The organism is Klebsiella oxytoca NBRC 105695 (genome assembly GCF_001598695.1).
In the GTDB taxonomy this organism is placed as follows: Bacteria; Pseudomonadota; Gammaproteobacteria; order Enterobacterales; family Enterobacteriaceae; genus Klebsiella; species Klebsiella oxytoca.
This window is the reverse complement of record NZ_BCZK01000011.1, coordinates 115,344-230,686: the sequence shown is the minus strand read 5'-3', so window position 1 is coordinate 230,686 and position 115,343 is coordinate 115,344. Positions and strand designations below refer to the sequence as shown.

The window sequence follows — 115,343 nt, the reverse complement described above, 5'->3', positions numbered from 1 at the left end:
ACATTACTCACCCGTCCGCCACTCGTCACCCGAGAGCAAGCTCTCTGTGCTACCGTTCGACTTGCATGTGTTAGGCCTGCCGCCAGCGTTCAATCTGAGCCATGATCAAACTCTTCAATTTAAGTTTGATGCTCGTAGAATTAAACTTCGTAATGAATTACGTGTTCACTCTTTGAGACTTGGTATTCATTTTTCGTCCGAGGACGTTAAGAATCCATGTCACTTTGAGTGCCCACACAGATTGTCTGATAAATTGTTAAAGAGCAGTGCAACGCGGCTTTCGCTCACCGTTGCGAGGTGGCGTATATTACGCTTTCCTCTTTCAGAGTCAACCCCGTTTTTCAGGATTTTTTCTCTTCAACCAACCGGCTGTTTGTGTGAAGTGATTCACATCTGCCGTGTCAGTGGGAGCGCATTATAGGGAGTTATTTGGCGGTGACAAGCGGTAAAATGCATTTTTATTTCAACCGCTCATCTTTTATACACAACGCCTATTTCTGCCGCTTTTTAATCGCATCCGGCAGGTCTGCCAGGCTGTTTAGCACCCAATCGGCAGCACTTTCCGCTTCTGGAGTGACGGGTTTACCGGTGCGTACCAATACTTTCGTGCCAACTTCCGCCGCTAAGGCCGCCTGCATATCTTCAATTTTATCGCCCACCATATATGACGCCGCCATATCAATGTGCAGGTAGTCGCGCGCCGAGATGAGCATTCCCGGATGCGGTTTACGGCAGTCGCAGGTCTGGCGAAACTCTTCAACGGTTCCCTGCGGATGGTGAGGACAATAATAGATGCCATCCAGGTCAACGCCGCGATCGGCCAGCGACCAGTCCATCCACTCCGTCAGCGTTTCAAACTGCTCTTCAGTAAACTTGCCGCGGGCGATACCGGACTGGTTGGTCACCAGCACCAGCGCATAGCCCATCTCCTTTAATTGACGCATCGCGTCAATGACGCCATCGATAAATTCAAAATTGTCGATTTCATGGACGTATCCGTGATCGACATTAATCGTGCCATCACGGTCAAGAAAAATTGCGGGTACTGACATTGCCACCGGTTTGCTCCTGATAAAGGCTAATTCGCCTAGTATCGCATGTTTCCGGACGCAAGAAAGTGCTCATTATACAGAGTCAGATTGATTTAGACGTCTGGATGCCTTAACATCCATTTCATTGACAGGCATCGCCTGGACACGGCAGAAGAAAATGCCACGGCAAACGGCTAAATGATAATAAATAACTGATGATTAAACTTTCGAATATCACCAAAGTGTTCCAGCAGGGGAACCGCAGCATACAGGCGCTGAACGATGTCAGCCTGCATGTTCCTGCCGGACAAATTTATGGCGTCATCGGCGCTTCCGGCGCGGGTAAAAGTACGTTAATCCGCTGCGTAAACCTGCTTGAACGTCCAACGCAGGGCAGCGTCCAGGTCGACGGCCAGGAGCTGACGGCGCTTTCAGAAAAAGAGCTGACTCGCGCTCGCCGCCAGATTGGTATGATTTTCCAGCACTTTAACCTGCTTGCCTCACGTACCGTGTTCGGTAACGTGGCGTTGCCTCTGGAGCTCGACAATACCTCTAAAGATGAAATCAAGCGTCGGGTGACCGAGCTGCTGGATCTCGTCGGTCTGGGAGATAAACACGATAGCTATCCGGCGAATCTCTCCGGCGGGCAAAAGCAGCGCGTGGCCATCGCCCGTGCGCTGGCGAGCAATCCAAAAGTCCTGCTCTGCGACGAAGCCACCAGCGCGCTGGACCCGGCCACTACGCGTTCGATTCTGGAACTGCTGAAGGATATCAACCGTCGCCTGGGCCTGACGATTTTGCTGATTACCCACGAAATGGATGTCGTTAAACGCATCTGTGATTGCGTTGCCGTTATCAGCAACGGCCAGCTTATTGAGCAGGATACGGTGAGCGAGGTGTTCTCTCATCCCAAAACGCCTCTGGCGCAGCAGTTTATCCAGTCAACGCTGCACCTTGATATCCCGGATGATTATCAGGCCCGCCTTAAACCTGAGGCTCTTGCCGATAGCGTGCCTATGCTGCGCATGGAGTTTACCGGTCATTCCGTAGATGCCCCGCTGCTTTCGGAGACTGCCCGTCGTTTTAATGTGAATAACAACATTATTAGCGCGCAGATGGATTACGCGGGCGGCGTCAAGTTCGGCATCATGCTGACCGAGATGCACGGCTCGCAGGAAGATACCCAGGCCGCGATCGCCTGGTTGCAGGAACATCATGTAAAAGTAGAGGTACTGGGATATGTCTGAACCAATGATCTGGCTGCTGGTTCGCGGCGTATGGGAAACGCTGGCCATGACGTTTGTCTCCGGCTTCTTCGGTTTTGTTCTTGGCCTGCCGGTCGGCGTGCTGCTGTACGTCACCCGTCCCGGGCAAATTGTCGCTAATGCGAAGCTCTACCGCACGCTTTCGGCGGTGGTGAACATTTTCCGTTCGATTCCTTTTATTATCCTGCTGGTGTGGATGATCCCATTCACTCGCGTGATTGTTGGCACGTCGATTGGCCTGCAGGCTGCCATTGTCCCGCTGACGGTTGGCGCCGCGCCGTTTATCGCCCGCATGGTGGAAAACGCCCTGCTGGAGATCCCAACCGGCCTTATCGAAGCATCCCGCGCGATGGGCGCAACGCCGATGCAGATCGTGCGTAAGGTTCTTCTGCCGGAAGCGCTTCCGGGTCTGGTGAATGCGGCAACGATTACCCTTATCACGCTGGTTGGCTATTCCGCCATGGGCGGTGCCGTCGGTGCCGGCGGCCTGGGACAGATTGGCTATCAGTACGGTTATATCGGCTACAATGCAACGGTAATGAATACCGTGCTGGTGTTGCTGGTTATTCTGGTTTATTTAATTCAATTCTCTGGCGATCGTATCGTCCGGGCTGTGACTCACAAATAACATCACACACAATACAGAATCTTACAGGAAGGAAATAACATGGCCTTTAATTTCAAAACCTTTGCGGCAGTCGGCGCGTTAATCGGTTCTTTGGCGCTGGTGGGTTGCGGTCAGGACGAAAAGGATCCAAACCACATCAAAGTCGGCGTGATCGTCGGCGCGGAACAGCAGGTTGCTGAGGTTGCGCAGAAAGTAGCAAAAGATAAATACGGCCTCGATGTTGAACTGGTTACCTTCAACGATTACGTGCTGCCTAACGAAGCGCTGAGCAAAGGCGATATTGACGTTAATGCCTTCCAGCATAAACCGTATCTGGACCAGCAGATTAAAGACCGCGGCTACAAGCTGGTTTCCGTCGGCAACTCGTTTGTCTATCCCATTGCCGGTTACTCGAAAAAAATCAAATCGCTGGATGAGCTGCAGCCGGGCTCGCAGGTCGCCATTCCTAACGATCCAACCAACCTTGGCCGATCTCTGCTGCTGCTGCAGCAGGTTGGTCTGATCAAACTGAAAGAAGGCGTTGGTCTGCTGCCAACCTCACTGGATATTATTGAAAACCCGAAAAACCTGAAAATTGTTGAGCTGGAAGCCCCGCAGCTGCCGCGCTCTCTGGATGATGCGCAGATCGCACTGGCGGTTATTAATACCACCTACGCCAGCCAGATTGGCCTGACCCCGGCAAAAGACGGTATTTTTGTCGAAGGTAAAGAGTCTCCGTACGTGAACCTGATTGTCGCTCGCGAAGACAACAAAGATGCGGAAAATGTTAAGAAATTTGTTCAGGCTTACCAGAGTGACGAAGTTTACGAAGCAGCCAACAAAATCTTTAACGGCGGCGCGGTGAAAGGCTGGTAATCTATTCTCAGCGTAATATCATTCAGGACGGGCTTATGCCCGTCTTGTCATTTATGCAAGCACCTGATTCAATAGCGCCCTGTTTTATTATTTATTGAGGAAATACTATGCGTGCTTTACCGGTCTGTTTGTTAGCACTCATGTTAAGCGGTTGTTCCATGCTAAGCAGATCGCCAGTCGAACCTGTGCAAAGTACGGTCACTCAGCCAGCCAAATCGGAACCGGCCAAACCGAAAGCGACGCGCCCGGCCCCGGTAAGAATCTATACCGATGCAACAGAGTTGGTGGGTAAACCTTTCCGCGAACTGGGTGAAGTCACCGGTGAATCATGTCAGGCCTCTAATCAAGACTCTCCGCCCAATATCCCGACGGCTCGCAAGCGTATGCAGATTAATGCGGCAAGAATGAAAGCCAACGCTGTGCTGCTGCACCGCTGCGAAGTGACCAGCGGAACCCCGGGCTGCTACCGCCAGGCCGTTTGCCTGGGATCAGCGCTTAACGTTACGGCGCAATGAGTGCTTTTCAGTTTGCGCAGATAGGCGTTATTCGCTCGCCCTATAAAGAAAAATTTGCCGTTCCCCGCCAGCCCGGGCTGGTTAAAAACGGCGGCGGCGAATTACACCTCTTGCCTCCCTATAACCAGGCCGATGCCGTACGCGGCCTGGAAAATTTCAGCCATCTGTGGGTCCTGTTTGTGTTTCATCAGACCATGGAAGGCGGCTGGCGTCCTACCGTCCGCCCTCCCCGCCTCGGCGGTAACGCGCGAATGGGCGTATTCGCTACCCGTTCGACCTTTCGTCCTAATCCAATCGGTATGTCTCTGGTCGAGCTAAAAGGTATTCGCTGCCAGAAAGAACACGTCGTGCTTGAGTTAGGCAGCCTGGACCTGGTAGATGGAACGCCGGTCGTGGATATCAAACCTTACCTGCCCTTTGCCGAAGCACTGCCGGATGCCAGCGCAAGCTATGCTCAGGAGGCTCCAGGGGCGGAAGTAGCGGTGAGTTTCACGCCGGATACAGAAGCGCAAATTTTAACGCTGGAGCGACGCTATCCTCGTCTTAAGTCGTTTATTAGCGAAGTTCTGGCGCAGGATCCGCGACCGGCATACCGCAAAGAAGAGGAGCCGGGAAAAACCTACGCCGTCTGGCTGCTGGATTTTAACGTGCGCTGGCGGGTGATTTCGTCCGGTTTTGAAGTCTTTTCTCTCGAAGCACGCTAATTTTATTCTCCTCTCTTTTGGCATCTTTGCCACACTGGTAAACTAAACCACTTTTTTGTGTCAGGCTGGCTTCCAGCCTGTATCGATCGTCCAAATGGAACCGTAACAACATGCGTACTAGCCAATACCTGCTCTCCACTCTGAAGGAGACACCTGCCGACGCCGAGGTTATCAGCCATCAGCTGATGCTGCGCGCCGGGATGATCCGCAAGCTGGCCTCTGGGTTATATACCTGGCTGCCGACCGGCGTGCGCGTCCTGAAAAAAGTCGAAAACATCGTGCGTGAAGAGATGAACAACGCTGGTGCAATCGAGGTGTTAATGCCGGTAGTTCAGCCCTCTGAGCTGTGGCAAGAGAGTGGTCGTTGGGAACAGTACGGCCCGGAACTGCTGCGTATTGCTGACCGTGGCGAACGTCCGTTCGTACTCGGCCCGACTCATGAAGAAGTCATCACCGACCTGATTCGTAATGAGCTGAGCTCTTACAAACAGCTGCCGCTGAACTTCTATCAGATCCAGACCAAATTCCGTGACGAAGTTCGCCCGCGTTTCGGCGTAATGCGTTCCCGTGAATTCCTGATGAAAGATGCTTACTCTTTCCATACCTCTCAGGAATCGCTGCAGGAGACCTACGACGCGATGTACGCCGCGTACAGCAAAATCTTCAGCCGTATGGGGCTGGATTTCCGCGCGGTACAGGCTGACACCGGTTCTATCGGCGGCAGCGCATCTCACGAATTCCAGGTACTGGCGCAGAGCGGTGAAGATGACGTCATTTTCTCTGACTCTTCTGACTACGCGGCCAATATTGAGTTCGCCGAAGCCGTTGCGCCGAAAGAGCCGCGCGCGGCCGCCACGCAGGAAATGACCCTGGTCGATACGCCTGACGCTAAAACCATCGCCGAGCTGGTCGAGCAGTTCAATTTGCCGATTGAAAAAACCGTGAAAACCCTGCTTGTAAAAGCAGTAGAAGACAGTGAGTATTCGCTGATAGCCCTGCTGGTTCGCGGCGATCATGAACTGAACGAAGTCAAAGCGGAAAAACTGCCGCAGGTCGCCAGCCCGCTGACCTTCGCAACCGAAGAAGAGATTCGCGCGCTGGTGAAAGCGGGTCCCGGTTCTCTTGGCCCGGTTAATATGCCTGTTCCGGTGATTATTGACCGTACCGTTGCCGCCATGAGCGATTTCGCCGCGGGCGCGAACATTGACGGTAAACACTACTTCGGCATCAACTGGGATCGCGACGTCGCCACTCCTGAAGTGGCAGATATCCGTAACGTAGTGGCCGGTGACCCGAGCCCGGACGGTAAAGGCACGCTGTTGATTAAACGCGGTATCGAAGTGGGCCACATCTTCCAGCTGGGTACCAAGTACTCTGAAGCGATGAAAGCCTCCGTACAGGGCGAAGATGGCCGTAATCAGATCCTGACTATGGGCTGCTACGGTATCGGGGTGACTCGCGTGGTGGCGGCAGCCATTGAGCAGAACTTTGACGAGCGCGGGATCTTGTGGCCGGAAGCTATCGCCCCGTTCCAGGTTGCGATTCTGCCGATGAACATGCACAAATCCTATCGCGTGCAGGAGCTGGCTGAGAAGCTGTATGCTGAGCTAACCGCGCTGGGCATCGAAGTGCTGATGGATGACCGTAAAGAGCGTCCGGGCGTGATGTTCGCCGATATGGAGCTTATCGGAATTCCGCATACTATCGTGCTGGGCGACCGTAACCTCGACAACGACGATATTGAATATAAATATCGCCGCAGCGGCGAGAAACAGCTGATTAAAACCGGCGATATCGTGAATTACCTGGTACAACAAATTAAAGGTTAACGCCAAAAGAGGCTCTGGTTTCAGAGCCTCTTTTTTACAAGGATTGTAATCATGGCTAAACGACGGGCTAATCATGTCCTGCTTTTTCCCGTATCGTTCTTACTTTCTGCCTGCACGGTAGACGTCAGCCGGTCCGTGCCTTCCGCTTCCACTATTAAGCAACCATCGCAGCAATGGGCGATTAAGCTTCAGCGCCAGAGCTCGGTGGCTAATAACACGCTGACTGAAATTAACGCACAAGATCTGCTCCCCGGCGATCTCCTTTTCTCTTCCAGCTTTGGCGTGACGTCCCTGGGGATTCGTGCTCTTAGCACATCCTCCGTTAGCCATGTCGCTATCTATATCGGTGATAACCAGGTTGCAGAGGCAACCGGTGCTGGGGTGCAGGTTGTGCCTCTCCGGCAAGCGATGCAGCACAGCGATAAGCTGTTTGCCCTAAGAGCGCCTGACCTCACGCCGCAACAGGCCGCTGGCATTAAAAATTTCGCCTATAAAAACAGAAACAGCGCCTATAACTATCGCGGCATTATTGAATTTGTGCCCTTTATGGTCACCAAACAGCTATGCACCCTGAATCCCTTCTCAAAAGATTTCCGCCAGCAGTGCGTGAACGGTCTGGCCAAGGCCCAGCTGAGCGATGCAGCATCCGGGGACAAAAAAATGTGGTTTTGTTCGGAGTTTGTCAGCGATGCCTTCGCGAAGGCCGGACACCCGCTGACCCTGGCTCAACCGGGCTGGATTAGCCCATCAGACTTGCTTCATATGCGTGAGGGGGATGTGGCAAACTTTAAGCCCGAAACACAATTGCAGTATATCGGGCATCTTAAATTGGGAATTTATATCAAGACAAGCCGCCTCGTAGGACTCAATTAATTAACGAGAATTGCAGTCTTCTTTTTGATAAAACTTGCCGGGTGAATCCACCGCCAGAACTTTAACCGGCGCTCCCGAATCCGGATTCGCTTCCAGCGTAAAGTGCCCCTCAACCACCAGCAGCACCGGTCGAGTATCCGTACCGCGCGCAGCGGCATAATCACGCTCGAGCTGAGCATTATTGGCGACAGCCACTCGCTTGCCGGTCGCGCAATCGGTAAAGGTCGCCGCATCCGCCATATAGAAGTACATTCCGCGCATCGCCATTGGCGTGATGGGCAGACTGGCTTTGACTGATTCAAGCGTATAGTTCAGCGTCGACTCGATGGGGTTACCGTCGCGATCGAGCATTTCCAGCTTATCGCCCTTCGCCCGATAATAAGACTTCTCGCCTTTGCTGTCGGTCAGCACCAGCTTATCAGCCGTGCGCGCCCAGGTACCATATGAAGCAAAAGAGGAAGGTTCGCGGCTAACGCCCTGATATCGTTCATTCATCACCCAGGTGCCGTCTTTCTCAAGAAAGAGCGAGGTTTCAATCCCTTCGCAGTCGGCGCACGGCAGCACGCCGCGCCAGCTCTGCTGCATCGGTTTTAGCTCTTCCATCGGCGCCGGCTGTAACGTTTCCATTTCCGTACGATGGTTACAGCCGAACAGGGCAAAGAGCGAACAGGCCGCCACGACTGAAAATACGATTTTCTTCACTGTAAATTCCTTATCATCCATTCCACCGGTTCGCCATATTCTTACTGGCGAACCTTTCCACGCAGCGCTTTAACTGAGGATTTTTGCGCCTTTGAAGCCAGTCGGCGCTCTTTCGAGGCCCTGGTTGGTCGCGTCTCCCGGCGGCTCTTCTGCACGGCGGTTAATTCTTGTATTAGGGCAACCAGACGCGCAATTGCCGCTTCACGATTCATTTCCTGGCTGCGATATTCCTGAGCCTTAATGATAACCACACCCTCGGCAGAAATTAAGTGGTGGCTGGCGGTAAGCAGACGTTCCTTATAATAGTCAGGCAGGCTCGAGGCTTTAATATCAAAGCGCAAATGAATAGCCGTTGAGGACTTATTCACGTGCTGACCGCCCGCGCCCTGCGCGCGTATGCCGGAAAGTGAAATCTCGTCCTCCGCAATCGCGACGCTGCGGCTAATCGTAATCATGCGGGTGTTTGCCAGGCCGTTAAATGAATTTCCAGATTATTCTTAGCGTCAGATAACCAGATAGCGCCGTCCTGGATGGTCGCCTGCAGCGACATGGTCCGATCGGCAAAAGCGCTGAGCTGCGCCAGCTGAGTATCATCCAAATACCACACCGACAGCTTCGAAAACTGAGCCATTTTGTTCTGGTTTTGCTGCCACCAGATTTCTGCCGCCCGACTATTATAGGCGAACAGCGCCACCTGCTGGGCCCGCGAGCAGGCTTTTTTAATTCGCCGCTCGTCCGGTAGCCCTAGTTCAATCCACAGATCCACGCCCAGATGATCGTTAAGCAGCCAGAGTTCCGCTTCATCGTCGGAAGATAAACCGCGGGTAAACTGCAGACGCTCGTCGGCGTATTTAATCCACGCCAGCAGGCGCAGCATCATGCGCTCCTGGGTTTCTGACGGATGCTGGGCAAGCGTCAAACTGGCATCCAGAAACTGGTTACGGTCCAGGTCGGCTACGTTCACCGTCGCTTTATAAATCGTCGCTTTCAGCGCCATGACTCTACTCCTGATAAAAATGGCGTACATTGTAGCGAAACTGACGGCAAAAGGCTGTCAGCAATCGACGGATCGCGTCTCATCCTGCTGATATTGCTTAAATGACTATGGTATAGTCACCTTGCTAAACAGAGTTTATCTTCGTAGGCTTAAACTTACATCCCACGGTTAAGTCAGAACGCTGACAGGAGGGCATGTGGAAAAATATTGTGAGTTAATACGCAAGCGGTATGCGGAAATAGCCAGCGGGGACCTTGGGTATATCCCGGATGCGCTAGGTTGCGTGTTGAAAGTATTGAATGAGGTTGCGGCGGATCAGGCCCTTGCTGAGTCAGTCAGGGAAAAGGCCGCATATGCGGCGGCAAACTTACTGGTGAGCGATTATGTCAATGAATGATACTTATCAACCCATCAATTGCGATGATTATGACAACCTCGAACTTGCCTGTCAGCACCATCTGGTCCTGGCGCTGGAGCTCAAAGATGGCGAACAGCTGCAAGCGAAGGCCAACGATCTTATCTCGCGCAAAAATATCGAGTATCTGGTCGTAGAGCTCGCCGGGAACGTCCGCGAACTGCGCCTGGATAAAATCGCCAGCTTCAGCCATCCGCAAATCGGTACGGTAGTCGTTAGCGAGTCCTGAATCAAAACGGGTGGCCTAGCCGCCCGTTTTCCTCCATCTCATCTGTAAGCCTTCACTTTCCTGAACTTTCCCATCGACGGTAATAAACAGACCATCGGCGGCGGCAATAAGCGTTTCGCCATAGAACAGTAGCGGAGTCGTATCGCGCCGCCAGGGCGCAACGCCCAGCTCCTGCCAGATTTTTTTCAGCTTGCGACCACCGTTGCGACCCACGATATGCAGATTACCGCTGGCACGAAAGCGAACAGTAACGGCTTCTCCCTCGCGCGGCCCGCGTAACGGCCCGCCGGACAGTAAACTCAGCTCGCCGAGACCGTCAGGCAACGGCAGCGGGCTGGCAGTATCGCGCCACTCCAGCATTGTCTCACTCTGGCCTGGAATATATCTCACCCAGTACAGACGCTGCTGGTAGCGGCGAACGGTAAACGGACCAAGGCGCAAACAGGGAAACGCATCCTCGCGCGCCATCGCCACTTCACGCCAGATACGCTCCGGCACCTCGCGCGAAGGCATTGGTGCATTGAGCCCAGCCAGCCAGCGGCGCAGCAGCGCGGCCCGCCGAGGTGCGCTCATAGTCGTCAACGGAGCGATAGTTAACGAACTGTCCTCAGCAACCAGCGTTGCCAGCTCGGCGGCCAGCATTTCATCCAGCAGCTGTTCCTGTTCGCCGCACAGGCTGGCGCTGCGCGCCACGGCCTCGGCAAAGTGCGGCCAGCGTGCATGAAGCAGCGGGAGAATCCGCAGGCGGAGAAAGTTGCGATCGTAAGCGTCATCCTGGTTGCTTTCGTCTTCAATCCAGCTGAGCTGACGGGCCATCGCCCACTGATGGAGGGAGTCACGGCTTTCGTGAAGCAGCGGGCGCAGCAGTTTCGTCCCGGCAAAATCGGACTCGCCGGCCATCGCCGAGAGCCCGGTAGGGCCGCTTCCCCGCTTAAGGGCTAACAGGAAGGTTTCGCACTGGTCGTCAAGATGCTGCGCGGTCACCAGCGCTTCGCCGGGCGCCAGCGCCGAACGAAATGCCTGGTAGCGCGCCTGCCGCGCATGAGCCTCAATTCCCAACCCCTCATCGGCGAGCGCGACCCGCTCTACCAGAATCGGCACCTGCCACTGCTGGCACATTTGCTGGCAGTGCGCCACCCAGTCGTCGGCGTTGGCGCTGAGCCCGTGGTGAATATGTATCGCCCTCAGGCGAACGGTGGGATCCTGCTCGCGCCAGAGCACCAGGCGATACAAAAGCACGCTCGAATCCAGCCCGCCGCTAAAGGCCACTAAAAAATGGCGGTGCGGCTGAAGCGTGTGCGCAATGTCCGGGATCATCATCATGAGAGTACTAACTGAGGTAAGCGTGTTCGGCACGTTACCCGCCAGAACACGCGCTGACAAGAATTACTGCTGATAAATCTCCAGCGGCAGCCCGTCCGGATCGTTAAAAAAGGTGAAACGCTTACCGGTAAAAGGGTCGATACGAACCCCTTCACAAGGCACACCGTGCGCCTCAAGATGAGCCACAGCGGCATCGACATCATCGACGCTAAACGCCAGATGGCGTAACCCGCAGGCTTCGGGGCGACTCGGACGCGAGGGAGGAAACGGGAATGAAAACAGTTCAATGACATATTCACCATTCAGCGCCAGATCGCCTTTCCAGGAATCACGCTCTGCGCGATAAAACTCCCCCTGCAGGGTGAACCCCAGGATGTCGCAGTAAAACGCTTTACTCTTCGCATAATCCGTCGCAATGATAGCGATATGGTGAACCCGTTTTAAACCCAGCATGGTACCACTCCTCCTGTTGAAGCCAACAACGTTACTCGCTCAGTTCATTATTGCGCAAGCGCTTAGTCATTTTTTAAGACTCGAACCCAGTACACCCCATCTTCATCGCGTTTCGCGCCGTGGATATCGGTTTCGAAGCCCGGATAGTGGCGACCAATAGAGCACAGCATGAGCAGGAAATTGAGCACCGCGCGGCTCTCTTCGGCGATCATCTCACCGGGCATCAGCAGCGGCACGCCGGGCGGGTACGGTAGGATCATATTCGCTGAAATACGCCCGACCAGATTTTCCAGTTCGATAGTTTCCACTTCACCTTTGATCTGCCGCTGCCAGGCCTGATGCGGCGTCATTTTCATCTCCGGCAGGACGTCAAAGGCGCTAAGCATCAGCTGCGAGAGCTGGTGCTGGCGAATCAGACGATGAATACCCTGCGCCAGATCCTGAATGCGCATATTGCGGTAAAAATCCGGATCTTCAGCGTACAGATCCGGCAGCATATTTTTCACTCGCAAATTGAGATCGTAAGAGCGTTTGAACTCAGTCAATCCGCGCAACAGTCCCATCGCTCGGGTTTTATCTATACCAATACTAAAAAGGAACAGCAGGTTGTACGGGCCCGTTTTCTCGACGACCACGCCGCGCTCATCAAGGAATTTCGCCACCAGCGCCGCCGGTATACCTTCATTATCCATATTACCCTGCTCATCCATGCCGGGCGTCAGAATCGTCACTTTCACCGGATCGAGGTACATATGGTCGCTATCGGCATCCTGAAAACCGTGCCACTGTTCACCGGGCGAAACCGGCCAGCACTGCGCTTCACCAATCTCTTCCGGCTGCCAGATATCAAAGAACCAACCGTCAGACTCCTCGCGTAATCGCTGCACCTCTTTACGAAAATCCAGCGCCCGCTCAATCGAACGCTGGATCAGTCGCCTGCCGGAATTACCCCGCAGCATGGCTGCCGCCGTTTCAATAGAGGCAACGATCGGGTAGCTCGGTGAGGTCGAGGTATGCATCATGAAGGCTTCATTGAAGGTATCTTCATCGTAGCTGCCTTTAATATGAATCAGCGAAGCCTGCGATAGCGCCGCCAGCATTTTGTGCGTCGACTGCGTTTCAAAGATCACTTTGCCCGGGATGCGATCGCCGCTCATCCCGCTTTTCCCCTGATAGATCGGATGGAAATGAGTGTAGGGTACCCAGGCGGAGTCAAAGTGGATTGACGACACGTCGAGGGTCTCTTTGATCCAGGTCGTGTTATACAGCAGCCCGTCATAGGTGGAGTTAGTGATCACCGCATGAACCGGCCACCCGGCGCCGCCGGTGGCGTTGACTTTTTGTTGAATACTATCGCGGGTAAATTCACGCTTGGGTATGCCGCCGAGGATCCCTAGCGCGTTGCGCGTCGGTTTCAGCCATAGCGGCACCACATCGCTCATCATCAGTAAATGGGCCAACGATTTATGGCAGTTGCGATCGATAAGCAGGGTACTGCCCGCCGGGGCAGAATACATACCAACAATTTTATTCGACGTCGAGGTTCCGTTGGTGACCATATAGCTCTGCTCGGCGCCGAAGGCGCGGGCAATATACTCCTCGGCCTCCAGATGCGGGCCGCTATGATCGAGCAGCGACCCCAGCTCCGTCACGGAAATAGAGACGTCGGCCTTTAAGGTATTACCGCCAAAGAAATCATAAAACAGACAACCCACCGGGCTTTTTTGATAGGCCGATCCGCCCATATGTCCAGGCGTACAGAAGGTATATTTTCCCTCCTGTACGTAGTTAAACAGCGCCCGGGTAAACGGCGGGGTGATGTTGTCGAGGTATTCGCGGGTGTATTGACCGATGCGGGTAGCGATCTCTTCCGAAAGCCCCAGCGCATATTCAAAGAACCATAGCGTCATACGCAGGTCCTGACTGCTGACGTCCATCGTCGAATGGGCGTTGATAAAGGCGTACAGCGGCAGATACTCATTTAAACGATTGATATCGCTGCACAGATCCACGCTGTACTCATCCCAATCGAAAATGACTCCGCAGATCCGCGGATTATGCTCAATAAACTGCAAAAGGTCGGCGCTATTTTGCGGCCAGATGGTCTGGAAACCTTGCCGTTGCAGGGCAGCTTCCAGTTCTTTCATCGGTTCGTCTTTATAATAGACGCCGTGGGGACCCATGATCGCAATAATATTCACGCTTTCCTCCAGGAATTGACCTAAGGAAAGCATAATAGCACCCCGCCAGCGCTTAGCGCTGGCGGATTTATCTCTATTACAACGCCTTCCACGCATCGCCCCAGGCAATGCCGGCGCCAGGCTCATAGTAAGTCGGCGCCACGTTGCACCATGCTCCTTCCGGAAGCGGTTTACACTGATACAGCGCGCCGTGGTTATTGACGATATCGCCCTCTTTCCATGTCTGGGTACTGCTCCAGGAAGGATAGCTAATGGTATCGCTATCTTTGCCATCCGTCGTTTCGTCCGCAGCAGCGGCTTTGGCCTTGACGTTCAGAGTGTAAGTTGCCGTGCTGGACAACGAACCGTCGCTTACCGTCAGGCTAACCACATACTGGGCATCGCGATCTTTTTCCGGTGCGGTGAAGGTAATTACGGCTTTATCCTGTCCGCTAAGGGTCTGGCCGTCCTGAGACATCCAGGTGTAGCTTAGCTTGTCGCCGTTCGCATCGGTAGAACCTTCCGCGCTCAGAGAAACCCTGGCACCAGCTTCAATTGCGCCAATCGGACCGGCGATGCGAGCCACCGGCGCCACGTTCGTCTCCTGCGCAGGTGTGGTATCGTCAGGCTTGACCGGCGTAATATCCTCGGACTGGCCGCTGTCATCAACGATATTAACGTTGAAGTGGCTCTGCACACACTTCGCATAGTCGCCCTCTTTAAAAGCGGTATACGGCGTCTGATAGCCCACCAACTGGCAGGCGTTAGTCTTGCCGTCAGCGGTGTCCGGACTCCATCCCCAATCCTCTTCCCAGTAAATCGGCAATGCGCCCGCACCGCCTTCATCGAACTGCTTCATATTCTTACAACCGAGAACTTCGTCGTCGGCAATCGGCACTTTGAGGTAGTTTGCGAACTCTTTGTAGTAAGCAATACGGTTAAGAGACTGCGCGTTCTCTTCCGCTCCGCCGCACTCAACGCCGCCGTTGATAATCTGAATGGTTACCCCAAAGCCTTCGACCAGGCCATTTGCTTTATCATGATCGTTTGGAACCCAGGTTCCGTCGATGACGTGCAGCATAGAGGGCTTCGGCGGCTGCGGATAAACGAAGAAGAAGACGGCGCTCGCCAGGTTCATCCAGGTATCCGCCACCAGCTCCGGTTTATCCAGCAGCGGACGAACGTCGCCATCGTACATTGCATCGGAGAACGGACCATAGTTGTAGTTATAGGACAGCTGTTTCGCTCCGCGGCCGAAGTAGCTCAGGTAGTCGCCGTCTTTATCTTTACCGCATGGCCAGGTCTGCCCCTGCCAGATAGAGGGATCGCATTCGCCGTTATAGCCGCCCTTCTGACCTTCAACCCAGCCAACCTCACGCAGATAAACCAGCGCCTGACGCCATTCGGGAATATCACGCCAGCTTTCATGGCCGCCGGTCTCCTGAGCAAAGTGGGCAAACATGGTTGCCAGCGATTTACGGCAGATGGCATCGCTGTCGCGTCCGTCGGTATAGGTTCCGCACACGGCAGGGAATTTACCAATAGCTTTCAGAAAATTAGAGTAGGTATATTCTGCGGCGCGCATCGGGAACAGATATTCCCAATCCTGTTCTGAAAGGATGCTTTCCACACGCTTAACGTTCGCCGGGTTGCTCGCCAGGCCCGGTGCGATTTTCTCCACTTCGCTGTTAGGCAGGGTTTGAATTGATGATTTAACCGACTCCATCAGCGGAAAGTCGGTTAAGGCTTTTTCTTTAGCGGCCAGGTCGCTCGCTTTCATGGTTGTCGCTTCCGTTGCGCCCAGCAGCGGTGCAGCCTGTGCGGCCCCCAGGCTTAACATGATCCCTGCGGCCACGGCGCTTATCGCGACGGTTTTGTGCAATGCCATAGAACTTCTCCTTTATCCTTGTTAACGGCCTGCCGGGTTGCAGTACCAGGCAGTCGCTACTGTTTTAAGGGAGTGCGGCATCATCGGCTAATCACATTAGCTCTTGTTCTTCTCACGTCATCTCAATAAACAACACATAAAAAAAGGGCCGGAAAATCCGACCCTTAGCGTTGAAAAATGAGATCAATAATCAGGCGTAGCCGTAGCTCATCAGGCGTTGGTAGCGGCGGTTCAGCAGTTCTTCCTCGCCAAGCACGTCGAGGTCAGCCAGATCGGCCAACAGCTGTTCTTTCAGTGAGGCTGCCATCGCTTCCGGATTACGATGCGCGCCGCCCAGCGGTTCAGGAATGATGGAGTCAATGAGCTTCAGCTCTTTCAGACGCGGAGCAACAATTCCCATCGCTTCAGCGGCCAACGGCGCTTTGTCAGCGCTTTTCCATAGAATGGACGCACAGCCTTCCGGGGAGATAACGGAATAGGTGCTGTACTGCAGCATATTCACTTTATCACCGACGCCAATCGCCAGCGCGCCGCCGGAGCCGCCTTCACCGATAACGGTGCAGATAACCGGCACGCTCAGACGGGACATTTCACGCAGGTTGCGAGCAATCGCTTCAGACTGGCCGCGTTCTTCCGCCCCGACGCCTGGATAAGCACCAGGGGTGTCGATGAAGGTAATGATCGGCATTTTAAAGCGCTCGGCCATTTCCATCAGACGCAGCGCTTTACGATAGCCTTCCGGCGCCGGCATACCGAAGTTGCGGCGAATTTTCTCTTTGGTTTCACGCCCTTTCTGGTGGCCGATAATCATCACCGGACGCCCGTCCAGACGCGCAATCCCGCCAACGATAGCTTTATCATCGGCGTAGGCGCGATCGCCGGCCAGTTCGTCGAATTCGTCGAAAGCCAGGCGGACATAATCCAGGGTGTATGGGCGACGTGGATGGCGGGCCAGCTGGGCAACCTGCCATGCACCAAGATCGGCGAAGATCTTGCGCGTCAGCTCTACGCTCTTTTCACGCAGGCGATGCACTTCTTCATCGATATTAATATCCAGTTTCTCATCCTGACGGCTAACCGCAGTCAGAGAATCGATTTTCGCTTCCAGCTCTGCAATCGGCTGTTCAAAATCAAGGAAATTCAGACTCATAGTATTCCTGTATTAGTCAAACTCCAGTTCCACCTGCTCCGAGCCGATAAGGCCACGCAGATCGTTAAGTAAACGATCGCTCGGAGAGACGCGCCATGTTGCGCCAAAACGCAACCGCGCGCGTGCATCCGCCCTCTGATAATAGAGGTGTACTGGAATAGTTCCCGAACGGTGGGGTTCCAGAGACTGACGGAGTCGGTTTAAAAGCTGGTCATCAATTTGCCTGTCCGTCAGCGAGATAGCAAGCCCGCGAGCATATTTTTCCCGGGCTTCGTCAATGTCCATGACTTCACGAGCGGTCATTTTAAGCCCCCCGCTGAAGTCATCAAAGCTGACCTGTCCGCTGACGATAAGTATGCGGTCTTTTTCCAGCAGCTGCTGGTATTTATCCAGAGCGTCGGTGAATAGCATCACCTCCAGACGCCCGGAACGGTCATCCAGCGTACAGATGCCGATACGATTGCCGCGCTTGGTGACCATGACCCGCGCGGCAATAACGAGCCCCGCCGCCGTGGTCACTTTACCACGATCGGTCGGATGCATGTCTTTGAGTCGTACGCCGCCAACGTAGCGTTCGATCTCTTTCAAATACTGGTTAATCGGGTGCCCGGTCAGGTACAGCCCCAGGGTCTCCCTTTCGCCATCCAGCACCACCTGTTCCGGCCACGGCTGGCAGCTGGCGTAGGACTGCTCGATTTGCTCCGGCTCTTCCGCCAGCACGCCGAACATGTCCGCCTGACCGATAGCTTCGGCTTTCGCGTGCTGATCGGCAGCCTTCAGCGCGTCGCCCAGCGAATTCATTAACGCCGCGCGATGCGGCCCGAGGCGGTCAAAGGCCCCGGACATGATCAGTTTTTCCAGCACCCGACGGTTGAGTTTTTTAATATCTGTACGCGCGCAGAGATCGAACAGTTCGCGGAAATAGCCGCCCTGATTACGGGCTTCAATGATCGCTTCAATCGGACCTTCGCCGACGCCTTTAATCGCGCCGATACCATAAACGATTTCGCCATCGTCGTTAACGTGGAAATGGTACAGGCCGGAGTTAATATCCGGCGGCAGAATCTTCAGCCCCATCCGCCAGCACTCATCCACGAGGCCGACGACTTTTTCGGTGTTATCCATATCCGCGGTCATCACCGCCGCCATAAATTCAGCCGGATAGTGCGCCTTCAGCCACAGCGTCTGATAGGACACTAAAGCATAAGCGGCAGAGTGCGATTTGTTAAAGCCATAACCGGCGAATTTCTCCACCAGGTCAAAGATCTTCATCGCCAGCTCGCCGTCAACGCCATTTTTCTTCGCGCCTTCTTCGAAGACAGAACGCTGCTTGGCCATCTCTTCCGGTTTTTTCTTACCCATCGCACGACGCAGCATATCCGCGCCGCCGAGGGTATAGCCGGAAAGCTCCTGGGCGATCTGCATGACCTGTTCCTGGTACAGGATAATGCCATAGGTTGGCTCCAGTACCGGTTTCAGACATTCATGCTGCCACTGTACGTCCGGATACGATATCTCTTCACGGCCGTGTTTACGGTCGATAAAGTTATCCACCATCCCCGACTGCAGCGGCCCCGGACGGAACAGGGCCACCAGGGCGATCATATCTTCGAAGCAGTCGGGCTGCAGACGCTTAATCAGATCCTTCATGCCGCGCGATTCAAGCTGGAAGACGGCGGTGGTTTCCGAGCGCTGCAGCATATCGAAGCTTTTTTTATCGTCGAGCGGAATAGCGGCGATATCCAGTGGCCCCTCGCCGTTCTTCTCGCGGCGGGCGTTGATCATCTCCAGCGCCCAGTTAATGATGGTGAGCGTACGCAAACCGAGGAAGTCGAACTTTACCAGCCCGGCATATTCGACATCGTTTTTATCAAACTGGGTAACCGGATGCTGGCCCGCTTCATCGCAGTATAGCGGGGCAAAATCGGTAATTTTCGTCGGCGCGATCACCACCCCGCCTGCGTGTTTACCGGCGTTACGGGTGACCCCTTCGAGCTTACGCGCCATGTCGATCAGCGCTTTAACCTCTTCATCCGCCTCGTAAATTTCCGGCAGTTGCGGTTCGGCTTCAAACGCTTTCGCCAGCGTCATCCCCGGGTCTGGCGGCACCAGCTTGGAAATACGATCCACAAAACCGTACGGGTGACCAAGCACGCGGCCAACGTCGCGGATTACCGCCTTCGCCGCCATGGTACCAAAGGTAATAATCTGCGAAACCGCATCGCGACCGTACATGTCCGCAACGTGCTCAATCACCTGGTCGCGTTTCTCCATGCAGAAGTCAACGTCGAAGTCGGGCATGGAGACACGTTCCGGATTAAGGAAACGTTCGAACAGCAGGTCAAATTCCAGCGGGTCGAGGTCAGTAATTTTCAGCGCGTAAGCCACCAGCGACCCGGCACCGGAACCACGTCCTGGCCCCACCGGCACGCCGTTATCCTTCGACCACTGGATAAACTCCATCACGATCAGGAAGTAACCAGGGAACCCCATCTGGTTAATCACCTGCAGCTCAACATCCAGACGCTCATCATATTCAGGACGGCGTTTAATCCGCTCTTCCGGATCGGGGAACAGGAATTCCAGGCGCTCTTCCAGACCCTCTTTGGATTTCTTAACCAGATAATCTTCGGTGGTCATATCCCCGGTCGGGAACTGCGGCAGGAAGTATTCACCAAGGCGCACGGTCACGTTACAGCGTTTGGCGATCTCAACGCTGTTTTCCAGCGCTTCGGGTATATCGGAAAAGAGCTCGCACATCTCTTCTTCGCTGCGCATATACTGCTGCGGCGAGTAGTTGCGCGGACGCTTTGGATCGTCGAGGGTAAAGCCGTCGTGGATGGCCACGCGGATTTCATGAGCATCGAAGTCGCCCGGTTCAAGGAAGCGAACGTCGTTGGTTGCCACCACCGGTAAGCCGCGAGTTTCCGCCAGCTTCACCGCCGCATGCAGATAAGACTCTTCATCCTGGCGGCCGGTGCGAATGAGCTCAAGGAAATAGCAATCAGGGAAATGCTGCGCATAAAAATCAACGCACTGATCCACCAGTGCCATATTGCCGCGCAGCAGACTACGGCCCACGTCGCCCATACGCCCGCCGGAGAGCAGAATTAAGCCTTCTTTTAATTCGATCAACCAGTCGCGATCGATAATCGGGCCCGCTGCGCCGTAGCCGCGCTGATAGGCTTTGGAGATCAGCAGCGTCAGGTTTTGATAGCCAGTATTATTCGCAGCCAATACCGTAAGCTGGCTCAGTTCATCGCCGAGCAGATCGCTCTGGACGTGGAAATCGGCCCCGACTATGGGTTTAATTCCGGCGCCGTGTCCCGTTCCGTAGAACTTCACCAGCCCGCAGAGGTTGGTAAAATCAGTGATCGCCAGCGCAGGCATGCCGAGCGCGGCCGCCTTTTTTACTAACGGTCCGGTTTTCGCCAGACCATCGATCATGGAATAGTCGCTGTGCACCCGCAGGTGTACGAAACGTGGTTCAGCCATCTTCAGATTCCGCGTTACTTTAGTGCTTGCGTGTCAGTTCAGGACGCCAGGCCCAGCGCGCGTTTCACCGGGCCAAAACTGCGCCGGTATTGCTCGATAACGCCATGTTCCAGCAGCTTTTGCAGATGAAAAGCGGTGGGATAACCTTTATGTTGTGCAAAGCCGTACTGTGGAAATTGCCGATCCAGCGCGGCCATTTCCGCATCGCGCGTGACTTTCGCCAGAATCGACGCGGCGCTGATTTCCGCCACCCGGCTATCGCCTTTGACAACCGCCAGCGAAGGTACGGGCAGCGGCGGACAGCGGTTACCATCAATAAGAACAAATTCCGGGGAGACGCGCAAACCCGCGACGGCGCGCTGCATGGCCAGCATGGTCGCGTGTAAAATATTCAGTTCATCGATTTCATGCGGCTCCGCCCGACCCAGGCTCCAGCACAGCGCTTTTTCTTTGATCTCATCAAATAGCGCCAGGCGCCGTTTTTCGCTGAGCTTTTTCGAGTCATTAAGACCCACAATCGGTCTGGCCGGATCGAGTATCACCGCAGCCGTCACCACCGCGCCAACCAGCGGACCGCGTCCGACTTCATCGACTCCCGCAACCAGATGGGTATGCGGATACACGAATTCCATCATTTTGCTAACTCCAGAACTGCATCCGCCGCCTGCTCATCAGCGTTGCAGCGGATCTGCTGATGCAGCGCGCGGAAGGTTTCATGCATATCGTGGCTGGTTTTACCGTCGGCCAGCAGCGGCTTCAGCGCCTCCGCCAGCGCCTGCGGTCGGCATTCATCCTGCAGCAGCTCTTTAACCAGTTCACGCCCGGCCAGTAAGTTCGGTAACGACACGTAGTCGGTCTTCACCAGCCGTTTCGCCAGCCAGAAGGTAAAGGGCTTCATCCGATAACCAACTACCATCGGGCACTTAGCCAGCATACACTCCAGTGCAGCCGTGCCGGAGGCCAGCAGCGCAGCATCGCTGGCGATCATTGCATCGCGAGCCCGCCCATCCAGTAGATGAACGGCCAGCTCCGGCGCCGTTTCCGCCTTGATACGCTCAAACTGTTCCCGCCGCTTCGCGTTGACCAGCGGAACGACCACTTCCAGATCGGGATAATATTCTCGCAGGATTTGCGCCGTTTTCAGGAAGTCGGCGCTGAGCATCTCGACTTCTGCCCCACGGCTACCCGGCAGCAGCGCCAGGCAGTGTACGTCACGCGCGATCCCCAGACGGTCGCGCGCCGCGTCTTTGTCCGGGTCCAGCGGCATCGCATCCGCCATCGTGTGGCCGATAAACCGGCAGGGAACGTTAAATTTGTCATAAAACGCTTTTTCGAAAGGCAGGAATGCCAGAACCAGATCGGTGGATCTGCCAATTTTGAAAACGCGTTTTTGCCGCCATGCCCAAACCGATGGGCTGACGTAATGGATCGTTTTGATACCCTGCTTCTTCAGATTACCTTCGAGGGTGATATTGAAGTCAGGCGCATCAATACCGACGAACACGTCTGGTTTAAGCTCGGTAAAACGTCGGGTGAGATCGGCGCGAATGTGCAGCAGTCGACGCAGGCGTCCCAGCACTTCAACAATGCCCATCACCGCCAGCTCTTCCATCTCGTACCAGGCCTCGCAGCCTTCCGCCTGCATTAACGGCCCGGCAACGCCTACAAAACGAGCATCAGGCATACGGGCTTTGAGCGCGCGAATAAGACCGGCACCAAGAATATCGCCGGAGGTTTCTCCGGCGACCAGGGCAATCGTCAGGGGACGTGATTCAGCCATTAACGAATCAGGCCGCGCGTGGAGCGAGCAAAGAAGTCGGTAAATGTCTGCACTTCAGGATACTGTGTCGCCAGTTCGGCGATCTCGGCTTTCGCTTCATCCAGCGTTTTACCGCTGCGGTACAGTAGCTTATAGGCGTTACGAATCGCAGTGATCGCCTCACGGCTGAAGCCGCGACGCTTCAACCCTTCGATGTTAACGCCAAACGGCGTTGCGTGGTTGCCCTGAGCAATAACGAACGGCGGAACGTCTTGCGCTACGCCGGAGCAGCCGCCCACCATCACGTGCGCGCCAATAATGCAGAACTGATGCACGGCAGTCATGCCGCCGATGATAACAAAATCATCCAGCGAAACATGACCTGCGAGGGTGGCGTTATTAGCCAGAATACAGCGGTCGCCAAGCGTACAATCATGCGCCACGTGGGCGTTGATCATCAGCAGGTTATCGCTGCCCACCTTCGTTAATCCACCGCCCTGTACTGTGCCACGATGAATGGTGACGCTTTCGCGGATGCGGTTGCGATCGCCAATTTCCACGCGGGTCGGTTCGCCAGCATATTTCAGATCCTGGTTAACTTCACCGATGGAAGCGAACTGATAGATCTCGTTGTCGCGGCCAATTTTGGTATGACCGTTGATGACAACGTGAGATTTCAGTACGGTGCCTTCGCCGATTTCGACGTTAGCGCCAACAATACAAAACGGGCCAATGTGGACGTTAGCGCCAATAACGGCGCCTTCTTCTACAATGGCGGTAGGATGAATAAAGGCGGTTTTATCAATCACGTATCAGGCCTCCCGGCTACGGGCACACATCATCGTTGCTTCGCAAACCACTTTCCCGTCCACCGTCGCAACGCCTTTGAAACGAGTCAGGCCGCGACGGGTTTTCTCAAAAGTGACTTCCATAATCATCTGATCGCCAGGCACGACCGGACGTTTGAAACGCGCTTCGTCAATCCCGGCAAAATAATACAGCTCGCCCGGTTCCAGTTTTCCAACGCTTTTGAATGCCAGAATGCCGGTAGCCTGGGCCATCGCTTCCAGAATCAGTACGCCCGGTAAAATCGGCTTACCAGGGAAGTGCCCCTGGAAAAACGGCTCATTTACAGAAACATTTTTTACTGCGCGTAGAAAACGACCTTCTTCAAAATCCAGCACGCGATCGACCAGCAGGAACGGGTAACGGTGAGGCAGCAGTTCCAGAATCTCTTCAATGTGCAGAGTATGAGTGTCAGTAGTCAAAATACTCTTCCTGTCTAAATATACTAAAAGGCAATAATAACACGGCCTGCGGCAATCTCATGAATGCAACAGGCCGAAAATTTAAATGTGGCTGGAGAAGCACTAATCTTGTTGATTAACCTTGCGCTCAATGGCTTTGAGACGCTTGCTCATATCATCAATATTCAGTACCAGCGCAGCGGTCTTGCGCCAGACCTTATTCGGCTGCAGCGGGATACCTGAAGAGTAAACGCCTGGCTCGGTGATCGGTCGCATAACCATCCCCATACCCGTGACGGTGACTTTATCGCAGATTTCCATGTGGCCGTTGATCACGCTGGCTCCGCCGATCATGCAGTAGCGGCCAATCTTGAGGCTGCCCGCCATAATCACGCCACCAGCAACTGCGGTGTTGTCGCCAATTACCACGTTGTGCGCAATCTGACACTGGTTATCAATAATCACGCCGTTACCAATGACGGTGTCGTCCAGCGCACCGCGATCGATGGTCGTACAAGCGCCTATCTCCACGCGATCGCCGATAATGACGCGACCCAGCTGCGGGATCTTAACCCAGTTGCCGCGATCGTTCGCGTAGCCGAAGCCATCTGCGCCAATCACCGTGCTGGACTGAATCAGGCAATTCTCGCCGATCTCAATGTCGTGGTAAACGGTGACGTTGGCCCATAAACGCGAGCCGGCACCTATTTTCGTATTTTTCCCAACGAAGCAACCGGCGCCGATAACCACGTTATCACCGAGGATAACACCCGACTCGATAACGGCATTCGGGCCAATCGCTACGTGAGTACCCAGCTTCGCCGTGGCATCGATGACCGCGCTCGGCGCGATATCCTGCGCCGGCTGCGGCGTGGTATCAAGAATTTGAGCCATGCGCGCGTAGGTCAGGTAGGGATTACGCACTACCAGCGCGGCGCTGTGGGCAAAAGGCAAATCATCCTGCGTCATCACGACGGCAGATGCCTGGCAAGCGGCCAGGTGTTCACGGTACTTAGGATTTACCATGAAAGTAATATGGCCCGCTTTCGCGGACTGCATGGACGCAACGCCGGTGATGACGATATCGCCATCACCGTGTAATTCTGCATCCAACTGCTGGGCTAAATCAGCCAGTCGAATTGAAGGCATTACTTATTTAACCTGTTTCAGCACATCAGCGGTGATGTCTTTTACATCGCTGCTGTTGTATGCAACGGCATTAGAGTCAACAACCAGATCGATGCTCTGATCTTTAGCGACGCTCTGCACAGCGCTCTGGATACGAGTCACCAGCTTGCCGCGCTCTTCGTTAGAACGACGTGCACGATCCTGTTCAAAAGACTGCGCTTTCTGGGAGAAAGTCTGGCGCTGAGCCATCACGTCTTTTTCCAGTTTGGTACGGTCAGAGCCCGCTTTCATGGACTGCAGACGCTGCATTTTAGACTGCAGGTCGCCTTCCATACGCTGCAGCTCGCTCGCGCGGCCTTTAAACTCGTTTTCCAGCGTGTTAGAAACGCCTGTTTTCTGGGCAACCTGCTGGAACAGGCTGTTCATGTTAACCATTGCAATCTTATCTGCCGCCTGAGCGGAAGTTACCATTGCTAAACCCAGACCTGCAGCTAATAACCACTTTTTCACAATTAACTCCTTACCATCCCATGAGTACCCAGGGGTACCGTTATTTGCGTGGCCAGGCGATAACCTCAGTTATCGCCAATAGTCAGCGCTATACTGCAACTGCACTTACATTCCATTGTAGCCAACACAATTACCATGTTTTACCGATGTTAAACTGGAACTGTTCAGCTTTGTCTCCATCGTACTTTTTAAACGGCTGAGCGTAGGAGAATACCAACGGTCCTAACGGCGACATCCACTGCACTGCGATACCCGCAGACATACGAATGTTGTTCGGATCGCTATAGTCAGGAACACCAGCGGCTCTCGTATCCGCCGTATTCTGCCAGTTTGTATCCCACACGGTGCCCATATCCCAGAAGAAGGAAGTACGGACCGAATTCGCATATTTATCGCTGATAAACGGCGTTGGAGTAATCAGCTCAAGGCTGGCCACCGCCATGGCGTTACCGCCCACCGCATCATCAGACTTACATAGACCTGCGGAGTTAGAATCGCATTCGTTATCGTATCCATCATCACCATCATGGCGGCTGCTGGCTGGTTTATAAACAGCCTTCGGACCGATAGTGTTGGACTGGAAGCCACGCACGGTACTTGAACCACCGGCATAGAAGTTCTCATAGAACGGCATTTCTTTACTACCAATACCGTCACCATAACCCCATCTGGTTCGACCTAATACCACCCACTTATGATCGTCGTCGATCGGTACATAGGTCGCGGTATCCAGCGTCGCTTTGTAGTATTCGTTATCCGAACCCGGAATCGTCACTTTACCGTTCAGGTTGACGCGTGAACCTTCGGTCGGGAAGAAGCCCCGGTCGAGCTTGTTATACGTCCAGCCGTAGTTGAAGGTGAAGTCGTCAGCGCTGAACGAGTTTCGGTCGTTCGTATCATTCGGCGTTTGGCCCATTGAGTTCAGATAACGCCACATAGCAACCTGAGGCTGCATATTGGACAGCTTGTTATGCACATAGCCGAGACCCGCGCGCAGCGAATTGTACTCGTTGACCGGGAAGCCCAGCGTAATATCTGTACCATAGCTCTTGTTGGTATAGTCAGACAGATCCGCATCGTTAGCATCGAAGTCGTTATAGAAAACACGACCGCCGAGGCTGACGCCATCCACGGTAAAGTACGGGTTCGTCACCGACAGTTCAGTATAGGTCTGGTAATCGTTTTTGGTGCCGTTAATTCCCACAGAATAGCCGGTACCGAGCCAGTTATCCTGCTGAACGCCGGCCTGGAAGCTTACGCCGCTTTCCGTACCGTAACCCACGCCAAAGTTAAAGCTACCGGTATTGCGTTCTTTAACTTTATAGACCACGTCAACCTGATCCGGGCTGCCCGGCACGCGCTGCGTATCGGTATCAACCGTTTCAAAGTAGCCCAGACGATTCAGACGATCTTTCCCCTGGTCGACCAGGTCGCTGCCCAGCCAGGCACCTTCCATCTGACGCATTTCGCGACGCAGAACGGCATCTTTCGAGGTATCGTTGCCTTCGAAGCGAATTTTACGCACGTAGTAGCGGTTACCCGCATCGACGTTTACGTGCAGCTTCACGGTCTTATCACTATCGTTGATTTCCGGCTGGGACTGAACGCGCGGATAGGCGTAACCGTAGCGACCGAGGAGTTTCTTAATGTCATTCTCCATTTTGGTCACTTTGGTGCCGTTATACAGCTCACCCGGTTCAACTTTAGTCAGCGCTTCGATTTCTGCCGAATGCCCTGCCAGGTCTCCCGTCACCTGCACGCCAGAAAGCTTGTACTGATCGCCTTCGGTAATGTTGATGGTGATGTAGATCCCTTTTTTATCCGGCGTCAGGCTAACCTGCGTGGAGTCAATGTTGAAACGAGCATAGCCGCGATCCAGATAGTAGCTGCGCAGCGTTTCGAGATCTCCCGCCAGCTTCTGTTTCTGATATTTGCGATCGCCGACCACGTTCCACCACGGCACTTCATCGCGCAGCTGGAAGGTAGAAATCAGTTCATCGGTGCTGAATGCATGATTGCCGACGATATTGATCTGCTGGATTTTCGCTGAGACGCCTTCCTGGAATACCAGTTTCAGGTCGACACGGTTACGCGGCAGCGGCGTCACGACAGCTTTAACGCTGGCGCTATACTTACCGACGCTATAGTAGAAATCCTCCAGCCCCTTTTCGATATCAGCAAGCGTGGTGCGATCGAGAGATTCCCCTACGCGTACGCCGGATGCCTCAAGGTTTTGCTTGAGCATGTCATCTTTAACCGACTTGTTGCCGGAGAAAGTGATGCTGGCAATCGTTGGACGCTCTTTCACCTGCACCAGCAGGGTATCACCATCGCGCAGAACGCGAACGTCCTCAAAGTTGCCGGTGGCAAACAGGGCACGGATGGTATTACTGATATCATCATCGGTTACGGTATCGCCAGGACGCACTGGCATACTGAGGAGGGCCGCACCAACAGCGACACGCTGAAGGCCTTCGAAATGAATGTCCTTCACCACGAACCCGTCAGCACCGTATACGGTTGCGCTGCTAAACAGCAGCGACGCTATGAGCAACTTTTTCATCGCCATCGTTATTATGCGTTCTTCCTAACAAACTCTCTTACAACCGAGAGAAATCATTGAAAAGTGCAAGCCCCATTAACAGCACCAGCAATATTGAGCCAATGCGATAACTAAAGTCTTGAACTCGCTCGGATACCGGTCCGCCTTTCAGCTTTTCAATCGCCAAAAACAGCAGATGTCCCCCGTCAAGAACGGGAAGCGGGAACAGGTTGATTATTCCGAGGTTCACGCTGATGAGCGCAAGAAACATCAGATAATAAATCAGCCCAAACTCCGCTGACATCCCAGCCCCCTGGGCGATAGAAATCGGCCCGCTGAGGTTGTTCAGTTTGACATCACCGGTTATCAATTTGCCCAGCATCTTGACCGTTAACGACATCAGCTGCCAGGTTTTATCCGTGGCTTCAGCGATGGCGGCAAACGGCCCGTACTGACGCACTGTCTTATATTCATCAGGCAGCGGGATGACCTTAGGTACGACCCCTGCAAACCCCTCAGCTTTACCTTTGGTAGACTTCGTATCCGGCGTCAAGGTTACCGACAGGGGGCTACCCTGCCGCTCGATGTCCAGAACTAACGCCTTACCCGGATTATCACGCACCAGATTAACAAACGTCATCCACTGCGTTAACGGTTGACCATCGACTTTAACGATCCTGTCGCCCGCTTGCAAACCCGCCTTCTGCGCCGCCGAGTTAGATTGTACTTCAGCCAGAACGGTATCAATCTGCGCGCTGCGGGGCTGAATGCCTAACGAAGCAACCGGATCTTGTTTATCCGGCTCAAACGCCCAACGCTGCAGATCGAGGATTTTATCCTGGCGTTGATTGGTCCCGAAAGGGGCGACGGTAACTATTGTTTGCCGATCGCCAATCTTTGCCACCAGCGCCATACGTACTGCATCCCAATCAGGCGTTTCGATGCCATCTATCGCTTTAAGTTCCATTCCTTTTGCAATTTGTGCTTGCGCGGCAATAGAGTCAGGAGCGATATCGGCAACGACTGGTCGCACGCCGGGAACACCGATGATAAAGACCAGCCACCAGGCAAAAATGGCAAAAAGGAAGTTGGCAATCGGCCCTGCGGCAATTACCGCGGCACGCTGACCCACGGTTTTGTTGTTGAACGCGCAGTGGCGCATCTCGGGCGCCACCGGCTCAACGCGCTCATCGAGCATTTTGACATAACCGCCCAATGGGATAAGGGCGATAATAAATTCCGTTCCCTGCTTATCAAAACGGCGCCACAGCGCTTTGCCAAAGCCAATAGAAAAACGCTCAACGCGGATACCGCAGCGGCGAGCTACCCAGAAATGGCCAAATTCATGGACGGTGATCAGCACGCCCAACGCAATAATAAAAGCAGCCAAATTCCAGAGAACGCTCAGCATAAAACCTTCCGTCAAATCGTCCTGAAAACCAACAAGAGTAGACAAGCAAACACAGGTACCGCAGCCGTCAGGCTATCGATACGATCGAGGATACCGCCGTGTCCGGGAATCAGATTTCCGCTATCTTTGATGCCAGCTTCGCGTTTAAACATGCTTTCGGTCAGATCGCCCAGTACCGAGGCCAGGGCCGCCACAACCGAACACACCAGCAGGACCGTCGGCGTCACGTCCAGATGGGCCCACCAGCCGTAAGCCCAGGAGATAACCGCAGCCGTTAACAGCCCGCCGAAAAAACCCTGCCAGGTTTTACCCGGAGAAACCTTCGGCGCCAGCTTATGCTTACCGAACATTTTCCCGAACATATAGGCGCCGGAATCAGCGCCCCAGACCAGAATCATCACGTAAAGTAACCACAGCGCACCGCTGTAATGATCGTCGGCGTAATGCCACGCTCGCAGCGCCAGCATGCCCCAAAAAAACGGGACAATGGTCAGGATGCCGAATATCAGACGGAGCGTTTTTGAATTGCGCCAGAAGGCCGCAGAAGCGGGGTAAGTCAGAACCAGAAGCAGCGCGACTATCCACCAGCCGAATGATGCCCACAGCGCTCCCTCAACCAGCGGTTGATGAACGTCATAATGGTATTCCGGCATCAGGAATAGCATCAGCGCCAGCAGCAGACCGCAAAGCACCGACAGCCAGACTCGCTGCGTCGTTGAAGTGAAACCGCTAAATTGCCCCCACTCCCACGCGGCGAGCATACAGACTACCAGCGTGACGATGGCAAAGCCCGCAGGCGGCAATAGAAAAAGCGCCGCAATAACGACGGGGATTAAGACGAAAGCAGAAATCAGGCGATACTTCAGCAAAAGTGACCCCCATCAGGCATTGCTGCCACCCGGCTCAGTGCCGCCGAAACGACGCTCTCGATTAACAAAGGCATGGAGTGCACCTTCAAAGTCCTGTTCAGCGAAATCGGGCCAAAGAACATCCGTAAAGTAAAGTTCGGCATAGGCAATTTGCCAAATCAAAAAGTTACTAATGCGGTGCTCTCCCCCGGTCCTAATAACTAAATCTACGGGAGCCAGTTCATGCATGCACACCTGCTGGCTCAGCATCTCTTCCGTGATTTGTTCGGGCTGGAGTAACCCGTCTTGTACCTGTTTGGCCAGATGACGAACGCCCTGAACGATATCCCAGCGGCCGCCGTAATTGGCGGCAATGTTCAGAGTCAAACCGGTGTTGTTCTCAGTAAGCGCTTCCGCTTTGCGAATACGTTCCTGTAAACGCGCATTGAATCGCGTGGTCTCGCCGATGATACGCAGGCGCACATTGTGCCTGTGCAGACTTTTTACTTCGCTATCCAGTGCCCAGACAAACAGCTCCATCAGCGCGCTGACTTCCTGCGCCGGGCGATTCCAGTTTTCACTGCTGAACGCGTATAACGTCAACGCTTCAATACCATTATTAGCCGCGAATGAGACGGCGCGACGAACAGACTTCGCGCCGGCTTTATGGCCAAAGGCGCGGATTTTTCCTTGCCGTTTAGCCCAGCGACCGTTGCCGTCCATAATAATGGCGACATGACGACAGCCATGCGCAGGCAACATTTCGCTGACAGTTTGATTAGCAGACAACATAACGCGTTTTAAGTCCATAATAAGGATTAGCTAAGCTACTAAACACGGGCCACCGGTCAGCGCTGGATACGCATTTTTATCCGGTGCCGGAGCTACGGCCAATCGCAGAGAACAACCAAAAGCTTTACGCAAAAAAGCCGTGTCTTGCCACGGCCACCGTAATCTTTCACACCAAAATGCAACGATCGGATGGCGCAGACTATATCACCGAAGCCATGCGCCCACAAATATCACAACGAGTATCAGAATTTGCGCTGCGCCGCTAGCAGCCGACCTGCGCTTGCCCGGGCCATAGCGTCAATAGCCAGTACTTCATCAATACTTTGCGGTTCATTTAGCGTCTGTTGATCCAAGACCGACTGATTGATTGCCGCAATATCGGTAAAGCGAATATCACCGTTGAGGAATGCCGCGACCGAGACTTCGTTTGCCGCATTCAGCGCGGTTGTCGCCGCCTGCCCCACATCAAACGCGTCCATTGCCAGCTTCAGGCAGGGATAACGCGCATAGTCCGGCGCGGAGAAGCTCAGGTTGCTCAGTTGACAAAAATCCAACGGTTTTGCTCCTGAGTTGAGACGCTTTGGCCAGCCCATCGTATGGGCGATCGGCGTCCGCATATCCGGCTCGCCGAGCTGCGCCAGCACGCTGCCATCCTGATAGCGCACCATCGAATGAATCACCGATTGCGGATGAATCAGAACTTCCATCTGCTGCGCAGATGCATTAAACAACCAGCGGGCTTCGATATACTCCAGCCCCTTGTTCATCATGGTGGCGGAGTCGACAGAAATCTTGCGCCCCATGGACCAGTTTGGATGCTTACATGCCCGATCGGGGGTCATCGCCGCCAGTTCCGAAATCGCCGTTTCGCGGAAAGGACCACCGGAGCCCGTTAGCAGAATCGACGACACGCCGTTTTGGGTTAAATCAGCGTACCCCAGATCCTGTTGAACTGTTTCCGGCATACTCTGAAAAATCGCATTGTGCTCGCTATCTACCGGTAACAAACGCGCTCCGTATCTCTGCACGGCCTCCATAAACAGACGGCCGCAGGTCACCAGCGACTCTTTGTTCGCCAGCAGCACCGTTTTACTCGCGCGAATAGCTGAAAGCGTCGGTACCAGGCCCGCTGCGCCGACAATCGCCGCCATGACCTGGTCAACGTCGTCGAGCGCTGCCACTTCCGCGGCAGCCTGCTGGCCGCTCATGACCTCAGTCCGGCTACCCTGCTCGCGCAGTTTTGACCGCAGCAGTTCAGCGCTGCGCGCATCATCCATTACCGCGTAACGAGGGGTGAATTCCAGACATTGTTCAACCATACGGTCGACATTTTTCCCGGCGACCAGCGCAGTGACAGAAAAACTATCTGGATTATGGCGCACCACGTCCAGCGTGCTGCAGCCGATAGAACCGGTCGAACCGAGAACGGTTAATTGCTTCATGAGGCGTCCAGAAAAGGTAGACAGGATTAAAAGCAAAACGCCGCCAGCAAACCCTTGTGCATCAATGATCGGATGGCAGAGCGGAGGCGCAGCGCCTTTGACATGGTGCCAAAGGCTACAAGGCCAGCCGTCTGAACGCAATCCCGAAAATTGAGCGTACGGTCTCCTGTACGGCGTTTCAGATTTTACGCAGGTCGATAGTCAGACCCGCGTGTCGGCAGAGAATCAGAACTGCATCAGTTCCGCTTCTTTATCCGCCAGCGCCGCATCAACTTTTTTGATAGCAGCATCAGTCATTTTCTGCACATCTTCCTGAGAACGGCGATCGTCATCTTCGCTGATCTCTTTCTCTTTCAGCAGTGCTTTTACTTTGTCGTTGGCATCGCGACGAACGTTACGTACGGCAACGCGCGCCTGTTCAGCTTCACCACGCACGATTTTGGTCAGATCTTTACGACGTTCTTCGGTCAGCGGCGGCAGCGGAACGCGGATATCGCTTCCCGCGGAGCTTGGGTTCAGACCGAGGTCGGAAGCCATAATCGCTTTTTCAACGGCCGGGCTCATAGAGCGATCGAAAACGTTGATCTTCAGCGTGCGGGAGTCTTCTACCGTTACGCTAGCCAGCTGGCGCAGCGGGGTCGGCGTGCCGTAGTATTCCACGATAATGCCATCCAGCAGGCTGGGAGAAGCACGACCCGTGCGTATTTTGCTGATTTGGGTTTTGAACGCTTCGACGCATTTCTCCATGCGTACTTCAGCATCTTTTCTGATATCGCTAATCACGTTACGAATCCTTGAAAACTTGTCTCAGACAGACCAGACGGTCGCCCACTGCAAAAGTGAGCTAAGTATAGTCATGTTTATGCTCAGCGTCCTTCAGGCTGAGGAATCAGCCGCAGCATTCCGTCCACCGAGCATGTTGAAAACCATCGGGTCAAAAACCCGAAAAAGTAAGGCCGAATATTACCCGTATTTGGCGCCGACGGGAATTACTCCGTAATTAATGTGCCTTCTTTTTCGCCCATCACCACGCGACGCAGCGCGCCAGGCTTATTCATATTGAATACGCGAATCGGCAATTTGTGGTCGCGGGCCAGGGTAAAGGCAGCAAGATCCATCACTTTCAGCTCTTTATCCAGCACTTCGCTGTAGGTCAGCTGATCGTACATGGTTGCAGAAGGATCCTTGGCCGGATCGGCGGTAAAGACCCCGTCGACTTTGGTCGCTTTCAGCACCACATCGGCTTCAATTTCAATACCGCGCAGGCAGGCAGCGGAATCGGTAGTAAAGAATGGGTTACCGGTACCCGCGGAAAGAATCACTACGCGGTTGTTACGCAGCAGGCTAATTGCTTCTGCCCAGCTGTAGTTATCACACACGCCATTCAGCGGAATCGCTGACATCAGGCGGGCGTTCACATAGGCGCGATGAAGTGCATCACGCATTGCAAGGCCGTTCATGACCGTTGCCAGCATGCCCATGTGGTCGCCCACAACGCGGTTCATACCTGCTTTCGCCAGACCAGCACCACGGAAAAGGTTACCGCCACCAATCACTACGCCAACCTGAATACCCAGCTCAACCAGTTCTTTAATTTCCTGAGCCATGCGGTCAAGTATGCTCGCATCAATACCGAAGCCTTCTGAGCCTTGCAGAGCTTCGCCACTTAACTTAAGCAGAATACGTTTGTAGACGGGTTTTGCATTGGTAGCCATGTTTCTTTCCTGAGACTGTCAACGAATGAGATGAGTTAATTCCGGCGACATTGTACGTCGCTTTTCAGCGTGCCCACTATAGCGGTTGGCTGAATTTACACATTAGGCGCAAAAAGAAGCCGCCCTCAGGCGGCTCCTTTTGAAAATTAAGACTGCTTGGACATCGCAGCAACTTCTGCTGCAAAGTCAGTCTCAACTTTCTCAATGCCTTCGCCCACTTCAAAGCGGATGAAGCCAGTCACGTCAGCGTTATGCTCTTTCAGCAGCTGAGCAACAGATTTGCTCGGATCCATAACGAACGGCTGACCGGTCAGAGAAACTTCGCCGGTGAATTTCTTCATGCGGCCTTCAACCATTTTCTCTGCGATTTCTTTCGGCTTGCCAGACTGCATGGCGATATCCAGCTGAACCTGGTACTCTTTTTCTACCACTTCAGCGGAAACGTCTTCCGGCTTAACGAATTCAGGCTTGCTTGCAGCGATGTGCATAGCCAGCTGTTTAACCAGCTCTTCGCTCGCGCCTTTAGCAGCAACCAGAACACCGATACGCGCGCCGTGCTGGTAAGAACCCAGTACTTCGCCTTCCAGGGAAGACACGCGACGGATGTTGATGTTCTCACCGATTTTAGCAACCAGCGCAACGCGTTCTTCTTCGAACTGTGCTTTCAGAACTTCAACGTCGGTGATTTTGCCAGCAACTGCAGCATCCAGAACTTTGTTAGCAAATGCCTGGAAGCCACCATCTTTAGCAACGAAGTCAGTCTGGCAGTTAACTTCCAGAATGATGCCGTAGGTGCCATCGATTTTGGTAATGATGACGCCGTCAGCTGCAACGTTGCCTGCTTTTTTCGCTGCTTTAATAGCACCGGATTTACGCATGTTTTCGATTGCCAGCTCGATGTCGCCGTTCGCTTCAGTCAGCGCTTTTTTGCAATCCATCATGCCTGCGCCAGTACGCTCGCGCAGCTCTTTTACCAGGGATGCGGTAATTTCAGCCATTCTTTAATCCTCGGGAGATGTGATCTGCCCGGTTCCAGGAACCAGACAGATTTGAAAGTGAAAAAGGGGCCGCTAAGAGGCCCCTATTTATACACGGTACTAAATAAGGGTATGCCTTATTATTCAGCTTCTACGAAGCTTTCTTCCGCCTGAGAAGCCAGATCCTGAGAACGGCCTTCACGAACGGTAGCAGCAACAGCGCTCAGGTACAGGCTAACTGCACGGATTGCGTCGTCGTTACCCGGGATAACGAAGTCAACGCCGTCCGGATCGGAGTTAGTATCAACGATAGCAAATACCGGAATACCCAGGTTGTTTGCTTCTTTGATTGCGATGTGCTCGTGGTCAGCGTCGATAACGAACAGCGCGTCCGGCAGGCCGCCCATGTCTTTGATACCGCCCAGGCTGTTTTCCAGCTTGTCCAGCTCACGAGTGCGCATCAGCGCTTCTTTCTTGGTCAGCTTGTCGAAAGTACCGTCCTGGGACTGAGTTTCCAGGTCTTTCAGACGTTTGATAGACTGACGAACGGTTTTCCAGTTAGTCAGCATACCGCCCAGCCAGCGATGGTTCACGAAGAACTGGTCGCAGCTGTTAGCAGCGTCTTTTACCGCTTCGCTTGCAGCGCGCTTAGTACCAACGAAAAGGATTTTACCTTTACGAGAAGAGATCTTGTTCAGTTCAGCCAGCGCTTCGTTGAACATCGGTACAGTTTTCTCAAGGTTGATGATGTGAACTTTGTTACGCGCGCCGAAGATGAAAGGCTTCATTTTCGGGTTCCAGTAACGGGTCTGGTGACCAAAGTGAACACCAGCCTTGAGCATGTCGCGCATGGAAACAGTTGCCATGTTTAAAACCTCTATAGATAAAAGTTGGGGTTATGCCTCCACGTATCCCATATTACCGACCCCAAAGGGCACCCCGGAATATGTGCCGATACGTGTGTGTTGTTACACAAAGTGAGATTTGTCGCTTCAGTCCATCTTGTGTATCTGAGAATGGAACAGAAGTCCGGCGCGCTTTATATCACAAAACAGGACCGGACACCAACTGTTGTTGACGTCGCGTGCTGTTAATGATTCTCAATTTGGCAGCAGGACGCCCGGACTGTTAACATTGTTCAGACATAATCTATTATTGTCGAAAAAATCGACACTGCTGGACACAATCCATGGCTATTTCTATCAAGACATCTGAAGACATCGAAAAAATGCGCGTTGCCGGCCGCCTGGCCGCTGAAGTGCTGGAAATGATCGAGCCCTACGTGAAACCGGGCGTCAGCACCGGCGAACTGGACCGCATCTGCAACGATTACATCGTTAACGAGCAAAAAGCCGTTTCTGCCTGCCTGGGCTACCACGGTTTTCCCAAATCCGTCTGCATCTCTATTAATGAAGTGGTGTGCCACGGGATCCCGGACGACGGCAAGCTGCTGAAAGATGGCGATATCGTCAACATTGACGTCACCGTCATTAAAGATGATTTCCACGGCGATACGTCAAAGATGTTTATCGTCGGCAAGCCGACTATTCTTGGCGAGCGCCTGTGCCGCATTACCCAGGAAAGCCTCTATCTGGCCCTCAAAATGGTCAAACCGGGAATCAATCTGCGCACCATCGGCGCAGCTATTCAGAAATACGTTGAAGCCGAAGGTTTCTCCGTGGTGCGCGAGTATTGCGGACACGGTATCGGCCGCGGTTTTCATGAAGAGCCGCAGGTGTTGCACTACGATTCTCCGGAAACCAACGTGGTGCTCAAGCCAGGCATGACCTTTACCATTGAGCCGATGGTCAACGCCGGCAAAAAAGAGATCCGCAGCATGAAAGACGGCTGGACGGTAAAAACCAAAGACCGGAGCTTGTCTGCGCAGTATGAGCATACTATTGTGGTGACAGACAACGGCTGTGAAATACTGACGTTACGCAAGGATGACACCATCCCGGCGATAATCTCGCACAACGATTGATGAAAAGCCGGCGCCAGCCGGCTTTTTTATGACGAGCACCCTAAGGGCCGCCGCAAGCGACGTTAAAAATCGCTCCCGGCGATTTTTTATGGGCGATAGTTTTTTCTTATGGTGGCGCGATGAGCAACTCTTTATCTGATACTGTCTCCCCTTCCCTGGCCGGACAGCCCGCTAATCCGGGCCGCTGGCCGCAGAGTGATTTCAACTGCGCGGCTATCAAGGCGCATATCGACGCTTTCCAGCGCTGGCTGGGCGAGGCTTTTGACCAGGGCATCGTCGCAGAGAAGTTGATTGAGGCGCGGACCGAATTTATCGATCAGCTGCTCCAGCGGCTGTGGATTGAGTACGGTTTCGGGTCAATTAACGACATCGCGCTGGTCGCCGTCGGCGGTTACGGTCGCGGCGAACTCCACCCGCTGTCAGATATCGATCTGCTTATCCTGAGTCGTAAAAAGCTGCCCGATGAGCAGGCCCAGAAGGTCGGCGAGCTGCTGACGCTGCTGTGGGATATTAAACTGGAAGTTGGCCACAGCGTGCGCACCCTCGAAGAGTGCCTGCTTGAGGGGCTATCAGACCTCAGCGTCGCCACCAACTTGATCGAATCGCGTCTGCTTATAGGCGACGTCGCGCTGTTCCTTGAACTGCAAAAACACATCTTCAGCGACGGCTTCTGGCCATCGGAAAAATTCTTTGCGGCAAAAGTTGAAGAACAGAATGTCCGCCATCAGCGCTATCACGGAACCAGCTATAACCTGGAGCCGGATGTGAAAAGCAGCCCCGGCGGCCTGCGCGATATTCATACTCTGCAGTGGATCGCGCGCCGCCATTTCGGCGCCACCTCGCTTGATGAAATGGTCGGTTTCGGCTTCCTGACCGAAGCCGAGCGCAACGAGCTTAATGAATGCCTGCATCAGCTGTGGCGGATTCGTTTTGCGCTTCATCTTGAGCTCAACCGCTACGATAACCGCCTGCTGTTCGACAGGCAATTCAGCGTCGCCCGTCGCCTGCGCTATGAAGGCGAAGGCAACCAGCCGATCGAACATATGATGAAGGATTTCTTCCGCGTCACTCGTCGGGTCAGCGAGCTGAACCAAATGCTGATCCAGCTGTTTGAAGAAGCGATTCTGGCGCTCACCGAAGATGAGAAACCGCGGCCGATTGATGATGATTTTCAACTGCGCGGCACGCTTATCGATCTGCGCGACGACACGCTGTTCATCCGCGAACCGCAGGCGATTCTGCGCATGTTCTTTATGATGGTGCGCAACAGCAGCATCACCGGTATCTACTCCACCACGCTTCGCCATCTGCGCCACGCCCGGCGCCATCTGACGCAACCGCTTTGCTATATTCCCGAAGCGCGGACCCTGTTCCTCAGTATGCTGCGCCATCAGGGCGCGGTTAGCCGGGGACTGCTGCCGATGCACCGCCATAGCGTGCTGTGGGCCTATATGCCGCAATGGTCGCATATTGTTGGTCAGATGCAGTTTGACCTGTTTCACGCCTATACCGTCGATGAACACACTATCCGCGTACTGCTCAAGCTGGAGAGCTTCGCCAAAGAAGAGATCCGCAGCCGTCACCCGCTGTGCGTTGAGCTGTGGCCGCGCCTGACGCATCCGGAGCTGATCTTTATCGCCGCCCTCTTCCACGATATCGCCAAAGGGCGCGGCGGCGACCATTCAATTCTCGGCGCGCAGGATGTGTTGAAATTCGCCGAGCTCCACGGTCTTAACTCTCGCGAAACCCAACTGGTCGCCTGGCTGGTGCGCCATCATCTGCTGATGTCGGTCACCGCCCAGCGCCGCGATATCCAGGATCCGGAAGTGATCAAGCAGTTTGCCGAAGAGGTACAGACGGAGAATCGTCTGCACTATCTGGTCTGCCTGACCGTTGCCGATATCTGCGCCACCAACGAAAACCTGTGGAATAGCTGGAAGCAAAGCCTGCTGCGCGAGCTCTATTTCGCCACCGAAAAGCAGCTGCGTCGGGGAATGCAAAATACGCCGGATATGCGCGAGCGGGTGCGTCACCACCAGCTACAGGCGCTGGCGCTGCTGCGAATGGAAAATATTAATGAACAGGCGCTGCATCAAATATGGAACCGCTGTCGCGCAAACTACTTCGTGCGCCATACGCCAAACCAGCTCGCCTGGCATGCGCGCAATCTGCTGCAGCACGATCTTAGTAAGCCGATGATCCTGCTCAGTTCCCACGCCTCGCGCGGCGGCACCGAGATTTTTATCTGGAGTCCGGACCGCCCTTATCTCTTCGCCGCCGTTTGCGGCGAGCTGGATCGACGTAATCTTAGCGTTCACGATGCGCAGATCTTTACTACCCGCGACGGTATGGCGATGGATACCTTTATTGTTCTTGAGCCGGACGGAAGTCCGCTTTCCGCCGACAGGCACGAAATGATCCGCGTGGGCCTGGAACAGACCATCACCCAGCGCAGCTGGCAGCCGCCGGCTCCCCGCCGTCAGGCGGCAAAACTGAGGCATTTCTCCGTCCCAACGGAGGTTAATTTCCTGCCGACGCATACCGACCGCAAATCTTTTCTGGAACTGATTGCTCTCGATCAGCCGGGTCTGTTAGCGCGCGTTGGTCAGGTGTTTGCCGACCTCGGAATTTCGCTCCACGGCGCGCGAATTACGACAATTGGTGAGCGAGTAGAAGATTTATTTATAATCGCCACCGCAGACCGGCGTGCCCTTAATAATGAGCTGCAGCAAGAAGTGCAACAACGGTTGACAGAGGCCCTCAATCCAAACGATAAAGGGTAACGTATTTTTTTTAGTAAATGGAAAGAGTAAACAATGCAGCAATTACAGAACGTTATTGAGTCCGCCTTTGAGCGTCGCGCCGACATCACGCCGGCAAACGTGGATACCGTAACCCGCGAAGCGGTTAACCAGGTGATTTCTCTGCTTGATTCCGGCGCGCTGCGTGTCGCTGAAAAAGTCGACGGCCAGTGGGTCACCCATCAATGGCTGAAGAAAGCGGTTCTGCTCTCTTTCCGTATTAACGATAACCAGGTTATCGATGGTGCGGAGAGCCGCTACTTCGATAAAGTCCCAATGAAGTTCGCGGATTATGATGAAGCGCGCTTTCAGAAAGAAGGCTTCCGCGTCGTTCCGCCAGCGGCCGTTCGCCAGGGGGCGTTTATCGCTCGCAACACGGTTCTGATGCCGTCCTATGTGAACATCGGCGCATACGTTGACGAAGGTACCATGGTTGATACCTGGGCGACCGTCGGCTCCTGCGCGCAGATCGGTAAAAACGTTCACCTGTCCGGCGGCGTCGGCATCGGCGGCGTGCTGGAGCCGCTGCAGGCTAACCCTACTATTATCGAAGATAACTGCTTTATCGGCGCGCGTTCTGAAGTGGTTGAAGGCGTGATCGTTGAAGAGGGTTCCGTGATCTCCATGGGCGTCTATCTCGGCCAGAGCACCAAAATCTACGATCGCGAAACCGGTGAAGTGTTCTACGGCCGCGTGCCGGCAGGCTCCGTTGTCGTCTCCGGCAACCTGCCGTCGAAAGATGGCAAGTACAGCCTGTACTGCGCGGTCATCGTGAAGAAAGTTGATGCCAAAACCCGCGGCAAGGTCGGAATCAACGAACTTCTGCGTACTATCGACTAAGCAGTATAAAAAGCGGGAGGCATCCCGCTTTTTTTATATATTGAGCTGGCGAAGATGGATTTTTTCGTTAATTATTCAAAGATTACGATGATATCAAAGGTACCGTTATGTACGATAATCTGAAAAGTCTTGGTATTACCAATCCTGATGAAATCGATCGCTATAGCCTGCGGCAGGAAGCCAATAACGATATTCTGAAAATCTACTTTCAGAAGGATAAAGGCGAGTTCTTCGCCAAGAGCGTCAAGTTTAAATATCCGCGTCAGCGTAAAACCGTGGTCGCCGACGGCGTGGGCCAGGGCTATAAAGAAGTTCAGGAGATTAGCCCTAACCTACGCTATATCATCGACGAGCTGGATCAAATCTGTCAGCGCGATCGCACCGAAATCGATCTGAAACGTAAGATCCTGGACGACCTGCGTCACCTGGAAAGCGTTGTCACGAATAAGATCAGCGAAATTGAATCCGATCTGGAAAAACTGACGCGAAATAAATAAGCCTGATACGGGCCAGAGTCTGGCCCTGTTTCCCTCTCTTCTCTCACTCATGCCTCATCTGCAAACTCAGTGAACCTCAGATTTTCGTCTCTCATCTCATTTCATCTCATTTTTCTATCCACATGAATTACATAATAAAATAAGGACCTGTATGTTCAGTTTCCACCTGAAAGGAGGTCATACGATGACACTGGAAATTGAACAAACATGTTATACCCTGCAATCTGCGCCCTGGCTGGATAATGCCGGTTTTGAAAAAGGACGCCAGCACGATCGTCAGCCGCTGGGCTTTATTCTGCCCGCCAATACGGTGCTGCAAATCCGCCAGCCGGATATGAGTAACGGTAATGCGACGCTGCGCCTGCTCTGCGATGATACCGCGGCAGAAAAAACCTGTACGCTGGCCACCGGCTGGAAAACGGTCAGCGCAGCCGTTGATACCGTCCCTTTTATCGATACGTTGTTTACCGACCAGCCCTGCGAGTTCACCGTCATCTATCAGCAACCCGCGGCAACTAAACCCCTACCCTGCTGGAAAGCGGGCCAATCTGAGGATGAATTTTTCCTTAACTGGGAAAAAAATAGATCGTCATTCGCGCTGCTTGATTTGGATGTTATCAATCTGCTGCTGCCCTATGCCGACCGCGATAATGCGATGAAAGCTGGCTTACCCGCGTTACACGCTTATTACACTCACCTTTTTAAATGCTATAACGACTGGGCTGGGTTAAGCGATAAGCCGGATTCTCCGTTGAATCAGGATATTGCCACCCGCTATTTTGTAAGAGCCGATAAACATGGCGTCGGTGCGGCTTATTACGATACCGGATGGTGCGGGCATACTTCCGCAACCATCGGCGAAGGCTGGCTGGATAACGTCACCACACAGTGGGTGATCCTGCACGAGATTGGCCACGGCTATCAGGGCAAATTTATGCAGGACACAACGCTGCCCGTCAACGAAGTGTGGAACAACATTTACGCTTCTTTCTACCAGCAGCTCACGCTGAGCCAGGACGATCATCTCTATATTGATGGCTGGCTCTATGACTATGGTCAGCAGGCCGTGCAGGAAGTTCAGCTGATGACCTGTATTAAAGACCAGACGCCCGTCGCCCGCTGGGGCCTGCGTCCGCGTCTGCAATTTCTGATGCTGATGCTGCTCAAAGCGGGAACTAAAGCCTTCCGCGCCTTCAACCAGAACTATCGTATACTAGCCAATAGCAATGGCTTCCAGCCATCGGATCACCAGCTTGCCGATATGCTGGCTACCGCTATTGCTACCGCCGCAGGGTATGATGTCACTCCGTTCATTGCGCTAGGCGGTCTCCCCCTGGAAAACGCCACTCGGGAATATATCGCTACGCTGGCGGCAAAACCGCTTTATCCGCTATATCTTCTTCTGCCACAAAATGAATGGGATAGCGCACGTCGCCAGCTGGGGCTGGACTCTTTCGTCTGGCTGGTGGATAACAGCGAACTGGCGGCTTTAGGTAAAACAGGTACGCTATCGCTGACGCTCAATATCGACCAGCCGGATCAAATCTATGGTCGGACGCTGACTATTAAGGATAATTGCGGTACGCGTTATTCACTGATAGTCGATGATAACACCTTGACCCTGAATGACCTTCCCATCGGCATTTACCAGATCGATCCACCGAAAGGCCGTTCACAAAAATATCGTCCGGACATCAGCCATATCGTCGTCAAAGAAGGCATCAATACGGCTACCGTCAACTACACCCGACAAAGCGATACCAGCGTGCGTAACGTCACGATGAGCTTTTTAGGTCTTGGCGATGCGCCATTTGCGCGCCTTGATATCGACTATGAAAATCAGCAACTTATTCTAAACGTTATCAGCGCCACGCCGCATAGCTACTATCCCGATACGCTCTATGCTGGCGTATGCGTCCTTTCCGCCAGCGGCGAAAAGGTATTTGAGCGCAAAATGAACGGCACGAACTGCGCCACCGGTAAGGAGATTATTCCCTTCGGTCCTCACTATCACTTATATATTACTCACGTCGAGCCGGGACGGCTGAAAGCCTCTCCGGGATATTTAACGCTGGTCGCAGGTGAGAAATTCCAGCTGATGCGCATTGATGATAATGGGCTTTATAACTTTATCCTCGACAATAATCCGGCGGATGACTTACAGGCTATTTTCGAACACAACGCTCAGACGATACGTAGCCAGCCTTCACTGCTGGCGCAGGAAGAGAGCGTAAGTAAAAACGATCTCTGGCTGCTGCTCTCTCGTATGGAAGAGCCTCGGCGCAGCAAATTGCTCAAAGAGTATGCCGACGTCCTGCCTCAGGATAATAGCGAACCGGGCGAACTGACGGGCAAAAGCGTTACCCTCAATCTCAGAGGGCAAGGCAATAAAGATTTTTGCCAGATCGTTATCGATAATCAGCAGCACACAATGACGGTCGCCACGCGTACCGGCGCGCCGCACCCGTATTATGTCTCCCATACCTATGCCAGCATTACGGTAACCGGAGCAGACGAAACGGTGGTTTATCACCGCAGCTATGCCGGAGCGACCAATAACCTGGCTAACAGCGAGACTATCGCGCTCGCTGAAAACATGATCATTGAGGTTTTCCATGATGAGCCATTCCGCTCCAGCGCCTGCAATGATACGACTCATCGCGCAGTTACGCTGAAGCAACACAACCGCTGGCGGGTAGTGAAGGATGGGCTGACGACCTGTTCGCTTATACCCGAGGAGCAGGATGAGGAAACCCCTGATGCTGAGGAGGGGGCAACAGAGCTTTACGGCGATCTCTTCACCTGGCAACTGCTCGGCGAAAATAATACCCGTTTCGCGACGATGGAGATGGATATTGGCGGCGGCGCGCTGACCTTTACCGCCAGCCCTGGGGTGCCGAATAAGCAATTTACGACGACCTATGCCACGGTAAATGTCTACAATACGCGCGGCTCGGTGGTTTATCGCCAGTCCATTAAAGGCTCATCGCAGCTTGGCGATTATATAGATACGGCAATACTCGATGAAGGCTATATCGTCGAAGTCTTTCATGCCGAAGCCGGAGATCGCTCCGTCATCATCAATCCGTTAAATGGTCATTCCTGGGCACAGCCTAATACCGTCTCCTGGCAAGTCACGACCCGCGGACTGCAGCGCCTGTAATCCGCCATTCCCACTCCCGCCTGCGGCGGGAGTGTTTTTAACGCTGCTCATCCAACTGGAGCGCAATATACAGCAGCAGACGATCGTCAAAATTTCCTAAATCCAGCCCCGTCAGTTCAGAAATACGGTTCAAGCGATATTCCAGCGTATTACGATGGATAAATAGCGCTTTGGAGGTCGCCAACGGCTGCACGTTATGACGAAACCATGCCTGTAAAGTACGGCGCAGCAGGCCGTTGTTATCCATCGCCTTCAGGCGAACCAGCGGGCGCGCCAGCTCATTGGCCTGCCAGCCACCGCGCAGGCTATCCAGCAGGACCGGCAGCATCAAATCCTGGTAGAAATAGCTACGGCTTTCGGGCATCCGCTGCTTGCCGACCATCATCGTGGTTCGGGCGGTGCGGTACGAGCGAGCAATGCTGCCCGGCCCGGTAAAGAAATTGCCCAGCGCCACGCGAAAACGCAGCTGACCGTTCTCTTTCATCCGGCTAATTAGCTGCTCAACGCGTTTGCAGTGATCTTCTGCATCCCAGCGCCCAAAGGCATTCAGCGCGGGCTTCAGCACCACCATCTCGGTCAGCGAGACAATGGCCACCAGATTATTACGATCCGGCGTGGTCAGCGCGGTTTGCAGCTGCTGCAGTTCCGCCATCGCGCTATCGACGCCCAGCTGGCCGCTATCTACTTCAATCATCGCCACGACGCGCGGTTGATTGAGATCGATCCCCAGACGCTGCGCCCACTCAGTCAGCGCCGGCGTGTTCTCTTCCGCCTGAATCAGGTTCATGACCAGCTCTTCACGCAAACGGCTATCCTGGGCCAGGAGATGCATCAGCCGCGATTGTTCCAGCATCATCTCGGCGGTCATACAAACCAGTTCCCCGTATTTGCGCAGCGACTCCGGTTCTCCGGTCAGACCGATTACGCCAACGATCTCCCCTTCCAGACGCAGCGGCAGATTGATCCCCTGACGCACGCCGTGCAGGTGGCGGGCAACAGCATCATCAATGTCGACAACCCGTCCCTGAGAAAGCACCAGCAGCGCCCCTTCGTGCAATTCACCAATTCGCTCGCGGTCACCGCTGCCGATAATGCGCCCTCGGGCATCCATCACGTTAATATTGGTATCAATGATGCGCATCGTGCGCGCCACGATATCCTGCGCCATTTTGGTATCAAGATGCCAGCCAGCCATGTAACCCTCCCGTGAGCAGGCTACCAGCATAGAAGAGTTGGCAAAACGCCGCATTGTGCATTTGCCCAAAGCCGGGGAGAGAAGTATGGAGTTGTGGAAGATGTCACAGAACCAAAAATGGAACCCTCAGCAGAAAGAAAAAGCCCCTTCCCTCCGCAAGGAGAGAAGGGGCTTTGCAGACGGCGACGAATTACTGCATCAGCAGATAAATAGTCGCATCGCCGCGCTGAATGTTCAGCGCCAGAACAGAGGGCTTGGCATCAAAGATTTTGCGCAGGTCGGCAATATTTTTCACCGGTTGCTGGTTAGCGCCAACGATGATATCGCCTTTTTTCAGGCCAATCTGCGCCGCCGGAGTGCCCGCTTTCACGTTGCTCACCACGACGCCTTTGTCCTGGCCTTTGTTGCTCATTTCCGCACCTTCAATACCGTTGAAGATCGTGCTGGAATCAACCTGATTCTGGTTGCTCTGCTGCAGCTCAACGGTCACCGTCACCGGCTTACCGTCGCGCAGCAGGCCAAGCTCGACTTTGCTGCCGATCGGCATGGTACCCACCTGGGCACGCAGAGCGGCGAAGCTGCTGATCGATTTACCGTTCAGCGTGGTAATCACATCGCCGGCTTTAATGCCCGCCTTAGCGGCGGCCGAGTTTGGCATGACCTGGCTGACGAACGCGCCGCGCTGCGCATCAACTTTCATCGCTTTCGCCAGCTCGGAATTCAGCTCGGTACCCATGATACCCAGCTCACCGCGCTTCACCTGGCCAAACTTAACCATCTGATCGGTAAGGTTTTTCACCATGTTGCTCGGAATAGCGAAGCCGATACCAATGTTGCCGCCGTCCGGCGCCAGAATCGCGGTGTTGATACCGATCAGCTCGCCGTTCAGGTTAACCAACGCGCCGCCGGAGTTACCGCGGTTAATGGCCGCATCGGTCTGGATAAAGTTCTCATAGTTTTCAACGTTCAGGCCGCTACGACCTAACGCGGAGACGATCCCCGAGGTCACGGTTTCGCCCAGACCAAACGGGTTACCGATCGCTACGGTGTAATCGCCGACGCGCAGAGCGTCAGAGTCCGCCAGTTTAATCGCGCTCAGGTTTTTCGGATCCTGAATTTGAATCAGCGCAATATCAGAACGCGGGTCTTTGCCGACGACTTTCGCGTCGAACTTACGGCCATCGCTCAGCTGAACTTTAATGGTTGTCGCGTTATCCACGACGTGGTTGTTGGTGACGACATAGCCTTTAGCGGCATCAATGATGACCCCGGAACCGAGGGCCATAAATTTCTGCTGCTGTCCGCCGTTACCGCCCGGCGCGCCGCCTTGTCCGCCGCCCTGACAGAACGGAGAGCTCTGGAACGGTGAACCATCCTGGCAGAATGGTGAATTATCGCCAAAGAACTGCTGGAAGTTTCGCGGCATCCGCGGCGTATTAACGGTGGTGCTCCCCTCAACGTTAATGCTCACGACCGACGGCATCACTTTTTCCAGCATCGGCGCCAGGCTTGGCATCTGCTGCGCATTAGTTGCCGAAGAAGCTGTTTCCGCCGCGCTCGCAGAGAGAGGGGACAACGCCAGACCTAAACTCAGAGCCAGGGCACTCATTGCTAACGTGGTTTTTTTCATATGTTTCAATCTCGATTTCAGATAACGAATAGTTGCTGTGTAGGTGACTATCAGAGTCATTTTATAGCGCGAAGTTCCGGAATGAAGTTTTGGTAAAAGTAAAAATTTATTGTCCGTCTTTACAAAACTCAGCCTTATTCTACGGCCATCAGGCGACGATATTCATCCCATGCATACAAGTCGGTCATTCCGCTGATATAGTCCTGAATGAGACGACAGCGATAATAATATTCCATCACCGGAAATTCCGGATTACTGCGTGAAATCTTATTTACGGCCTCGACGTAAGCCAGCCGATGGCGAGTCGAAAGTTTCTGGAACAGACGCGAAGCAATCGGTAAACTCCGCACCCGCTCTTTTTCCACCAGCAGACTAAACTCATCGAGCGATAATTTTAGCAACGGCTGGTATATATCTAACAAACCACTAATCACTCGATAACCTTGCAGTTCCAGCTGCTCAACGTCAGGATGGCTAAACACATGTTTTACCGCAACATTTTTGTATAGCTCAAGCAGCTGACTGCAATCACTATCGTCTTCAAGCAGCGCGTGATTAAAATCGCCGCTGAAAATCTTCTCCAGGTTATCAATAAACCGACGCGCCGCGTACGGTACCAGCCTATTGAGCGTATTCACCCGTAAATACATAAAAAACTGATCTTCAGTGCTGCGACTCAGAGAATTCGCACGCGATTTCTCCCAGGCGTTTTCGACAACTTGATTAAACAAGGAGCCTTTTTCGTGACCCCCCCAGGCCTCATAGAGATGCTGATAAAGCTGCTCTACGCTGAAGATGCGTTTTTCTACCGCATCCTCAAGGTCGGCAACGCAATATGAGATATCATCCGCGGCTTCCATAATCCACGTTAATGGGAATCGATTGTAAGGAGCCAGATCCAGTTCTTTACGCAACCTCGCAACATAGCCTTCTTCGGCTAAATAATAACCAGGTTTCTTCATTAAATAATTGTGGCTGGCCGGCGGTTCCCCGCGCCACCATGCCGGACGGGTATATTTTAAAATACAGCCCACCTGCGCCCAGGTCAGATTCATTCGCATCAGCGTATGCACTAACCGAATGCCCTGCGCATTTCCCTCAAACCAGCACAAATCCTGGCGAACTTTACGGCGAAGCTCATTCAGTTGGCTATCGCCTTCCTGCAGGCGCAACGCCGCAACCACGCAGCGATCATCGGTTAACGGCTGGGTGGCCGCATCGCCGGGAAAAAGCCGCTGGCTGAACCAATCGTTAATTGCCGCCTCGCCAAAATGACCAAATGGCGGATTGCCGATATCGTGCATCAGGCAGGCCATTTCAACAATGCTCTCAAACGGCCCGGTGAGCTCATCCAGCCCGTAGCGTTCGAGCAGCTTCTGCTCTTTCAGCCGGCTCAGCACCTCTTTAGCGATATAGCGGCCCACCTGCTGAACTTCCAGGGAGTGGGTCAACCGCGTACGCACCGCAGCGTTGCGCTCCAGCGGGAAAACCTGAGTTTTTTGCTGCAGCCGGCGGATCGCCGGCGAGTTAATGATGCGCCCGCGATCGCTTTCGAAAATTCGCAGGATTTCTCGCTCCGTCTCAACGCCCTGCGGTGAACGGTAGCGGCGACGCCAGTTAATCTTGTTGCGAAAATCGATCTTAGCCATGATCTCCCCCGAGCGAGCAATAACGTTTCCTTCTAAGCGCATGATAGACTATGCCGCTAAAACCCACACATCGCGAGTAAATCTATGAAAATCGGCATTATTGGCGCAATGGAAGAGGAAGTTACCCTTCTGCGCGACAAAATCGACAACCGCCAGACTATCACTATCGGCGGCAGCGAAATCTACACCGGCCAGCTTCAGGGTATTGACGTCGCTCTGTTGAAATCGGGTATCGGCAAAGTTGCCGCCGCAATGGGCGCGACCCTGTTGATGGAACACTGTAAGCCGGATGTGATTATCAACACCGGTTCTGCGGGCGGTCTGGCATCAACCCTGAAGGTCGGCGACATCGTCGTTTCCGACGAAACGCGCTATCACGATGCGGATGTTACCGCGTTTGGCTATGAGTATGGTCAGCTGCCGGGCTGTCCGGCCGGTTTCAAAGCCGATGAGAAGCTGATTGCCGCCGCAGAGACCTGCATCAAAGCGCTCAACCTTAACGCGGTACGCGGGCTCATCGTCAGCGGCGATGCTTTCATCAATGGTTCCATTGGTCTCGCAAAAATCCGTCACAACTTCCCGCAGGCCGTCGCGGTAGAAATGGAAGCCACGGCCATCGCGCACGTCTGCCACAACTATGGCGTACCTTTTGTAGTCGTTCGCGCCATCTCCGATGTTGCCGATCAGCAGTCGCATCTCAGCTTCGACGAGTTTCTCGCCGTTGCCGCGAAACAATCCACCCTGATGGTGGAAAACCTGGTGCAGCACCTGGCCCGTGGCTAAGTCGTTTATAACGGAGCTTGCCGCCCTGCTGCTGCTCGCCCCGGCGTGGCTTTTCGCCGCGCCGCGGGTGGTGACGCTCTCTCCCGCCAATACAGAACTGGCGTTTGCCGCCGGCATTACGCCAGTTGGCGTCAGCAGTTATTCCGATTATCCCCCTGAAGCCGCAAAGATAGAGCAGGTCTCCAGCTGGCAGGGGATGAATCTGGAACGTATCGTCGCCCTCAAACCCGACCTGGTGCTGGCCTGGCGCGGCGGTAACGCTGAGCGGCAGGTCAATCAGCTAAGCTCGCTCGGGATAAAAGTCATCTGGGTCGAAACGTCGACCATTGAAGACATTATCGCGACGCTTCGCCAGCTGGCGCAGTGGAGCCCGCAGCCGGAAAAGGCGCAGCAGGCGGCGCAGAATATGCAAAGTGAGTACCAGAAGCTGAAAGCCCGCTATGCCAACGTGCCGAAAAAACGCGTTTTTTTACAGTTCGGCGCCAACCCTCTCTTTACGACCAGCAAAGGCTCGATTCAGGATCAGGTTCTGACGCTGTGCGGGGGAGAAAACATTTTTGCCGCCAGCCGGGTTCCCTGGCCGCAGGTTAGCCGTGAACAGGTGCTGGCAAGGCAGCCGCAGGCTATCGTTATCGCCGGCGATGCCAGTAAACTTCCCGCCGTTGAGCGCTATTGGCAGAATCAGCTAAAAATTTCTTTTATTGCGCTACATGGCGACTGGTTTGAACGCGCGAGCCCACGTATTATCCTCGCCGCAAAACAACTCTGTACTGCGCTCGAACAGGTAAAATAATCACCTGATAACCCAGGTGCTCAGAACCTATCCCACCAGGCGCAATTGTTGCAGACAGTCTGGAACACAGCGAGGAACAACCGCAGCGTACACGCAGTACGTGAGGTTCGTCAGCGCTGACCAGGGTCAAACTGGCAAATGAAATAGCCTGATGGGGTAGACTATAAGTGGGAACTGACGATGCTTGTCTATTGGCTGGATATTATTGGCACCGCCGTGTTTGCCATCTCTGGCGTCCTGCTGGCTGGAAAGCTGCGCATGGACCCTTTCGGCGTGCTGGTATTAGGCGTGGTGACCGCAGTGGGCGGCGGAACCATTCGTGATATGGCCCTTGCTAACGGCCCGGTATTTTGGGTTAAAGATCCTACCGATCTGGTAGTGGCGATGGTCACCAGTATGCTGACTATCCTGCTGGTGCGCCAGCCGCGTCGGTTACCGAAATGGGTGTTGCCGGTACTGGACGCCGTCGGCCTGGCTGTATTTGTCGGGATCGGCGTCAACAAAGCCTTCCTTGCCCATAGCGGACCGCTGGTGGCCATCTGCATGGGCGTCGTCACCGGCGTCGGTGGAGGGATTATTCGCGACGTGCTGGCGCGCGAAATCCCGATGATTCTGCGTACGGAAATCTACGCGACCGCCTGCATCGTTGGCGGTATCGTACACGCAACGGCGCACTACACCTTCCAGGTTCCGTTAGAAAACGCGGCGATGTCAGGGATGGTGGTTACGCTGGTGATTCGGCTGGCGGCAATCCGCTGGCACCTGAAGCTGCCAACGTTTGCGCTTGATGAGAATGGACGGTAATAAAAGCAAAACGGTAACCTTAACGTTACCGTTTTTAATGTTTGCTCCCTCTCCCTGTGGAAGAAGGGGCTCACGATCGCACTATCTTTAGACGCTGAATGAGGAGCCGCAGCCGCAGGTGCTTTTCGCATTCGGGTTGGTCACGATAAAACGCGAACCTTCCAGTCCCTCGGTATAATCGACGGCGCCGCCGACCAGATACTGCAGGCTCATTGGGTCAACCACCAGGCCGACGCCCTGCTTCTCGATAGTCATATCGCCTTCGTTAACCTGATCGTCAAAGGTGAAGCCGTACTGGAAACCGCTGCAGCCACCGCCGGTGATGTACACGCGCAGTTTCAGGTTCGGATTGTCTTCATCCGCAATCAGGTCTTTTACTTTAATCGCTGCGGCTTCGGTAAACTCCAGCGGCAACGCTACGTCATCACTCATTTTATGCTCCCATTGATACTTCTGACCGGTTAAAGAATAACCCGACCTTTTGAGCCATTATCTAATACCCGAGTAAATCGTTCAAGTATTCTCCCCGCCGACAGGCTGCGCCCTGGCTTCCTGTTCCGCTTTTTGTTTTGCGAGAGTACGCTGCAGAATAGTCGAGTATAAAGGCTTACCGCCGAGGAATTGTGCCAATAGTGTTGCGCCGAGGCAGGTAATAATCATTGGCAAAATGAGCTGATAATTATCGGTCATCTCCAGCACCAGCACGATACCGGTCAACGGCGCGCGGACCGAGGCGGCAAGCAGCGCCCCCATACCGGCAATGGCAAAGGTTCCCGCATCCAGATGATACGCCGGAAACAGCGGCGTCGCTGCCATACCAAACGCCGTACCCAGCAGCGTCCCCAGCGCCAGCATCGGGGCAAAAATTCCGCCCGGCGCGCCGGAAGAGAAGCAGAGCAGCGTGGTAATCACCCTCGCGATAAAAATAAATAGCAGCAGGCCAACGGAAAAATTGCCCGCCGCGGCGATGGGGATCAGGTTAAAACCGCCGCCGGACGCTGCCGGCTGAATCAGTCCCAGCACGCCGCAGCTACCGCCGATCAGGCCGCCAATCAGCACCCATTTCTTGATGTTGCCGCCGTGAATCCGCTGGAACATATCCTGGGTACGCAGCACCAGCGTATTAAACAACGGACCCACGCAGCCAAAAATCATCCCAAGGATCAAATACAGCCACAGCGTGTTGACCGGCGCATTGCTGAGCTTACCGACCTCGATAACCGCTTTATCGCCATTGAAGATACGGAAAACGATGGTTGCCATAATCACGCCGGTAAACACGGCTTTAATGGAGATCAGGTTGTAGCGAAACTGCGGGCGCATCTCTTCAATAATAAACAGAATCCCGGCCAGCGGCGCGTTAAAAGCGGCGGAGAGCCCCGCGGCGGCGCCGGTCGCCAGAAGCGTATGACGCGCTTCCGGGCTGCGCATGCGGAAGACGTCCACCACCATGCGCCCAAGATTGCCCCCAAGCTGCACCATCGGCCCTTCGCGCCCCAGCACCATCCCCGCGCCCAACGTGCCCATGCCGCCGATAAACTTCACCGGCAGCACGCGCCACCAGCGAACGGGACGCAATTCCTCCAGCGCGCCTTCAATTTCCGGGATCCCAGAGCCGCCTGCTTCCGGCGCAAAACGACGGACGAGGAAATAGCCCACCATCGCCAGCAAAGCGGAGAGGATAAAAGCCAGCGGCCAGACCAGAAACCAGTGGTCTGCCACCTCTACCAGCGCGCCAATGCGCACGTTTTGCACCCAATTGACGCTTTTCTCAAACGCGACGCCAACCAGCCCCGCCAGCGTTCCGACAACGGCCGCCATCAATAACACCGCCAGCGGCGTTTTATCACGCTGAATCAACCGACGCACGGCATCGCTGCGGCGAACGCGTACGAACTGATGTGCTGAAGAAGAGGGATTTTCTGCTTTCATGCCATTATCAATGATTAGTAATACAAATAGAAAGAAGGGCATTCTAGCCAACCGGACAGGCTCCGTCGTCAAAAAAATGCGCTGCGCCCCCATTGTTTCAATTGGGCAAAACTTTCATAACCTTCCTGGAATAACTTAGAATAGTCGACAAAACATTTTTCACGAACCAGGACCCCGGTAATGAGCAAATCTGAAAATCTGTATAATGCTGCGCGTGAACTTATCCCCGGCGGCGTGAACTCTCCGGTACGCGCCTTCACCGGCGTCGGCGGCACACCGCTGTTTATTGAGCGCGCCGACGGCGCATATCTCTACGACGTCGATGGTAAAGCGTATATCGATTATGTCGGCTCCTGGGGCCCAATGGTGCTGGGCCATAACCATCCGGCAATCCGCAATGCGGTTATTGAAGCTGCCGAGCGCGGCCTGAGTTTTGGCGCGCCGACGGAGATGGAAGTTAAAATGGCGGCGCTGGTCACCGAACTGGTCCCGACCATGGATATGGTCCGGATGGTGAACTCCGGTACCGAAGCCACTATGAGCGCCATCCGCCTGGCGCGCGGCTTTACCGGTCGCGACAAAATTATCAAGTTCGAAGGCTGCTACCACGGCCACGCCGACTGCCTGCTGGTGAAAGCCGGTTCAGGCGCGCTGACGCTTGGCCAGCCGAACTCGCCGGGCGTGCCAGCGGATTTCGCCAAACATACCCTGACCTGCACCTATAACGATCTGGCCTCGGTCCGCGCTGCGTTCGAACAGTATCCACAGGATATTGCCTGCATCATCGTTGAGCCGGTGGCCGGTAATATGAACTGTATTCCACCGCTGCCGGAGTTTCTGCCGGGCCTGCGCGCGCTGTGCGACGAATTCGGCGCTCTGCTGATTATTGATGAAGTCATGACTGGCTTCCGCGTGGCGCTGGCGGGCGCGCAGGATTACTACGGCGTGGTGCCGGATTTGACCTGCCTTGGCAAAGTCATCGGCGGCGGTATGCCGGTTGGCGCATTCGGCGGTCGCCGCGAGGTGATGGATGCCCTTGCTCCGACCGGCCCGGTTTACCAGGCAGGTACCCTCTCCGGCAACCCCATCGCCATGGCGGCAGGTTTCGCCTGCTTAAGCGAAGTGGCGCAGCCCGGCGTACATGAGACGCTAACTGAACTCACCAACCAGCTGGCACAGGGCCTGCTGGACGCCGCTCGCGATGCCGGTATTCCGCTGGTGGTGAATAACGTCGGCGGCATGTTCGGCATTTTCTTTACCGATGCGCCAAGCGTGACCTGCTACCAGGACGTGGTGAAGTGCGATGTAGAACGGTTTAAACGCTTCTTCCACCTGATGCTGGAAGAGGGCGTCTACCTGGCGCCGTCGGCGTTTGAAGCGGGCTTTATGTCTATCGCTCATAGCGAAGAGGATATCGACAATACCGTCGCCGCAGCGCGTAACGCCTTCGCGAAGCTGTAACCCTGATTGCCGGGACTGCCCAGTCCCGGCAATATCTCTGTCATCTCGCCGCAAAGCCTCAATTTGCGTGGGTTCACGCATAACAATCTGCAAGCGCGATCGCTTCGAAAGATTGTCATCATCCCGCCTCGTAGAACCCAAAATCGTCGGCAGACAATGGGCAGGCAAAAGCAGATTCTCAGCGGAAACTCAGCCGCAAGGATTGCTCAGAATGACAACACAATCGTCCCCTACACCACATGACGCCATTTTTAAACAGCTACTGGTCCATACCAATATGCAGCACCGGCGTATTGCGATCCTGGAGCTCCTGCAGAAGCATATTCGCCAGCGGGATCTCATGTTGCTGCTCGAGCATGCTTAACGCGGGATACACTACCGCCGAGCAGCTAAAAGTGTTTTTTAGCTATATGGGGCAGCGCGGTCGTGACGGAAAACGAATTAGAGCAGTTGCAGAATTCCGCAGTTAGTCCTAACTGAATCCGGGCAAAAAAGGGATAACATCGCGACGCCCGCCGGGCATCGCGATGATGAAAAGCTACCGACTCTGCTTTCTCAACAGATAGATAAAGTACGGCGCGCCGATAAACGTCGACAGCAATCCCGCCGGGATCTGATACGGAAACATCAGCATCCGGCCGCACCAGTCGGCGAACACCAGCAGCACCCCGCCAATCAGGCCGGAGATCGCCATATGCGGCATCGTACGCCGGAATCCCATCATACGCGCAATATGCGGCGCCATTAATCCCACGAAGCTGAGGGGGCCAATCGTTAGCGTTGCGGCCGCGGTCAAACATGCCGCCAGCAGCAGTAGCCCGATACGTGACGGCGTCAGCGCCATGCCGACCGCCCTCGCCGCCTCGCCGCCCAGCGGCAGAATCGTCAGCCAGCGTCGGCAAAATGGCGTCAGCGTAAGCAGAACAAGCATCACCGCGCCGCTGCGCATCACGAGTTCCGGCGTGGCGCTGTAGGTTGAGCCGGAAATCCACGTCAGGATTTGCGCCATTCGCGGATCGCCGCTGGCCTGCAGCATCATCAGCAGCATGGTAAACGCCGTGCTCAGCGCCATCCCTGCCAGCAGCATGCGATGCGGCGAGAACCCGCCGCGTCCGGCGGCAATCAGGATGATCAGCAGCGTCGCCGCCGCTCCGAGGCTACCGGCGGGCAGCAGCCAGCCAAAGGCATTCCCCGGCACAAAGAACAGCATCACCACCACGCCAAACGCCGCGCCTGAGCTGATGCCGAGCACTTCCGGACTGGCCATCGGATTACCGGTCAAACGCTGGATAATGCAGCCCGCTACCGCCAGCATTACGCCAGCGAACAGCGCCGCCAGAATGCGCGGCCAGCGCCAGGGCATTAGCTCATCCAGTAGCGTACCGCTGGCCCAGTGCCAGCCCTGCGCATCGCGGCCGAAAGCCAGCGCAGCGACGATGGCCAGCAGCAGCAGCGCCAGCCCGCCCAGCGCGAACCACAGCACATGTTGCCGTTCAGCCTGCACCCTGGCGCCGCCGTTCATCACCGGCGCGCTAATGCTGCGCAGGCGCGGCAGCAGCCATAGCAGCAGCGGCGCGCCAATCAGGGCGGTTACCGAACCGGTGGAGACTTCCATCCACACCCGGGCCAGCCAGAGGATAACCTGATCGGAGAGCCACAGCAGCAGCGCGCCAATCAGCGCCGCCAGCAGCAGGCGCGATAGCAGACGACGAGCGCCCAGCATCTTCGCCAGCAGCGGCGCGAACAGGCCGATAAAGCCAATAATCCCCACCGCATTCACCAACAGGGCGCTGATGACAATCGCCAGGGTCAACGCCCCCAGCCGTGCCAGCGAGAGCGCCAGTCCGAGGTTGCGCGCCACGCCGTCGTCCAGCCCCATCAGGGTCAGCGGACGCAGCAGCAGCAGCGTTAAAATGGCTCCGCCCAGCAGCTGCGGCCACAGTCGCTGCGCCACGCTCCAGTCGGTCTGGGTCAGGGTTCCGGTGCTCCACAGGAACATACTTTGCAGCTGATCGTGATGGAAGATCGCCATCAGTTGATTAAGCGCGCCGCAGTACAGGCTGACTACCAGCCCAGCCAGAATCAACGTCACCGGCGAGAGGCGTTTGCCCCACGACACACCAAACACCAGCGCGCCGACAATGCACGCCCCGGCAAGCGCGGCGAACTGCGACGCCAGCACGCCAGGGATCGCCCACAGCGTGGTGACCGTCATGCCCAGCTGCGCCCCGGTCGCTACGCCGAGCGTCGTCGGTTCCGCCAGCGGGTTACGTAGCACCTGCTGGAACAGCACGCCCACCAGCCCCAGCCCGGCGCCGACGAGCAACGATATAACCAGCCGCGGCAGCAGGCTGTAGTGGAACAGCATCTGAGCGATATTATCGATATTAGGCTGCCACAGCGCCTGCCCCCATTCGCTTCGCGGCAGCACCACGTTGAGGTTGAACAGCGTCAGCGCAGCAGCGACGATAAGCAGAGTTAACAGCAGAGATGTCGCCAAAGGCGAAATACGCGATCTCACACAGGGCCCCCCTGAGCGTCGGCCAGCACGCGGGCAAAATGCATCGCCGATAGCGTCGCGCCATAGAACCACACCGCCGGGACGCGCTGAAAACGCCCTGCGCGAACAAACGGCATCGCTTGCCACAGCGGCGTCGCCGTGAGCTGCGCCATCTCCCGCGCATTGCCGTGATCGAAGCAGATAACGTCGGCATCTCTGTAGGCCGCCAGCCGGTCAATACCGACGGTGACGCTGCCCCAGAAGGTGGTCTCGCCCTGCCAGGCATTTTTGATGGCAAAGCGGTCGAGCACTTCCTGGAACAGACAGTTCTGCGCAAAGACCAGCACGTGGCGGGTATCAAGCAGGGTAATCATCAGCAGCGGGCGATCGCCGCGGCGGGCAAAGCGCGGACGCAGGCTCTCCATCAGCGCGTCAAATTCCGCCAGATGGCGCTTCGCTTCCTGCTGCCTGCCGATCAGGTCAGCCATTTCGCTAAGCGACTGCTGAGCCATCATCAGCGGACGCTTGCCGTCGCTGAAGGTGAATCCTCGTCCGGGCGCAATACGCGCCAGCTTTTCCGCCGCCGGGCCGTACCCTGCCGACCAGACCAGAAACGACGGCTTCATCTGCGTCAGCAGTTCCAGATTGGGTTCGGTGCGCAGCCCAACATCAATCACCGAATCAGGCAGCGCCGGTTCATTGACCCACAGCCTGTAGTTAGGGATATCGGCAACGCCGTAGGGCGTGACGCCCAGCGCCAGCAGCAGCTCTACCGGCAGCCATTCGAGCGCGACAATACGCTGCGGATCAACTTCCGCCGCCCGCGCGCCGCGCATCTGCCACAGCAGCGGCGACAGCGCCATCGCGGTCAGCAGGCGCCGCCGCGTGATGAGTGTGAGGTTTTCCATCAATAGACAAAACTTACCGGCGCTGCGCCAGCCGGATGCGGCAGGATCCCCATCGGGATACCGTAAATTTGTTCCAGAGTTTCGCTGCGCATCAGCTCCGCGGGCGTTCCCTGAGCGATCATTTCACCGCCGCGCAGCGCAACCAGATAGTCGCAGTAGCGCGCCGCCATATTGATATCATGCAGTACGGCGATCACCGTCAGCCCGCGCTGCTGGCTCAGGCGATGAACCAGCGCCAGCACATCCACCTGGTGAGCGATATCCAGCGCCGAGGTGGGTTCATCGAGCAGCAGGCAGCGGCTATCCTGGGCCACCAGCATGGCAATCCACGCGCGCTGGCGTTCGCCGCCGGAGAGGCTGTCCACCAGTCGATGGGCCAGCGGTTTTAGCCCGACCAGCGCAATCGCCTCTTCCACTTTTTCCCGGTCCGCCGCGCCAAAACGCCCCAGAGCCCCGTGCCACGGGTAGCGGCCGATAGCCACCAGTTCGCGCACCGTCATGCCTTCCGCCGGGGGCAACTGCTGCGGCAGATAAGCCACCTTGCGGGCAAAGGCTTTACTGCCCCAGCTATCGAGCGGCTGACCGTCAAGCAAAACCTCCCCGTCCGAAGGCGGCTGATGGCGGCCAAGCATTTTCAGCAGCGTCGATTTGCCGGAGCCGTTATGGCCAATCAGGCCCGTGACTTTTCCCGCCGGGAAGGTTAACGACAGAGGATGCAGCAGCGTTCGGCCGGGCACGCGGAAGGTCACGCGGTCCAGTGAAAACGTCGTATCGGAGTGCGGAATGTTTTCCTGCATAACGGAACCTGGTAAGAGGCGCGGCGAACCGCGCCCGTTAAGTGGTTAGAAACGGAAAGTCGCGGTCGCCACAACCTGACGCTCAGCGCCCCAGTAACATGCGTATTCGCTGTAGCAGCTGGAAACGTATTCACGATCGAACAGGTTATTGACGTTGACTCCGATCGACGAGCCCGGCAAACCAAAGCGCGCGAGATCGTATTTCACGGTGGCATCCATTAACGCGTAGCCCGCGACGTTGAAGGAGTCGTCTTTTTTCCCGGTCGAAGTATCGTTTTTGTAATAACTTACCGTTGAACCGACATAGCGAGCACCGGCGCCCACTGTCAGACCGCTCAGCGCGGTTTCGTGGAAAGTATAATCTGCCCACAGCGAGGCCATATTGCGCGGGACTTCTGCCGGACGCTTGCCGTTAAAGGTGGTGTCGTGCTGGTACTGAGCATCCGTATAGGTGTAAGAAGCCGTCACGTTAATATTGGCATTAACCGCCGCTTTCGCCTCCAGCTCAATCCCGCGAGAGCGGATTTCGCCCGTCTGGATACTGAATGAGGCGTTGTTCGGATCCGCCGTCAGGTTTTTATCTTTGGTCAGCTGATATACTGCGGCGGTCAGCACCACCGGCATATCCTTCGGTACGTACTTCACGCCGGCTTCATACTGCTCGCCGTGGGAAGCATCGAAAGGTTTGCCATCCCGCGACGATCCGGAAACCGGCTCAAAAGACTGGCTGTAGCTGAAGTATGGCGAGATACCATTATCAAACAGATAGTTAATGCCGCCGCGCCAGGTGAATTGCTGATCGTGATTTTTGGCGAGGGTATTCGCAGGGCGCGTCAGGGTTGAAGCCATCGCATAGTCGTAGCGGCCCCCCAGCGTCATCACCCACTTATCCCACGCCATCTGATCCTGGGCATAGAGACCGGTCTGCTCCATACGGTTCAGCACTGAATAGGGGAAGTTAACGCTCACGTTTGCATTGCCATACTGCGGGTTCTGCATATCAATCGCGGAAGCCGTCCCGTAATCCGCGTTCACATCATTGCGCATGCGCGAATAGTCTACGCCGGTTAACAGGGTGTGCCCTACCGCGCCGGTAGCGAAATCAGACTGCAACTGGGTATCAACGGTAAACGTATTAAGGTTCTCATCGGAGCGAACATACGCACGGTTGATTTTGCCTGTCGGCGTATATCCGTTGCCATAGACTGAACGATACAGAGTATGGGCGTTGGCATAACGCAGGTTCTGACGCACGGTGAAAGTGTCATCGAACTGATGCGAGAAGCTGTAGCCAACCATCTGCTGACGGCGAGACATCTTATTGTTCGCTTCGCCTTCGTTAAAGTCCGTCGGCAGCTTATGCGCCTTACCGTTGGCGTCGTAATAGGGCACCACTGTCCCTTCACGCGGCAGCCAGCCGTAATACCCGGCATACGGATCGCTCTGGAAATTACTCAGGAAAGTGAAGTCCGTTTTGTCATCCGGACGCCAGCTAAAGGAAGGAGCGACCGCATAGCGGGTTGATTTCGCCATCTGCTGCTGAGCATCCTGGCTGCGGCCTAAACCGGTCAGACGATATGACCACACGCCGTCTTCATCAATGGCATCGCTGAAATCAAAGCCCGTCTGCCACAGGTTATCGGTACCCATTTTAAATTGGATTTCTTTCAGCGGTTCAGTCGTCGGACGCTTGCTGACCATGCTGACGATGCCGCCAGGGTTGCTGTTGCCGTACAGCACCGACGTTGGCCCGCGCATCACTTCCACGCGTTCGAGGAAATAAGGGTCCATTGAGACTTCAGAATAGTTATTACCCTGCAGCTTCATCCCATCCAGATACTGGTTGGTATTCACCGTCGTTGAGGTGGTGAAACCACGAATCGTCACCACATCATAGGTGGTTGAGCTGCCGCGGGTCGAGAATACGCCAGGGGTATAGGCCAGCGCTTCTTTGACCGTCGTCGGCTGCTTCATCTCCATTTCCTGGCGGGTCACCACGGAAATAGACTGCGGCGTTTTTTCGATGGGTGTATCGGTTTTTGTTGCGGTAGCCGAATGTTTCGCCGCGATGGTCGCTGCCGGTCCCCAGGCGCTCTCCTGCGGAGCCGGAGCGGCGGTTACGGTAATGGTTTCTTCTTTCGGTTCAACTGCCGCCTGTGCATAAACAGACATGCCGCTAACCGCCGTGGCTACTACAGCTGCGATTTTACGCAGCGAGTGATTTGGCTGAGCAGTTTTAAGACGCGCCATGGGTATATCTCTGATAGAAGTTAATGATAACGTAAACGAGAATTATTATTATAACGGCTGACATAATAGGCGAAACGAGCGCGGCAAGGCAAGAAATATGCCCCCTGCGGGCTATCAAAGGATGAATAAATAACCAGACGGTAATTGTGGGGTTATAAGGCTGTTAATTAATTTACAGATATAAAAAGGCCCTCTAATACTGAGGTATTAGAGGGCCACTATTCCTGCACCCACTCAACCAACAAGGCGCCGGCTTTCAGGATGCAACGACGAGTTAATTACCGCCGAACATATCTTTAATCCAGCCCGCTACGCCATCGCTCTTCTCCTGCTTCGGCGGTTGCTGCTGATTTTGCTGCTGTTGCGGCTGTTGCCCGGACTGATTGAACGGATTATTCGCCTGCTGCTGCTGGAGCTGCTGCTGTTGAATCAGTTCGCCCTGGCGACAAAGCGCGTCCGGCGAGGTCGTCCATACCGGAAGCGAACGCATGCCGCCGCTGCAGACAAAGTTACCGCTGCTATCGACGCCCATATCCACCACATCTTCCGGCGGAGTCAGGACCAGCGGAGTCGGCGTCTGGTTAGCCAGATAGCGCTGGTAAATCGACATTGCGCCGCTGGCGCCGTACAGCTTAGTCGGCTGGTTATTATCGCGTCCCACCCAGGTAATGGTCACCTGACCGCCGTCAATACCGGCAAACCAGGTATCAACGTTGTTGTTGGTGGTCCCGGTTTTACCCGCCAGATGCAGGCCCGGATACTTCGCGCCCAGCTGACGACCGGTACCGCGCTGCACCACCTGCTGCATAGTCCAGAGCGTCATATAAGCCGCCTGCGCCGGTACCGCCCGTTCCGCCTGCGGATAGCTTTGATAGAGTACGGTACCATCTTCAGCGATCACCGAACGCAGCGCTGACAGCGGCGCGCGGTTGCCACCGCTGGCAATGGTCTGGAACGCCTGCGCCACTTCAATCGGCGTCAGGTTCAGCGCCCCCAGCAGCATAGAAGGAACCGCATTCAGCTGATTCCTGGGCGCGCCCAGTTTAGTCCAGGTATCAACCACCGCCGGCAGGCCCAGCGCCATCCCGAGATTCACCGTCGGCACGTTCATTGAACGCGTCAGCGCGTCAACCAGCATCACCTTCCCGCTCTCGCTGTAGCGACGATCGTCGTTCTGCGGCGACCATGTCTGGCCGTTAGACAGACGAATCGAGATAGGCGCATCGGCGATCCAGGTATTTAGACGATACTGATTCGGCTGACTTAGCGCGGTCAGATAGGTCGCCGGTTTTGCCAGCGAGCCAATCGAACGGCGCGCCTGCATTGCGCGGTTATAGCCAGCAAACTGCGGCTCCGCCCCGCCGACCATCGCCCGTACTTCTCCGGTGAAGCGGTCGACAACCACCATCGCGGTTTCCAGATCCGGTAGCTTACGCTGTTTCTTCAGCGCCGGAATACCCTCTATCGCCGCTTTTTCCGCCGCATCCTGCGCCACGGAATCGAAGGTGGTAAAGATCTTCACGCCGGAGAGATCTTTGACTTTATCGCCCAGTTTCGCCTGCAGCTCCTGACGCACCATCTGCATAAACGCCGGCTGCGGAGAGATCACCCCACCGCGCGGCTGTACGCCCAGCGGACGCGCGCTGAGCATGTCATACAGCTCCTGATCGATAACCTGCTGCTGCTGCAGAAGACGCAGCACGAGGTTGCGTCGCTCCAGCGCCAGCTTCGGGTTACGCCACGGGTTGTAAACCGACGCGCCTTTTACCATCCCCACCAGCAGCGCCTGCTGATCGAGGCTGAGCTCTTCCACCGGACGACCAAAGTAATAGAGGCTCGCCAGCGGGAAGCCGCGGATCTCGTTATCGCCGCTCTGACCGAGGTACACCTCGTTCATGTACAGCTCAAGGATACGATCCTTGCTGTAGCGGGCATCGACGATCAGCGCCATATAGGCTTCGTTTATCTTGCGCCAGTACGAACGTTCGCTGGAGAGGAACAGGTTCTTCACCAGCTGCTGGGTCAGCGTACTCGCCCCCTGCACCGTACGACCGGCGGTCAGGTTAGCCAGCACCGCACGGCCAATGGAGTAAAGGCTGATGCCGTCGTGTTCGTAAAAATGGCGGTCTTCCGTCGCCAGCAGAGTATCCACCAGCAGATCCGGGAAGCCGTTGCGCTTCACAAACAGACGCTGTTCGCCGTTAGCCGATTGCAGCATGGTGATCAGGCGCGGATCGAGACGGAAGAAACCGAACTGGCGGTTATTATCCATGTTCTCGATGGTGTCGAGACGATCGCCATTAAAGGTCAGACGCGCGCGCACCTGGCCTTCTTTACTGTCCGGGAAATCGAACGGACGGCGGATCATCTCGATACTGTTGGCCTGTACCGTATATTCCCCCGGACGCGTCATCGCGCTCACCTGGCGATACTGCGTCGCGTTGAGCAGGCGCACCATTTCGTTTTTGCTGATCTGCATATCCGGCTCAAGGTTGACCATTCGGCCATAAACCGCCGCGGGCAGATCCCAGACTTTCCCGTCAATGCGGCTGCGGATTTTCTGGTCAAGGTAGACGCCATAGGCGGCAATCAATACCGCACAGACGACCCCAATTTTAATCAGCAGCCACAGCCAGGTGCGTTTACGACGAGGGGGTTTACCGCCTTTGCCTTTTCCTTTCCTCGGCATCGGTTTTTCATCCTCATAGTCATCATCGTAATCATCGTCGTAGTCCTCTTCCCGAACCCGACGGCGAGTTACCTTTTGTTTTGCCGGGCGCGAGGGTCTCCCCTTACGTCCGATCGGCTCGCGGTCATCTCCCGCCATGCTTTTTCTCCGCAACTTACAGGCGTAAAGGCCTGATTCTCAATGTTTCCCCGGATGGGGGAAAGAAGAAATCTCTCAAATTGCCGCCCGAAGGTGTTGTTTTTCAGGCAACCATTTATGGACTGCGCGACGCATTATCATGTCGCTCGCATGATTTTCACTTTAAAAATTCACCATACAAATCACATTGTTACACGCTTCATCGACAGAATTATTCGGGACACGGAACGGATTGTCCAGGGAATACAGGATAGCACTAAACCGCGACATTCTTAACCAGCATTTTACATCCTCGCCGGACAACCTCAGGGAAATTGTGATGTTTTTTAACAACATAAAAATGTGCGCCCGTAACCTTCTGCTGGCCGCAGAAACAAACCGAAGCAGTAAGGCCGGAAAATATTATTTCCGCCGGAAAACAGAAACGACCCAGATGAAAGAAAATGAGATTTAAAAGAGCGCAATGATAAAAACGCGAGCCACTTAACATTTATAATTTGGCAGATTTTCTGATGACTGCCGAAAAATATTTGTTAAACTGTCAGCCAATTAATTTTTCTGCTTAATAGATTATGCGCAACTTTATTATATTTCCGCTTATGGCGGTTGCCCTGCTCTCAGGCTGTCAGCAAAATCGTCAGACAACCCTGAGTCCTGCGGTTAGCGGTGAGGCTCAGCTTGAGCAGCTTGCCTCCGTCGCCGCCGGGGCGCGCTATCTGAAGAATAAATGCAACCGCAGCGATCTGCCTGCCGATGACGCAATTAACCGTGCGGCAATAAACGTCGGTAAAAAACGCGGATGGGCAAATATTGATGATAATCTGCTGAGCCAGCGCAGCGCGCAGCTATATCAACAGCTCCAGCAGGATAGTACCCCGGAAGCCACAAAATGCAGCCAGTTTAATCGCCAGCTGGCGCCATTTATTGATAGCCTGCGCGGCAATAAATAGCGATTATTTTAATTCCGCTCGCGCTATTTTTATTCTCCCTGCGGACTCTCCTCAATCGTCCCGCCCGGCCAGTCATCCAGCGCCGCGAGGGTAAACGTTTTACCGTTAAAGCTAAAGACGGTGAGATCCTGCTGGATCTGCTCGATAACCAGATTCGCCAGCGGCGAGTCGCCCTCCTTCCAGGATTGTCCGTTTAATACAATGCTGCGTTTCTCCGCCAGGGTGGCGTAGACGTGCGCGCTGTAGCGCAGAGGCGGCAGATGATCTTCATCGATCGGCGCCTCCGCAACGGCCTGCGTTTCTGGCCCGGCTTTAACCGGCTTGACGGCAGTTTTGACCGCCGGTTGATTCAGCGGCACTAACGCCGCATGGGCTACCGGCTGCGTTATCGGCTGCGGGACGGGTTTATTCCGCCACTGCTCGCCGCCAAACCAGCCGAGCGCAATCAGCAGCGCGGCATACAGCGGTACGGTCACGTAGGGGATTTGCACCATTTTCCCGCCCCCCGCCGGGGGACTGGACGGCGGGTACGGTTCTTGCTCACGAACAAGCACGGATTTCTCCTTAATCAGGACACGCCATCCCGGCCCGCGGTTTGTACGCCGCGGGCCGGGAGGTTAAGGTCTTACTTGCTGCTGACCGGCAGCCCCGCGCCCTGAGCATCGCCCTGCGGCATTTCCAGCACCGCCACCGACCATGCCGGCAGGGTGACCGTGCCGTCTGCGGCAATCTGCACGCCGTGAGCCAGCGAATTTTCGCCCGCCGCCTGCTGGATCGCGCTCAGTTGCAGCGTCTCACCGGCAAACTCATTCAGCGTACGGCTTTCCGGCGCAGCGTTGATCGCCACCACCAGGCCGTCAAGACGGCTATCCAGACTGGCGCCCGCTTTCACCCCGTCATCCACGGTCATAATCAGCAGACCGGCCTGCTGGTCTGAACCGGTATTACGGAAATCAACGCGCTTCATCACCGCGCTGCCCTCACCTAAGGTGAACAGCGGCGAGGATTTACGCAGCTCGGTCAGCTCCTGGTAGAAGGCGGTCATCTGCTTCAGCTCCGCTTCGCCCGGAGCGGCAACCATATCTTTGACGCGCGAAATCACGTCATAGTTACTGCCGTCATCGCTGATGCGCGGCATACCAACGTTGTAGTTATTGTCCTGCAGGGAATAATCCACACGGTTAAACCAGTCGCCGGAGTCGTAGGAGTCGCGGGTAAAGGATTTCGAGCGCAGCAGTTCAGAACCCTGCTGGTCGAAAGCGATCCCCTGCCCGAGCATCACCGTCGCCAGCGAAACGGCCTGCATGCGAACGCGGGTCGCCAGGTCGGCTTCCTGGGACGCTTTATAGCTGATCATATCCCACAGCGTCTGGTTGTCGTGCTTCGAAACATAGTTGACGACTTCCGTCGGATCTGCGGCATAGCCGCCAGGCGCGCCGTTATAGTCAATTTCGCTGCCTTTCTTCACCGCGCCGTCTTTGTCGATCATCACAAAGTCAGCAAGGTTACCGGCCATCCCCAGACGGGTCAGATCGGCCAGATGACGGACCTGATCATCGTTCAGGCTGGTGAGCTCGTTTGGTAATACGCCAGCGCCGCTGCCAACGCCCTGGTTTTGACGCAGCGCATCGCCGGAATCAAACGGGCCGCCGCCGCGCACGGAGTCGCGCAGACGATCGGAGAACGTCCCGATACCGGTGCCTTTCAGATTGATCTGCGAGGCGATTTCAAAGCGGTCGCTCTGGTTTGAATCCCAGCCTTCACCAAAGAAGTAGATGTCCGGATTCAGGGCTTTAATGCGCTCCCACGCCGAGAGAATTTGAGCTTTCGGATGATAGCCCATCAGATCGAAGCGGAAACCATCGATTTTATAATCCTTGGTCCATACCGCCAGCGAGTCGGCAATCAGCCTGGCGAACATCCGATGCTCCGGCGCAGAGTCGGAACAGCAGGTGGCGGATTCAACGCTGCCGGTGGTTTCATTCAGACGCTGATAGTACCAGGGCACTATCTTATCCAGCACCGACGTGCGGTCGGTCGGACCCGCGGCATTGGTGTGGTTATATACCACGTCCATGATCACGTTCATCCCAAGATCCTGCTTGATCGCCTGAATCATGGTACGGAACTCTTTGATGCGCGTCGTGCCTTCCGGATCGGTCGCGTAGGATCCTTCCGGAACCGTGTAGTGGAACGGATCGTAGCCCCAGTTATAGGAGTCGGTCTGCGCCACCAGCGTATTCAGCGCCTGTACCTGCGGATTATCCTGGCTATCGCTCTGCCTGAGCTGGTTCAGCACCTCCTCCACGGTGGAGCCGCTGTCGCAGTATCCGGCGAACTCGCTGCTTTTCACCGCGCTGTTCACTTCGCACAGGCGGCTGAACGGCTGCTGAATATCGGCGACTTTGTCACTGAACTCGTTCACCGTCGCCAGATCGAAGACCGGCAGCAGCTCGATGTGCGTGACGCCTGAGGCGGAGAGCTTCTTCAGATGCTGTACCATATTGCTGTCGCCGGCGGTCAGCGCGAGATATTTACCGCGCAGTTCGGCCGGAACGGTCTGGTCCCAGGCGGAGAGATCGCGAATATGCGATTCATGGATCGTCATCTTCGCTAAATCCGCTTTTGTCTTCTGGGCATGCGGCATCGTCAGGCTATCCCAGCCGTCAGGCTTCAGGGCGCTGTCGTTGAGATCGACCACCTGGCTGTACTCCGAGTTGGTCGACAGGCTATGCGCATACGGGTCGGTGACTTCATACTGTTCAACCTTGCGCGACTGCGGGTGATAAACCGTCATCGCATAGCGGTAGAACGCGCCTTTCAGATCGCTGCCCCCCTGCCACGACCACGCGCCGGAAGCGCTGTCGCGGGTCATCGGATGGCTGCCAATCACTTTTTTGTCCGCGCTGTAGACCACCACATCCACCTGCTGAGCAGTCGGCGCCCAGACGCGGAAGGTGACGCCGCCGTCGGTCAACTGCGCGCCGTAGCTCAGCGCTTCCGCCGCTTCGGCATAGGTGTCATCCAGGACGCCCGCCGTCTGCACCTGGGTGGCGGAAATCAGGATCCCGTCCTCTGCGGCGGCAATGGCGACCGTTTCGCCCTGCAGCAGCTCGTCAACGTTCGCATTGTCCGGCAGTTTAAAAGCCGCATAGCTGGAAAGATGCGGGAAACGCATGCTGACCTGCTGATTGACCGTAGTCGGCGTCAGTTTCAGGTAACGGTCGGTAAATTTGCCTTCGCCATCCGCCGCCACTTTACTGCTGTGGCTGTAGTAGAGGCGCACAATGGGCTTGTCCTGTCCGCCCGGCCACAGCAGCGTATTTTTATCGACCCAGTGGGCTTCGGCCAGCGCGACGCCAAAAGCGGCGCGGAAAGCGTCAGCGCGGGAGTCATAGACCGCGCTGTTACCGGCGATCACCGATACCGTACGATCAGTGAAGTCGCCAAACGCCACCCGCAGATCGCTATCGATCAGTTTATTGGTGCCGTCGCGAACGATGACGTTGATACAACCGCTCTCTTTGTTGAGCGGAATCACCCAGTACGGGCCATATTTATCGCTGCCGCTCGGGGTGGTGCTGACGTCATTCCAGTCCGCTACCGGCGCGCTGAGCGCATCGCAGGTTTCGTTATTCCACAGATAGAGGTTTTTGCTGCTGTAGTCCGCCGCGCTGTTGCTGGTAATGCCGGCAATATCCACCAGGTGGATGACCGCCTGGTTTTCTGCCGCCGTGGCCGCTTCGCCGGGTACGGCAACGTCAGGTAAACGTACAACCACATCCTGATTACCAGGAGTGTCGGGATTTCCAGAGGAAGAAGAAGAGGATCCGTTATCGCAGCCGCTAAGTAAAACCAGCGATCCCAGAACCAGGGCATTACGGGTATATCTGAGCATTCGATAGTCCCTATACATGCTGATTAAATTATATGAAGTGATATATACACGAAACTATTCCTGGCGCATTTAAGCACCATAAAAAAATAACGAGCATATCTTTAAAGCGTCGATAATTAGATATTCTTGCTCTCTCCGGTTCAATCATCCGCTCGCTCATTGTGTGGGGGCGTAGGCGGCCGGAGGAGAAAAAATAAAAAGGGAATGACGACCGCAATAGCCAAACTCTTTATCATTCGCAGCGACCTACGCAGATTCCCGCAATAAGCACGCTCACCATAAAAAAAACCCCCACCAATATCGGTAGGGCGGTACCTTTTACTGAGGGAAATAGAATGAGCAAAGGAATAAAAATGCCTAATTCCGTGATGAGATTAACAATATCAAATAAAAAAATAATTAATTACGTGCCTCATATTGTGACGTTCATCATATTATTTTTTATCTGCCAGCAGCTCGCCCAATTAACCTGGAAAATAATTCTCCCGGTAAACTTTACGGATAACGCATTAAACTCTGCCGATACGACGGTGCCCGCCGCGCCCTCCCCGGAAACGGCGCTGCCGCGCTTTACGCTATTTGGCGTGGCGGAGAAAACGCCCTCCTCCGCAAACGGCGACAACCTCGAGCAGGCGCCCGTTTCGGCGCTCAAACTGCGCGTAACCGGCCTGGTCGCCAGTACCGATCCCTCTCGCGCCATTGCTATCATGATGCAGGGGAATCAACAGGTTAGCCTCGGGATTGGCGATAATACGCCGGGCGGAGAGGCGAAAATTGTCGCCATTTTCCCCGACCGCCTGATTGTTAATTACCGCGGCACAAATGAGGCTATCCCGCTGTTTAACGACCCGCCCGCCGCCGGCAAAAATAGCGCCGCGCCGCCAGCCGGCCAATTGGCGCAGGAGCTCCGCGCGCAGCCGCAAAATATTCTTCATTACCTCAATATTTCGCCGGTCATGGTCAACGACAAGCTCAGCGGATATCGCCTGAATGCGGGAAAAAAACCGGCGTTATTTCGCCAGGCGGGTCTCAAGGAAAACGATCTGGCGATTGCCCTGAACGGCCTGGATCTCCGCGATAAAGAACAGTCTCGCCAGGCATTAGCTCAGCTACCGGAATTAACCGAAATAACCCTTACCGTTGAACGCGACGGCCAGAAACAAGATATTTCTCTAGATCTGAGGGATGAATAATTGATCATCACCAACGTTACCCGCCCATTTTTCCTGACGCTGCTGATATTCGCCGCGCTGATATTCAAACCGGCCGCGGCGGAAGAGTTTTCCGCCAGCTTTAAGGGCACCGATATTCAGGAATTTATCAATACGGTCAGTAAAAACCTGAATAAAACGGTCATTATCGATCCCAGCGTACGCGGCACCATTACCGTACGTAGCTACGATATGCTCAACGAAGAGCAATATTATCAATTTTTCCTCAGCGTCCTCGATGTCTATGGCTTCGCGGTGATTAATATGAATAACGGCGTCCTGAAAGTCGTTCGTTCGAAGGATGCGAAAACCGCCGCGGTGCCGGTGGCGAGCGATGCCGCACCGGGTACTGGCGATGAGGTCGTCACCCGCGTCGTGCCGCTGACTAACGTCGCCGCCCGCGATCTGGCGCCGCTGCTGCGCCAGCTTAACGATAACGCCGGCGCGGGCAGCGTGGTGCACTATGAACCCTCCAACGTCCTGCTGATGACCGGCCGCGCGGCGGTGATCAAGCGTCTGTTGACCATCGTCGAACGCGTCGATAACGCCGGAGACCGCAGCGTGGTGACCGTTCCCCTCTCATGGGCCTCCGCCGCCGATGTGGTCAAGCTGGTGACTGAACTCAACAAAGATACCAGCAAATCGGCCCTGCCCGGCTCGATGGTCGCCAACGTGGTGGCCGACGAGCGCACCAACGCGGTGCTGGTCAGCGGCGAGCCCAACTCTCGCCAGCGGATCGTCGCCATGATTAAGCAGCTCGACCGCCAGCAGGCGACGCAGGGCAACACCAAAGTGATCTATCTGAAATACGCCAAAGCCGCCGACCTGGTCGAAGTGCTGACTGGCATCAGCAGCACGATGCAGAGCGAAAAGCAGGCCGCGAAGCCGGTGGCGGCGCTGGATAAAAATATTATTATCAAAGCGCACGGACAGACCAACGCCCTGATTGTCACCGCCGCCCCTGACGTGATGAACGATCTTGAACGGGTAATCGATCAGTTGGATATCCGCCGTCCACAGGTGCTGGTGGAGGCGATCATCGCCGAAGTGCAGGACGCTGACGGTCTTAACCTCGGCATCCAGTGGGCCAATAAAAACGCCGGGATGACCCAGTTCACCAACAGCGGTCTGCCAATATCTACGGCCATCGCCGGGGCCAACCAGTACAACAAAGACGGCACCGTCAGCAGCTCCCTGGCCAGCGCCCTTAGCTCCTTCAACGGCATTGCCGCCGGCTTCTACCAGGGCAACTGGGCAATGCTGCTCACCGCACTCTCAAGCAGCACCAAGAACGATATTCTCGCCACGCCGAGCATTGTCACCCTCGACAACATGGAGGCCACCTTTAACGTCGGCCAGGAAGTCCCGGTGCTGACCGGCTCGCAAACCACCTCCGGCGATAACATCTTCAATACCGTCGAGCGTAAAACCGTCGGCATCAAGCTGAAGGTAAAGCCGCAAATTAACGAAGGCGATTCGGTCCTGCTGGAGATCGAACAGGAGGTTTCGAGCGTGGCGGATGCCGCCTCCAGCACCAGTTCGGATCTCGGCGCGACCTTCAATACCCGTACGGTGAATAACGCCGTACTGGTCGGCAGCGGCGAAACGGTGGTCGTCGGCGGCCTGCTGGATAAAAGCGTCTCCGACACCGCCGATAAAGTCCCTCTGCTCGGCGATATCCCGGTGATTGGCGCGCTGTTCCGCTCCACCAGCAAAAAGGTCTCCAAGCGCAACCTGATGCTGTTCATTCGTCCAACGGTGATCCGCGACCGAGACGAGTACCGTCAGGCTTCATCCGGGCAGTACACCGCGTTTAACGACGCCCAGAGCAAACAGCGCGGCAAAGAGAACAACGACGCGATGCTGAGTAACGATCTGCTGGAGATCTACCCGCGCCAGGATACCGCCGCGTTCCGCCAGGTCAGCGCCGCCATCGACGCGTTCAATCTGGGAGGCAATCTATGATGCCCGCCGCTGAACGACGTCCGCTGCTCCCCTTCAGCTACGCCCGCGCGCACAACGTGATGCTCCTGAGCAACGGCGCAAGCTGCGAGGTTTTCTGCCTTGCCGCCACCGCGCCGCAGGCGCTGCTGGAAGCTCGCCGTATGGCCGGGATGCCGTTCAGCCTGGAACGACTGGAAGCAGAGGCGTTCGAAAAGCTGCTGGTGCTGAGCTATCAGCGCGACTCCGCCGAGGCGCGGCGCATGATGGCGGATATCGGCAACGAGCTGGATCTGTACACCCTTGCCGAAGAGCTGCCGGACACCGACGATCTTCTGGATAGCGAAGACGACGCGCCGATTATCCGCCTGATTAACGCCATGCTCACCGAGGCTATCAAAGAGAAAGCGTCGGATATTCATATCGAAACCTATGAACGCCACCTGCAAATTCGCTTTCGCGTCGACGGCGTACTGCGCGAAATCCTGCGCCCCCAGCGCCGCCTCGCCGCGCTGCTGATCTCGCGCATTAAGGTGATGGCGAGCCTTGATATCGCCGAAAAACGCATTCCTCAGGATGGGCGCATGGCGCTGCGTATTGGCGGACGCGCCGTCGATGTCCGCGTCTCCACCCTGCCGTCGAGCTACGGCGAACGCGTGGTGCTGCGTCTGCTCGATAAAAACAGCGTTAATCTCGACCTGCTGACCCTCGGGATGCCGCCCGCGCTGCTCCAGCAGGTAGATGGACTGATCGCCCGCCCGCACGGCATCGTGCTGGTGACCGGGCCGACCGGCTCGGGAAAAAGCACCACCCTCTACGCCGCGCTAAGCCGCCTCGATGCCCGCGAGCGCAACATCATGACCATTGAAGATCCTATCGAATATGAGCTGGAGGGCATCGGTCAGACTCAGGTTAACGCGAAAGTCGATATGACCTTTGCCCGCGGGCTGCGCGCCATTTTGCGCCAGGACCCTGACGTGGTGCTGGTGGGCGAAATCCGCGACGGCGAAACGGCGCAAATCGCCGTTCAGGCCTCGCTAACCGGCCATCTGGTGCTCTCAACGCTGCATACCAATAGCGCGCTGGGCGCCATCTCGCGCCTGCAGGATATGGGCGTCGAGCCTTTTCTGCTCTCCACCTCGCTGCTGGCGGTGATGTCGCAGCGGCTGGTGCGACGGCTCTGCCCGCACTGTCGCCAGCAGGAGCCGGCCAATGCCGATACCGCCCGCCAGATGGAGATCGCCCCCGGCACGGCGCTCTGGCAGCCCCGGGGCTGCGCCGAGTGCGGTTTTACCGGCTATCGCGGACGTACCGGCATTCACGAACTATTGCTGGTGGACGATCGCGTGCGCATGGCTATCCACCGCGGCGAAAACGAGGTGACGCTGATCCAACAGCTGGGAACGGACTATGTCACCCTACGCCATGCCGGGCGGGAAAAGGCGCTGGCGGGGATCACCAGCTGGCAAGAGGTCCTGCGGGTCACCGAACAGCAGATCGCGGAGGCCTCCTGACATGGCGCTTTTTCGCTATCAGGCTGTTGATGAAAAGGGTAAAACCCGGCGCGGCATCCAGCAGGCGGACTCCGCCCGCCACGCGCGCCAGCTGCTGCGGGATAAGAACTGGCTGGCCCTGGATATTGCCCCGGCTGCCGGCGGCGGGCAACCGCGCTTTATCCGCCGGACTAACGCCCGCGATCTCGCCCTCGTCACCCGCCAGCTGGCGACGCTGGTCGCCGCCGCCATCCCGCTGGAAAAAGCGCTCGACGCGGTGGCCCAGCAGTGTGAGAAACCGCAGCTGAAAACCCTGATTGCCGGCGTGCGCGGCAAAGTGCTGGAAGGCCACGCGCTGGCGGAAGCGATGCGCGGCTACCCTGGCTGCTTCGACGCGCTCTACTGCGCGATGGTCGCCGCCGGCGAAGCTTCCGGCCATCTTGATGGCGTACTGAACCGGCTGGCGGACTATACCGAACAGCGCCAGCAGCTGCGCGCCCGGCTGCTGCAGGCGATGATTTACCCCATCGTGCTAACCCTGGTGGCGGTCAGCGTGATCGTCATTCTGCTGTCGACGGTGGTGCCGAAGGTTGTCGGGCAGTTTATCCACCTTAAGCAGGCGCTGCCGTTTTCTACCCGTCTGCTGATGGCGATGAGCGATATGCTGCGCGCCGCCGGTCCGTGGCTGCTGCTCGCCGCCATGCTCATGGCTCTGCTGCTGCGCTACCTGCTGCGGCAGCCGGCAAAGCGGCTGGCCTGGCACAGACTGCTGCTGCGCCTGCCGTTGATTGGCCGGGTCGCGCGCAGCGTTAACAGCGCCCGCTACGCCCGTACCCTGAGCATTCTCAACGCCAGCGCCGTTCCGCTGCTGCTGGCGATGCGCATCAGCACGGAAGTATTAAGCAACGCCTGGGCTAAGCGCCAGCTCGAAGCCGCCAGCGACGCGGTACGCGAAGGCGTCAGCCTGCATCGCGCGCTCGAAATGACCCAGCTTTTCCCGCCGATGATGCGCTATATGGTCGCCAGCGGCGAACAGAGCGGCGAGCTCAACGACATGCTGGCGCGCGCGGCAGATAACCAGGACCGGGATCTGAGCGCGCAAATTCAGCTGGCCCTCAGCCTGTTTGAACCCCTGCTGGTAGTGGCGATGGCCGGCATGGTGCTGTTTATCGTCCTCGCCATTCTGCAACCGATACTGCAACTCAATACCCTGATGAGTATGTAATTGTTCTAATGGAGAAAAATATGCAACGACAGCGCGGCTTCACCTTACTGGAAATCATGGTGGTGATTGTTATCCTCGGCGTACTCGCCAGCCTCGTGGTGCCCAATCTGATGGGCAACAAAGAAAAGGCCGATCGGCAAAAAGTGGTCAGCGATCTTGTGGCGCTCGAGGGAGCGCTGGACATGTACAAACTGGACAACAGCCGCTATCCCACCACCGAGCAGGGGCTGCAGGCGCTGGTCAGCGCGCCATCGGCCGAGCCGCACGCGCGCAACTATCCCGAAGGCGGCTATATCCGCCGTCTGCCGCAGGATCCCTGGGGCAACGATTACCAGCTGCTAAGCCCCGGCCAGCATGGACAGGTCGATATTTTCAGCCTCGGGCCGGACGGCGTGCCGGAGAGCAATGACGATATCGGCAACTGGACGATTGGGAAAAAATAGTGCGACAGCGCGGCTTTACGTTGCTGGAGATGATGCTCATTTTGCTGCTGATGGGGGTCAGCGCAGGCATGGTGCTGCTGGCCTTCCCCTCCTCGCGCGATGATAGCGCGGCGCAGACCCTGGCGCGCTTTGAGGCGCAGCTGCGCTTTGTCCAGCAGCGAGGTCTACAAACCGGTCAGTTTTTTGGCGTCTCGGTGCATCCCGATAGATGGCAGTTTCTGGTCCTGCAAGCCCGCGAAAGCCATGAGCCCCCCTCTGTCGGCAACGACTGGAACGGCTATCGTTGGCTGCCGCTAAGCGCCGGACGCGTCGCCACTTCGGGCAGCGTCGTCGGGGACAAGCTACGCCTCGCTTTTCCGCAGGGCGAGGCCTGGACGCCGGGCGACAACCCCGATGTGCTGATCTTTCCCGGCGGGGAGATGACCCCCTTTCGGCTGACCGTCGGCGAAGCCACGGGTATCGCGTTTAATGCGCGCGGCGAAAGCCAGCCTCAACCGCAGGAGGCGCCATGAAAAAGCAGGCCGGCATGACGCTAATAGAAGTGATGGTCGCGCTGGTGGTCTTCGCCCTTGCCGGGCTGGCGGTGGTGCAGGCCACGCTCCAGCAAACCCGCCAGCTGGGGCGAATGGAGGAGAAAATTCTGGCCGGCTGGCTGGCGGATAATCAGCTGGTGCAGCTACGGCTGGAAAATCGCTGGCCCGCGCTGAGCTGGTCGGAAACCACGGTGCAGACGGCGGGCGTCAGCTGGCACATTCGCTGGCAGGGCGTGGAAACCGACCTCCCGCAGCTGCGGGCGCTGGACGTCGAGGTCCGCCATGCCAAAAGCGAAAAGATGCCCGTCTCTTCGCTGCGCACCTACGTGACGCCGCCATGATCCAGCGAGCTCGCGGATTTACCCTCGTTGAAATGCTGCTGGCGTTGGCCATCCTCGCCGCGCTCAGCGTCGCTGCGGTCACGGTGCTGCAAAATGTGATGCGCGCCGATACGCTCACCCGCGATAAAGGCGAGCGCATCCAGACGCTGCAGCAAACGTTCAGCCAGATGGCGGCGGACTTTAGCCAAATCATTCCCCGCCGCAGCCGCGACAGCGCGAGCCTGTTTTTTGCCGGACGCTTTCAGCTCGGCAGCGACGACTGGGCGATCGCTTTTAGCCGCAACGGTTGGCCCAACCCTCTGGGGCTTCTGCCGCGTTCGGAAATTCAGAACGTCAGCTACCGCCTGCGCGGCAGCCACCTGGAGCGCCTGAGCTACGACCAGCAGGACCCGCTGCCAGGTAGTCTGCCTACGGTGACCGTTATGCAGCGCAACGTGCAGGCGTTTCGTCTGCGCTTTTACGCCAGCGGCCGCTGGCTGGATGAATGGCAGCAGCCGCAGACGTTGCCCCAGGGGCTGGAGGTCACCCTGACGCTGGAGCCATACGGCGAGATCCGAAGGCTGTTTCTGCTTACGCCGGGAGGCAGCCAATGAATACCCGCCAGCGCGGCGTCGCCCTGCTTATGGTGCTGCTGATCCTCGCTCTGATGATGGTGCTGGCGAGCGCCATGACCGAGCGCAGCGCGCGGATGTATCAGCAAACCGCGACGACCCTCGATAACCTGCAGGCCAAATGGTACGCGCTGGGGGCGGAAACCCTGGCGGCGGCGTTGCTACAACGCGACGCGCTCGACTCGCCGAACCAAACCCATCTGGCGCAGAACTGGGCCCAGCAGGGGCGACGTTTTACGCTCAATGACGGCGAGATCTACGCCACGATTACCGACGCTCAGGCCTGCTTCAACCTCAACGCCATTAACCAGCTCAGCGGCGACGAAAGCGTTGAAATCCCTTATCCCGCACAGGTTTTTACCCGACTGCTGGAGAACCTCGGCAGCGAGCCGCTGCGCGCCTTACAGCTGACCGCCGCCCTGCGCGACTGGGTGGACAGCGATCGCCAGCCGCTGCTGAACGGCGCGGAAGATGAAGTCTATATGGCGCAATCCCCCGGCTATCTGAGCGGCAATCAGCCGCTGCAGGATATCAGCGAACTGCGCCTGCTGGCCGGGATGGACGCGACGCTCTATCAGCGTCTGCTGCCCTACGTCTGCGCGCCTCCGGACGATGCGCTGCAGGTGAACGTCAATACCCTGCAGCCCGCTCAGGCCGCGCTACTGTCGGCGCTCTTCCCGGCTGAACTCACCCTTGCCGAAGCCCGGCAGCTGCTGCAGGCGCGCGCGGCCACTGGCTGGAGCAGCGTCGCCGCTTTCCTGTCGCAGCCGATACTACAAAAAACCGATACCGCCGCCGCGCGTCCGTGGCTGACGGTGCGCAGCGAGCGTTTTATCGCCACCTTCAGCGTAGTGATGGGCAGCGCCCGCTATCAGCAACGTAGCCTCCTGCAAAAGCAGGGGCGAACCTTCGGCGTCGTCCAGCGGCGCTATGGAATCTATTGGGTAGCCGATGAATAACCACCATACCTCTTCCGCCACCGTGCTGATTATTCGCCTCAATCCCGATGCCGCGACGGCGATATGGCGGCTGGCCGCGCCGGGCGACGAGGCGCAGAGCGGAGAATGGCATCCTGACGCTGGCGATCCGACGCTCAACCTGCTGGCGCAACATTATCCGGCCTGGGTGCTGGTGCCCGCCAGCGACTGCGCGTTTCATCGCGTTACTCTGCCCGCCGGCGTGCGCCGAAATGCGCAGCAGGCCCTGGCGTTTTTACTCGAAGAACAGCTGGCAACAGAGGTCGAGGAGAGCCATTTTGCCCTGCTCCACCGGGATAAAAGCGATTGTGCCGTGGCGGTGGTCGGGCGGGAGAAGATGCGCGCCTGGCAGGCCTGGTGCGAACAACTCGGACTCAACGTGCTGGCACTGACGCCGGATGCCCTAACCCTGCCGCACAACCCAACCGGCTGGAGCGCCGTACGCTGCGGCGAGCAGTGGCTGTTTCGCCACGATTCGGAGAGCGGTATGGCGGTCGAAACCTCATGGCTCGGCGAACTGCTGGTTCACTGGACTGACCTCGCGCCCATCGCCTGCTACTCGCCGCCGCCGGATATTGCCGCGCCATGGCAACCTCTGCCGACGCAGGATTTGCTGGAGCTGGCGGCGAGCAACCCGCAGGCGCGTAAAATCTGCTTATGCCAGGGCGATTTTGCCCCTGAACGCCGCCGGGCGCCGACGCCCCGACGCTGGCGCCCGGCTCTCGCCGCTGCGCTGGCGCTACTGCTGCTGTGGAGCGGGAATCGCCTCCACGACCATCTCGCGCTGGCGCGCCAGGCCGACGCCGCGGTACAGGCCAGCCGTGACTTTTACCGCCAGTGGTTCAAAAGCGAGAAAAACCTCGTCAATCCACGTCTGCAAATGCAGCAGCATCTGCGTCGGCTGGCAAGCGCAAGCGCCCGGCCGGCGCTCATCTCGCGGCTCGGCGCTCTGCAGCAAATCATTGCTGAAACGCCGGGCATCCGCCTGCGAACCCTGAGCTATGATGCCGGGCGCAACGCGCTGCAGCTGGAGATATCCGCCGTCTCATCGCAGGCTCTGGAGCAGTTCAGCCAGCGGGCGCGGGCCGGCTTCCGCGTGCAGAGCGGGGAAATGAAACCGCACGCAGACGGTATTGAAGAGCGTCTGACGCTGGAGGATAACGATGCATAACCTGATGACCTTATGGCAACAGCGTACGCGCCGCGAACGGCATCTGCTGCTGGGCATGGGCGTGATGCTGATTATCGGCCTGGTCTATTACGCTTTATGGCAGCCCTGGCAAAGTCGCGAGACGCAGTGGCGGCAAACGCTGACCCGGGAGCAGGCCAGTCTGCAGTGGATGCGCCAGCAGACTCCCCTTCTGCAGCAGCTTCGCCAGCAGAAATCGCCTGCCGCGCCGCAAGAGCCATCAACGGTGATTATGCGCGAAGCCGCCCGCCACGGGATCGCCATCGTTCGCCTGCAGCCGCAGGGAGCTCGCCTGAGCCTTAGCGTGCAGCCCGCCGATTTTCAGGCGCTGATGGCATGGCTCGACGCGCTGGGGCAGGCGGGGATGACCACCGTTACGCTGACGGTGGCCGCCGTGGCGCAGCAGCCCGGCCGGGTCACCGTCACTACGCTGGTGCTGGAGCGCAGCGATGAAAAATAAAATCACTATCGGCCTGCTGCTGGCGGCGGTCTATCTCTTCTGGCTGCTGCTTAGCGCGCCGGCGAGACTGCTGGCCCTGGCGCTGCCGGAAGGCGCGCGGCTCGGCGAAACCACGGGCACCCTGTGGCAAGGAGAAGCCCGTCAGGCCAGCTGGCGCGGTTTTGACATCGTCCATTTACGCTGGGAGTTTGGCTTTTCGTCGTGGCTTCCCGGCTGGCATATCGCGTTTAGCGCCCCCTCCGGCCTGCGCGGCCAGGCCTGGCTGCACGGCCTGAACGAGTTTGTGGTGCGCGAAGGCCGACTCGTGATTCCGGCCCGGACGATCGGCCAGCAGCTGGCGCTCGGGATACCGCTGGAAGCCCGTGGCCAGGTGATGCTGACGCTACCGGAAGCCCGTTTTAACGCTGGCGGCTGCCGACAGATAAGCGCGGGCGCCGTGCAGTGGCAGGATGCGGCGCTCACCTCCCCCGCCGGTTCGCTCGAACTGGCCCAGGTCAACGGCAAACTCAGCTGCACCCCGGCGGGCGCGCTGGCTATCGCCCTGACCCAGGATTCCCATCAGCTTAGCCTCACCGGACAGGGCATTCTGACGCCCGACGGGCGCTATACGTTTAACGGCATGCTGCAAACCCGTCAGGCGGCTCCAGCGCTGCTGACGCTGCTGGTAGCGCAAACCGGCCGTAAAGATAAGCAGGGGCGCACGCCGTGGCAGTGGCAGGGACAGTGGCTATCCGAGGAGAAAAAATAGCCGTGGAAAACATCGCATTGTTACCCGAGTTCGCCGCGCAATTCCCGTTAATCTGGGGCGGTTTTTTATTCTTGTCCGGACTGGCGTTCGGCAGCTTTTTTAACGTCGTTATCCATCGTTTACCGCTGATGATGGAGTACGCAGAGGGAGTGAATCTCTGCCTCCCCGCATCGTTCTGTCCGCAGTGCCGTCAGCCCATCGCCTGGCGGGACAATATCCCGCTGCTGAGCTTTTTATGGCTCAAGGGGCGTTCGCGCTGCTGCGGGCGACCGATTTCACGTCGCTATCCGCTGATGGAGCTGGCGACCGGCGCGCTGTTTATGCTGGTCGGGTACCTGATCCCTCCTGGCATGCCGCTGCTGGGCGGGTTAATTTTATTGTCGCTGCTGCTGATCCTCGCCGCCATCGACGCGCAAACGCAGCTGCTGCCTGACAGGCTGACTCTGCCGCTGCTGTGGGCCGGGCTGCTGTTCAATCTTACCGATCTCTTCGCGCCGCTGGCGGAGGCGGTCGTTGGCGCGATGGCCGGGTATCTATCGCTGTGGTCAGTGTACTGGGTGTTCCGTCTGCTGACCGGTAAAGAGGCGCTGGGCTACGGTGATTTCAAGCTGCTGGCGGCGCTCGGCGCGTGGCTCGGCTGGCAGGCGCTGCCGCATACGCTGCTGCTGGCTTCCGCCAGCGGCCTGATCTGGACGCTGCTGCAGCGCCTGGTAACCCGTCGTTCGCTCGAACAGCCTCTGGCCTTCGGCCCCTGGCTGGCGCTGGCGGGCGGCGGCATCTTTTTGTGGGGCCAGGTATAAAATATCCCCTGCTCGCGCTGCGCTTAGCAGGGCTACGGGTGCTGTTGGTCCGGTAGCCCGAGTAAGGCGTTTCCGCCGCAACCCGGGAACTCTCCGGCTACGAATACTTTTTGGTGCGGCGGGTCGGGGCGGTATTGGCCGGATCGTCGGGCCAGACGTGCTTCGGATAGCGCCCTTTCATCTCTTTTTGTACCTCGCGGTAGCTCCCCTGCCAGAACGCGCCTAAATCACGGGTGATCTGCAGCGGGCGCTGCGCCGGCGAAAGCAGCTCCAGTACCAGCGGCACCCGCCCCTGGGCGATAGTCGGAGTGGTCGCCTCGCCAAACATCTCCTGCATTCGCACCGCCAGCGCCGGCGGGTTTTCATCGTGATAGCGAATCGCAATGCGGCTACCGGTCGGCACCGTATAATGCGTGGGCAGCTCGCTGTCCAGCTTCTGGCGCAGCGGCCACGGCAGCCAGTTTTGCAGCGCCTGACGCACGTCCAGCGCCTTCAGAGCCCGCAGCGAATGGACGCCCGCCATCTGCGGCAGCAGCCACCGTTCGAGCGAGGCCAGCAGCGACGCCTCATCAACGGCCGGCCACGCCTCCTCCGGCAGCCACTGCGCCGCGCAGTGCAGCCGCAGACGTAGTTGCTCCGCCTCCGGCGTCCAGTTGAGCACGTTCAGCCCCTTCTCGCGGATCCCGTTAAGCATCGCCTGATGCAGCTCCTCTTCCGCTGGCTTCGCCAGCGGCTGGGTCTTGATGACCAGGCGTCCGATACAGGTGCGCCGCCAGGCCTTCAGCGTGCCTGGCGCCTCATCCCACTCGACGATATCGGAACGCCGGACCAGCGCCGGACACTGCTCAATCAGCGCGTGAATATCGACCGGCAGCGCCAGCAGGATCCGCGCATCTGGCGATGCGCTCCCCTGCAGCAGCAGCGGTGCAATCAGCCATTCGTGGCGGCTCAGGGCATCATCGGCGTCAAGCATCGCCCCCATCCCGTTAGCCAGCTGGTAGCGCCCCTCCTGACCGCGACGATGGGCGATACGGTCGGCAAAAGCGGAGGCCAGCAGCGCCGCGATGCTGTCGGCGTCGGGCTGACCGCCGCGAACCGCCAGCCTTTTCATCAGCTGCTGCGCCCGCTGCTGCCAGTTGCCCTGCTGACGGGCAAACGCCGCGCTGAGATCGCTATTGCCGCCGCGCGGCGGCTCTTCAAGGATCGCCGCCAGCTTAGCCGCCGTGGCGGCGCCATCAGCATCCTCCGCGGCCGTCAGCATTGCCGCCAGACGCGGATCGTTACCTAACGCCGCCATTTTGCGCCCGTGCGCCGACAGCCGGTCACCTTCCAGCGCAGAAAGGTCAGTGAGCAGACGCCGGGCCGCCGCCAGGTTGGTCGCAGGCGGCAGATCCAGCCAACTGAGCTGGGCCGGGTCCTGACATCCCCACTGCAATAGCTCCAGCAGCAGCGACGACAAATCGCTTTGCAGGATTTCCGGGTCGCCCTGCGCCGCCGCGCGCTCGGCCTGCTCCTTTGCCAGCAGATGCAGGCAGATACCCGGCTCCAGACGCCCGGCTCGACCGGCGCGCTGGGTCATTGAGGCCTGGCTGATGCGCTGCGTCACCAGGCGAGTGAGCCCGGTCCGGGCGTCAAAGCGCGCGACTCGCTCCTGAGCGCTATCCACCACCAGCCGAATCCCCTCGATGGTCAGACTGGTTTCGGCGATGTTGGTTGCCAGCACCACTTTGCGCATCCCGGCTGGCGCAGGCAGTATCGCCTTACGCTGCTCGCTCAGCGGCAACGCGCCGTACAGCGGGCACAGCACAAAATCGCTCGCCACCCGCTCCGCCAGCCGCTCCTGCACGCGCTGAATTTCTCCTACTCCGGGCAGAAACAGCAGCATTGAGCCATTCTCGCTACGCAGCAGCTCTGCGGCGGCTATCGCCACCGCCTCGTCAAAACGCTGATGAGTCGGCAACGGCAAAAAACGCCGTTCAACCGGAAACGCGCGCCCTTCGGAAACGATAACCGGCGCCTCCGGCAGCAGCTTCTGCAGGCGTTCATTGTCCAGCGTAGCCGACATAATCAGCAGCTTAAGATCGTCGCGCAGTCCCTGCTGGACGTCGAGCAACAGCGCCAGCGCCAGATCCGCCTGCAGGCTGCGTTCGTGGAATTCATCAAGGATCGCCAGCCCCACGCCGCTCAGCTCAGGATCGCGCTGGATCATCCGCGTTAAAATACCTTCGGTCACCACTTCGAGACGCGTGTTCGGCCCGACGCAGCTCTCCGCGCGCATGCGATAGCCCACCGTCTCGCCGGGCTTTTCTCCCAGCAGTTCCGCCAGCCGCTGCGCCACGTTACGCGCGGCCAGCCGCCGCGGCTCCAGCAGGATTATGCGTCCGTTGATTTTACCTTCGGCGAGAATTTGCAGCGGCAGCCAGGTGGATTTCCCGGCGCCGGTTGGCGCGTTAAGCAAAACCTGCGGCGCATGCTGCAGGGCAGAGAGAAGTTCAGGGAGGACGGCGGCAACCGGCAATGAGGACACGAAGCGCTCCGGGGGTTAACATGTGAGGGCAAGCATTGTAGCATCCCGATAATTCATTACCGAGTCTCTATCATGTCCGAGCCGAAAAGGCTGTTTTTCGCCATTGAACTTCCTGGAGAAGTTCAGCAGCAGATCGTTCACTGGCGCGCCGCCAGCTTTCCCGAGGATGCGGGTCGACCGGTGGCGGCGGCTAACCTCCATCTGACGCTGGCCTTTCTTGGCGAAGTGAGCGCGGACAAGCAGCGGGCGCTGTCTGCAATGGCCGGACGGATCCGCCAGCCGGGCTTTACCCTGACGCTTGACGATGCCGGGCAGTGGCTACGTTCGCGGGTGGTGTGGCTGGGTACTCGTCAGCCGCCGCGCGGGGTTTTGCAATTAGCGAATATGCTGCGCGCCCAGGCCGCCCGCAGCGGCTGCTATCAAAGCCCGCAGCCGTTTCATCCGCACATCACCCTGCTGCGCGACGCGCGCCACGCGGTGCCTATTCCGCCGCCCGGATTTAGCTGGGCGTTTGCGGTCAACGAATTTGTTCTCTACCAATCCAGCTTTAGCCGCGGACGCACCCGCTATCAGGCGCTGGAACGTTACCCTTTCGACAAGGAAAGCTGATGCTGTTCACTCCTCCCCTGCAGTCCGCCATCCTGATTAAACGTTACAAACGGTTTCTCGCCGACGTCATGACCCCGGATGGACGCGAGCTGACCCTGCACTGCCCCAATACCGGCGCCATGACCGGCTGCGCCGCGCCGGGCGACACCGTCTGGTATTCCACCTCAGATAATCCTAAACGCAAATATGCTCACACATGGGAATTAACTGAAACCGTCGAGGGCGCGACAATTTGTGTTAATACTCTACGTGCTAATACGTTGGCGAAAGAGGCGATTCTGGCAGGTAAAATTCCCGAGCTTGTAGGCTACAACACGCTGAAAAGCGAAGTGAAGTATGGTGATGAAAGCAGCCGTATTGATATTCTGTTACAAGCAGATGACCGACAAAACTGCTATATTGAAGTGAAATCGGTTACGTTGGCGGAAAAGGAATACGGTTATTTCCCCGATGCGGTCACCGAGCGCGGCCAGAAGCACCTGCGGGAGCTGATGAGCGTGGCGGCGGCTGGCGATCGGGCGGTGATACTGTTCGCGGTGCTTCATTCCGCGATCGACCGTTTCTCTCCCGCGCATCACATTGATGCCAGATACGCACAGCTATTGATTGAGGCGCAAAACAAGGGGGTGGAAATTCTCGCGTACAAGGCGGAACTTTCTACCGAGATGATGACTCTGAATAAGCCAATTACCGTGGTGTTAACCCCCGGTAAATAAACGGCTAAATAGTATTCGGGTCGCGAGCGCAAATACGCTTTTCCTCACAGGGTTGTCAAGTGTAACGTTTAGATAATTGCTATCCGGAAAAGCATCTGCTATTTATAGCGGCCTGATTTTTCCCCCAACACGGGGATCGATAGTGCGTGTTAAGGAGAAGCAACATGCAAGAAGGGCAAAACCGTAAAACATCGTCCCTGAGTATTCTCTCCATCGCTGGGGTGGAGCCGTACCAAGTGAAGCCGGGCGAAGAGTATATGAACGAAGCCCAGCTGGCGCACTTCAAGCGCATTCTTGAAGCGTGGCGTAATCAACTTAGGGATGAAGTGGATCGCACCGTAACGCATATGCAGGATGAAGCTGCTAACTTCCCGGACCCGGTAGACCGTGCCGCTCAGGAAGAAGAGTTCAGCCTGGAGCTGCGTAACCGCGACCGCGAACGTAAACTGATCAAAAAGATCGAGAAAACGCTGAAAAAAGTCGAAGACGAAGATTTCGGCTTCTGTGAATCTTGTGGCGTCGAGATTGGTATCCGTCGTCTGGAAGCGCGCCCGACCGCCGACCTGTGCATTGATTGCAAAACGCTGGCGGAAATTCGCGAAAAACAGATGGCAGGCTAATCACTTCGCTGATGCATCTCTGGCGGGAGCTTTCTCCCGCCCTGATGCTTTAGTCATATCATGAAAGATTCACACTATATCGGGCGCTTTGCCCCCTCACCCTCCGGTGAACTCCACTTTGGCTCATTAATTGCCGCGCTTGGCAGCTATCTGCAGGCTCGGGCGCAGAACGGTATCTGGCGCGTGCGCATTGAAGATATCGATCCGCCGCGTGAAGTCCCCGGCGCCGCTGAAACTATCCTTCGTCAATTAGACCACTACGGCCTGCACTGGGACGGAGAGGTACTCTGGCAGTCAAAACGTCATGAAGCCTATCGCGAGCGCCTGGCCTGGCTGCGCGAGCAGGGCCTCTGCTACTACTGCACCTGCACCCGCGCGCGTATCCACGGTATGGGCGGCATCTACGACGGCCACTGCCGGGATTTACGCCTCGGCGCGGAAAACGCCGCTCTGCGTCTGCGGCAAACTCGTCCAGTCCTTGAATTTTATGACCAGCTGCGCGGCACCATCGTTGCCGACGAGCCGCTCGCGCGCGAAGATTTTATTATCCATCGCCGCGATGGGCTGTTCGCCTATAATCTGGCGGTGGTGGTGGACGATCATTTTCAGGGCGTCAGCGAAATCGTCCGCGGCGCCGATCTTATCGAACCAACGGTACGGCAGATTTCTCTCTATCAGCATTTTGGCTGGCAGGCGCCGGATTATATCCATTTGCCGCTGGCCCTCAACGCGCAGGGCAATAAACTGTCGAAGCAAAACCACGCTCCGGCACTGTCTGAGGGCGACCCGCGACCAGAAATTGTGCGGGCGCTAACGTTTCTTAATCAGGATGTCATTCAGGAATGGCAGACGCTGAGCATTGAGGATTTACTCAAGTACGCGATAGCGAACTGGCGGCCGGAGCAAATCCAGCATTCTCAAATGCGTTCCGCTGAGCTATGATTAGCCGCTATTTTTTTGTCCTGAAGTCCGTCTGACACTACGAGGTGTACCATTTTTACCCGAGTCGCTAATTTTTGCCGTAAGGTGCTAAGCCGTGAAGAGCGCGAGGCAGAAGCCGCCGTCGAACAACTACATATGACGGTTATCCCGCGTGAGCAGCATGCAATTTCCCGCAAAGATATCAGTGAAAATGCCCTCAAGGTCATGTACAGACTCAACAAGGCGGGCTACGAATCATGGCTGGTCGGCGGCGGCGTACGCGACCTGCTGCTGGGCAAAAAACCCAAAGATTTTGACGTCACCACCAACGCGACCCCGGAACAGGTGCGTAAGCTGTTCCGCAACTGCCGTCTGGTCGGCCGTCGCTTCCGCCTGGCGCACGTGATGTTCGGGCCGGAAATTATCGAAGTCGCGACCTTCCGCGGCCATCATGAAGGCCACACCACCGATCGCATCACCTCCCAGCGCGGCCAGAACGGCATGCTGCTGCGCGACAACATCTTCGGTTCGATTGAAGAAGACGCCCAGCGTCGCGACTTTACCATCAACAGCCTCTATTACAGCGTGGCGGATTTTACCGTCCGCGACTACGTCGGCGGCATGAAAGATCTGCAGGATGGCGTTATCCGCCTGATCGGCGATCCGGAGACCCGCTATCGTGAAGATCCGGTGCGGATGCTGCGCGCGGTGCGGTTTGCGGCGAAGCTCGGCATGAGCATCAGCGAAGAGACCGCCGAGCCGATCCCACGCCTGGCGACGCTGCTGCACGATGTGCCGCCGGCGCGTCTGTTTGAAGAAGTCCTGAAGCTGCTGCAGGCCGGCGACGGATATCAAACCTATATCCTGCTGCGCGAATATAATCTGTTCCAGCCGCTGTTCCCGACCATTACCCGCTACTTCACCGAGCGCGGCGATAGTCCAATGGAGCGTATCATCAGCCAGGTGCTGAAGAATACCGATAACCGTATTCGCAACGACATGCGCGTTAATCCGGCGTTCCTGTTCGCGGTGATGTTCTGGTACCCGCTGCTGGAAACCGCGCAGAAAATCGCTCAGGAGAGCGGGCTGGCCTACTACGATGCCTTCGCGCTGGCGATGAACGACGTGCTGGACGAAGCCTGCCGTACGCTGGCGATCCCGAAACGCATCACCACTCTGGTGCGCGATATCTGGCAGCTTCAGCTGCGGATGTCCCGCCGTCAGGGCAAACGCGCGTGGAAGCTGATGGAGCATCCAAAATTCCGCGCCGCATACGATCTGCTGGAGCTGCGCGCCGGCGCCGAGAACAATGGCGAACTGCAGCGCCTGACCAAATGGTGGGGCGAGTTCCAGGTCGCTGCGCCGCCGGCTCAGAAAAATATGCTGGATGATTTGGGTGACGATCCGGCTCCACGTCGTCGCAACCGCCGTCCGCGTAAACGCGCGCCGCGTCGCGAAGGTAGCGCATGACGCTTGCTTATATCGCTATCGGCAGCAATCTGGCCTCTCCGCTGGAGCAGGTTAACGCTGCCGTCAACGCGCTGGCGGAGATTCCTGACAGCCGGGTGATAAGCGTTTCCTCTTTCTACCGTACACCGCCGCTGGGGCCGCAGGATCAGCCTGACTACCTCAACGCCGCCGTGGCGCTGGAAACCTCTCTCGCCCCAGAGGCGCTGCTCGACCACACTCAGCGCATCGAGCTGCAGCAGGGCCGTACCCGTAAAGCTGAACGCTGGGGCCCCCGCACGCTGGATCTCGATATCATGCTGTTCGGCGAGGAAGTGTTGAATACTCCGCGCCTGACCGTGCCGCACTACGATATGAAAAACCGCGGCTTTATGCTGTGGCCGCTGTTTGAAATTGCGCCTGAGCTACGTTTCCCCGACGGTTTGGCATTGCGCGATGTTCTGGCCACTCTCGGCGCAGAAAAACCCGCTAGCTGGTAATACCCCTTCATTTTTTAGCAATTACGGCGATCGTGGTAATCGGTTGCCTAAAACCATTGCCCCCCTGAATGCGGCTGCTAGAATGCCGGTTAAAATGACTTTCATCATCAGGAAACGTTATGAAACCGACCACTATCGCCCTGCTGCAGAAATGCAAACAGGAGAAGAAACGCTTCGCCACTATCACCGCCTATGACTACAGCTTTGCAAAGCTGTTTGCCGATGAGGGTATCAACGTGATGCTGGTCGGCGATTCGCTGGGCATGACGGTACAGGGCCACGACTCCACCCTGCCGGTGACCGTAGAAGATATCGCCTACCATACCCGCGCGGTGCGCCGGGGCGCGCCAAACTGCCTGCTGCTCGCCGATCTGCCGTTTATGGCTTACGCCACGCCGGAACAAACCTTCGAGAACGCCGCCATCGTGATGCGCGCGGGGGCCAATATGGTCAAAATCGAGGGCGGCGCATGGCTGGCGGATACGGTGAAAATGCTCGCCGAGCGCGCGGTACCCGTATGCGGACACCTCGGGCTGACTCCCCAGTCGGTGAACGTCTTCGGCGGTTATAAAATTCAGGGGCGCGGCGATGCCGGGCAAGTTCTGCTGGATGATGCGCTGGCGTTAGAAGCGGCGGGCGCACAGCTGCTGGTCCTGGAGTGCGTGCCGGTCGAGCTGGCGAAACGCGTCACCGAGGCGCTCACCATCCCGGTAATCGGCATCGGCGCGGGCAACGTCACCGATGGACAGATCCTCGTGATGCATGATGCCTTTGGTATCACCGGTGGTCACATTCCCAAATTTGCCAAAAATTTCCTGAGCACAGCGGGCGACATGCGCGCCGCGGTACGGCAATATGTTGCCGAAGTGGAGTCCGGTGAATATCCGGGCGAAGAACACAGTTTCCATTAAGGAGTATTGTTGTGCTGATTATTGAAACCCTGCCGCTGCTGCGCCAGCATATCCGCCGTTTACGTCAGGAAGGCAAGCGCATTGCGCTGGTTCCCACCATGGGCAACCTGCACGATGGTCATATGAAGCTGGTCGATGCGGCAAAAGCCAGCGCGGATGTGGTGGTAGCCAGTATTTTCGTCAATCCGATGCAGTTTGACCGCCCGGACGATCTGGCGCGCTATCCGCGAACCCTGCAGGACGATTGCGAGAAGCTGAACAAACGCAAAGTCGATTTAGTTTTTGCCCCTGCAGCGGCGGAAATTTATCCGCACGGCATCGAAAATCAGACTTACGTCGATGTTCCAGGATTGTCGACGATGCTCGAAGGCGCCAGCCGTCCTGGTCACTTCCGCGGCGTTTCGACCATCGTCAGCAAGCTGTTTAACCTGGTACAGCCGGATGTCGCCTGCTTCGGCGAAAAAGATTTCCAGCAGCTGGCGCTCATCCGCAAGATGGTGGCCGATATGGGCTATGACATCGAGATTATCGGCGTGCCGATTATGCGCGCTAAAGATGGGCTGGCGCTGAGCTCGCGCAACGGTTATCTCAGCGCTGAGCAGCGTAAAATTGCGCCGGGACTGCATAAGGTGATGAATAGCGTGGCGGAGAAACTGGCGGCCGGCGAACGTAATCTTGACGAGGTTATCGCGATTGCCGCTCAGGAGCTGAACGAAAAAGGCTTCCGCGCCGATGATATTCAGATCCGCGATGCCGATACGCTGTTCGACCTGACGGAAACCAGTAAGCGAGCGGTGATCCTGATGGCGGCCTGGCTCGGCGAAGCGCGTTTGATCGACAATCAGATCGTCGCACTCGCTGGCTAGACACGGGTTAAAAATCAGGCAATACTGCCAGGAATTTCCTCAAGGCGGACGTCATGTCCGCTTTGTTATCGTTAAGCTTTAAAGGTAGACGTTATGATTCGTAATATGCTGCAGGGCAAACTCCACCGCGTTAAAGTCACGCAGGCCGACCTGCACTATGAAGGCTCCTGCGCTATTGATCAGGATTTCCTCGATGCGTCCGGCATCCTTGAAAACGAGGCTATTCATATCTGGAACGTGACCAACGGTAATCGTTTCACCACCTACGCCATCGCCGCAGAGCGCGGGTCGCGAATTATCTCCGTTAACGGCGCGGCGGCACACTGCGCCAACGTCGGCGATATTTTGATTATCGCCAGTTTCGTCACCATGCCTGACGAAGAAGCCCGCACCTGGCAGCCGAAAGTCGCCTATTTCGAGGGCGAAAACGAAATGAAGCGCCAGGCAAAAGCCATTCCGGTACAGGTTGCCTGATATTTTCCATAGCTCCGGTAATCCGGAGCTATTATTTTGCAAATGCATAGCATTAAATAAATCAATATTATTAACCCAGGCAATATTATTCACCACCAAAAATACAAATAGCCAACCTAAAGAATATATTATTTCAGGTAAAGAAAGTCTTTATTTACCATATTCCACCCTAGATTAGCAACCGACGTTTTCTTACATTATTTTGTAAAAAGACTCAGTATTACGCCTCATCTAAAAGATTAGAATCCCTATACCCTGAAATTATTCAGGCCACTCCCATTATTTATGGGATAGTTTAATTTTATATGGATATATATATATGAATAAGTTAACCATTGCGGCTGCATCAATTATTCTGGCTTTAGGCTCAGCCTCCGCATTTGCTGATGATACGGTAACCACGCCGGGCACCGATGTTGGCCTCATTACGTTTGATGGCGCCGTTTCCGACACCACTTGCACCATCACCACCAACAACGGTGTTGACGCCAGAAACGTCACCATCAGCATGCCGGTGGTGAAAAAAGCCGATGTCGAAGGCACCACCGTTGACGCAGGCGTTGGCTCGAAAGAGTTTGAACTGCACCTGAGCAACTGCCCGGACACGCTGACCAAAGCATCCGCGACCTTTACTTCCCAGCAGTTTGCCGAACTCTCTAACGGCACGCTGAAAACTGACCCGAGCGTTACCGGTCATGCTGATAACGTTAGCCTGGCGCTGTTTAACAACAGCACCACCGATACCGATCGTATTCAGGTTGGCCTGCCGAATAACAACACCCAGGTCGCTACCCTGACCAGCGGCGAAGGCGTACTGGCTTACCGCGTGGCTTACGTTCCAAGCGCCGATTGGGTTAAAGGCACCAACGATATCACCGCGGGTAAAGTGACCAGCAACGCGACTTTTACTATGTCTTACGAGTAATCGTAACGTAATGGATTATGCGTCTGCGGCATAAAGCAGGCGCATTGCAGGGAGCAGATTGTTATGCATCGTTTTACCCAACTTACGCTGACATCGCTAGTGTGCGCCAGCGCGGCGTTCAGTACATTTAATGCCTGCGCGGATATTGTTATTTCCGGCACCCGTGTGATCTACCCGCAATCAGCCAAAGACGTGACCGTTAAAATGGAAAACCGCGGCACTAAACCGCTACTGGTACAGTCGTGGCTTGATGACGGTCGCGATACCGTTAATCCGCAGGAACTGAAGCTGCCGTTTATCGTCACGCCGCCGGTATCACGTATCGACCCGTCGAAGGGGCAAACCGTGCGTATTACCTGGACCCAGCAGCCTCTGGCGCAGGATCGGGAATCGCTGTTCTGGTTTAACGTCCTTGAAGTCCCGCCAAAAGCGAAAGACGGAGACAGCCAAAACGTATTACAGCTGGCGTTTCGTACCCGCATTAAGATGTTTTTTCGCCCGGATGGTTTGCCGGGAGATCCGGCTATTGCCGCCGGTAATCTTAAATGGTCTCAGCAAGGCACCGCGCTCATTGCCAATAATAGCAGCCCTTATTATGTGTCAATGGCTAAAGCGACCGTTACCGTCAACGGTAAAAAAATAGAGGTCGATTCCCACACTATTCCACCGCTCTCGAATGAAACCATTCCGGTAAAAAATGCGCCAGCGCTGCGAGGCGGAAAAATTGAATACACCGCGATCAATGATTTTGGCGGTACCGAAAAACATCAGGCCGCCATCAATTAATTGTCACCGCTGAAGGATCTCAGCCTTTACAAAGAAATAGGGAACGCATGTTTTTTCGTCGATCATTATTGTGTACCACTATCTATATTGCACTCCAGTCCTCAGTAATGGCGGAAGAAGCTCCTTCAGTTCCAGCAGATGACATTGAATTTAACGATCAGTTTTTATTTAGTACCGGCGACAATATTGACGTCAGCCGCTTTTCTAAAGGTAACCCGGTACCGCCGGGCACCTATAAAACGCAAATCTTGCTAAACAGCAAGCCAAAGATGCTGGTGGATTTTACCTTTAACGATAATGGTACACCCCGGGCTACGCCCTGTTTTACCAGTAAGCTGCTGGCGCAAACAGGCGTTAACACAGAAGGACTGGATCTCGAATCCGCCGCCTGCATCGATATTGCACAACAGTATCCGCAATCCTCATGGAATTATGATATTGGCACCCAGGAGCTGGCGATCTCCATGCCGCAAATCTATGTCCTTAAACGCCCTGATGGCTACGTCGATCCCTCGCTCTGGCAGGACGGAATTACCGCTGCAATGGTCTCTTACGATCTTAACGCCTGGCACTCTGAAAGCGATGGCAGCGGTTCGGATTCGGTTTATGCCGGACTGAAGTACGGGGTCAACATCGGTGCCTGGCACCTGCGCGCCAGGGGAAACGCCAACTGGGATCAGGACAGCGGCAGCGATTACGCAAGCCAGGATATCTATCTGCAGCGTGATATCACCTCATTGCGCTCACAGTTTCTGGTGGGAGATTCCTATACCCGCGGCGATGGCTTCGATTCATTTAGCCTGCGGGGCGTGCGCTTTTACAACGACGATCGCATGCTGCCCGGCGGCGCTTCCACTTACGCGCCTGAGATTCGCGGCGTGGCAAAGAGCAATGCGAAGGTTGTGATTAAGCAAAGCGGCAATAAAATCTATGAAACTACCGTGCCGCCAGGTCCATTTGCCATTACCGATCTTAGCACCACCGGCTATGGTAGCGACCTGAACGTATCGATTGAAGAGGCCGATGGCAGCGTGCGCGTCTTCTCGGTGCCCTACTCTTCGGTTACGCAAATGCTGCGCCCGGGCTATGGTCGCTGGGACATCGGCGCCGGCGAACTGCGCGACAAGAGTTTAAAAGAGAAACCAGGGCTGGGTTACGCCACCGGTTATTACGGTCTGAACAACACCTTCACTGGCTATGTCGGCGTGCAGTATATGGATGTCGGCTATTACGCCGGGTTAGTGGGTATCGCCACCAATACGCCCGTCGGCGCATTCGCATTTGACATTACACACTCCACAACCGCCATTGATGACCTGGATACTCTGACGGGCCAAAGCTATCGCGTGACCTGGAGCAAGCTGATTGAAGAATCCCGCACCTCATTCAATATTGCTGCCTACCGGTTTTCCACTGAAAACTATATGTCGTTACGGGATGCGGCCACGTTAAATGACAACCTCAGGCACAACAACGACGATACGCCGCAAGAATTTACCCGTTTTCAACGGATGAAAAACCAGTTCCAGGTCAACATTAGTCAGCCGGTCTCTCTCTGGAGCAACAGTAACGGCAACCTGTATGTCAGCGGCAGCTGGGAAGATTACTGGAATAAATCCTCCTCGACCTCTCAGTACTCGGTTGGCTATAACGACTCATTTTCATGGGTCAGCTATAGCATTTCAGTCCAGCGTTCCTATAACGAATATGGCGATAAGGACGACAGCGTCTATCTCAACCTGAGCATTCCGCTGGAAAACCTGCTGGGGCGCAATAAGCGGCCGCTCGGTTTTTCTACCGTCAATATGAGCGTCAACAGCGATCTGAAGTCGAACAATAATTTCTCTACCAGCGCCAACGGCAATACCGACGACTATCGCTTCAGCTACAGCCTTAACACCAGCGCCAGCCGGTCAGATGGCTCGTCAATCAACCAGGTTGGCGGTTACGGCAGCTACAGCAGCCCGTGGGGGCCCTTAAGCCTGTCGGCTTCAGCTTCCGATGATGCCAGCCGCCAGTACTCCATGAGCTACAGCGGCGGCATGCTGCTGCATTCCGGCGGCCTGACTCTGGCCCCCAACAGCATCGGCGATACCGATACCCTGGCGCTGGTGCACGCTGCGGGAGCCAAAGGCGCTCGTTTAACCAATGGAGACGGGCAAATCAACGGTTCGGGATACGCCATCCAGCCCTATTTATCGGCTTACCGTGAGAACAACGTCGGCCTCAATATCGACACCATGGAAGAGGATGTGGAGGTAAAAAACACCAGCACGGTCGTTGTTCCCCGCAGCGGTGCCGTTGTTCGGGTCGATTTTGAGACCGATGAAGGGCGCTCGCTGTTACTTGAACTACAGCGTTCCGACAACGGATTTATCCCGCTCGGCGCGGATGTGCAAAATGAACGGGGCAAATCTATCGGTACCGTCGGACAGGCGGGAATGGCCTATATCCGCGGCGTCACCGAGAGCGGAAAGCTGCGGGTTATCTGGGGAAGCGGAAGCGGGAACCGTTGCACCGTGAACTACCGGCTCTCTGACGGTGGGGAGGATAAGAAAATTGGCCTTACCCGTCTGCTAAATAACCAACGTTGCCAGATGTAATGGCATTATTTTTACAGGGAATAGAATGAAGATAATGAGTCTGAAACAACTTTATCTGGTGGGCTGTAGCGGCATTTTGTTCGCCACTGCGTTACCGGGGCAGGCAGCCTCGCTGGATGTCACCTTTACCGCCAACCTGCGCGAAACTACCTGCGATATGGCCATTGAGGGCGGCAGCGGTGATGGCAAAAACAACACCATCCCTATCGGTACGAATGGCGTTGTGAGCCTGGATAAAATCATCAGCGGCGACAGCGCAGCGCAGGCAACCTTTAAGTTGAAAATCACCGAATGCCCCGAAAGCCTGCAATCGCTTAAAACCACCATCAGCGGGACGAAATCAGGGTACAAAGAAACCGTGATAATAAATGGCGCGACAACGGCGGATGCCGCTGACTCTCTTGGGATCGCCATCGCCAGAGCGTCAGCAACCGATGCGCCTTTCATTATTAATGCCGGTGCGGACGATGGGCGTCTGATATGGACCAGCCAGGAGATAAAAAATAAAGAAGTGCCGCTAGTCGCGACGCTGGTTGAAACGCAAGCAGGCCAGGGCGCTACGGGGACTTTTAGCGCGCTGGCTACTTTCAATTTCACCTATGAATAATCATCAGAAAAGGAACCTCTTGATGAAAAAAATCTCTTTTCTGGGCGGTGCTATCGTCACATTACTCTTTTCTGCGCCCTCTTTCGCCGCGATAACCGGAACCAGTAGCGTTTCGGCTACTTTTACATCCACTATTGAAGCCGGTACCTGTACGGCGCAGATCCAGAACGCCAGCGGTCAGCCCGTAAGTACGCTCGATTTCGGCGATGTCTTTAAATCTGACCTGGTCAAACAAAGTCGCAGCGAACCGTTCAAAGTGGCCTTCACCGATTGTGCAGGCGTAAAGTCTGCTAAATATCAGGTTATTCCCGGAAGCGGCGGCGGCTGCTCGGGCCCCAGTTCTAACGGCGACTCGTTTGCCGGAGGCAACTCTACGGGTTTTGAAGTGTGGCAAGGAGAATCAGGAACCGGAACGTTACTGAGCTGCAATACCAAACCTTCGCAAACGCTCGCCATCAGCGGCAGTTCGCTCAACGTCGATTTTTCTTCACGCATCGTTATCGCAAAAGACAGAAAAATCGCCAACGTGACAGCGGGTAGCGTCAGCTCGCCTGTGACGTTTGTTATCACCTATCAGTAAGTAAGAGGAACAGAACCGCTATGTCATTCTGTATCCGTATTATTGCCCCAATAGGGAAGGCATTGTTGGCTATGGGAATGACTGGCGGTCTGTGCATAGCTTCTTGTTTTGCTGATGGAAATAACGAAGGACTGGACGTCACTCTGCAGGCCAATATTGTGGAGAATACCTGCCAGATTTCACTTTCCGATAATGGGACAGTGCATTTACCCATTGTTTCCCGCAGTTGGTTTTATAACAACGACGGCACCCCTCGTTTGCAGCCTGACGACGCCGCCAGCGGTACGCTCTTTAGCGTAAATGTTGAAAGCTGCTCAGGCGATGGCGCAACGGTCAATACCATGACCTTTAGTTTCCAACCGCAAAACGGGATCTGGCCTGCGGAAAGCCAGCAGGTATTTATTAATGAAACACCGGCGACGGCAGGCGGAGCGGAAAACGTGGGAATTGTTATTTTTTCTTCCCGCGATAACCGTAACGTTGTGAATAGCGACGGCAGCTCCGCTGTCGCTTTCGATGTCTCAAAAGCGGAAAGCTATTTAACCAGCTACGATTTTTATGCCCGCTATCAGAGCACCGGTACGGTAAGCGCTGGAAAAGTGACCAGCCACGTTTTAGTGGATGCGATATACAATTAATATGCTACAGGATGTAGACAAAATGCTGAAAAAAACAAAGCCAGGAACCCTATGTATATCCACCCTCACTACAGTAATAGCTTTATGCATCTTATTCTGTAGCCAGCCCGCCCAGGCGGCTATAGAGTGCCGTTTTAACAGCGGCAAAGGTGGTAGCACAACGCTGGTTAACGGAAGTTATAAAGAAATCAGGCTACCCACGCCAACCAGTGGCCAATCTCATATGATAGCCCAATTTGACACAAAGCTAACCCCGACAATTACAGGAGATTGTAGCGCAGGTAATGATGGCGAAGACTTGTGGGCTAAAACCTCGCCAAATATAACAGGACAGGGACTGTATAATTTTGCCTCTTTTCTCACTAATATTCCAGGCATTGAGTACCAGGTGCGAATAAATACAACTACCGGCTCCGGAAACATGTTTGCGCAAAACACACAAGACTTTCAAATAATTTCTTATAACGATGGGTATGAAGATAACTGGGATGAAAAAACATTTAAAGCTACAATTTACGTCTACCTAAAAGAGTCATTTAATGGCAATCCGCAAAAATTAACCTATTTAAAACCCCAGGCGGGCTTACTAGGCTGGGCGAGTCTCGGCGTTCCCTCGGATAGCAACAATCAGCCTTATGCCTTTTATGTCACGGAAGATACCTTCTCCATTCCTCTGGTTTTACCAACCTGCAGTGTGATGGCGCTTGGCGACGGAGGTACTAATGTTGCCATGGGGGATTATTTCATATCAGACTTAAAAAATGGCAATACCACTAAAGATGTGCCTTTTAACATTGATGTCAGCGACTGTACCAGCGTGGCAAAATTCACGACAAAAATGACCACCCTCAAGACAACGGGAAGTGGGGCGGATCTGCTGGGTAATACCCTGAATACAAACGCGGCTACCGGTATTGGCGTAAAAATTCTTTACAATAAAACGACTCAACTTATTCCCAACAACGCCAATTCTAATTACGTGGTAAGCGACAACACCATTCCAGGCAGCAAAACTTTCAACTTTATCGCCCGTATGGAAAGAGATGGTAACCCGCTTGTTGTTGGTCAATTTAAAGCAACTGCCGTTTTTAACATGACCTATGACTGAGATTACCCCTGCGGCTGATTGCTAATCAGCCGCGACATCGTCTCCAGCGAATCCGTTCTGAGAATATATAGCCTTTTTAATAAGAACGGATTGTCGCCCGGCTTTACCTTACCTCTCACGGTAGTCACCGCCAGATGAAAACCGGCGTCGTTCGCCGCCTGAACCGCCTTAGCGTTATAGCCGCCAAACGGATAAGAAAGATAGAGCACGTGGGGATTAAACTGCGCCAGCGCCCGCCGCGAGTGTTCAAAATCAAACAGAATATTGTGATAGCTGCGGCTGAGCAGAATCGGATGACGCCGGGCATCAACCCGATGCAGGAAATGGGTATGCGACTGCACGTCGAAGACATCCTGAATCTGTTTTAACTCGGAAATGCTCATAAACTGCAGCGAGTTCGGCGCCCATTTCTGGGGATGGCGCTTGATGCGCGATGAAATAATAAAAGCCGTAGCGTGAAAGCCATATTGCTTAAGAATCGGGTACGCATAGCGGTTGACCGATTTCAGACCATCGTCAAAAGTGATCACCACCGAACGCGCCGGAAGATTCACTTTATTACGCAGATAACCTTCCAGTTGATACATGCTCAGCGTGGCATAGCCCTGGTCGCGTAGCCAGGTCATCTGGTTGCTGAAGGCGCGAACGGAAGTCGTGGTCGAGGTATGACGAAACCGGGTGTTTTCTTCGTCACGCAGAATATGGTGATAAGTGAGTATGGGGATGCCGTTATCTTCCTGCGCATCCAGACTGCTCACCCACGCCAGGCGGTTACCGATGCGTATCTGAAACCAGGTTTGATTCAACCGATCCCGGAGCTTGCTGATAATCGGATAGCGCAAATTATTCGCCAGGGTGCCGAACGGCGCGCTGCCAGCGGAGGGGCCATCATAGACGGGCGTATCTTTCCAGGTAATGAGATTCTGGTTGCTCAGAGGCTTATGCAGGTCGCCGAGGCTATCCTCAACCCGCTGCTTGCCCTGCACTGGCCCTAGGTGGCCTTTATCGATAAAGCCGGTCGCAAAGCCAAAATTAAACTCGTAGTAATCGGCTGCGGTCGGCACTACCGCCAGTATTTGCCCTGCCCGTACGTTGCCGACGCTCACCACCTGGTTGCCAACCTGCGCCCAGATATCCGCATCTTCGGTCGTTTGCATATAGCGCGCGGGGGTGTCCTGCTGGCTTAACAGGCTGGCGGAAGCGCTGCACGCCGTAAGCAGAAGGAGTAAAACAAACATTCGGGCAAGCATGCGCATTGAACCGGTAGACAAAAACTGCCGTCATTGTAACAAAAGCGCGATCAATACCAATGCTTAATTCCCGTACGGCTCATGCAGCAGCCGGAAGGGTGGATTCTTTTGCTGCTGATGCCAGAGACTGCTCACCGCCGGGCCTCCGGCGCTGACAATGGCGTGTCGGAAGGCTTCGCTGCTCAGGTTCTGGCGCAGCAAATACATACTTTCCAGTAATGAATAGTCGATCCCGGAAATCACTTCACAGTGGGTGTGCTTATGGCTCATCAGCGCCGCCACGCGATAAGGCGCCGCGCCGGATTTATCGGTCAGGAAAATAACGCCTTCGCCGCTGTCCGTCTCATGTAGCGCATCGCACATCATACGGCTCAGCATATTGCTGCTGAGATTGCGCCAGTAGTTGACCGCCCGGCACTGCGTCAACGGCCCAAACTTTTTCTCCAGACGATCCAGCATCTCCTGCGCCAGTTCATCATGGCAGGTAATCACCCAACCTAACATCGCCTACCTCCTTAGCAGGCAAACAATTTAGCAAGGCAAGTGATGAATATCGGTGATGGCAATCAAATTGTTGGCTGGCGCTTTGCCTCAGTGAGCAGCAAAGCGCCATCGGTGGTTAAATTAGCTGCGCAGCCCGCGTCCGCGCTGGATCAGATACCAGCACAGGAGATAAAACGCGACGATAAACACGACCAGCACGCCGAAGGTCGTCGCCAGCGGAACATCGTTAATTCCGAGGAAGCCGTAGCGGAAGCCGCTGATCATATAGACGATCGGATTGAGATGCGACAGCCCTTGCCAGAAGGGCGGCAGCAGGGTCAGGGAATAAAAAACCCCGCCAAGGTAGGTCAACGGCGTCAGCACGAAGGTCGGAATAAGGCTGATATCGTCAAAGGTTTTAGCAAACACCGCGTTCAGCAGGCCGGCCAGCGAGAATAGCACGGCGGTCAGTATCAGGGTCAGAGCGACAAATACCCACGAGTGGACCTGGAACGGAACGAAAAATAGCGAAATCGCCGTCACCAGAATCCCGACGCACAGACCGCGGGCAACTCCGCCGCCCACATAGCCGGCGATCACCACGTGCGTGGGGACCGGCGCGACCAGCAGTTCTTCAATATTGCGCTGGAATTTGGCGCTGAAGAAAGAGGACGCCACGTTGGCATAGGCGTTGGTGATCACCGCCATCATGATCAGACCCGGCACGATAAATTGCATATAGGTAAAACCGTGCATCTCACCGATGCGCGAACCGATCAGATTGCCAAAAATGACAAAGTAGAGGGTCATGGTTATCACCGGCGGCACCAGCGTCTGGACCCAGATACGCATAAACCGATGGATCTCTTTGGTCCAGATGCTTTTCAGCGCGACCCAATAAAGCTGCATCATGCTGATTCTCCTTTCCGGTCATGCACCAGCGTGACAAACAGCTCTTCAAGCCGGTTTGCTTTGTTACGCATACTTAATACCTGTATTCCCTGCGCGCTCAGCTGAGTGAACACGCTGTTAATCCCCTGCTCGCGCAGCACTTCTACCTCCAGAGTCGACGTATCGACCAGACGATACTGATAGCCTTCCAGCACCGGCAGCGGGCTTTTGGGAGCCAGGTCGAGAATAAAAGTTTCTGATTTCAGCTTGGCCAGCAGCGCTTTCATCGATGTGTTTTCCACCAGCTCGCCGCGCTGAATAATGCCGATATTGCGGCACAGCATTTCGGCCTCTTCCAGATAGTGGGTAGTCAGGATAATCGTCGTGCCTTTATCGTTGAGATCTTTCAAAAATCCCCACATCGAGCGACGAAGCTCAATATCCACTCCCGCCGTGGGCTCATCGAGGATCAGCAGCTTCGGTTCATGCATCAACGCGCGGGCGATCATCAGGCGGCGCTTCATGCCGCCGGAGAGCATCCGCGCGCGCTCGTTGCGCTTTTCCCATAGGTCGAGCTGTTTGAGGTACTTTTCACTGCGGACAATCGCTTCTTTGCGCTCAACGCCATAGTAGCCCGCCTGGTTGACCACAATCTGCTGCACGGTTTCAAACGGGTTGAAGTTGAACTCCTGCGGCACCAGACCGAGCTGGCGTTTGGCGTTCACCACATCCTTTTGCAGATCGTAGCCAAAAACATTCACCTCGCCGGAGGTTTTATTTACCAGCGAACTGATGATGCCGATAGTGGTCGATTTCCCCGCGCCGTTAGGCCCCAGGAGCGCGTAAAAATCGCCCGCTTCGACCTGCAGATCGATTCCGCGCAGCGCCTGAACTCCACCGGGGTAGGTTTTCTTGAGCTGTTTTAGTTCCAGAGCAATGGTCATTAAAGGTCTCTTCTCGTGTCGCGACACGCGATGGGTTGTTTTAAAAAATGTGAGGTTACCCTATATTAGCGCAACGCACTTACTTGGTTACAGGCCCGTAAACATCCATGAACGATATAGATACACTCATCAGCAACAATGCACTATGGTCAAAAATGCTGGTGGAGGAAGACCCCGGTTTCTTTGAGAAGCTGGCACAAGCGCAAAAACCGCGCTTTCTGTGGATTGGATGTTCCGATAGCCGCGTCCCCGCCGAACGTTTGACCGGCCTGGAACCCGGCGAGCTGTTTGTACACCGTAACGTTGCAAACCTGGTGATTCATACCGACCTGAACTGTCTTTCCGTGGTGCAGTACGCGGTTGATGTACTGGAAGTCGAGCACATCATCATCTGCGGCCACTACGGCTGCGGCGGCGTGCAGGCGGCAATTGAAAATACCGAGCTTGGCCTGATCGACAACTGGCTGCTGCATATCCGCGATATCTGGTTTAAGCACAGCTCATTACTGGGTGAGATGCCCGAAGAGCGTCGCCTTGATACGCTGTGTGAATTGAATGTGATGGAGCAGGTTTACAACCTGGGTCACTCAACGATTATGCAGTCGGCGTGGAAGCGCGGACAGAAAGTGACCATCCACGGCTGGGCTTACGGCATTCACGACGGCATGTTACGCGACCTTGACGTGACCGCCGTCAGCCGCGAAACGCTGGAACAGCGCTATCGCCAGGGTATTTCCAACCTTAAAAGCAAGCACGTCAATCACAAGTAATTCACGCGCTCCTCTTAATTATTATCCCGGGCCGCCGGGATAGATAATCCGCTTTATTCGTCGAGCAGGGTCACTTTGCCGATATAGGGCAGGTGACGGTAGCGCTGAGCATAGTCAATGCCGTAGCCCACGACGAATTCATCCGGGATCGCAAAACCGACGAACTCTACCGGCACGTTAACTTCACGACGGCTTGGCTTATCGAGCAGGGTACAAATCGCCAGGGATTTAGGTTCACGTAGGCTAAGAATTTCACGCACTTTTGACAGTGTGTTGCCGGAGTCAATGATGTCTTCCACGATCAGCACATCTTTACCGCGGATGTCTTCATCCAGATCTTTGAGGATTTTGACGTCGCGGGTGGTGGACATGCCGCTGCCGTAGCTGGATGCGGTCATGAAATCGACTTCATGGGGTACCTGAACTTCACGGCACAGGTCGGCCATAAACATAAATGAACCGCGCAATAGCCCCACCAGCACCATTTCGCTGCCGCTATCCTGGTAATGTTCATTAATTTGACGACCGAGCTCAGCAATACGGGCTTTGATCTCAGTTTCCGGGATCATCACTTCTACAGTATGTTTCATAAAACTAACCATTTGATTCTTAATGTAAATCATCAATGCCGCTGCGATTGCACCGACGTTGACCGGCAAGCCACGCAGTATACCAGCAAAAAGAAATATGCGATGCAGTGATTAATAAAGCCCATTTTGTGATTCCGATCACACTTGTTAAATCCTATAATTAATTGCAGGTAAAAAATTAACAATCAAACGAGTGTCTTTCTATGGCAGAAACAAAATCTCAACAATCACGGCTACTCGTGACGCTGACGGCTCTTTTTGCAGCGTTCTGTGGCCTCTATCTTTTAGCGGGCGGAGCCTGGCTGGTCGCCCTCGGCGGCTCCTGGTACTACCCTATCGCAGGTCTGGTGATGCTGGGCGTCACCGTCCTCCTGTTCCGCGGTAAGCGCTCTGCGCTTTGGCTTTACGCCGCGCTGCTGCTTGCCACGATGATTTGGGGCGTCTGGGAGGTTGGTTTTGACTTCTGGGCGCTGACCCCACGCAGCGACATTCTGGTCTTCTTCGGCATCTGGCTGATTCTTCCTTTTGTCTGGCGTCGCCTGCCGATTCCCTCCGCTGGCGCCGTTGCCGGGCTGGTCGTCGCCCTGCTGATTAGCGGCGGCATCCTCACCTGGGCCGGCTTCAACGACCCGCAGGAAGTCAACGGTACGCTGAGAGCGGATGCAACGCCAGCAGCGCCTATTTCCGACGTTGCCGATGGCGACTGGTCGGCGTATGGCCGTAATCAGGAAGGACAGCGTTACTCGCCGCTGAAGCAGATCAACGCCGATAACGTGAAGAATCTGAAAGAAGCCTGGGTCTTCCGTACGGGCGATCTCAAGCAGCCTAACGATCCGGGCGAAATTACCAACGAAGTTACGCCGATTAAAGTGGGCGACACGCTCTATCTGTGTACTGCCCACCAGCGCCTGTTCGCGCTTGATGCGGCCACCGGTAAAGAAAAATGGCATTTCGATCCGCAGCTCAACGCCGATCCCTCTTTCCAGCACGTGACCTGCCGCGGCGTTTCATATCATGAAGCCAGAGCGGACAATGCGCCGGCAGATGTGGTTGCCGACTGCCCGCGCCGTATCATTCTACCGGTCAACGATGGCCGCCTGTTCGCCATCAATGCCGAAACCGGTAAGCTGTGTGAATCCTTTGCTAATAAAGGCATTCTCAATCTGCAAACCAACATGCCTGTCACTACGCCGGGTATGTACGAACCGACTTCACCGCCGATTATTACTGATAAAACGATCGTTATCGCCGGCGCCGTGACCGATAACTTCTCGACCCGCGAGCCGTCTGGCGTTATCCGCGGCTTTGATGTGAATACCGGTAAGCTGCTATGGGCCTTTGATCCGGGTGCGAAAGATCCCAACGCGATTCCGAGTGATGAACATCATTTCACACTGAATTCACCTAACTCCTGGGCGCCAGCCGCCTATGACGCGAAGCTGGATTTGGTCTACCTGCCTATGGGCGTGACCACCCCGGATATCTGGGGCGGCAACCGTACGCCAGAACAGGAACGCTATGCCAGCTCCATCGTGGCGCTAAACGCCACCACCGGTAAACTGGCGTGGAGCTACCAGACCGTGCACCACGATCTGTGGGATATGGATATGCCGTCGCAGCCGACGCTGGCGGACATCGACGTCAACGGTAAAACCGTACCGGTAATTTACGCTCCGGCAAAAACCGGTAATATTTTTGTCCTCGATCGCCGTAACGGTGAGCTGGTTGTCCCGGCACCGGAAAAACCGGTTCCGCAAGGGGCGGCGAAAGGTGACTACGTCTCAAAAACTCAGCCTTTCTCCGATCTGAGCTTCCGCCCGAAAAAAGACCTGAGCGGCGCGGATATGTGGGGCGCCACCATGTTTGACCAGCTGGTGTGCCGGGTTATCTTCCATCAGCTGCGCTATGAAGGCATCTTCACCCCGCCGTCAGAACAAGGAACTCTGGTGTTCCCGGGTAACCTGGGGATGTTCGAATGGGGCGGTATCTCCGTCGATCCGAACCGCCAGGTGGCGATTGCTAACCCAATGGCGCTGCCGTTTGTGTCAAAACTGATCCCGCGCGGCCCCGGCAACCCGATGGAACAGCCGAAAGACGCCAAAGGTTCCGGTACTGAAGCCGGTATTCAGCCACAGTACGGCGTTCCTTACGGCGTTACGCTAAACCCGTTCCTGTCACCGTTTGGTCTGCCTTGCAAACAGCCGGCCTGGGGCTATATCTCCGCGCTGGATTTAAAAACCAACGAAGTGGTGTGGAAAAAACGTATCGGTACCCCGCAGGATAGCCTGCCGTTCCCGATGCCGATTAAACTTCCGTTCACCATGGGTATGCCGATGCTGGGCGGCCCTATTTCTACGGCAGGCAATGTGCTGTTTATCGGCGCGACCGCAGATAACTACCTGCGCGCGTACAATATGAGCAACGGTGAAAAATTATGGCAGGCCCGTCTGCCGGCGGGCGGCCAGGCGACGCCGATGACCTATGAAGTGAATGGCAAGCAGTACGTTGTCATCTCTGCGGGCGGTCACGGTTCGTTTGGCACGAAGATGGGCGACTATATCGTCGCTTACGCTCTGCCGGACGACGCGAAGTAATTCCGCTTTGCCTTCTGAGCCCCTTCCCTTGTCTTAGAGACAGGAAATAAAAAAACGCCCTTTACGGGCGTTTTTTTCAGTCGAGACCAGAGTTACTTCGCGAACTGCAGGGAAAGCAAAGAGGCTTTTGCCGCTTCCTGATACTGTTCAACTAAATCTTTGGTCATATTAAACGTCATCTGCACCGCCTTATTATCCTGCGATGTGATTAACATCATATTGAGAATTTCAGTATCCGCAGCCTGCGAATAGAAGGTGAGTAACCACCCCTTATGACCATCAACGGTAACGGCCTCGGCCTGCGGTTTTAAACTCTCCAGCATCTTAAGCATCATCTCTTTAAATGCATCGAGCTTCTCCGCTGGTAACGGATTGCGCCCTGCGGTAACCCCCAGCGATGCTTTGCCTTTCTCATCGCCATAAATGACCTGTGGACGGTTTTCGGAAGGGTATTTGAGCTTTGCCATCTCTTCAGACATTGGCGTCAGCCCCTCGGGGATTTCAACACTAAGCTTTAAATCGGGTATGTCCTTACGTTCCATCGTCATCCCGGCATGTGCGGAAAGCGTAACAAATAGCGCCAGCGATGCGGCAATCACTTTGCGGTAAATATCCATTTCAACCTCGTTGATTATTAAGCAATCGCGACAGTATATGCGTGATTTTATAAATCAACACCCTCGGTAAGGACTTTAAGAAAAGTGCCCGCCCGCCGCGCAGGGCGAACGAGCAGGAAACGTCCTCAGGCAGTCGTAAAGGCCAACATCATTCCCGTATCTTCATGTTCCAGCAGATGGCAGTGCGCCATATAGGCAAACTCCTTCGGGGCATCATGGTCAAATTTCACCAGTACTTCACTCACTGCGCCTTCCACCCGAACGGTGTCTTTCCAGCCGCTGCGATGCGCTGCAGGCGCCTTGCCGTTTTCAGATAAAATACGGAACTGGGTACCGTGGATATGAAACGGATGCAGCATCATGTCGCCCTTACCGGAAATCACCCACCGCTCATACTGCCCTTTCGCCGCCGCAAATATGGGGACATTCATATCAAATGCTTTCCCGTTGATGCGGTTAGCGTTATGGAAATCAAAATCCTTATTACCGTGCTTCATCTGCGTCATGCCGCCATGATTCATATGTTCCATGTCGCCGTGGTTCATAGTGTTCATATTCCCCATCTCGCCATGGTTCATCATCGCGCCGTGGTCCATTCCGGACATCGCCTGATCGCCGTATTTTTGCATCAGCGCCTGCATGCCCATCATATCAAGCATCGGATCCATAGAGAGCTGCAGCGTACGCTGGGTTAGCCCTTGTAAGGAAGGTAGCGCTGGCATGGCGGCAAGGACATCCGGCAGCTTACCGGAAGCCGGAATCGTCAGCGGCTGAACGCGTAATACTGGCTGCGGTTTATCGAATGGCGTAATAGCCATACCCATCTGACTCACCGGCAGCGTTATCAGATCAAAGGGTTTACCGTCCGTCGTATCCACCAGCACTTCAAACCGTTCCCCCATCAGCACCGGCAGCTCGTTAACTTTTACCGGCTCAGCAAGCAGACCGCCATCGCTTGCCACGACGTACATGGGCCGCTTATCGCTGGTAGAGAAATTTAAAGAACGCGCGTTGCAGCCGTTAAGCAGACGCAAACGCAGCCAGCCGCGAGGAGCGGCATGCTCCGGATAAAGCGCGCCGTTGGTCAGCAGCGTATCGCCAAACCAGCCAACGGCGGCGCTCATGATATCGAGCTGGTAGTCAATCTGGCCTTCCTGGGTGAATTTCTTATCCTGCACGATCACCGGCACATCATCGATTCCCCACTGCTTTGGCAAGAGCAGCTTTTCACTTTCTGCATCAGAAATGAGCACCAGACCGGCCAGCCCCATCGCCACCTGTCTGCCGGTTTTTCCGTGTTGGTGAGGGTGGAACCAACAGGTCGCCGCCCGCTGCGTTGGCGTAAACGTCACGGTACGGGAACCTCCTGCGGGAATCACCCCCTGAGGGCCACCGTCAACGACGCCGGAAACCTCCAGACCGTGCCAGTGCACGGTAGTCTCCTCCGCCAGACGATTATGAATATCGATGGTTGCCGCCTCGCCTTGCTTAAGCTGCAGGGCCGGCCCCAGCAGGCTACCGTTGTAGCCCCAGGTCGTCGCCAGGTGAGAGCCGAACTGCGTTTTTCCGGCCTGAATGGTTAAGGAGATGCGATTGCGCGCGTCAGCCATCAGCAGTTCCGGCACGGGCAAAGAGGGACGACCGGCAGCCAAAACCGCGCGGCTCCAGAGCGGCAATGCGCTGGCTACGCTGACCGCAGCGGTTAATTTAAGAAATTCACGACGTTGCATTTTTCACATCCTTTTATTCTGCAGGTGAATAAATGAGCTTAAACCCTCCACCAACGGGAAGGTCAAGCGGAAGAGTAAGAATAAAGCTCAGCGTAGTGTAAAGAAGTATGCTAACTTTGTTTGTCAGTGATTCAATGGTAGAAAAAATGAAAACGCTTTTCAGAACAATAGTGCTTGGCAGCCTGCTTACTCTCTCCGCCAATAGCTATGCATTAAGCGAGTCCGAAGCGGAAGATATGGCTGATTTGACGGCGGTATTCGTCTTTCTGAAGAACGATTGCGGTTATCAAAATCTGCCTAACACGCAGATTCGTCGCGCTCTGGTGTTCTTTGCTCAGCAGAACCAGTGGGATTTAAGCAACTACGACAGCTTCAATATGAAAGCCCTGGGCGAGGATAGCTATCGGGATCTCAGCGGAATCAAAATTCCTACCACCAAAAAATGTAAAGCGCTGGCTCGTGACTCGCTAAGCCTGCTCGCCTACGTGAAATAATCACGCTTCTGATTTAACAAGTTTAATAGCCGTTTAAATACGGCTATTGCGTTATTAGTAATAGCAATTCACTTTACAGCGACGACTAATTCATATCTCAATTCAAAAACCTCACCGATAATTCATTAAGTGTTTAACTAATTAATAAAATTAATACTAATAAACTCTAAAAAAAACAGCAGCCATATTATTGCAATCTCCTTTTTTGCACATTATTATCGCCCGATAACGACCCTTTTTATCAATGGAATGAAACCTTGAACATATCCTTATTTACCCGCATAGCACCTCTGGCCGTCATTTTATTAGTAGGTTGTCAATCAACACAATCCCGACAATCCGCCAGATTAATGAAACCTTTACCTGACGCGACATTAAATCAACAGCAAACTGAACAGCAGAGAATTGCCGAGGAGCAAGCGCGCATTGAGACTTGCCGTAAAGCGCTGGAGTCACTGAAAGAGGTGAATCCAAAGCAGGCAGCTAAATTAGGGAATGATTTCACCGCCCTGCTCAACGCCGCATCTCAATATAATTCTGTGCGCAGCAAAGTTGCAGAGCCAACTAAACAGGGTATCGACTCCATGTACCAGTTCAAATCAATCAAGCTATGCGCGGATATTGAAAAGGAACTGATCGATAGTCTGGTTAAACGCGGTGAAAATGTTCAGCCATGAACGGAAAAATAGCTATTAACTTCAATTCGATATCGCTGGCAGCAGCGCTTGTGCTGGCGCTGTCGCCATCACCCGACGCTCGCGCGGAAAAAGAGGCGCTGATACATGTTACGGCAAATTCGAATAGTGACGCGTCAGGGCCGGCATTCTTAAATTACGCTAAAGAGCAGCAGGCTCAGAAAGATCGCGCGCCTGCGAAGTCCGTTGAAGAAAAAAACGCTATTACGCAAACAACGAATAAAAAAAACGAACAGAAAGTCACTGAAGTTTCACGCCAGGCTGCAATAATTGCTCAAAAAGATAAAATCATTCGGCAACTTCGACAACAGCTTTCAGCAAAGCCAGCTACGGTTTATGCCGTACAGGACAATCAAAAAGATCTGACGGATAAAATTCGCCAGCTTGAGAAAGCATTAACGGTTGCCGTAGCAGAAAAACAACGCTTAATAGACAAAGAGCTCTCCGCCGCCGCTGAAATGAAACAGAAACTGGGGCAGCTCAATGCCACGGAAAATAAAATTCTGCTACAGGAAAAAAAGCTAGCTTCTGCGGAATCAGCGAAACAAAAGCTTGAATCACTGCTAACGGAAGCCGCCGCTGAAAAGCAAACGCTGTTAAAGAAGCTCGCGGCTGAGGAAAAACAACCGCAAGATATCGCCTCTAAGCTTGCTGCCGCTGCATCAGACAAGCAAGCGCTCGCTGCAAAGCTCGTCGCCGCAGAAACCGCACAGCGGGAACTCAAAACAAAACTGGATGCGGGAGAAACCGGCCGGCAAGCGCTGGCGGCGAAACTTGCTGCCGCAGTAGCGGAAAAGCAGGATTTGGCGGTAAAACTGGCGGCCACGGGGGTAGAAAACCGGGCGCTCACGGCAAAACTGGACTCCTTCACCATCAGCAGGCAGCAGTCAGCGCCTCAGGAAAATGCGGTCAGCCCGCAGGCAGATGAAAACAACGCCCTGCTGCAGGCCAGCGCTGATGAGATAAGCCAGCTAAAGGCCCGGCTTGCTGATGCCGAGACGAAATCAGGTAAAAACCCGGCGGCTATCGATCTTACCAGAGAGCCTCAGCAGCAGGCTTACTCTGTCGGCGTATCGATGGGCGAGGAGGCGCTAAAAGTGTTGTCCACCCGCAGTTCACAGGGCATAAAAATCAGTAAAGATACCGTTCTGCAGGGCATTCTGGATTCCTTTTCAGGGAAAATCGCCCTCGACGAGAAAGCGCGCAATAAGGCTCTGTTCGATGTGTCGAAAAAGGTCTTTCAGCATCTGCATAAGATAGAACAGCAGATGGTTAACGAAGGGAAAAAATACCAACAAAAATTCGCGAAACAAAAAGGTGTGGTATTTAAAGATGGGATATACAGCCGTATCGACTATGCCGGCGAAGGTAAGATCCTCGACAGCGATACCGTCACCGTAACCATCAAGGAGACGCTAATTGATGGAACCGTTATTAACGACATGGAAGCGGAAGGCAAAGTCTGGTCTCAGACCCTAAAATCCTATCCTCCTGTCTTCCTCGGGCCAATAAAGCGCCTGGGGAACCACGGTTCTATTACGGTGGTTATCCCTCCTGAACTCGCCTATGGTAGCGAAGGCCGGCCACCCAAAATCCCGCCCGGAGCGACCATGGTGTATTCAGTCAGAATCGTAGACGCCACGGCGGCACAGCCCCAGGCTAAAAACCCCTGATCCTCACGCCTCCTGACAGGGAGGCGTGTTTCCCTTTTCTTGAAAGGTTATGCCCCACGCTTCATTTGCTGAAATATCCACCGTGCATCATCTTCTATAGTTGGCTATGATGTTGCGCTCATTTTTAATGGGTGTAACAGGTGTTAACAAAGGAGGATCTGCCCGTGGCCGATAGCAATCTGTGGCATGAAACGCTGCACGACCATTTTGGTCAGTATTTCAGCGTTGATAACGTACTGTATCATGAGAAAACCGATCATCAGGATTTAATCATATTCGAAAACGCTGCCTTTGGCCGCGTGATGGCGCTGGATGGCGTAGTGCAAACCACCGAACGTGATGAGTTTATCTATCATGAAATGATGACCCATGTTCCTTTGATGGCCCACGGCCAGGCGAAACATGTATTAATCATCGGCGGCGGCGATGGCGCAATGCTGCGCGAAGTCTCCCGTCATCGCAACATCGAAACCATCACTATGGTTGAAATTGACGCGGGCGTAGTTTCATTCTGCCGCCAGTATCTCCCTAATCATAATGCTGGCGCGTACGATGACCCGCGCTTTACGCTGGTTATTGACGATGGCGTCAATTTTGTTAATCAAACCGCGCAAACGTTTGACGTCATTATCTCCGACTGCACCGATCCTATCGGTCCCGGCGAGAGCCTGTTCACTTCCGCCTTTTACGAAGGCTGCAAACGCTGCCTCAATCCAGGAGGAATCTTCGTTGCTCAGAACGGCGTTAGTTTCCTGCAGCAGGATGAAGCCGTCGATAGCCATCGTAAGCTCAGCCATTACTTTGGTGATGTAAGCTTCTATCAGGCGGCGATCCCAACCTATTACGGCGGCATCATGACCTTCGCGTGGGCCACGGACAATGAAGCCCTGCGCCATCTTACCAGTGAAATTATCCAGGCCCGTTTTCACAAGTCAAACCTGAAGTGTCGCTATTACAACCCGGCAATTCACGCGGCGGCATTTGCTTTACCGCAATATTTACTGGATGCGCTATCCACCGTTAAGTAAGGGGGTGATCTAAATTGAAAAAATTGAAGCTGCACGGCTTTAACAATCTGACCAAAAGCCTGAGTTTTTGCATTTATGATATCTGCTACGCAAAAACGGCAGAGGAGCGCGATGGCTACATCGCCTATATTGATGAACTCTATAACGCCAACCGCCTGACGGAAATTTTGTCGGAGACCTGTTCGATTATCGGCGCCAATATTCTTAACATTGCCCGTCAGGATTATGAACCTCAGGGCGCCAGCGTGACTATTCTGGTCAGCGAAGAGCCGATCGACCCGCAGCTCATCGATCAGACGGAACACCCGGGTCCACTACCGGAAACCGTCGTGGCGCATCTCGATAAAAGCCATATTTGCGTTCACACCTACCCGGAAAGCCATCCTGAAGGCGGGCTGTGCACCTTCCGCGCCGATATTGAAGTCTCAACCTGCGGAGTCATTTCGCCGCTGAAAGCCCTGAACTATCTGATTCACCAGCTTGAATCCGATATCGTCACCATCGATTACCGCGTTCGCGGCTTCACCCGTGATGTGAACGGTATGAAGCACTTCATCGATCATGAAATCAACTCCATTCAAAACTTCATGTCCGAGGATATTAAATCTTTGTATGACATGGTGGACGTGAACGTTTATCAGGAAAATATTTTCCATACCAAGATGTTGCTGAAGGAGTTTGACCTTAAGCACTACATGTTTCACACCAGGCCGGAAGATTTAACGGAAGAAGAGCGCAGGGTCATCACCGATCGGCTCTGGAAAGAGATGCGCGAAATTTACTACGCAAGAAATATTCCGGCGGTGTAACGCCCGGCGGAGCACGGAGGCTCCGCCAGACTTAGCGCTGCTGCATAAACTCCCGGTAGGCAGCAACGACCTGCAAAAAATCTTCAACGCCGCAGAGCGAGAGGCTTTCTTCGTCATAGTAGCTCATCCCCTCTTCTATCTCATCGCCGGAAAAATCCAGCTGATTAGCGCGGATCATCACTTCTTCGCCATCCAGCCATAGCGTGTATTCATGGCCGGCACGTTGCCAGGAACGTTCGCTGCCTTTAATGGTACGCGCAGCCTGCTCTACTTCATCCAGCAGGGCAAGGTTGCCTTTAACCTCCTCGTTGAACCAGTGGCCGAGCGCCTCATGGTCCATCGACATTCGCACCTTTACCACTCCGGTAATATCGCGCAGAAATTCGTAATCCATAGTCTTTTCCTCTGCAAGGGCAGTGCGTCACCGCTGCACTGTACCCATAACGTCATTATCGCAGCAGTCAGAGAGAAAAAAAGCGTCGCTGACGGAGGGATTGGAAATAAAAATGCCCGGTGATGCAATGTTCACCGGGCATTGAAGGGATTATGTACAACGCTGACTTATTGCGTTATACCGCGGTCTGGAAAATCACCCCATCAGCCTTCTCAGTATACTGACCCAGCTGATCGAAGTTCAGGTAGCGGTAGGTATCCGCCGCGGTTTTATCCACCTGAGCAACGTAGGTCTGATACTCTTCCGGTGTCGGTAGCTTACCAATCAGCGCCGCAACGGCCGCCAGCTCCGCAGAAGCCAGGAAGACGTTAGCGCCGGTACCTAAACGGTTCGGGAAGTTACGGGTTGAGGTTGAAACCACCGTCGCACCGTCGGCAACGCGCGCCTGGTTACCCATACACAGGGAGCAGCCAGGAATTTCAATACGCGCACCGCTCTTACCGAACACGCTGTAGTAGCCTTCTTCAGTCAGCTGCGCAGCATCCATACGGGTTGGCGGCGCCACCCACAGGCGAGTCGGCAGTTGGCCTTTGTGGCTGTCCAGCAGCTTACCGGCCGCGCGGAAGTGGCCAATGTTGGTCATGCAGGAACCGATAAAGACTTCATCGATCTTCTCACCCTGCACGTCGGACAGCAGACGCGCATCGTCCGGATCGTTCGGCGCGCAGAGGATAGGCTCTTTGATATCGGCCAGATCGATCTCGATCACCGCCGCATATTCTGCATCCGCATCGCCTTCCAGCAGCTGCGGATCGGCCAGCCATTTTTCCATGCCCTGAACGCGACGCTCCAGCGTACGACGATCGCCGTAACCTTCGGCGATCATCCACTTCAGCAGGACGATATTGGAGGTCAGATATTCAACAATCGGCTCTTTGTTCAGCTTGATGGTACAGCCGGCAGCAGAACGCTCGGCGGAGGCATCGGTCAGCTCAAACGCCTGCTCGACCTTCAGATCCGGCAGACCTTCAATTTCCAGAATGCGGCCAGAGAAGATGTTTTTCTTCCCTTTCTTCTCAACGGTCAGCAGACCTTGTTTGATTGCGTACAGCGGGATCGCATGCACCAGATCGCGCAGAGTGATACCCGGCTGCATTTTGCCTTTAAAGCGAACCAGTACTGATTCCGGCATATCCAGCGGCATAACGCCGGTTGCTGCGGCAAACGCCACCAGACCGGAGCCCGCAGGGAAAGAGATACCAATCGGGAAACGGGTATGCGAGTCACCGCCGGTGCCCACGGTATCCGGCAGCAGCATACGGTTCAGCCAGGAGTGGATAACGCCATCGCCCGGACGCAGCGATACGCCGCCGCGGTTCATAATGAAGTCCGGCAGCGTATGGTGCGTTGTCACGTCAACCGGCTTCGGATACGCAGCGGTGTGGCAGAAGGACTGCATCACCAGGTCGGCAGAGAAGCCCAGACAGGCCAGGTCTTTCAGCTCATCACGGGTCATTGGCCCAGTGGTGTCCTGAGAGCCTACGGAGGTCATCTTCGGTTCGCAATAAGCGCCCGGACGGACGCCGGCAACGCCGCAGGCGCGGCCAACCATTTTCTGCGCCAGCGAGTATCCGCGGCTGCTTTCCGCTACATCTTTCGCCTGACGGAAAACATCGCTGTGCGGCAGACCCAGCGCTTCACGCGCTTTGGTGGTCAGGCCGCGACCGATAATCAGCGGAATACGGCCACCGGCGCGGACTTCGTCGATCAGCACGTCGGTTTTCAGTTCGAAGTTCGCCAGCAGCTCGCCGGTTTCGTGGTTACGCACTTCGCCTTTGAACGGATAAACGTCGATGACGTCGCCCATATTCAGGCGGTTTACGTCAACTTCAATCGGCAGCGCGCCAGCATCTTCCATGGTGTTGAAGAAGATAGGCGCAATTTTGCCGCCGAGAACCAGACCGCCGCCGCGTTTGTTCGGCACGTTCGGAATATCGTCGCCCATAAACCACAGCACCGAGTTGGTGGCGGATTTACGCGATGAACCGGTACCAACGACATCACCAACGTAGGCCAGCGGGAAGCCTTTTTGCTGCAGGGCTTCAATTTGCTTAATCGGGCCAACGACGCCAGGCTGATCCGGGTCGATACCTTCACGGGCGTTTTTCAGCATCGCCAGCGCGTGCAGCGGGATATCCGGACGGGACCAGGCATCAGGAGCCGGGGACAGGTCATCAGTATTGGTTTCACCGGTCACTTTAAAAACGGTCACGGTGATTTTATCGGCCAGCTGAGGACGGCTCAGGAACCACTCAGCGTCTGCCCAGGATTGCATCACCTGTTTGGCATATGCGTTGCCCGCTTTGGCTTTCTCTTCTACGTCGTAGAAATTATCAAACATCAGCAGGGTGTGGGACAGCGCTTTGGCGGCAATCGGCGCCAGCTTTGCGTCGTCGAGCGCGTCAATCAGGGGATGAATATTGTAACCGCCCTGCATGGTGCCCAGCAGTTCGATAGCTTTTTCAGGGGTAACCAGTGGGGAGGTCGCTTCGCCTTTAGCGATCGCGGCAAGGAATCCGGCTTTAACATAGGCGGCTTCGTCGACGCCTGGCGGTACGCGGTTAATTAACAGGTCTAACAGGAATTCTTCTTCACCCGCAGGCGGGTTTTTCAGCAGTTCTACCAGCGCGGCCATTTGGGTTGCATCTAAGGGTTTGGCAACAATCCCCTCGGCGGCACGCTCAGCTACGTGCTTACGGTATTCTTCTAGCACGACGGTTCTCCTCGCTCTCATTGTAAAATGCGGTAGGCGATTCTCTTCACGCTCCTGTGAGACAGCAGTTTGTAGGGTAAATGCCCGATACCGCGTCGGCAGCATAGCAGGATTTTGGCGGGGTGTTAATCTGTTTACAAAAAAGCAACATTAAAAATTAGCTGAATCGTTAAGGGCAGAATATTGCAGGTTTTATGTCAGTTTAGCGGAAGATAAAATTAATTCTGTTACACA

General features: G+C 55.4%; 102 protein-coding genes, 1 rRNA gene and 1 pseudogene (1 of these 104 only partly in view). 56 read left to right on the top strand and 48 right to left on the bottom strand.

Annotated elements, in window-relative coordinates:
• Both KO1_RS19480 and gmhB read right to left on the bottom strand, forming a co-directional pair.
• Window positions 1–121: ribosomal RNA gene (locus KO1_RS19480) — 16S ribosomal RNA — on the bottom strand (its annotated part extends 60 nt beyond the left edge of the window); the annotation flags it as partial.
• Window positions 122–491: 370 nt separating this feature from the next.
• On the bottom strand, window positions 492–1,058 hold the full coding sequence (gene gmhB, locus KO1_RS19475) for a D-glycero-beta-D-manno-heptose 1,7-bisphosphate 7-phosphatase (RefSeq protein WP_004107881.1): 567 nt from the start codon (window positions 1,056–1,058) through the stop codon (window positions 492–494).
• Window positions 1,059–1,246: 188 nt separating this feature from the next.
• Here gmhB and metN point away from each other — a divergent pair, with 188 nt between their 5' ends.
• From metN to KO1_RS19440, 7 genes are all read left to right on the top strand, one after another.
• The gene (gene metN / locus KO1_RS19470; protein WP_004107883.1) at window positions 1,247–2,278 is read left to right on the top strand and encodes a methionine ABC transporter ATP-binding protein MetN; all 1,032 of its coding nucleotides are present in this window, start codon (window positions 1,247–1,249) and stop codon (window positions 2,276–2,278) included.
• Window positions 2,271–2,924 carry a methionine ABC transporter permease MetI gene (locus KO1_RS19465; RefSeq protein ID WP_004098792.1) on the top strand — a complete coding sequence of 218 codons (654 nt, stop codon included), beginning with the start codon at window positions 2,271–2,273 and terminating at the stop codon, window positions 2,922–2,924. Before metN ends, KO1_RS19465 begins: the two co-directional genes overlap by 8 nt.
• Window positions 2,925–2,963: 39 nt before the next feature.
• Complete coding sequence (metQ, locus tag KO1_RS19460; protein ID WP_004107886.1) at window positions 2,964–3,779, top strand: methionine ABC transporter substrate-binding lipoprotein MetQ; 816 nt, start codon at window positions 2,964–2,966, stop codon at window positions 3,777–3,779.
• Window positions 3,780–3,886: 107 nt separating this feature from the next.
• Entirely contained in the window at window positions 3,887–4,294 is a 408-nt protein-coding gene (gene rcsF, locus KO1_RS19455) for an envelope stress sensor lipoprotein RcsF (RefSeq protein WP_004107888.1), read from the top strand.
• Window positions 4,291–4,998: a tRNA (N6-threonylcarbamoyladenosine(37)-N6)-methyltransferase TrmO gene (gene tsaA, locus KO1_RS19450; RefSeq protein ID WP_004107890.1), complete on the top strand. Its 708-nt coding sequence runs from the start codon at window positions 4,291–4,293 to the stop codon at window positions 4,996–4,998. Before rcsF ends, tsaA begins: the two co-directional genes overlap by 4 nt.
• A gap of 110 nt (window positions 4,999–5,108) precedes the next feature.
• Window positions 5,109–6,827 carry a proline--tRNA ligase gene (gene proS, locus KO1_RS19445; protein ID WP_004110731.1) on the top strand — a complete coding sequence of 573 codons (1,719 nt, stop codon included), beginning with the start codon at window positions 5,109–5,111 and terminating at the stop codon, window positions 6,825–6,827.
• A 51-nt stretch (window positions 6,828–6,878) separates the two neighbouring features.
• Window positions 6,879–7,700, top strand: coding sequence for a YaeF family permuted papain-like enzyme (locus KO1_RS19440; protein ID WP_024273751.1), 822 nt, complete (start codon window positions 6,879–6,881; stop codon window positions 7,698–7,700).
• On the opposite strand, the gene nlpE is transcribed toward KO1_RS19440, so the two are convergent.
• The 3 genes from nlpE to KO1_RS19425 are packed head-to-tail and all read right to left on the bottom strand — an operon-like array spanning window position 7,701 to window position 9,399.
• Window positions 7,701–8,423, bottom strand: coding sequence for an envelope stress response activation lipoprotein NlpE (nlpE, locus tag KO1_RS19435; RefSeq protein WP_016807408.1), 723 nt, complete (start codon window positions 8,421–8,423; stop codon window positions 7,701–7,703).
• Between the two features lie 20 nt (window positions 8,424–8,443).
• Window positions 8,444–8,857, bottom strand: a complete 414-nt coding sequence (gene arfB / locus KO1_RS19430; RefSeq protein ID WP_004107898.1) for an alternative ribosome rescue aminoacyl-tRNA hydrolase ArfB — start codon at window positions 8,855–8,857, stop codon at window positions 8,444–8,446.
• Window positions 8,854–9,399, bottom strand: a complete 546-nt coding sequence (locus KO1_RS19425) for a YaeQ family protein (protein WP_004107900.1) — start codon at window positions 9,397–9,399, stop codon at window positions 8,854–8,856. Before KO1_RS19425 ends, arfB begins: the two co-directional genes overlap by 4 nt.
• A 196-nt stretch (window positions 9,400–9,595) precedes the next feature.
• Between KO1_RS19425 and KO1_RS19420 the strand changes: the two genes are divergently transcribed.
• Together KO1_RS19420 and rof are read left to right on the top strand one after the other, a co-directional pair.
• Window positions 9,596–9,796: a YaeP family protein gene (locus KO1_RS19420; RefSeq protein WP_004107902.1), complete on the top strand. Its 201-nt coding sequence runs from the start codon at window positions 9,596–9,598 to the stop codon at window positions 9,794–9,796.
• Window positions 9,783–10,043 carry a Rho-binding antiterminator gene (gene rof, locus KO1_RS19415; protein WP_004107903.1) on the top strand — a complete coding sequence of 87 codons (261 nt, stop codon included), beginning with the start codon at window positions 9,783–9,785 and terminating at the stop codon, window positions 10,041–10,043. The genes KO1_RS19420 and rof overlap by 14 nt, the downstream gene beginning before the upstream one ends.
• A 15-nt stretch (window positions 10,044–10,058) precedes the next feature.
• Here rof and tilS read toward each other — a convergent pair whose 3' ends face one another.
• The 21 genes from tilS to rpsB all read right to left on the bottom strand — a co-directional run bounded on the left by tilS (window position 10,059) and on the right by rpsB (window position 35,769).
• Window positions 10,059–11,366: a tRNA lysidine(34) synthetase TilS gene (gene tilS / locus KO1_RS19410; protein WP_064407089.1), complete on the bottom strand. Its 1,308-nt coding sequence runs from the start codon at window positions 11,364–11,366 to the stop codon at window positions 10,059–10,061.
• A gap of 63 nt (window positions 11,367–11,429) precedes the next feature.
• Window positions 11,430–11,819 (bottom strand): VOC family protein, encoded by a 390-nt coding sequence (locus tag KO1_RS19405; RefSeq protein WP_004107908.1) that lies wholly within the window; start codon window positions 11,817–11,819, stop codon window positions 11,430–11,432.
• A gap of 62 nt (window positions 11,820–11,881) precedes the next feature.
• The gene (locus tag KO1_RS19400; RefSeq protein ID WP_024273750.1) at window positions 11,882–14,020 is read right to left on the bottom strand and encodes a lysine decarboxylase LdcC; all 2,139 of its coding nucleotides are present in this window, start codon (window positions 14,018–14,020) and stop codon (window positions 11,882–11,884) included.
• 76 nt (window positions 14,021–14,096) lie between these two features.
• The gene (locus KO1_RS19395; protein WP_004107911.1) at window positions 14,097–15,887 is read right to left on the bottom strand and encodes a chitinase; all 1,791 of its coding nucleotides are present in this window, start codon (window positions 15,885–15,887) and stop codon (window positions 14,097–14,099) included.
• A gap of 190 nt (window positions 15,888–16,077) precedes the next feature.
• Complete coding sequence (gene accA / locus KO1_RS19390; protein ID WP_004107912.1) at window positions 16,078–17,037, bottom strand: acetyl-CoA carboxylase carboxyl transferase subunit alpha; 960 nt, start codon at window positions 17,035–17,037, stop codon at window positions 16,078–16,080.
• 12 nt (window positions 17,038–17,049) lie between these two features.
• Window positions 17,050–20,532, bottom strand: a complete 3,483-nt coding sequence (gene dnaE, locus KO1_RS19385) for a DNA polymerase III subunit alpha (protein WP_004107913.1) — start codon at window positions 20,530–20,532, stop codon at window positions 17,050–17,052.
• A gap of 38 nt (window positions 20,533–20,570) precedes the next feature.
• Window positions 20,571–21,167, bottom strand: a complete 597-nt coding sequence (gene rnhB, locus KO1_RS19380) for a ribonuclease HII (RefSeq protein WP_004107914.1) — start codon at window positions 21,165–21,167, stop codon at window positions 20,571–20,573.
• Complete coding sequence (gene lpxB, locus KO1_RS19375) at window positions 21,164–22,312, bottom strand: lipid-A-disaccharide synthase (protein WP_004107922.1); 1,149 nt, start codon at window positions 22,310–22,312, stop codon at window positions 21,164–21,166. The genes rnhB and lpxB overlap by 4 nt, the downstream gene beginning before the upstream one ends.
• Window positions 22,312–23,100 carry an acyl-ACP--UDP-N-acetylglucosamine O-acyltransferase gene (gene lpxA / locus KO1_RS19370; RefSeq protein WP_004110721.1) on the bottom strand — a complete coding sequence of 263 codons (789 nt, stop codon included), beginning with the start codon at window positions 23,098–23,100 and terminating at the stop codon, window positions 22,312–22,314. The genes lpxB and lpxA overlap by 1 nt, the downstream gene beginning before the upstream one ends.
• A gap of 3 nt (window positions 23,101–23,103) precedes the next feature.
• Entirely contained in the window at window positions 23,104–23,559 is a 456-nt protein-coding gene (gene fabZ, locus KO1_RS19365) for a 3-hydroxyacyl-ACP dehydratase FabZ (RefSeq protein ID WP_004098761.1), read from the bottom strand.
• 102 nt (window positions 23,560–23,661) lie between these two features.
• Window positions 23,662–24,687, bottom strand: a complete 1,026-nt coding sequence (gene lpxD / locus KO1_RS19360) for a UDP-3-O-(3-hydroxymyristoyl)glucosamine N-acyltransferase (RefSeq protein WP_004107927.1) — start codon at window positions 24,685–24,687, stop codon at window positions 23,662–23,664.
• A gap of 3 nt (window positions 24,688–24,690) precedes the next feature.
• The gene (gene skp / locus KO1_RS19355; RefSeq protein ID WP_004098757.1) at window positions 24,691–25,176 is read right to left on the bottom strand and encodes a molecular chaperone Skp; all 486 of its coding nucleotides are present in this window, start codon (window positions 25,174–25,176) and stop codon (window positions 24,691–24,693) included.
• A gap of 130 nt (window positions 25,177–25,306) precedes the next feature.
• Window positions 25,307–27,745, bottom strand: coding sequence for an outer membrane protein assembly factor BamA (gene bamA, locus KO1_RS19350; RefSeq protein WP_004107929.1), 2,439 nt, complete (start codon window positions 27,743–27,745; stop codon window positions 25,307–25,309).
• 31 nt (window positions 27,746–27,776) lie between these two features.
• Window positions 27,777–29,129 carry a sigma E protease regulator RseP gene (gene rseP / locus KO1_RS19345; protein ID WP_004107932.1) on the bottom strand — a complete coding sequence of 451 codons (1,353 nt, stop codon included), beginning with the start codon at window positions 29,127–29,129 and terminating at the stop codon, window positions 27,777–27,779.
• Between the two features lie 11 nt (window positions 29,130–29,140).
• Window positions 29,141–29,998, bottom strand: a complete 858-nt coding sequence (cdsA, locus tag KO1_RS19340; protein ID WP_004107933.1) for a phosphatidate cytidylyltransferase — start codon at window positions 29,996–29,998, stop codon at window positions 29,141–29,143.
• Window positions 29,999–30,010: 12 nt separating this feature from the next.
• Window positions 30,011–30,769, bottom strand: a complete 759-nt coding sequence (gene ispU / locus KO1_RS19335; protein ID WP_004107935.1) for a (2E,6E)-farnesyl-diphosphate-specific ditrans,polycis-undecaprenyl-diphosphate synthase — start codon at window positions 30,767–30,769, stop codon at window positions 30,011–30,013.
• Between the two features lie 242 nt (window positions 30,770–31,011).
• Window positions 31,012–32,211 (bottom strand): 1-deoxy-D-xylulose-5-phosphate reductoisomerase, encoded by a 1,200-nt coding sequence (gene ispC, locus KO1_RS19330; RefSeq protein ID WP_016807402.1) that lies wholly within the window; start codon window positions 32,209–32,211, stop codon window positions 31,012–31,014.
• Between the two features lie 225 nt (window positions 32,212–32,436).
• On the bottom strand, window positions 32,437–32,994 hold the full coding sequence (gene frr / locus KO1_RS19325; RefSeq protein ID WP_004107940.1) for a ribosome recycling factor: 558 nt from the start codon (window positions 32,992–32,994) through the stop codon (window positions 32,437–32,439).
• Between the two features lie 206 nt (window positions 32,995–33,200).
• On the bottom strand, window positions 33,201–33,926 hold the full coding sequence (pyrH, locus tag KO1_RS19320; RefSeq protein ID WP_004098747.1) for a UMP kinase: 726 nt from the start codon (window positions 33,924–33,926) through the stop codon (window positions 33,201–33,203).
• Between the two features lie 146 nt (window positions 33,927–34,072).
• The gene (gene tsf / locus KO1_RS19315; protein WP_004098746.1) at window positions 34,073–34,924 is read right to left on the bottom strand and encodes a translation elongation factor Ts; all 852 of its coding nucleotides are present in this window, start codon (window positions 34,922–34,924) and stop codon (window positions 34,073–34,075) included.
• 119 nt (window positions 34,925–35,043) lie between these two features.
• Window positions 35,044–35,769: a 30S ribosomal protein S2 gene (gene rpsB / locus KO1_RS19310; RefSeq protein WP_003856207.1), complete on the bottom strand. Its 726-nt coding sequence runs from the start codon at window positions 35,767–35,769 to the stop codon at window positions 35,044–35,046.
• 323 nt (window positions 35,770–36,092) lie between these two features.
• On the opposite strand from rpsB, the gene map reads away from it, so the two are divergent.
• The 5 genes from map to KO1_RS19285 all read left to right on the top strand — a co-directional run bounded on the left by map (window position 36,093) and on the right by KO1_RS19285 (window position 44,188).
• Complete coding sequence (gene map, locus KO1_RS19305; protein ID WP_004107944.1) at window positions 36,093–36,887, top strand: type I methionyl aminopeptidase; 795 nt, start codon at window positions 36,093–36,095, stop codon at window positions 36,885–36,887.
• A 119-nt stretch (window positions 36,888–37,006) separates the two neighbouring features.
• Entirely contained in the window at window positions 37,007–39,670 is a 2,664-nt protein-coding gene (gene glnD / locus KO1_RS19300) for a bifunctional uridylyltransferase/uridylyl-removing protein GlnD (protein ID WP_004107946.1), read from the top strand.
• A 33-nt stretch (window positions 39,671–39,703) separates the two neighbouring features.
• The gene (dapD, locus tag KO1_RS19295; protein ID WP_004107948.1) at window positions 39,704–40,528 is read left to right on the top strand and encodes a 2,3,4,5-tetrahydropyridine-2,6-dicarboxylate N-succinyltransferase; all 825 of its coding nucleotides are present in this window, start codon (window positions 39,704–39,706) and stop codon (window positions 40,526–40,528) included.
• Window positions 40,529–40,635: 107 nt separating this feature from the next.
• Complete coding sequence (locus KO1_RS19290; RefSeq protein WP_004098742.1) at window positions 40,636–41,025, top strand: DUF3461 family protein; 390 nt, start codon at window positions 40,636–40,638, stop codon at window positions 41,023–41,025.
• A 184-nt stretch (window positions 41,026–41,209) separates the two neighbouring features.
• A complete protein-coding gene (locus tag KO1_RS19285) occupies window positions 41,210–44,188 on the top strand; it encodes a putative mucin/carbohydrate-binding domain-containing protein (protein WP_064407088.1) in 2,979 nt (992 codons plus the stop codon).
• A 37-nt stretch (window positions 44,189–44,225) separates the two neighbouring features.
• On the opposite strand, the gene cdaR is transcribed toward KO1_RS19285, so the two are convergent.
• The 3 genes from cdaR to dgt all read right to left on the bottom strand — a co-directional run bounded on the left by cdaR (window position 44,226) and on the right by dgt (window position 48,662).
• Complete coding sequence (gene cdaR / locus KO1_RS19280) at window positions 44,226–45,383, bottom strand: DNA-binding transcriptional regulator CdaR (RefSeq protein ID WP_004098741.1); 1,158 nt, start codon at window positions 45,381–45,383, stop codon at window positions 44,226–44,228.
• 190 nt (window positions 45,384–45,573) lie between these two features.
• Window positions 45,574–47,013, bottom strand: a complete 1,440-nt coding sequence (degP, locus tag KO1_RS19275; RefSeq protein ID WP_004107952.1) for a serine endoprotease DegP — start codon at window positions 47,011–47,013, stop codon at window positions 45,574–45,576.
• A gap of 134 nt (window positions 47,014–47,147) precedes the next feature.
• On the bottom strand, window positions 47,148–48,662 hold the full coding sequence (dgt, locus tag KO1_RS19270) for a dGTPase (RefSeq protein ID WP_032704955.1): 1,515 nt from the start codon (window positions 48,660–48,662) through the stop codon (window positions 47,148–47,150).
• Window positions 48,663–48,746: 84 nt separating this feature from the next.
• On the opposite strand from dgt, the gene mtnN reads away from it, so the two are divergent.
• The 3 genes from mtnN to KO1_RS19255 all read left to right on the top strand — a co-directional run bounded on the left by mtnN (window position 48,747) and on the right by KO1_RS19255 (window position 51,042).
• Window positions 48,747–49,445, top strand: a complete 699-nt coding sequence (gene mtnN / locus KO1_RS19265; RefSeq protein ID WP_004107960.1) for a 5'-methylthioadenosine/S-adenosylhomocysteine nucleosidase — start codon at window positions 48,747–48,749, stop codon at window positions 49,443–49,445.
• Entirely contained in the window at window positions 49,438–50,238 is an 801-nt protein-coding gene (gene btuF / locus KO1_RS19260; protein WP_004107961.1) for a vitamin B12 ABC transporter substrate-binding protein BtuF, read from the top strand. Before mtnN ends, btuF begins: the two co-directional genes overlap by 8 nt.
• Window positions 50,239–50,418: 180 nt before the next feature.
• Window positions 50,419–51,042 carry a TRIC cation channel family protein gene (locus tag KO1_RS19255; protein WP_004107962.1) on the top strand — a complete coding sequence of 208 codons (624 nt, stop codon included), beginning with the start codon at window positions 50,419–50,421 and terminating at the stop codon, window positions 51,040–51,042.
• An 87-nt stretch (window positions 51,043–51,129) separates the two neighbouring features.
• On the opposite strand, the gene erpA is transcribed toward KO1_RS19255, so the two are convergent.
• Complete coding sequence (erpA, locus tag KO1_RS19250; protein WP_004098733.1) at window positions 51,130–51,474, bottom strand: iron-sulfur cluster insertion protein ErpA; 345 nt, start codon at window positions 51,472–51,474, stop codon at window positions 51,130–51,132.
• An 81-nt stretch (window positions 51,475–51,555) separates the two neighbouring features.
• On the bottom strand, window positions 51,556–52,974 hold the full coding sequence (gene clcA, locus KO1_RS19245; RefSeq protein WP_032692291.1) for a H(+)/Cl(-) exchange transporter ClcA: 1,419 nt from the start codon (window positions 52,972–52,974) through the stop codon (window positions 51,556–51,558).
• 180 nt (window positions 52,975–53,154) lie between these two features.
• Between clcA and hemL the strand changes: the two genes are divergently transcribed.
• Together hemL and KO1_RS28525 are read left to right on the top strand one after the other, a co-directional pair.
• Window positions 53,155–54,435 carry a glutamate-1-semialdehyde 2,1-aminomutase gene (gene hemL / locus KO1_RS19240; RefSeq protein WP_064407087.1) on the top strand — a complete coding sequence of 427 codons (1,281 nt, stop codon included), beginning with the start codon at window positions 53,155–53,157 and terminating at the stop codon, window positions 54,433–54,435.
• 277 nt (window positions 54,436–54,712) lie between these two features.
• A pseudogene (locus KO1_RS28525) lies at window positions 54,713–54,860 on the top strand (Rpn family recombination-promoting nuclease/putative transposase); the annotation flags it as partial.
• Between the two features lie 113 nt (window positions 54,861–54,973).
• On the opposite strand, the gene fhuB reads toward KO1_RS28525, so the two are convergent.
• The 5 genes from fhuB to mrcB all read right to left on the bottom strand — a co-directional run bounded on the left by fhuB (window position 54,974) and on the right by mrcB (window position 63,717).
• Window positions 54,974–56,956 carry a Fe(3+)-hydroxamate ABC transporter permease FhuB gene (fhuB, locus tag KO1_RS19235; RefSeq protein ID WP_004107968.1) on the bottom strand — a complete coding sequence of 661 codons (1,983 nt, stop codon included), beginning with the start codon at window positions 56,954–56,956 and terminating at the stop codon, window positions 54,974–54,976.
• Window positions 56,953–57,843, bottom strand: coding sequence for a Fe(3+)-hydroxamate ABC transporter substrate-binding protein FhuD (gene fhuD / locus KO1_RS19230; RefSeq protein ID WP_016808882.1), 891 nt, complete (start codon window positions 57,841–57,843; stop codon window positions 56,953–56,955). Before fhuD ends, fhuB begins: the two co-directional genes overlap by 4 nt.
• Complete coding sequence (gene fhuC, locus KO1_RS19225) at window positions 57,843–58,640, bottom strand: Fe3+-hydroxamate ABC transporter ATP-binding protein FhuC (RefSeq protein WP_004107972.1); 798 nt, start codon at window positions 58,638–58,640, stop codon at window positions 57,843–57,845. Before fhuC ends, fhuD begins: the two co-directional genes overlap by 1 nt.
• 45 nt (window positions 58,641–58,685) lie before the next feature.
• Window positions 58,686–60,890, bottom strand: a complete 2,205-nt coding sequence (fhuA, locus tag KO1_RS19220) for a ferrichrome porin FhuA (RefSeq protein ID WP_032691939.1) — start codon at window positions 60,888–60,890, stop codon at window positions 58,686–58,688.
• Between the two features lie 274 nt (window positions 60,891–61,164).
• Window positions 61,165–63,717 (bottom strand): bifunctional glycosyl transferase/transpeptidase, encoded by a 2,553-nt coding sequence (gene mrcB / locus KO1_RS19215; RefSeq protein ID WP_004107974.1) that lies wholly within the window; start codon window positions 63,715–63,717, stop codon window positions 61,165–61,167.
• A 572-nt stretch (window positions 63,718–64,289) separates the two neighbouring features.
• Between mrcB and pulS the strand changes: the two genes are divergently transcribed.
• Window positions 64,290–64,667 carry a GspS family T2SS pilot lipoprotein variant PulS gene (gene pulS / locus KO1_RS19210; protein WP_004107976.1) on the top strand — a complete coding sequence of 126 codons (378 nt, stop codon included), beginning with the start codon at window positions 64,290–64,292 and terminating at the stop codon, window positions 64,665–64,667.
• A gap of 29 nt (window positions 64,668–64,696) precedes the next feature.
• On the opposite strand, the gene gspB is transcribed toward pulS, so the two are convergent.
• Entirely contained in the window at window positions 64,697–65,221 is a 525-nt protein-coding gene (gene gspB, locus KO1_RS19205) for a type II secretion system assembly factor GspB (protein ID WP_004110694.1), read from the bottom strand.
• 71 nt (window positions 65,222–65,292) lie between these two features.
• Window positions 65,293–68,565, bottom strand: a complete 3,273-nt coding sequence (gene pulA / locus KO1_RS19200; RefSeq protein ID WP_024273743.1) for a pullulanase-type alpha-1,6-glucosidase — start codon at window positions 68,563–68,565, stop codon at window positions 65,293–65,295.
• A 353-nt stretch (window positions 68,566–68,918) separates the two neighbouring features.
• On the opposite strand from pulA, the gene gspC reads away from it, so the two are divergent.
• The 13 genes from gspC to KO1_RS19135 are packed head-to-tail and all read left to right on the top strand — an operon-like array spanning window position 68,919 to window position 80,537.
• A complete protein-coding gene (gspC, locus tag KO1_RS19195; RefSeq protein ID WP_024273742.1) occupies window positions 68,919–69,758 on the top strand; it encodes a type II secretion system protein GspC in 840 nt (279 codons plus the stop codon).
• Window positions 69,759–71,741, top strand: coding sequence for a GspD family T2SS secretin variant PulD (gene pulD, locus KO1_RS19190; RefSeq protein WP_004107980.1), 1,983 nt, complete (start codon window positions 69,759–69,761; stop codon window positions 71,739–71,741).
• Window positions 71,738–73,231, top strand: a complete 1,494-nt coding sequence (gene gspE, locus KO1_RS19185; protein WP_024273741.1) for a type II secretion system ATPase GspE — start codon at window positions 71,738–71,740, stop codon at window positions 73,229–73,231. Before pulD ends, gspE begins: the two co-directional genes overlap by 4 nt.
• A 1-nt stretch (window position 73,232) precedes the next feature.
• Complete coding sequence (gene gspF, locus KO1_RS19180; protein ID WP_064407086.1) at window positions 73,233–74,435, top strand: type II secretion system inner membrane protein GspF; 1,203 nt, start codon at window positions 73,233–73,235, stop codon at window positions 74,433–74,435.
• A gap of 20 nt (window positions 74,436–74,455) precedes the next feature.
• Window positions 74,456–74,878: a type II secretion system major pseudopilin GspG gene (gspG, locus tag KO1_RS19175; RefSeq protein WP_004110681.1), complete on the top strand. Its 423-nt coding sequence runs from the start codon at window positions 74,456–74,458 to the stop codon at window positions 74,876–74,878.
• On the top strand, window positions 74,878–75,390 hold the full coding sequence (gspH, locus tag KO1_RS19170; RefSeq protein ID WP_023329261.1) for a type II secretion system minor pseudopilin GspH: 513 nt from the start codon (window positions 74,878–74,880) through the stop codon (window positions 75,388–75,390). Before gspG ends, gspH begins: the two co-directional genes overlap by 1 nt.
• Window positions 75,387–75,752: a type II secretion system minor pseudopilin GspI gene (gene gspI, locus KO1_RS19165; protein ID WP_004110668.1), complete on the top strand. Its 366-nt coding sequence runs from the start codon at window positions 75,387–75,389 to the stop codon at window positions 75,750–75,752. The genes gspH and gspI overlap by 4 nt, the downstream gene beginning before the upstream one ends.
• Window positions 75,749–76,345 carry a type II secretion system minor pseudopilin GspJ gene (gene gspJ, locus KO1_RS19160; RefSeq protein ID WP_064407085.1) on the top strand — a complete coding sequence of 199 codons (597 nt, stop codon included), beginning with the start codon at window positions 75,749–75,751 and terminating at the stop codon, window positions 76,343–76,345. The genes gspI and gspJ overlap by 4 nt, the downstream gene beginning before the upstream one ends.
• Entirely contained in the window at window positions 76,342–77,322 is a 981-nt protein-coding gene (gene gspK, locus KO1_RS19155; RefSeq protein ID WP_064407084.1) for a type II secretion system minor pseudopilin GspK, read from the top strand. Before gspJ ends, gspK begins: the two co-directional genes overlap by 4 nt.
• The gene (gspL, locus tag KO1_RS19150) at window positions 77,315–78,511 is read left to right on the top strand and encodes a type II secretion system protein GspL (protein WP_064407083.1); all 1,197 of its coding nucleotides are present in this window, start codon (window positions 77,315–77,317) and stop codon (window positions 78,509–78,511) included. Before gspK ends, gspL begins: the two co-directional genes overlap by 8 nt.
• On the top strand, window positions 78,504–78,989 hold the full coding sequence (locus KO1_RS19145; RefSeq protein WP_024273738.1) for a type II secretion system protein M: 486 nt from the start codon (window positions 78,504–78,506) through the stop codon (window positions 78,987–78,989). Before gspL ends, KO1_RS19145 begins: the two co-directional genes overlap by 8 nt.
• Window positions 78,979–79,737, top strand: coding sequence for a type II secretion system protein N (locus KO1_RS19140; RefSeq protein ID WP_024273737.1), 759 nt, complete (start codon window positions 78,979–78,981; stop codon window positions 79,735–79,737). Before KO1_RS19145 ends, KO1_RS19140 begins: the two co-directional genes overlap by 11 nt.
• 2 nt (window positions 79,738–79,739) lie before the next feature.
• Window positions 79,740–80,537, top strand: coding sequence for a prepilin peptidase (locus tag KO1_RS19135; protein ID WP_049094324.1), 798 nt, complete (start codon window positions 79,740–79,742; stop codon window positions 80,535–80,537).
• A 97-nt stretch (window positions 80,538–80,634) separates the two neighbouring features.
• On the opposite strand, the gene hrpB is transcribed toward KO1_RS19135, so the two are convergent.
• Entirely contained in the window at window positions 80,635–83,064 is a 2,430-nt protein-coding gene (gene hrpB, locus KO1_RS19130) for an ATP-dependent helicase HrpB (protein ID WP_064407082.1), read from the bottom strand.
• 72 nt (window positions 83,065–83,136) lie between these two features.
• On the opposite strand from hrpB, the gene thpR reads away from it, so the two are divergent.
• The 16 genes from thpR to KO1_RS28790 all read left to right on the top strand — a co-directional run bounded on the left by thpR (window position 83,137) and on the right by KO1_RS28790 (window position 97,374).
• Window positions 83,137–83,673 (top strand): RNA 2',3'-cyclic phosphodiesterase, encoded by a 537-nt coding sequence (gene thpR / locus KO1_RS19125; RefSeq protein WP_004108002.1) that lies wholly within the window; start codon window positions 83,137–83,139, stop codon window positions 83,671–83,673.
• Window positions 83,673–84,389, top strand: coding sequence for a DNA/RNA nuclease SfsA (gene sfsA / locus KO1_RS19120; RefSeq protein WP_004108004.1), 717 nt, complete (start codon window positions 83,673–83,675; stop codon window positions 84,387–84,389). Before thpR ends, sfsA begins: the two co-directional genes overlap by 1 nt.
• 164 nt (window positions 84,390–84,553) lie before the next feature.
• Window positions 84,554–85,009: an RNA polymerase-binding protein DksA gene (gene dksA, locus KO1_RS19115; RefSeq protein WP_004098689.1), complete on the top strand. Its 456-nt coding sequence runs from the start codon at window positions 84,554–84,556 to the stop codon at window positions 85,007–85,009.
• 60 nt (window positions 85,010–85,069) lie between these two features.
• Window positions 85,070–85,951: a tRNA glutamyl-Q(34) synthetase GluQRS gene (gene gluQRS / locus KO1_RS19110; RefSeq protein WP_004108006.1), complete on the top strand. Its 882-nt coding sequence runs from the start codon at window positions 85,070–85,072 to the stop codon at window positions 85,949–85,951.
• 51 nt (window positions 85,952–86,002) lie between these two features.
• Window positions 86,003–87,400, top strand: a complete 1,398-nt coding sequence (gene pcnB, locus KO1_RS19105; RefSeq protein WP_071787138.1) for a polynucleotide adenylyltransferase PcnB — start codon at window positions 86,003–86,005, stop codon at window positions 87,398–87,400.
• Window positions 87,397–87,876 (top strand): 2-amino-4-hydroxy-6-hydroxymethyldihydropteridine diphosphokinase, encoded by a 480-nt coding sequence (gene folK, locus KO1_RS19100; RefSeq protein WP_004108010.1) that lies wholly within the window; start codon window positions 87,397–87,399, stop codon window positions 87,874–87,876. Before pcnB ends, folK begins: the two co-directional genes overlap by 4 nt.
• 119 nt (window positions 87,877–87,995) lie before the next feature.
• On the top strand, window positions 87,996–88,787 hold the full coding sequence (panB, locus tag KO1_RS19095; RefSeq protein WP_004108012.1) for a 3-methyl-2-oxobutanoate hydroxymethyltransferase: 792 nt from the start codon (window positions 87,996–87,998) through the stop codon (window positions 88,785–88,787).
• Window positions 88,788–88,798: 11 nt separating this feature from the next.
• On the top strand, window positions 88,799–89,653 hold the full coding sequence (gene panC, locus KO1_RS19090) for a pantoate--beta-alanine ligase (RefSeq protein ID WP_004108013.1): 855 nt from the start codon (window positions 88,799–88,801) through the stop codon (window positions 89,651–89,653).
• Between the two features lie 93 nt (window positions 89,654–89,746).
• On the top strand, window positions 89,747–90,127 hold the full coding sequence (gene panD / locus KO1_RS19085; RefSeq protein ID WP_004108014.1) for an aspartate 1-decarboxylase: 381 nt from the start codon (window positions 89,747–89,749) through the stop codon (window positions 90,125–90,127).
• A 319-nt stretch (window positions 90,128–90,446) separates the two neighbouring features.
• Window positions 90,447–91,052, top strand: a complete 606-nt coding sequence (locus KO1_RS19080) for a fimbrial protein (RefSeq protein WP_004108015.1) — start codon at window positions 90,447–90,449, stop codon at window positions 91,050–91,052.
• 63 nt (window positions 91,053–91,115) lie between these two features.
• Complete coding sequence (locus KO1_RS19075) at window positions 91,116–91,838, top strand: fimbrial chaperone (protein WP_004108016.1); 723 nt, start codon at window positions 91,116–91,118, stop codon at window positions 91,836–91,838.
• Window positions 91,839–91,885: 47 nt separating this feature from the next.
• Window positions 91,886–94,441 (top strand): outer membrane usher protein, encoded by a 2,556-nt coding sequence (locus KO1_RS19070; protein ID WP_004108017.1) that lies wholly within the window; start codon window positions 91,886–91,888, stop codon window positions 94,439–94,441.
• A gap of 25 nt (window positions 94,442–94,466) precedes the next feature.
• Window positions 94,467–95,048, top strand: coding sequence for a fimbrial protein (locus tag KO1_RS19065; protein ID WP_004108019.1), 582 nt, complete (start codon window positions 94,467–94,469; stop codon window positions 95,046–95,048).
• A 22-nt stretch (window positions 95,049–95,070) separates the two neighbouring features.
• Window positions 95,071–95,628: a fimbrial protein gene (locus KO1_RS19060; protein ID WP_004108021.1), complete on the top strand. Its 558-nt coding sequence runs from the start codon at window positions 95,071–95,073 to the stop codon at window positions 95,626–95,628.
• Between the two features lie 20 nt (window positions 95,629–95,648).
• A complete protein-coding gene (locus tag KO1_RS19055) occupies window positions 95,649–96,266 on the top strand; it encodes a fimbrial-like protein (RefSeq protein ID WP_004108023.1) in 618 nt (205 codons plus the stop codon).
• Window positions 96,267–96,288: 22 nt separating this feature from the next.
• Entirely contained in the window at window positions 96,289–97,374 is a 1,086-nt protein-coding gene (locus tag KO1_RS28790; protein WP_004108026.1) for a fimbrial protein, read from the top strand.
• Window positions 97,375–97,376: 2 nt separating this feature from the next.
• On the opposite strand, the gene KO1_RS19045 is transcribed toward KO1_RS28790, so the two are convergent.
• The 4 genes from KO1_RS19045 to KO1_RS19030 form a co-directional block, all read right to left on the bottom strand.
• Window positions 97,377–98,630 (bottom strand): polysaccharide deacetylase family protein, encoded by a 1,254-nt coding sequence (locus KO1_RS19045; protein ID WP_024273734.1) that lies wholly within the window; start codon window positions 98,628–98,630, stop codon window positions 97,377–97,379.
• Window positions 98,631–98,687: 57 nt separating this feature from the next.
• The gene (locus tag KO1_RS19040) at window positions 98,688–99,128 is read right to left on the bottom strand and encodes a PTS sugar transporter subunit IIA (protein WP_004108031.1); all 441 of its coding nucleotides are present in this window, start codon (window positions 99,126–99,128) and stop codon (window positions 98,688–98,690) included.
• A gap of 120 nt (window positions 99,129–99,248) precedes the next feature.
• Window positions 99,249–100,019 carry an ABC transporter permease gene (locus tag KO1_RS19035; protein WP_004108033.1) on the bottom strand — a complete coding sequence of 257 codons (771 nt, stop codon included), beginning with the start codon at window positions 100,017–100,019 and terminating at the stop codon, window positions 99,249–99,251.
• Complete coding sequence (locus KO1_RS19030) at window positions 100,016–100,942, bottom strand: ABC transporter ATP-binding protein (RefSeq protein ID WP_004108035.1); 927 nt, start codon at window positions 100,940–100,942, stop codon at window positions 100,016–100,018. Before KO1_RS19030 ends, KO1_RS19035 begins: the two co-directional genes overlap by 4 nt.
• 107 nt (window positions 100,943–101,049) lie before the next feature.
• Between KO1_RS19030 and can the strand changes: the two genes are divergently transcribed.
• Window positions 101,050–101,712, top strand: coding sequence for a carbonate dehydratase (can, locus tag KO1_RS19025; protein WP_004108036.1), 663 nt, complete (start codon window positions 101,050–101,052; stop codon window positions 101,710–101,712).
• 53 nt (window positions 101,713–101,765) lie between these two features.
• Here the strand turns inward: can and hpt are convergent, their stop codons facing one another.
• Window positions 101,766–102,302 (bottom strand): hypoxanthine phosphoribosyltransferase, encoded by a 537-nt coding sequence (gene hpt / locus KO1_RS19020; RefSeq protein ID WP_023322073.1) that lies wholly within the window; start codon window positions 102,300–102,302, stop codon window positions 101,766–101,768.
• Between the two features lie 203 nt (window positions 102,303–102,505).
• On the opposite strand from hpt, the gene KO1_RS19015 reads away from it, so the two are divergent.
• On the top strand, window positions 102,506–104,896 hold the full coding sequence (locus KO1_RS19015) for a glucose/quinate/shikimate family membrane-bound PQQ-dependent dehydrogenase (protein WP_004108050.1): 2,391 nt from the start codon (window positions 102,506–102,508) through the stop codon (window positions 104,894–104,896).
• Window positions 104,897–104,988: 92 nt separating this feature from the next.
• Here the strand turns inward: KO1_RS19015 and KO1_RS19010 are convergent, their stop codons facing one another.
• Together KO1_RS19010 and cueO are read right to left on the bottom strand one after the other, a co-directional pair.
• A complete protein-coding gene (locus KO1_RS19010) occupies window positions 104,989–105,513 on the bottom strand; it encodes a DcrB/PsbP domain-containing protein (protein WP_004108052.1) in 525 nt (174 codons plus the stop codon).
• 125 nt (window positions 105,514–105,638) lie between these two features.
• Window positions 105,639–107,243, bottom strand: coding sequence for a multicopper oxidase CueO (gene cueO, locus KO1_RS19005; protein WP_024273733.1), 1,605 nt, complete (start codon window positions 107,241–107,243; stop codon window positions 105,639–105,641).
• A 146-nt stretch (window positions 107,244–107,389) separates the two neighbouring features.
• Between cueO and KO1_RS19000 the strand changes: the two genes are divergently transcribed.
• From KO1_RS19000 to speD, 5 genes are all read left to right on the top strand, one after another.
• Window positions 107,390–107,737, top strand: a complete 348-nt coding sequence (locus tag KO1_RS19000) for a YacC family pilotin-like protein (protein ID WP_004872121.1) — start codon at window positions 107,390–107,392, stop codon at window positions 107,735–107,737.
• A gap of 257 nt (window positions 107,738–107,994) precedes the next feature.
• Window positions 107,995–108,414, top strand: a complete 420-nt coding sequence (locus KO1_RS18995; RefSeq protein WP_024273732.1) for a YuaE family lipoprotein — start codon at window positions 107,995–107,997, stop codon at window positions 108,412–108,414.
• Window positions 108,411–110,105, top strand: a complete 1,695-nt coding sequence (locus KO1_RS18990) for an FKBP-type peptidyl-prolyl cis-trans isomerase N-terminal domain-containing protein (protein WP_024273731.1) — start codon at window positions 108,411–108,413, stop codon at window positions 110,103–110,105. Before KO1_RS18995 ends, KO1_RS18990 begins: the two co-directional genes overlap by 4 nt.
• 164 nt (window positions 110,106–110,269) lie before the next feature.
• Window positions 110,270–111,133: a polyamine aminopropyltransferase gene (gene speE, locus KO1_RS18985; RefSeq protein WP_024273730.1), complete on the top strand. Its 864-nt coding sequence runs from the start codon at window positions 110,270–110,272 to the stop codon at window positions 111,131–111,133.
• Window positions 111,134–111,147: 14 nt separating this feature from the next.
• On the top strand, window positions 111,148–111,942 hold the full coding sequence (gene speD / locus KO1_RS18980) for an adenosylmethionine decarboxylase (protein ID WP_004108061.1): 795 nt from the start codon (window positions 111,148–111,150) through the stop codon (window positions 111,940–111,942).
• Window positions 111,943–111,973: 31 nt separating this feature from the next.
• Here the strand turns inward: speD and yacL are convergent, their stop codons facing one another.
• Together yacL and acnB are read right to left on the bottom strand one after the other, a co-directional pair.
• Window positions 111,974–112,336 carry a protein YacL gene (yacL, locus tag KO1_RS18975; protein ID WP_004108063.1) on the bottom strand — a complete coding sequence of 121 codons (363 nt, stop codon included), beginning with the start codon at window positions 112,334–112,336 and terminating at the stop codon, window positions 111,974–111,976.
• 175 nt (window positions 112,337–112,511) lie between these two features.
• Window positions 112,512–115,109 carry a bifunctional aconitate hydratase 2/2-methylisocitrate dehydratase gene (gene acnB / locus KO1_RS18970; protein WP_004108065.1) on the bottom strand — a complete coding sequence of 866 codons (2,598 nt, stop codon included), beginning with the start codon at window positions 115,107–115,109 and terminating at the stop codon, window positions 112,512–112,514.
• Between the last annotated feature and the right edge of the window lie 234 nt (window positions 115,110–115,343).

Coding starts and splice junctions, on each gene's coding strand:
- KO1_RS19145 (WP_024273738.1), top strand. CDS start 78,504: ATGCATAACCTGATGACCTTATGGCAACAGCGTACGCGCCGCGAACGG.
- metQ (WP_004107886.1), top strand. CDS start 2,964: ATGGCCTTTAATTTCAAAACCTTTGCGGCAGTCGGCGCGTTAATCGGT.
- lpxB (WP_004107922.1), bottom strand. CDS start 22,312: ATGGCTGAATCACGTCCCCTGACGATTGCCCTGGTCGCCGGAGAAACC.
- pulS (WP_004107976.1), top strand. CDS start 64,290: ATGCGCAACTTTATTATATTTCCGCTTATGGCGGTTGCCCTGCTCTCA.
- KO1_RS19070 (WP_004108017.1), top strand. CDS start 91,886: ATGTTTTTTCGTCGATCATTATTGTGTACCACTATCTATATTGCACTC.
- mrcB (WP_004107974.1), bottom strand. CDS start 63,717: ATGGCGGGAGATGACCGCGAGCCGATCGGACGTAAGGGGAGACCCTCG.
- KO1_RS19080 (WP_004108015.1), top strand. CDS start 90,447: ATGAATAAGTTAACCATTGCGGCTGCATCAATTATTCTGGCTTTAGGC.
- KO1_RS18990 (WP_024273731.1), top strand. CDS start 108,411: ATGAACGGAAAAATAGCTATTAACTTCAATTCGATATCGCTGGCAGCA.
- can (WP_004108036.1), top strand. CDS start 101,050: ATGAACGATATAGATACACTCATCAGCAACAATGCACTATGGTCAAAA.
- gluQRS (WP_004108006.1), top strand. CDS start 85,070: ATGAAAGATTCACACTATATCGGGCGCTTTGCCCCCTCACCCTCCGGT.
- KO1_RS19055 (WP_004108023.1), top strand. CDS start 95,649: ATGTCATTCTGTATCCGTATTATTGCCCCAATAGGGAAGGCATTGTTG.
- arfB (WP_004107898.1), bottom strand. CDS start 8,857: ATGATTACGATTAGCCGCAGCGTCGCGATTGCGGAGGACGAGATTTCA.
- KO1_RS19045 (WP_024273734.1), bottom strand. CDS start 98,630: ATGCGCATGCTTGCCCGAATGTTTGTTTTACTCCTTCTGCTTACGGCG.
- ispU (WP_004107935.1), bottom strand. CDS start 30,769: ATGTTGTCTGCTAATCAAACTGTCAGCGAAATGTTGCCTGCGCATGGC.
- hpt (WP_023322073.1), bottom strand. CDS start 102,302: ATGAAACATACTGTAGAAGTGATGATCCCGGAAACTGAGATCAAAGCC.
- KO1_RS19290 (WP_004098742.1), top strand. CDS start 40,636: ATGTACGATAATCTGAAAAGTCTTGGTATTACCAATCCTGATGAAATC.
- gspG (WP_004110681.1), top strand. CDS start 74,456: ATGCAACGACAGCGCGGCTTCACCTTACTGGAAATCATGGTGGTGATT.
- lpxD (WP_004107927.1), bottom strand. CDS start 24,687: ATGCCTTCAATTCGACTGGCTGATTTAGCCCAGCAGTTGGATGCAGAA.
- fhuD (WP_016808882.1), bottom strand. CDS start 57,843: ATGGAAAACCTCACACTCATCACGCGGCGGCGCCTGCTGACCGCGATG.
- KO1_RS19030 (WP_004108035.1), bottom strand. CDS start 100,942: ATGACCATTGCTCTGGAACTAAAACAGCTCAAGAAAACCTACCCCGGT.
- folK (WP_004108010.1), top strand. CDS start 87,397: ATGACGCTTGCTTATATCGCTATCGGCAGCAATCTGGCCTCTCCGCTG.
- bamA (WP_004107929.1), bottom strand. CDS start 27,745: ATGGCGATGAAAAAGTTGCTCATAGCGTCGCTGCTGTTTAGCAGCGCA.
- sfsA (WP_004108004.1), top strand. CDS start 83,673: ATGCTGTTCACTCCTCCCCTGCAGTCCGCCATCCTGATTAAACGTTAC.
- KO1_RS19465 (WP_004098792.1), top strand. CDS start 2,271: ATGTCTGAACCAATGATCTGGCTGCTGGTTCGCGGCGTATGGGAAACG.
- rseP (WP_004107932.1), bottom strand. CDS start 29,129: ATGCTGAGCGTTCTCTGGAATTTGGCTGCTTTTATTATTGCGTTGGGC.
- dnaE (WP_004107913.1), bottom strand. CDS start 20,532: ATGGCTGAACCACGTTTCGTACACCTGCGGGTGCACAGCGACTATTCC.
- KO1_RS19440 (WP_024273751.1), top strand. CDS start 6,879: ATGGCTAAACGACGGGCTAATCATGTCCTGCTTTTTCCCGTATCGTTC.
- gspI (WP_004110668.1), top strand. CDS start 75,387: ATGAAAAAGCAGGCCGGCATGACGCTAATAGAAGTGATGGTCGCGCTG.
- gspK (WP_064407084.1), top strand. CDS start 76,342: ATGAATACCCGCCAGCGCGGCGTCGCCCTGCTTATGGTGCTGCTGATC.
- dksA (WP_004098689.1), top strand. CDS start 84,554: ATGCAAGAAGGGCAAAACCGTAAAACATCGTCCCTGAGTATTCTCTCC.
- KO1_RS28790 (WP_004108026.1), top strand. CDS start 96,289: ATGCTGAAAAAAACAAAGCCAGGAACCCTATGTATATCCACCCTCACT.
- tsaA (WP_004107890.1), top strand. CDS start 4,291: ATGAGTGCTTTTCAGTTTGCGCAGATAGGCGTTATTCGCTCGCCCTAT.
- KO1_RS19285 (WP_064407088.1), top strand. CDS start 41,210: ATGACACTGGAAATTGAACAAACATGTTATACCCTGCAATCTGCGCCC.
- KO1_RS19255 (WP_004107962.1), top strand. CDS start 50,419: ATGCTTGTCTATTGGCTGGATATTATTGGCACCGCCGTGTTTGCCATC.
- accA (WP_004107912.1), bottom strand. CDS start 17,037: ATGAGTCTGAATTTCCTTGATTTTGAACAGCCGATTGCAGAGCTGGAA.
- KO1_RS19425 (WP_004107900.1), bottom strand. CDS start 9,399: ATGGCGCTGAAAGCGACGATTTATAAAGCGACGGTGAACGTAGCCGAC.
- KO1_RS19140 (WP_024273737.1), top strand. CDS start 78,979: ATGAAAAATAAAATCACTATCGGCCTGCTGCTGGCGGCGGTCTATCTC.
- panD (WP_004108014.1), top strand. CDS start 89,747: ATGATTCGTAATATGCTGCAGGGCAAACTCCACCGCGTTAAAGTCACG.
- KO1_RS19075 (WP_004108016.1), top strand. CDS start 91,116: ATGCATCGTTTTACCCAACTTACGCTGACATCGCTAGTGTGCGCCAGC.
- KO1_RS19060 (WP_004108021.1), top strand. CDS start 95,071: ATGAAAAAAATCTCTTTTCTGGGCGGTGCTATCGTCACATTACTCTTT.
- clcA (WP_032692291.1), bottom strand. CDS start 52,974: ATGAAAGCAGAAAATCCCTCTTCTTCAGCACATCAGTTCGTACGCGTT.
- KO1_RS19065 (WP_004108019.1), top strand. CDS start 94,467: ATGAAGATAATGAGTCTGAAACAACTTTATCTGGTGGGCTGTAGCGGC.
- gspJ (WP_064407085.1), top strand. CDS start 75,749: ATGATCCAGCGAGCTCGCGGATTTACCCTCGTTGAAATGCTGCTGGCG.
- KO1_RS19015 (WP_004108050.1), top strand. CDS start 102,506: ATGGCAGAAACAAAATCTCAACAATCACGGCTACTCGTGACGCTGACG.
- gspL (WP_064407083.1), top strand. CDS start 77,315: ATGAATAACCACCATACCTCTTCCGCCACCGTGCTGATTATTCGCCTC.
- gspE (WP_024273741.1), top strand. CDS start 71,738: ATGATGCCCGCCGCTGAACGACGTCCGCTGCTCCCCTTCAGCTACGCC.
- map (WP_004107944.1), top strand. CDS start 36,093: ATGGCTATTTCTATCAAGACATCTGAAGACATCGAAAAAATGCGCGTT.
- rpsB (WP_003856207.1), bottom strand. CDS start 35,769: ATGGCAACTGTTTCCATGCGCGACATGCTCAAGGCTGGTGTTCACTTT.
- pulA (WP_024273743.1), bottom strand. CDS start 68,565: ATGCTCAGATATACCCGTAATGCCCTGGTTCTGGGATCGCTGGTTTTA.
- KO1_RS19405 (WP_004107908.1), bottom strand. CDS start 11,819: ATGCTGGGTTTAAAACGGGTTCACCATATCGCTATCATTGCGACGGAT.
- erpA (WP_004098733.1), bottom strand. CDS start 51,474: ATGAGTGATGACGTAGCGTTGCCGCTGGAGTTTACCGAAGCCGCAGCG.
- mtnN (WP_004107960.1), top strand. CDS start 48,747: ATGAAAATCGGCATTATTGGCGCAATGGAAGAGGAAGTTACCCTTCTG.
- hemL (WP_064407087.1), top strand. CDS start 53,155: ATGAGCAAATCTGAAAATCTGTATAATGCTGCGCGTGAACTTATCCCC.
- KO1_RS19395 (WP_004107911.1), bottom strand. CDS start 15,887: ATGGCATTGCACAAAACCGTCGCGATAAGCGCCGTGGCCGCAGGGATC.
- gspC (WP_024273742.1), top strand. CDS start 68,919: ATGCCTAATTCCGTGATGAGATTAACAATATCAAATAAAAAAATAATT.
- KO1_RS19000 (WP_004872121.1), top strand. CDS start 107,390: ATGAAAACGCTTTTCAGAACAATAGTGCTTGGCAGCCTGCTTACTCTC.
- dgt (WP_032704955.1), bottom strand. CDS start 48,662: ATGGCTAAGATCGATTTTCGCAACAAGATTAACTGGCGTCGCCGCTAC.
- KO1_RS19035 (WP_004108033.1), bottom strand. CDS start 100,019: ATGATGCAGCTTTATTGGGTCGCGCTGAAAAGCATCTGGACCAAAGAG.
- gspF (WP_064407086.1), top strand. CDS start 73,233: ATGGCGCTTTTTCGCTATCAGGCTGTTGATGAAAAGGGTAAAACCCGG.
- nlpE (WP_016807408.1), bottom strand. CDS start 8,423: ATGGATGATAAGGAATTTACAGTGAAGAAAATCGTATTTTCAGTCGTG.
- thpR (WP_004108002.1), top strand. CDS start 83,137: ATGTCCGAGCCGAAAAGGCTGTTTTTCGCCATTGAACTTCCTGGAGAA.
- cdaR (WP_004098741.1), bottom strand. CDS start 45,383: ATGGCTGGCTGGCATCTTGATACCAAAATGGCGCAGGATATCGTGGCG.
- KO1_RS19010 (WP_004108052.1), bottom strand. CDS start 105,513: ATGGATATTTACCGCAAAGTGATTGCCGCATCGCTGGCGCTATTTGTT.
- cueO (WP_024273733.1), bottom strand. CDS start 107,243: ATGCAACGTCGTGAATTTCTTAAATTAACCGCTGCGGTCAGCGTAGCC.
- rcsF (WP_004107888.1), top strand. CDS start 3,887: ATGCGTGCTTTACCGGTCTGTTTGTTAGCACTCATGTTAAGCGGTTGT.
- fhuC (WP_004107972.1), bottom strand. CDS start 58,640: ATGCAGGAAAACATTCCGCACTCCGATACGACGTTTTCACTGGACCGC.
- fhuA (WP_032691939.1), bottom strand. CDS start 60,890: ATGGCGCGTCTTAAAACTGCTCAGCCAAATCACTCGCTGCGTAAAATC.
- proS (WP_004110731.1), top strand. CDS start 5,109: ATGCGTACTAGCCAATACCTGCTCTCCACTCTGAAGGAGACACCTGCC.
- glnD (WP_004107946.1), top strand. CDS start 37,007: ATGAGCAACTCTTTATCTGATACTGTCTCCCCTTCCCTGGCCGGACAG.
- rof (WP_004107903.1), top strand. CDS start 9,783: ATGTCAATGAATGATACTTATCAACCCATCAATTGCGATGATTATGAC.
- degP (WP_004107952.1), bottom strand. CDS start 47,013: ATGAAAAAAACCACGTTAGCAATGAGTGCCCTGGCTCTGAGTTTAGGT.
- panB (WP_004108012.1), top strand. CDS start 87,996: ATGAAACCGACCACTATCGCCCTGCTGCAGAAATGCAAACAGGAGAAG.
- KO1_RS19040 (WP_004108031.1), bottom strand. CDS start 99,128: ATGTTAGGTTGGGTGATTACCTGCCATGATGAACTGGCGCAGGAGATG.
- tilS (WP_064407089.1), bottom strand. CDS start 11,366: ATGATGATGATCCCGGACATTGCGCACACGCTTCAGCCGCACCGCCAT.
- metN (WP_004107883.1), top strand. CDS start 1,247: ATGATTAAACTTTCGAATATCACCAAAGTGTTCCAGCAGGGGAACCGC.
- yacL (WP_004108063.1), bottom strand. CDS start 112,336: ATGGATTACGAATTTCTGCGCGATATTACCGGAGTGGTAAAGGTGCGA.
- ispC (WP_016807402.1), bottom strand. CDS start 32,211: ATGAAGCAATTAACCGTTCTCGGTTCGACCGGTTCTATCGGCTGCAGC.
- tsf (WP_004098746.1), bottom strand. CDS start 34,924: ATGGCTGAAATTACCGCATCCCTGGTAAAAGAGCTGCGCGAGCGTACT.
- rnhB (WP_004107914.1), bottom strand. CDS start 21,167: ATGATGGAATTCGTGTATCCGCATACCCATCTGGTTGCGGGAGTCGAT.
- pyrH (WP_004098747.1), bottom strand. CDS start 33,926: ATGGCTACCAATGCAAAACCCGTCTACAAACGTATTCTGCTTAAGTTA.
- dapD (WP_004107948.1), top strand. CDS start 39,704: ATGCAGCAATTACAGAACGTTATTGAGTCCGCCTTTGAGCGTCGCGCC.